Origin of the sequence: Photobacterium ganghwense, assembly GCF_017329545.1 — a bacterium.
Lineage (GTDB): Bacteria > Pseudomonadota > Gammaproteobacteria > Enterobacterales > Vibrionaceae > Photobacterium > Photobacterium ganghwense.
In genome coordinates, this window is the sequence record NZ_CP071325.1 from 2,821,573 (window position 1) to 2,936,915 (window position 115,343).

96 protein-coding genes, 2 tRNA genes and 1 other annotated feature (2 of these 99 only partly in view) are annotated in these 115,343 nt (G+C 52.7%); of the genes, 21 read left to right on the top strand and 77 right to left on the bottom strand.

The genetic code is table 11. The annotated features are described in order from the left end of the window. Positions 1-1,411, top strand: partial view of an energy-dependent translational throttle protein EttA gene (gene ettA / locus FH974_RS12810; protein WP_047886526.1) — the 3' portion only. It extends 257 nt beyond the left edge of the window; 1,411 of the gene's 1,668 nt are visible here — the last part of the coding sequence; the start codon falls outside the window, past its left edge; it ends in the stop codon at positions 1,409-1,411. A 127-nt stretch (positions 1,412-1,538) separates the two neighbouring features. On the opposite strand, the gene radA is transcribed toward ettA, so the two are convergent. After that, positions 1,539-2,927 (bottom strand): DNA repair protein RadA, encoded by a 1,389-nt coding sequence (radA, locus tag FH974_RS12815; protein WP_047886525.1) that lies wholly within the window; start codon positions 2,925-2,927, stop codon positions 1,539-1,541. A gap of 145 nt (positions 2,928-3,072) precedes the next feature. Here radA and FH974_RS12820 point away from each other — a divergent pair, with 145 nt between their 5' ends. Next, entirely contained in the window at positions 3,073-5,433 is a 2,361-nt protein-coding gene (locus tag FH974_RS12820) for a PilZ domain-containing protein (protein ID WP_047886524.1), read from the top strand. A 194-nt stretch (positions 5,434-5,627) separates the two neighbouring features. Here the strand turns inward: FH974_RS12820 and serB are convergent, their stop codons facing one another. Next, positions 5,628-6,578, bottom strand: coding sequence for a phosphoserine phosphatase (gene serB / locus FH974_RS12825; RefSeq protein WP_242551832.1), 951 nt, complete (start codon positions 6,576-6,578; stop codon positions 5,628-5,630). 169 nt (positions 6,579-6,747) lie between these two features. Here serB and FH974_RS12830 point away from each other — a divergent pair, with 169 nt between their 5' ends. Beyond that, a complete protein-coding gene (locus FH974_RS12830) occupies positions 6,748-7,359 on the top strand; it encodes a YtjB family periplasmic protein (RefSeq protein ID WP_207103328.1) in 612 nt (203 codons plus the stop codon). Between the two features lie 167 nt (positions 7,360-7,526). On the opposite strand, the gene deoD is transcribed toward FH974_RS12830, so the two are convergent. The 14 genes from deoD to ubiT all read right to left on the bottom strand — a co-directional run bounded on the left by deoD (position 7,527) and on the right by ubiT (position 22,022). Next, complete coding sequence (deoD, locus tag FH974_RS12835; RefSeq protein ID WP_047886521.1) at positions 7,527-8,252, bottom strand: purine-nucleoside phosphorylase; 726 nt, start codon at positions 8,250-8,252, stop codon at positions 7,527-7,529. A 150-nt stretch (positions 8,253-8,402) separates the two neighbouring features. Then, positions 8,403-9,623 carry a phosphopentomutase gene (locus FH974_RS12840; protein ID WP_047886623.1) on the bottom strand — a complete coding sequence of 407 codons (1,221 nt, stop codon included), beginning with the start codon at positions 9,621-9,623 and terminating at the stop codon, positions 8,403-8,405. A gap of 11 nt (positions 9,624-9,634) precedes the next feature. Continuing rightward, positions 9,635-10,966: a thymidine phosphorylase gene (gene deoA, locus FH974_RS12845; protein WP_047886520.1), complete on the bottom strand. Its 1,332-nt coding sequence runs from the start codon at positions 10,964-10,966 to the stop codon at positions 9,635-9,637. 232 nt (positions 10,967-11,198) lie between these two features. Continuing rightward, positions 11,199-11,972, bottom strand: coding sequence for a deoxyribose-phosphate aldolase (gene deoC / locus FH974_RS12850; RefSeq protein WP_047886519.1), 774 nt, complete (start codon positions 11,970-11,972; stop codon positions 11,199-11,201). Between the two features lie 447 nt (positions 11,973-12,419). Further along, complete coding sequence (locus FH974_RS12855; RefSeq protein ID WP_047886518.1) at positions 12,420-12,590, bottom strand: XapX domain-containing protein; 171 nt, start codon at positions 12,588-12,590, stop codon at positions 12,420-12,422. 485 nt (positions 12,591-13,075) lie between these two features. After that, entirely contained in the window at positions 13,076-14,341 is a 1,266-nt protein-coding gene (locus tag FH974_RS12860) for a NupC/NupG family nucleoside CNT transporter (protein ID WP_047886517.1), read from the bottom strand. A gap of 221 nt (positions 14,342-14,562) precedes the next feature. Beyond that, positions 14,563-15,354, bottom strand: a complete 792-nt coding sequence (locus FH974_RS12865; RefSeq protein ID WP_207103329.1) for a TatD family hydrolase — start codon at positions 15,352-15,354, stop codon at positions 14,563-14,565. An 81-nt stretch (positions 15,355-15,435) separates the two neighbouring features. After that, positions 15,436-15,726 (bottom strand): hypothetical protein, encoded by a 291-nt coding sequence (locus FH974_RS12870; protein WP_207103724.1) that lies wholly within the window; start codon positions 15,724-15,726, stop codon positions 15,436-15,438. Continuing rightward, the gene (glgX, locus tag FH974_RS12875; RefSeq protein ID WP_207103330.1) at positions 15,719-17,845 is read right to left on the bottom strand and encodes a glycogen debranching protein GlgX; all 2,127 of its coding nucleotides are present in this window, start codon (positions 17,843-17,845) and stop codon (positions 15,719-15,721) included. Before glgX ends, FH974_RS12870 begins: the two co-directional genes overlap by 8 nt. Before the next feature lie 287 nt (positions 17,846-18,132). Then, positions 18,133-19,713, bottom strand: coding sequence for a peptide chain release factor 3 (gene prfC / locus FH974_RS12880; protein WP_207103331.1), 1,581 nt, complete (start codon positions 19,711-19,713; stop codon positions 18,133-18,135). 271 nt (positions 19,714-19,984) lie between these two features. Beyond that, entirely contained in the window at positions 19,985-20,443 is a 459-nt protein-coding gene (rimI, locus tag FH974_RS12885) for a ribosomal protein S18-alanine N-acetyltransferase (protein WP_047886513.1), read from the bottom strand. Next, on the bottom strand, positions 20,433-20,834 hold the full coding sequence (locus FH974_RS12890; RefSeq protein WP_047886512.1) for a DNA polymerase III subunit psi: 402 nt from the start codon (positions 20,832-20,834) through the stop codon (positions 20,433-20,435). Before FH974_RS12890 ends, rimI begins: the two co-directional genes overlap by 11 nt. 173 nt (positions 20,835-21,007) lie before the next feature. Further along, complete coding sequence (locus FH974_RS12895) at positions 21,008-21,511, bottom strand: GNAT family N-acetyltransferase (protein ID WP_047886511.1); 504 nt, start codon at positions 21,509-21,511, stop codon at positions 21,008-21,010. Beyond that, positions 21,501-22,022 carry a ubiquinone anaerobic biosynthesis accessory factor UbiT gene (gene ubiT / locus FH974_RS12900; RefSeq protein WP_047886510.1) on the bottom strand — a complete coding sequence of 174 codons (522 nt, stop codon included), beginning with the start codon at positions 22,020-22,022 and terminating at the stop codon, positions 21,501-21,503. The genes FH974_RS12895 and ubiT overlap by 11 nt, the downstream gene beginning before the upstream one ends. A 203-nt stretch (positions 22,023-22,225) precedes the next feature. On the opposite strand from ubiT, the gene FH974_RS12905 reads away from it, so the two are divergent. The 3 genes from FH974_RS12905 (at position 22,226) to FH974_RS12915 (ending at position 26,476) form a co-directional block, all read left to right on the top strand. Further along, on the top strand, positions 22,226-24,265 hold the full coding sequence (locus FH974_RS12905) for a sensor domain-containing protein (RefSeq protein ID WP_207103719.1): 2,040 nt from the start codon (positions 22,226-22,228) through the stop codon (positions 24,263-24,265). Positions 24,266-24,577: 312 nt separating this feature from the next. Next, on the top strand, positions 24,578-25,585 hold the full coding sequence (ubiU, locus tag FH974_RS12910) for a ubiquinone anaerobic biosynthesis protein UbiU (RefSeq protein ID WP_047886509.1): 1,008 nt from the start codon (positions 24,578-24,580) through the stop codon (positions 25,583-25,585). A 12-nt stretch (positions 25,586-25,597) separates the two neighbouring features. Further along, entirely contained in the window at positions 25,598-26,476 is an 879-nt protein-coding gene (locus tag FH974_RS12915) for a U32 family peptidase (RefSeq protein ID WP_047886508.1), read from the top strand. A gap of 117 nt (positions 26,477-26,593) precedes the next feature. On the opposite strand, the gene nlpI is transcribed toward FH974_RS12915, so the two are convergent. From nlpI to rlmE, 15 genes are all read right to left on the bottom strand, one after another. Further along, a complete protein-coding gene (gene nlpI, locus FH974_RS12920; RefSeq protein ID WP_084712647.1) occupies positions 26,594-27,499 on the bottom strand; it encodes a lipoprotein NlpI in 906 nt (301 codons plus the stop codon). A gap of 193 nt (positions 27,500-27,692) precedes the next feature. Continuing rightward, complete coding sequence (gene pnp, locus FH974_RS12925; RefSeq protein ID WP_047886507.1) at positions 27,693-29,816, bottom strand: polyribonucleotide nucleotidyltransferase; 2,124 nt, start codon at positions 29,814-29,816, stop codon at positions 27,693-27,695. Between the two features lie 256 nt (positions 29,817-30,072). Continuing rightward, positions 30,073-30,342 (bottom strand): 30S ribosomal protein S15, encoded by a 270-nt coding sequence (rpsO, locus tag FH974_RS12930; protein WP_047886506.1) that lies wholly within the window; start codon positions 30,340-30,342, stop codon positions 30,073-30,075. Positions 30,343-30,607: 265 nt separating this feature from the next. Further along, on the bottom strand, positions 30,608-31,558 hold the full coding sequence (truB, locus tag FH974_RS12935) for a tRNA pseudouridine(55) synthase TruB (protein WP_047886505.1): 951 nt from the start codon (positions 31,556-31,558) through the stop codon (positions 30,608-30,610). A gap of 3 nt (positions 31,559-31,561) precedes the next feature. Next, the gene (gene rbfA / locus FH974_RS12940; protein ID WP_047886504.1) at positions 31,562-31,960 is read right to left on the bottom strand and encodes a 30S ribosome-binding factor RbfA; all 399 of its coding nucleotides are present in this window, start codon (positions 31,958-31,960) and stop codon (positions 31,562-31,564) included. A 98-nt stretch (positions 31,961-32,058) separates the two neighbouring features. Continuing rightward, a complete protein-coding gene (gene infB / locus FH974_RS12945) occupies positions 32,059-34,815 on the bottom strand; it encodes a translation initiation factor IF-2 (protein WP_047886503.1) in 2,757 nt (918 codons plus the stop codon). A 26-nt stretch (positions 34,816-34,841) separates the two neighbouring features. Then, positions 34,842-36,329 carry a transcription termination factor NusA gene (nusA, locus tag FH974_RS12950; protein ID WP_047886502.1) on the bottom strand — a complete coding sequence of 496 codons (1,488 nt, stop codon included), beginning with the start codon at positions 36,327-36,329 and terminating at the stop codon, positions 34,842-34,844. Positions 36,330-36,351: 22 nt separating this feature from the next. Next, positions 36,352-36,807, bottom strand: a complete 456-nt coding sequence (gene rimP / locus FH974_RS12955) for a ribosome maturation factor RimP (RefSeq protein ID WP_047886501.1) — start codon at positions 36,805-36,807, stop codon at positions 36,352-36,354. Between the two features lie 180 nt (positions 36,808-36,987). Further along, a tRNA-Met gene (locus tag FH974_RS12960) sits at positions 36,988-37,064 on the bottom strand. A gap of 58 nt (positions 37,065-37,122) precedes the next feature. Beyond that, positions 37,123-37,207 (bottom strand) — tRNA-Leu (locus tag FH974_RS12965). A gap of 11 nt (positions 37,208-37,218) precedes the next feature. Then, positions 37,219-37,551 carry a preprotein translocase subunit SecG gene (gene secG, locus FH974_RS12970; protein WP_047886500.1) on the bottom strand — a complete coding sequence of 111 codons (333 nt, stop codon included), beginning with the start codon at positions 37,549-37,551 and terminating at the stop codon, positions 37,219-37,221. Positions 37,552-37,749: 198 nt separating this feature from the next. Then, complete coding sequence (glmM, locus tag FH974_RS12975) at positions 37,750-39,087, bottom strand: phosphoglucosamine mutase (protein WP_047886499.1); 1,338 nt, start codon at positions 39,085-39,087, stop codon at positions 37,750-37,752. A gap of 65 nt (positions 39,088-39,152) precedes the next feature. Continuing rightward, a complete protein-coding gene (gene folP / locus FH974_RS12980; protein WP_047886498.1) occupies positions 39,153-39,983 on the bottom strand; it encodes a dihydropteroate synthase in 831 nt (276 codons plus the stop codon). Between the two features lie 87 nt (positions 39,984-40,070). Continuing rightward, entirely contained in the window at positions 40,071-42,044 is a 1,974-nt protein-coding gene (gene ftsH / locus FH974_RS12985; RefSeq protein WP_207103332.1) for an ATP-dependent zinc metalloprotease FtsH, read from the bottom strand. Positions 42,045-42,094: 50 nt separating this feature from the next. Then, a complete protein-coding gene (gene rlmE, locus FH974_RS12990; RefSeq protein ID WP_047886496.1) occupies positions 42,095-42,724 on the bottom strand; it encodes a 23S rRNA (uridine(2552)-2'-O)-methyltransferase RlmE in 630 nt (209 codons plus the stop codon). 137 nt (positions 42,725-42,861) lie between these two features. On the opposite strand from rlmE, the gene yhbY reads away from it, so the two are divergent. Further along, positions 42,862-43,158 carry a ribosome assembly RNA-binding protein YhbY gene (gene yhbY, locus FH974_RS12995; protein WP_047886495.1) on the top strand — a complete coding sequence of 99 codons (297 nt, stop codon included), beginning with the start codon at positions 42,862-42,864 and terminating at the stop codon, positions 43,156-43,158. 96 nt (positions 43,159-43,254) lie between these two features. Here yhbY and greA read toward each other — a convergent pair whose 3' ends face one another. Continuing rightward, complete coding sequence (gene greA, locus FH974_RS13000; RefSeq protein ID WP_047886494.1) at positions 43,255-43,728, bottom strand: transcription elongation factor GreA; 474 nt, start codon at positions 43,726-43,728, stop codon at positions 43,255-43,257. Between the two features lie 498 nt (positions 43,729-44,226). On the opposite strand from greA, the gene FH974_RS13005 reads away from it, so the two are divergent. Together FH974_RS13005 and dacB are read left to right on the top strand one after the other, a co-directional pair. Next, positions 44,227-45,231: a porin gene (locus tag FH974_RS13005; RefSeq protein WP_047886493.1), complete on the top strand. Its 1,005-nt coding sequence runs from the start codon at positions 44,227-44,229 to the stop codon at positions 45,229-45,231. Positions 45,232-45,349: 118 nt separating this feature from the next. Then, the gene (gene dacB, locus FH974_RS13010) at positions 45,350-46,765 is read left to right on the top strand and encodes a serine-type D-Ala-D-Ala carboxypeptidase (RefSeq protein WP_207103333.1); all 1,416 of its coding nucleotides are present in this window, start codon (positions 45,350-45,352) and stop codon (positions 46,763-46,765) included. Positions 46,766-46,883: 118 nt separating this feature from the next. On the opposite strand, the gene FH974_RS13015 is transcribed toward dacB, so the two are convergent. From FH974_RS13015 to murJ, 10 genes are all read right to left on the bottom strand, one after another. Further along, positions 46,884-47,738: a magnesium transporter gene (locus FH974_RS13015; protein ID WP_047886491.1), complete on the bottom strand. Its 855-nt coding sequence runs from the start codon at positions 47,736-47,738 to the stop codon at positions 46,884-46,886. Between the two features lie 516 nt (positions 47,739-48,254). Beyond that, entirely contained in the window at positions 48,255-51,485 is a 3,231-nt protein-coding gene (gene carB, locus FH974_RS13020; RefSeq protein WP_047886490.1) for a carbamoyl-phosphate synthase large subunit, read from the bottom strand. Between the two features lie 16 nt (positions 51,486-51,501). Further along, positions 51,502-52,641, bottom strand: a complete 1,140-nt coding sequence (gene carA, locus FH974_RS13025) for a glutamine-hydrolyzing carbamoyl-phosphate synthase small subunit (protein ID WP_207103334.1) — start codon at positions 52,639-52,641, stop codon at positions 51,502-51,504. Positions 52,642-53,281: 640 nt separating this feature from the next. Next, complete coding sequence (gene dapB, locus FH974_RS13030; RefSeq protein WP_047886488.1) at positions 53,282-54,091, bottom strand: 4-hydroxy-tetrahydrodipicolinate reductase; 810 nt, start codon at positions 54,089-54,091, stop codon at positions 53,282-53,284. A gap of 117 nt (positions 54,092-54,208) precedes the next feature. Then, complete coding sequence (ispH, locus tag FH974_RS13035) at positions 54,209-55,153, bottom strand: 4-hydroxy-3-methylbut-2-enyl diphosphate reductase (RefSeq protein WP_047886487.1); 945 nt, start codon at positions 55,151-55,153, stop codon at positions 54,209-54,211. A gap of 12 nt (positions 55,154-55,165) precedes the next feature. Further along, positions 55,166-55,600 (bottom strand): FKBP-type peptidyl-prolyl cis-trans isomerase, encoded by a 435-nt coding sequence (gene fkpB, locus FH974_RS13040; protein ID WP_047886486.1) that lies wholly within the window; start codon positions 55,598-55,600, stop codon positions 55,166-55,168. Positions 55,601-55,816: 216 nt separating this feature from the next. Next, entirely contained in the window at positions 55,817-56,347 is a 531-nt protein-coding gene (gene lspA / locus FH974_RS13045) for a signal peptidase II (protein WP_207103335.1), read from the bottom strand. Continuing rightward, complete coding sequence (gene ileS / locus FH974_RS13050; protein WP_207103336.1) at positions 56,347-59,196, bottom strand: isoleucine--tRNA ligase; 2,850 nt, start codon at positions 59,194-59,196, stop codon at positions 56,347-56,349. The genes lspA and ileS overlap by 1 nt, the downstream gene beginning before the upstream one ends. Then, positions 59,193-60,164, bottom strand: coding sequence for a bifunctional riboflavin kinase/FAD synthetase (gene ribF, locus FH974_RS13055; RefSeq protein ID WP_047886483.1), 972 nt, complete (start codon positions 60,162-60,164; stop codon positions 59,193-59,195). The genes ileS and ribF overlap by 4 nt, the downstream gene beginning before the upstream one ends. A 233-nt stretch (positions 60,165-60,397) precedes the next feature. Then, positions 60,398-61,957 carry a murein biosynthesis integral membrane protein MurJ gene (gene murJ, locus FH974_RS13060; RefSeq protein ID WP_277991773.1) on the bottom strand — a complete coding sequence of 520 codons (1,560 nt, stop codon included), beginning with the start codon at positions 61,955-61,957 and terminating at the stop codon, positions 60,398-60,400. A gap of 208 nt (positions 61,958-62,165) precedes the next feature. On the opposite strand from murJ, the gene rpsT reads away from it, so the two are divergent. Beyond that, positions 62,166-62,426 carry a 30S ribosomal protein S20 gene (gene rpsT, locus FH974_RS13065; protein ID WP_047886482.1) on the top strand — a complete coding sequence of 87 codons (261 nt, stop codon included), beginning with the start codon at positions 62,166-62,168 and terminating at the stop codon, positions 62,424-62,426. A 69-nt stretch (positions 62,427-62,495) separates the two neighbouring features. On the opposite strand, the gene FH974_RS13070 is transcribed toward rpsT, so the two are convergent. The 4 genes from FH974_RS13070 to nhaA all read right to left on the bottom strand — a co-directional run bounded on the left by FH974_RS13070 (position 62,496) and on the right by nhaA (position 65,392). Then, a complete protein-coding gene (locus FH974_RS13070) occupies positions 62,496-62,795 on the bottom strand; it encodes an ArsR/SmtB family transcription factor (RefSeq protein ID WP_047886481.1) in 300 nt (99 codons plus the stop codon). Positions 62,796-62,893: 98 nt separating this feature from the next. Next, positions 62,894-63,784, bottom strand: a complete 891-nt coding sequence (nhaR, locus tag FH974_RS13075; RefSeq protein WP_047886480.1) for a transcriptional activator NhaR — start codon at positions 63,782-63,784, stop codon at positions 62,894-62,896. 179 nt (positions 63,785-63,963) lie between these two features. Beyond that, positions 63,964-64,233: a hypothetical protein gene (locus FH974_RS13080; protein WP_047886479.1), complete on the bottom strand. Its 270-nt coding sequence runs from the start codon at positions 64,231-64,233 to the stop codon at positions 63,964-63,966. A 1-nt stretch (position 64,234) separates the two neighbouring features. Next, positions 64,235-65,392 (bottom strand): Na+/H+ antiporter NhaA, encoded by a 1,158-nt coding sequence (gene nhaA / locus FH974_RS13085; protein WP_047886478.1) that lies wholly within the window; start codon positions 65,390-65,392, stop codon positions 64,235-64,237. A gap of 480 nt (positions 65,393-65,872) precedes the next feature. Here nhaA and FH974_RS13090 point away from each other — a divergent pair, with 480 nt between their 5' ends. Continuing rightward, positions 65,873-67,018 carry a Na/Pi symporter gene (locus FH974_RS13090; protein WP_047886477.1) on the top strand — a complete coding sequence of 382 codons (1,146 nt, stop codon included), beginning with the start codon at positions 65,873-65,875 and terminating at the stop codon, positions 67,016-67,018. A 122-nt stretch (positions 67,019-67,140) separates the two neighbouring features. On the opposite strand, the gene FH974_RS13095 is transcribed toward FH974_RS13090, so the two are convergent. From FH974_RS13095 to rppH, 5 genes are all read right to left on the bottom strand, one after another. Next, complete coding sequence (locus FH974_RS13095; protein ID WP_047886476.1) at positions 67,141-67,992, bottom strand: thymidylate synthase; 852 nt, start codon at positions 67,990-67,992, stop codon at positions 67,141-67,143. A 135-nt stretch (positions 67,993-68,127) separates the two neighbouring features. After that, a complete protein-coding gene (lgt, locus tag FH974_RS13100; protein WP_047886475.1) occupies positions 68,128-68,934 on the bottom strand; it encodes a prolipoprotein diacylglyceryl transferase in 807 nt (268 codons plus the stop codon). A gap of 39 nt (positions 68,935-68,973) precedes the next feature. Further along, a complete protein-coding gene (locus tag FH974_RS13105; protein ID WP_047886474.1) occupies positions 68,974-69,816 on the bottom strand; it encodes a sulfite exporter TauE/SafE family protein in 843 nt (280 codons plus the stop codon). Between the two features lie 5 nt (positions 69,817-69,821). After that, complete coding sequence (gene ptsP, locus FH974_RS13110; RefSeq protein WP_047886473.1) at positions 69,822-72,077, bottom strand: phosphoenolpyruvate--protein phosphotransferase; 2,256 nt, start codon at positions 72,075-72,077, stop codon at positions 69,822-69,824. A gap of 26 nt (positions 72,078-72,103) precedes the next feature. After that, on the bottom strand, positions 72,104-72,622 hold the full coding sequence (gene rppH / locus FH974_RS13115) for an RNA pyrophosphohydrolase (RefSeq protein WP_047886472.1): 519 nt from the start codon (positions 72,620-72,622) through the stop codon (positions 72,104-72,106). Between the two features lie 757 nt (positions 72,623-73,379). Here rppH and mutH point away from each other — a divergent pair. Then, a complete protein-coding gene (mutH, locus tag FH974_RS13120; RefSeq protein ID WP_047886471.1) occupies positions 73,380-74,048 on the top strand; it encodes a DNA mismatch repair endonuclease MutH in 669 nt (222 codons plus the stop codon). Positions 74,049-74,183: 135 nt separating this feature from the next. Here mutH and FH974_RS13125 read toward each other — a convergent pair whose 3' ends face one another. Then, the gene (locus FH974_RS13125) at positions 74,184-74,489 is read right to left on the bottom strand and encodes a DUF6482 family protein (RefSeq protein WP_047886619.1); all 306 of its coding nucleotides are present in this window, start codon (positions 74,487-74,489) and stop codon (positions 74,184-74,186) included. A 171-nt stretch (positions 74,490-74,660) separates the two neighbouring features. Between FH974_RS13125 and FH974_RS13130 the strand changes: the two genes are divergently transcribed. Beyond that, positions 74,661-75,695 carry an NADP(H)-dependent aldo-keto reductase gene (locus FH974_RS13130; RefSeq protein ID WP_047886470.1) on the top strand — a complete coding sequence of 345 codons (1,035 nt, stop codon included), beginning with the start codon at positions 74,661-74,663 and terminating at the stop codon, positions 75,693-75,695. A 222-nt stretch (positions 75,696-75,917) separates the two neighbouring features. Here the strand turns inward: FH974_RS13130 and FH974_RS13135 are convergent, their stop codons facing one another. From FH974_RS13135 to xerD, 9 genes are all read right to left on the bottom strand, one after another. After that, positions 75,918-76,163, bottom strand: a complete 246-nt coding sequence (locus tag FH974_RS13135; RefSeq protein WP_047886469.1) for a hypothetical protein — start codon at positions 76,161-76,163, stop codon at positions 75,918-75,920. A gap of 390 nt (positions 76,164-76,553) precedes the next feature. After that, entirely contained in the window at positions 76,554-77,888 is a 1,335-nt protein-coding gene (locus tag FH974_RS13140; protein ID WP_047886468.1) for a sigma-54-dependent transcriptional regulator, read from the bottom strand. A 224-nt stretch (positions 77,889-78,112) separates the two neighbouring features. After that, the gene (locus tag FH974_RS13145; protein WP_207103337.1) at positions 78,113-79,381 is read right to left on the bottom strand and encodes a dicarboxylate/amino acid:cation symporter; all 1,269 of its coding nucleotides are present in this window, start codon (positions 79,379-79,381) and stop codon (positions 78,113-78,115) included. A 496-nt stretch (positions 79,382-79,877) separates the two neighbouring features. Then, the gene (locus tag FH974_RS13150) at positions 79,878-80,297 is read right to left on the bottom strand and encodes a hypothetical protein (RefSeq protein WP_047886466.1); all 420 of its coding nucleotides are present in this window, start codon (positions 80,295-80,297) and stop codon (positions 79,878-79,880) included. A gap of 138 nt (positions 80,298-80,435) precedes the next feature. Further along, positions 80,436-81,941 (bottom strand): lysine--tRNA ligase, encoded by a 1,506-nt coding sequence (gene lysS, locus FH974_RS13155; protein WP_207103338.1) that lies wholly within the window; start codon positions 81,939-81,941, stop codon positions 80,436-80,438. A gap of 33 nt (positions 81,942-81,974) precedes the next feature. After that, positions 81,975-83,073 (bottom strand): peptide chain release factor 2 gene (prfB, locus tag FH974_RS13160; protein ID WP_107193815.1). Its coding sequence is split into 2 segments (ribosomal slippage): positions 81,975-82,997 and positions 82,999-83,073, totalling 1,098 coding nucleotides; the frame shifts between segments, so codons are not numbered across the junction. 497 nt (positions 83,074-83,570) lie between these two features. Further along, positions 83,571-85,295 (bottom strand): single-stranded-DNA-specific exonuclease RecJ, encoded by a 1,725-nt coding sequence (recJ, locus tag FH974_RS13165; RefSeq protein WP_047886464.1) that lies wholly within the window; start codon positions 85,293-85,295, stop codon positions 83,571-83,573. A 339-nt stretch (positions 85,296-85,634) separates the two neighbouring features. Then, positions 85,635-86,357: a bifunctional protein-disulfide isomerase/oxidoreductase DsbC gene (gene dsbC / locus FH974_RS13170; protein WP_047886463.1), complete on the bottom strand. Its 723-nt coding sequence runs from the start codon at positions 86,355-86,357 to the stop codon at positions 85,635-85,637. A 258-nt stretch (positions 86,358-86,615) separates the two neighbouring features. Next, positions 86,616-87,512 (bottom strand): site-specific tyrosine recombinase XerD, encoded by an 897-nt coding sequence (gene xerD, locus FH974_RS13175; protein ID WP_047886617.1) that lies wholly within the window; start codon positions 87,510-87,512, stop codon positions 86,616-86,618. A 433-nt stretch (positions 87,513-87,945) separates the two neighbouring features. Between xerD and fldB the strand changes: the two genes are divergently transcribed. Next, on the top strand, positions 87,946-88,464 hold the full coding sequence (fldB, locus tag FH974_RS13180) for a flavodoxin FldB (protein ID WP_047886462.1): 519 nt from the start codon (positions 87,946-87,948) through the stop codon (positions 88,462-88,464). Positions 88,465-88,563: 99 nt separating this feature from the next. Here the strand turns inward: fldB and brnQ are convergent, their stop codons facing one another. Next, complete coding sequence (gene brnQ / locus FH974_RS13185; RefSeq protein ID WP_207103339.1) at positions 88,564-89,874, bottom strand: branched-chain amino acid transport system II carrier protein; 1,311 nt, start codon at positions 89,872-89,874, stop codon at positions 88,564-88,566. 367 nt (positions 89,875-90,241) lie between these two features. Between brnQ and FH974_RS13190 the strand changes: the two genes are divergently transcribed. Next, positions 90,242-91,006, top strand: a complete 765-nt coding sequence (locus FH974_RS13190) for a tRNA1(Val) (adenine(37)-N6)-methyltransferase (protein ID WP_207103720.1) — start codon at positions 90,242-90,244, stop codon at positions 91,004-91,006. 183 nt (positions 91,007-91,189) lie between these two features. Beyond that, positions 91,190-92,422 (top strand): ATP-dependent RNA helicase SrmB, encoded by a 1,233-nt coding sequence (srmB, locus tag FH974_RS13195; RefSeq protein ID WP_047886459.1) that lies wholly within the window; start codon positions 91,190-91,192, stop codon positions 92,420-92,422. 181 nt (positions 92,423-92,603) lie between these two features. Here the strand turns inward: srmB and yaaA are convergent, their stop codons facing one another. After that, positions 92,604-93,377 (bottom strand): peroxide stress protein YaaA, encoded by a 774-nt coding sequence (yaaA, locus tag FH974_RS13200; protein WP_047886458.1) that lies wholly within the window; start codon positions 93,375-93,377, stop codon positions 92,604-92,606. A 147-nt stretch (positions 93,378-93,524) separates the two neighbouring features. Then, a complete protein-coding gene (locus FH974_RS13205) occupies positions 93,525-94,958 on the bottom strand; it encodes an alanine/glycine:cation symporter family protein (protein WP_047886616.1) in 1,434 nt (477 codons plus the stop codon). 567 nt (positions 94,959-95,525) lie between these two features. On the opposite strand from FH974_RS13205, the gene FH974_RS13210 reads away from it, so the two are divergent. Further along, complete coding sequence (locus tag FH974_RS13210) at positions 95,526-95,708, top strand: DUF3545 family protein (RefSeq protein ID WP_047886457.1); 183 nt, start codon at positions 95,526-95,528, stop codon at positions 95,706-95,708. A 239-nt stretch (positions 95,709-95,947) separates the two neighbouring features. On the opposite strand, the gene FH974_RS13215 is transcribed toward FH974_RS13210, so the two are convergent. The 4 genes from FH974_RS13215 to nfo form a co-directional block, all read right to left on the bottom strand. Then, positions 95,948-96,490 carry a hemerythrin domain-containing protein gene (locus FH974_RS13215; protein WP_047886456.1) on the bottom strand — a complete coding sequence of 181 codons (543 nt, stop codon included), beginning with the start codon at positions 96,488-96,490 and terminating at the stop codon, positions 95,948-95,950. 119 nt (positions 96,491-96,609) lie between these two features. Beyond that, positions 96,610-97,290 carry a uracil-DNA glycosylase gene (gene ung / locus FH974_RS13220; RefSeq protein ID WP_047886455.1) on the bottom strand — a complete coding sequence of 227 codons (681 nt, stop codon included), beginning with the start codon at positions 97,288-97,290 and terminating at the stop codon, positions 96,610-96,612. Between the two features lie 78 nt (positions 97,291-97,368). Then, on the bottom strand, positions 97,369-97,494 hold the full coding sequence (locus FH974_RS26330; RefSeq protein ID WP_273858543.1) for a hypothetical protein: 126 nt from the start codon (positions 97,492-97,494) through the stop codon (positions 97,369-97,371). A gap of 205 nt (positions 97,495-97,699) precedes the next feature. After that, a complete protein-coding gene (nfo, locus tag FH974_RS13225) occupies positions 97,700-98,548 on the bottom strand; it encodes a deoxyribonuclease IV (protein ID WP_047886454.1) in 849 nt (282 codons plus the stop codon). A gap of 343 nt (positions 98,549-98,891) precedes the next feature. Here nfo and grcA point away from each other — a divergent pair, with 343 nt between their 5' ends. Further along, positions 98,892-99,269 (top strand): autonomous glycyl radical cofactor GrcA, encoded by a 378-nt coding sequence (gene grcA / locus FH974_RS13230; RefSeq protein ID WP_047886453.1) that lies wholly within the window; start codon positions 98,892-98,894, stop codon positions 99,267-99,269. A gap of 105 nt (positions 99,270-99,374) precedes the next feature. On the opposite strand, the gene thrC is transcribed toward grcA, so the two are convergent. From thrC to thrA, 3 genes are read right to left on the bottom strand one after another with little or no spacing between them, the layout of a single operon-like run. Continuing rightward, on the bottom strand, positions 99,375-100,658 hold the full coding sequence (gene thrC, locus FH974_RS13235) for a threonine synthase (protein ID WP_047886452.1): 1,284 nt from the start codon (positions 100,656-100,658) through the stop codon (positions 99,375-99,377). A gap of 2 nt (positions 100,659-100,660) precedes the next feature. After that, positions 100,661-101,617 carry a homoserine kinase gene (thrB, locus tag FH974_RS13240; RefSeq protein WP_047886451.1) on the bottom strand — a complete coding sequence of 319 codons (957 nt, stop codon included), beginning with the start codon at positions 101,615-101,617 and terminating at the stop codon, positions 100,661-100,663. Position 101,618: 1 nt separating this feature from the next. Beyond that, positions 101,619-104,078, bottom strand: coding sequence for a bifunctional aspartate kinase/homoserine dehydrogenase I (gene thrA, locus FH974_RS13245; protein ID WP_047886450.1), 2,460 nt, complete (start codon positions 104,076-104,078; stop codon positions 101,619-101,621). A gap of 63 nt (positions 104,079-104,141) precedes the next feature. Then, positions 104,142-104,267: a sequence feature (Thr leader region), on the bottom strand. 290 nt (positions 104,268-104,557) lie between these two features. Here thrA and aceK point away from each other — a divergent pair. Continuing rightward, entirely contained in the window at positions 104,558-106,330 is a 1,773-nt protein-coding gene (gene aceK / locus FH974_RS13250) for a bifunctional isocitrate dehydrogenase kinase/phosphatase (RefSeq protein WP_047886449.1), read from the top strand. A gap of 103 nt (positions 106,331-106,433) precedes the next feature. Then, the gene (locus FH974_RS13255) at positions 106,434-106,892 is read left to right on the top strand and encodes a hypothetical protein (RefSeq protein WP_047886448.1); all 459 of its coding nucleotides are present in this window, start codon (positions 106,434-106,436) and stop codon (positions 106,890-106,892) included. Between the two features lie 342 nt (positions 106,893-107,234). Here FH974_RS13255 and FH974_RS13260 read toward each other — a convergent pair whose 3' ends face one another. Next, complete coding sequence (locus FH974_RS13260) at positions 107,235-107,726, bottom strand: putative 4-hydroxy-4-methyl-2-oxoglutarate aldolase (protein ID WP_047886615.1); 492 nt, start codon at positions 107,724-107,726, stop codon at positions 107,235-107,237. 87 nt (positions 107,727-107,813) lie between these two features. After that, a complete protein-coding gene (locus FH974_RS13265) occupies positions 107,814-108,215 on the bottom strand; it encodes a DUF3293 domain-containing protein (RefSeq protein WP_047886447.1) in 402 nt (133 codons plus the stop codon). A 391-nt stretch (positions 108,216-108,606) separates the two neighbouring features. On the opposite strand from FH974_RS13265, the gene arcA reads away from it, so the two are divergent. Next, a complete protein-coding gene (gene arcA, locus FH974_RS13270; RefSeq protein WP_047886446.1) occupies positions 108,607-109,326 on the top strand; it encodes a two-component system response regulator ArcA in 720 nt (239 codons plus the stop codon). Positions 109,327-109,590: 264 nt separating this feature from the next. Here the strand turns inward: arcA and FH974_RS13275 are convergent, their stop codons facing one another. The 4 genes from FH974_RS13275 to mnmL all read right to left on the bottom strand — a co-directional run. Beyond that, positions 109,591-110,133: a hypothetical protein gene (locus FH974_RS13275; protein WP_047886445.1), complete on the bottom strand. Its 543-nt coding sequence runs from the start codon at positions 110,131-110,133 to the stop codon at positions 109,591-109,593. A 4-nt stretch (positions 110,134-110,137) separates the two neighbouring features. Next, on the bottom strand, positions 110,138-112,495 hold the full coding sequence (gene arcB, locus FH974_RS13280; protein WP_047886444.1) for an aerobic respiration two-component sensor histidine kinase ArcB: 2,358 nt from the start codon (positions 112,493-112,495) through the stop codon (positions 110,138-110,140). A 241-nt stretch (positions 112,496-112,736) separates the two neighbouring features. Further along, positions 112,737-114,662, bottom strand: coding sequence for a diguanylate cyclase domain-containing protein (locus FH974_RS13285; protein ID WP_242551833.1), 1,926 nt, complete (start codon positions 114,660-114,662; stop codon positions 112,737-112,739). 63 nt (positions 114,663-114,725) lie between these two features. Further along, positions 114,726-115,343, bottom strand: partial view of a tRNA modification radical SAM protein MnmL/YtqA gene (mnmL, locus tag FH974_RS13290; protein ID WP_047886442.1) — the 3' portion only. Its footprint extends 324 nt past the window's final position; the window shows 618 of its 942 coding nt (coding positions 325-942); its start codon lies off the right edge, out of view; it ends in the stop codon at positions 114,726-114,728.

Below are 115,343 nucleotides of genomic sequence, written 5' to 3' on the forward strand. Positions count from 1 at the left end.
CCGCGAAGTGGTTGAAGAAGCCGTGGGCGATGTGAAGCACGCCCTGACCCGTCTGGACGCTGTGTACGCCGCGTACGCCGAGCCGGATGCGGACTTCGACGCTCTGGCCAAAGAGCAAGGCGAGCTGGAAGCACTGATCGCCGCGAAAGACGGTCACAACCTGGACAACCAACTGGAGCGTGCGGCCGATGCCCTGCGCCTGCCGGAATGGGATGCCAAAGTCAAACACCTGTCGGGTGGTGAGCGCCGCCGTGTGGCAATCTGTCGCCTGCTGCTGGAAAAACCAGACATGCTGCTGCTAGACGAACCAACCAACCACTTGGATGCCGAATCCGTGGCTTGGCTAGAGCACTTCCTGGTCGATTACAGTGGTACTGTTGTGGCTATCACGCACGACCGTTACTTCCTGGATAACGCTGCCGGCTGGATTCTGGAACTTGACCGTGGTGAAGGTATTCCATGGGAAGGTAACTACACCTCATGGCTGGAGCAGAAAGATGCCCGTCTGAAGCAGGAAGCCTCTCAGGAGAAAGCCCGCCAGAAGACCATCGAGAAAGAGCTGGAATGGGTTCGCCAGAATCCAAAAGGCCGTCAGGCGAAATCAAAAGCGCGTATGGCTCGCTTCGAAGAGCTGAACAACACCGAACACCAGCGTCGTAACGAAACCAACGAACTGTTCATCCCGCCGGGTGAGCGTCTGGGTGAGAAGGTTATCGAGGTACAGAACCTGACCAAGTCATTCGGTGACCGCGTTCTGATCGACGATCTGTCTTTCAGCGTGCCTAAGGGTGCTATCGTGGGCATCATCGGTGCCAACGGTGCCGGTAAATCGACCCTGTTCAAGATGCTGAGCGGCACTGAGCAGCCGGATTCAGGCTCTATCGAGCTGGGCGAAACCGTGAAACTGGCATCGGTTGAACAGTTCCGTGACAGCATGAACGACAACAACACGGTTTACCAGGAGATCTCGGAAGGTTCGGATATTATCCGTATCAACAACTTCGAGCTGCAATCCCGTGCTTACGTGTCACGCTTTAACTTCAAAGGCAGCGACCAGCAGAAGCGCATCGGGGAACTGTCCGGGGGTGAGCGTAACCGTGTTCACCTGGCAAAACTGCTGAAAGCCGGCGGCAACGTACTGCTGCTCGATGAACCAACCAACGACCTGGACGTAGAAACACTGCGCGCCCTGGAAGAGGCCCTGCTGGAATTCCCTGGCTGTGCCATGGTGATCTCGCACGACCGTTGGTTCCTGGACCGTATCGCGACCCACATTCTGGACTACCGTGATGAAGGTCAGGTGAACTTCTTCGAAGGTAACTACACCGAATACACCGACTGGCTGAAGAAAACGCTGGGTGCGCAGGCTGCAGAGCCACACCGCATCAAGTACAAGCGTATTGCGAAGTAACCCTGAGCAATATGGCGTAGCCAAACTAAAAAAACCGGGCACTGAGCCCGGTTTTTTATTGCTGTTATTACTGCTTATGTGATGTATGCGCCACTTAGTGCTCGCCAGCAAGCTTTAGCCACACTCTTTAGCCACACACGCGATCAAACGCAGTCAGGGCTTCCTGCAAATCTTCGACCGGGATAATTTCAATCCCCGGCACCTGACGGCTGGCATTAGCTCTCGGCACAATCGCCCGGGTAAAACCCTGTTTGGCCGCTTCGCGGATACGCTCGACTCCATTGGCCGCCGGACGAATATCGGCATTCAGGCCAATCTCCCCGAAGACCAGCACATCCTGCGGGATCGGGGCATTTTTAAAGCTTGAGAAAATCGCCAGCAGCACCGCCAAATCCGCAGACGTCTCATCCACCTTGATCCCGCCGACACAGTTCACAAAAATGTCCATGTCCGACAGCATCACCCCGCCATGGCGGGCCAGAACGGCAATCGACATCGCCAGGCGGTTCGAGTCATAGCCGACCGTCAGCCGACGCGGGTTTTCCGTCACGGACTGGTTGCACAGCGCCTGAATTTCCACCAGCAACGGACGCGTCCCTTCCCACAATGTGGTACACGCCGAACCAGCGTGATTCTTGTTCGAGCGGCTGAGGAAAATCGCCGACGGGTTCTTGACCTGCTTCATCCCGGTTTCCGTCATGGCAAAGAAGCAGGACTCGGAATCGGCCCCGAAACGGTTCTTTGAGGTCCGCAACACCCGGAATTTTTCATCGGCCGTAGAAGACAGCGCGAACAACCCGTCGACAATGTGGATCAGCTGCATCGGGCCGGCCACATTCGAGTCTTTATTGATGTGACCCACGATCATAAAAGTGACCCCTTCGGTTTTGGCAAACCGGGTCAACGCCGCCGCCGATTCCTTCACCTGGCTCGGGCTGCCGGCCGCCGAATCGTTATGGGCAACAGTCATAGTCTGGATCGAGTCAATGATCACAAACTCCGCTTTTTGTGCGGTGATATGGTTGAGCACCTGCTCAACAGAGGTTTCAGCCACTACGCTGATCTTATCAAGGTGATCGATACCCAGACGTTTGGCGCGCTGGGAGATCTGGTGAATCGACTCTTCCCCGGACACGTACAACGCTGACTTGGTTGCCGCCACCGCGCCGATGCTTTGCAGAAGCAGCGTTGACTTACCGGCTCCCGGGTCGCCGCACAGCAACAGCACGGAACCCGGCACGATACCACCGCCAAACACCCGATCCAGCTCAGACACGCCCGAGCTGTAGCGCGGCAGATCCTTGCTTTCGACTTCCGACAGCTTCTGGACTTTGGTCGAGCTGCCAGCATAGCTACTGGTGCCTGCTGCGGCAGCCCCGCCAACGGCAGCACGGGTTTTCGGTATGGTAAACTCCGTTATCGTATTCCATGCGGCACACGCGCTACACTGCCCCTGCCAGCGGGGGAAATCGGCTCCACAGTCGCTACAGACATAAGCACGCTTGGTTTTAGCCATGTATCACCTTGAAAATTGTATAAACTCACAGTATCCCCGAAGAGATCTGCTTTATGTAAAAAATCGGGCCGAGCGTTGATCACTGACTCAGTTTTTAGGGCAAAATACCGATAATAAACGAAGAGGTTAATAATAAAAAAGAACTATGTTGCTTGATGCTTACAAAGGACTGATCGAACAGCTGATTCCCGCTTATGACAGCGAAGACTTTGACAATGTCTTCCAAATGATGACTGATGGCGAGGACGGACCGACCAAGCTGCAGATAAAAATGGAGCTGCACCGGCTGATGACACCATGTCGTCAGGCCGTTGATCTGCGAGGCAGGGTGAAGGGGGAATGTCGCCCGTACGAACTGCACGGTATTCAGCACTGGCTGGATGACGTTGCCATTAACACCTACCATAAACGCATTAACGCTTACGGTGGTAAGTTCCGGGTTGGCCTGTATGAAGCGCTGATGAACACCCGCAACAATTTCCGGGTGATGCACCAACAAGGCAAACTGCAACCCAGCCCGGTTCCCGACGTGGCGGTATCGCAGCGCGATACCCAGTTTGATGCGCCGCTGATCCGGTTTGGCCATTACCTGACCCGCAATGAAAACCGCCTGAAAATAGCGACTCCGGTAACTCTTGAGCTGCCGCTCGGTCAAATGATTCATGGCTTTACCGCCGACCTGTCCTATTCCGGTGCCCGCTTTAAAGTACCGGCGGCGTTCAACTATCACCTGGGGATGGACATTACCGCCCGTTTTCCCAAACTGGCTGACGTGCTCAATGACGATAAGCTGAATCAGGGTGTAGCCTACCGGATCCTCGGGGTTGATGAAAACCCCGACAACGACAGTTACAAGTGGCTGCGCCTCAAAGTGGTTGGCGACAACCAGATTCTGCGAACAGCCATAGACCACAGCCTGCATCGCTCCCAGAGCCGCCTGCGCCAGAATCATGACGACAAGGTGATTCAGGTACGCACCCGAGGCTATGAACATTGCTTTCTCAAGCACAGCGGAGCGATGCCGTTGTTTTTTGCCGGCTCGGAACTGAAATACAGCCTGCTGACTCAGCATAACCGCCACCTGTGGGAACGCTGGCACGATGAACGCAATCAGCCGATGCTGAACCATCTGCTGTCTGAGCCCCGCATCGCCAGTTTAGGCAAATCCGGCCTGAAACAGTCCAGCACCCTGATTTACGGCTTCAGCCACCAGCATGACAACAAAACCTATTTTTACTCGGCCGCCATTCCGGAGATGGACAGTGAGCAGCGACGGCTGTTCTGGCACATCGGTGCCCAACGCGACAGCTGGCAGGTGATGCGCCTGACCCTGCAATCGATCGAAAAAGACGATCTTGACTGGCTGAAAGACATCGCACCGGACATGGCCGAGCAGCTCAGTACCCTGACGCACATCGGGCTGCTGCAGGATCTGACCAACCCGCTTTCCCGTCAGGATTACCGGTTGTCGGTCAAACCCAGTCTGCCGGGCAAAGCGCTGCAGGCATTTCGCCACCCACGTAATCCCGTCGCCTCAGCCAGGGCTATCTATTTTGACCCTAAGCCCCAGCGCAGTGAAGACCGCTATTTGTTTGAAACGCCGGTTGAGTTCCAGCTCGACGATCAGCCGATACAACCGGCTGTCAGCATCGATTTTTCCACCCGCGGCCTGAACCTGCGCCTGCCTGCCCCGGTTGTTGCCAAGCGGGGCGATGATGTCGCGATCTCATTCCCGCAGCTGCAAAAACTTGATCGCAATGCGCCGCTGTACAACATTCCGTACAAGATCGTCCGAATCAGCCCTGATCACTGCAATATCCAGCTGACCACCGGCAGCGGTGCCCAGGCAGCCAAAAGCGAGCACTTCCTGCGCAAGCTGATCCAGCACAACGAGAACCGACTGGTGATCGAGGAAGAACAGCTCCCACAAGGGGAGCTGCTGATGGCGATGCACAAACTGCTGCTGACCCGGCTGTGCAGTATTCCGTATTTCGCGGAGAAGGTGGATCACAAAGTCCGGCTGAAAGCGATCGGCTGCAATTTCCCGCCACCGCCGTTGATCCGGCTGTTTCACCAGACCACCGGCGGCAACGGTTATTCACTGGAGCCGCTCTTTCGCAACCGAATCAAACGTATGCTGGCAGAAACCATGCGTCCGGTTGAGATTCGCCAGCCGCACATCCATGAGTTGTATCTGCACATTGAGCGCGACGGCGACAAACTGCTGCGCCTCAAGAGCAAGCTGCTGGACGAGTTCGACAGTGTTGATGATCGGATCCAGTTCATCAAACAGGCGCGCCATTACGGGGAATTTATGGCTGTCAGGGTGACTGCGGTACCGGTTCTGAGTCCGATGACTGCCCTGATCGGCAAAGAGCTCGGCGAGCTGGCCCGCTTAACGCTGCACCGGGCAAGGGCACTGGAAGAAGAGCTTAGCGCCCTGATTGGCTGCGGGGAGTTGCTGGATATCACCGATGAGGTGCTGATTCGGCTGGAAATTCAGTAAGCCAGTCGGGCTGGCTGCTCATACGACGGCTCAAAAAACAGGCCACAAAACAGATCACCGCGCCATTCATACAGCAACACAAAGCAGGGACTCACGAATCATAAACTCAAGAACCTGGAACTCACGAACCAGGAACTCCCAAAAAAGCGGGGCGCATCCGACGGAGGCGCCCCGCTTTTTTCGTTCAGCCGTGATTACCAGTTAAGCTGCTGCGGCAACAATGACGCTGACAACAGGCAGATCACCGCCCCGAGATCGGCAAATCGCACAGCGACCGGCGCTTCAGCTTCCACCTTTGGCTTGGCATGGTAAGCCACGCCCAGCCCGGCAGCATTGATCATCGCCAGATCATTGGCACCATCACCGATAGCGACCGTGTTGTGCAATGGAATGTCATGCTGTGCGGCCAGAGTACGCAAAATTTCCGCTTTCTTCTGGGCATCCACCACGTCACCCAATACCTGCCCGGTCAGCTTGCCCTCAATGATTTCCAGAGTATTAGACTGTGCATGTTCCAGCTCCAGCGTGTCTTTCAGATAATCCGAGAAATAGGTAAATCCGCCGGAGGCAATCGCCACTTTCCAGCCAAAGTGGTGCAAGCTGGCTACCAGCTCCGGCAATTCCGGCATCAGGGGCAAGCGCTCGCGTACAGCCGCCAGAATGGAGGCATCAGCCCCAGTCAGGGTTGCCACCCGCTCACGCAGGCTCTGTTCAAAGTCCAGCTCGCCCTGCATGGCCCGCTCGGTTACCTCGGCGACTTGCTCACCAACACCGGCCAGCACCGCAATTTCATCGATACACTCAATCTGAATCGCGGTCGAGTCCATGTCCATCACCAGCAGCCCCGGTTCACGCAGCACCGGCAGATCCCGCAGGTCAGCAATGTCGACTTTCTGGGCGACCACCGCTTGCTCCAGCAGCAATGAATACGGGTTATCAAGCAGCAGGCAGTCGTACTCCCCAACCTTCCAGGCGGCGGTCACATTCAGCGGCTCTTCGTAGGCAGCTTCAATGTTGTCGATCACCTCGCCGTACAGGCCCTGACCATAAATCAGGGTGGAAGAGCGCTGGCGATCCAAATTGGTGGCCGTCGCCACTGACGGGAAACGCTTGAGTAAAGTGGTGTGTTTTCGAATATTAAGCACTGGCAATACATCCGTGTTAAAGTAAACGTCTGGGTACACGTTACCCCATAGCAAATTACCTGGGCAACCCCCCATATGAAGATTGCATCACGGGAACCATCGTGTCAGAGGTGCTGTGACGCTAAAAGCACCGCTATAACCACTATGGTATCTAAGGTACTGTGAAACCATGAAATTGAAAAAATCACGCTTTCAACGCGCCTGGCAGCTCTTTGTGGTGTTCAGTTGTCTGGCCGCTCTGTTCACCATGCTGGAATACGGTTCGGATCTGACCAAACGTAACTACCGCGCCCTGAGCGAGCAGACCCAGCAACTTTCGCGTCTGGCGATTCGTCAGGCCGCCGAAACGGCTTCGCTCAATCTGGTTGAGAAAAACCATGATCCGCTTCAGGCACTGGCCGAGCAGCTGTCGCGCGAGCCGCTGATCCTTGATGCCACCATCTACGATCTGGAAGGCGTCACACTGGCCCAGACCGAAGATGCCATGCCGCTGGAGCAGGTCACCGGATTGTCCACCCCGTTATCGGTCGCCAGTATCGGCCGTCAACAACTGGTTGAGCCGGTAATGAACCAGGATCAGGTGGTCGGTTATATCCGCATCACGCTGGAGCACGATCAGCTGTTGGCTGATACCCTGAAGAATATTGATTATGTCACCAATGTGATTCGCGGGTTGATCATTGCCGCGCTGGCGATTGGTTTTCTGCTCGCCTTCACCTTTGGCCGTCGCAAAGACATCTGGCACTTTCCGTTTTTGCTGAACGCCAACAAGCCGGAATAAGTCAGCTGTTGATTGCTTGTCGATGGCCGTTTCTGCTCGCTAACACAGTAACGGTTTCCTCCCTGACATAGCCGCCCTGGTTCAACCATACTGACCCCACAACCTGCCCCACAACAAAAAAGGGCTTGCCAATCGGCAAGCCCTTTTTGCTGTCATCCCGTGAGCGATTATGCGTCTTCCGCATCGCCCAGCAGTACCGACTCCAGCGCGATTTCAATCATCTCGTTGAAAGTCAGCTGACGCTCTTCCGACGTCGTCGCCTCACCACGCAGGATGTGGTCAGACACTGTACAGATAGTTACGGCTTTCGCGCCGTATTCTGCCGCCAGACCGTAAATACCGGCCGCTTCCATTTCCACACCCACAATGCCGTATTTCTTCATGGTTTCGAAGAAGTCAAAGTCCGGGTTGTAGAACAGGTCTGCCGAGAAGATGTTCCCCACCTTCACGTCGATACCTTTGGCTTTAGCTGCCTGAACCGCGTTTTGTACCATGCCGTAATCCGCCAGTGCGGCAAAATCGTGGCCACCAAAGCGAATACGGTTCACTTTTGAGTCCGTTGATGCGCCCATACCGATCACAACATCACGCAGGTTTACGTCATCACGCACTGCACCGCAGCTGCCCACGCGAATGATCTTCTTCACACCGAAGTCTTTAACCAGCTCAGTCGCGTAGATAGAACAAGACGGGATACCCATACCGTGGCCCATCACTGAAATCTTGCGGCCTTTGTACGTACCGGTGAAACCGTACATATTGCGTACGTTACACACTTCTTTGGCATCGTCCAGGAAGGTCTCTGCGATGTATTTCGCACGCAGTGGGTCACCCGGCATCAGTACTACGTCAGCAAAATCGCCCATTTCAGCATTAATGTGAGGAGTCGCCATTATTGATTCCTTAATATTTTCTGTGGGTTGGACAGGATAACTTCCGGTTTTCCAACCCCAATGTATACGAGTCTTTCAACGGCTGTTTCGATCTAGGACAAATATAGACCGAAACCGCCGGAGTGTGAGTCAATTCGTGATCTGCAAGGCTTACAGGAACGACTTACCGTATTCCATGTCAGAGATACCAAAATGTTCCGCCAGTGACTGACCGATGTCAGCGAACGTTTCGCGGCGGCCCAGAGATCCCGGTTTAACTTTAGGACCGGCAACCAGTACAGGGATATGCTCACGCGTGTGGTCTGTACCCGGCCAAGTTGGGTCACAGCCGTGGTCAGCCGTGATGATCAGCACGTCATCTTCCTGTAGCATCGCCAGAATTTCAGGCAGACGCTCATCGAAGTATTCCAGTGCCGCAGCATAACCTGCCACATCACGACGGTGGCCGTAGGCTGAGTCAAAATCAACAAAGTTGGTGAAGACGATGCTGTTGTCACCAGCGGTTTTGATTTCTTCAACAGTGGCTTCAAACAGCGCCGGAATACCGGTCGCTTTCACTTTCTTGGTAATCCCGCAGCCGGCATAGATATCGGAAATCTTACCGATAGAGATCACTTCGCCGCCCTTTTCATCCACCAGCTTCTGCAGCACAGTGGCCGATGGTGGTTCAACAGACAGGTCACGACGGTTACCGGTACGCTCAAACTGGCCTTTACCCGGACCAATGAACGGACGGGCAATAACACGGCCGATGTTGTAGTCTTCCAGCTCTTCACGCACGATCTGACACAGTGCCAGCAGGTTATCCAGGCCATATGTTTCTTCGTGGCAGGCAATCTGGAACACAGAGTCCGCCGAGGTATAAAAAATTGGCTTACCGGTCTTCATGTGTTCTTCGCCAAGATCGTCCAGTACCTGTGTACCCGATGCGTGGCAGTTACCCAGGTAACCTGGCAGGTTCGCACGCTCTACGATGCGGTCCAGCAGTTCCGGCGGGAAGCTGTTGCTGTGGTCGGTAAAGTAGCCCCAGTCAAACAGTACCGGCACACCGGCAATTTCCCAGTGACCAGACGGGGTGTCTTTACCGGACGACAGTTCTTTGGCGTGGCCATAGGCACCGGTAATTTCCGCGTTCGGATCCAGACCTTCCGGGAAATAACCTGAAGACTCCTCACAGGCTTTACCCAGTCCCAGCTTGTTCAGGTTAGGCAGTTTCAGCGCGCCGCTGCGTACGCCGTTGTCGGCTTCGCCACGGGCGCAGGCCTGTGCAATGTGGCCCAGGGTATTGGCACCCACATCCCCAAATTGCACAGCATCTTCAGTGGCACCTACACCAAATGAATCAAGTACCAGGATAATAGAACGTTTCATTTTGAACTCCATTAAACATCTTCCGGGCGAACACGGCGGTAGACAACAGGCGTTGGCTCCGGCTTGTCGTCGCTAATCGTTATGCTGGCGCGAACGGCTTTCGCGGCTTCTTCCCACTGGGCTTCGTTTCGGGCGTGAATCACTGCCAGTGGAGTATCGGCATCAGCCACATCACCAAGGCGAATCATGTCACTCAGACCCACGGCATAGTCGATGGTATCTGCCGCAACCCGGCGACCGCCGCCCATGCCGACCACGGCCATACCCAAACCACGGGTATCCATAGCAAATACGTAACCGCTCTTCTCGGCAAAGACTGGCTTGGCAATCTCTGCCTTTTCCAGGTACGCGTCGTAGTTATCCATGAAGTCAGCCGGACCACCCAGCCCTGCCACCATTTTACCGAAACGCTTGGCGGCTTCGCCGTTGTCCAGCACGGCCTGCAGTTTCTCGGTCGCCTGATCAAGATCAGCCGCTAAGCCACTGTTTACCAACATTTCAGCACACAATGCCATGGTCACTTCAAATAAGCGAGGATTGCGGTATTCACCGTTCAGGAATTGCACGGCTTCGCGGACTTCGAGTGCATTACCGGCAGTCGATGCCAGCACTTGGTTCATGTCGGTCAGCAGCGCGGTGGTTTTCGTACCGGCGCCGTTGGCCACTGCCACAATAGACTTCGCCAGCTCTTCAGAGGCGTCATAGGTTGGCATGAAAGCGCCGGAGCCGACTTTGACATCCATGACCAGCGAACCCAGGCCCGCGGCCAGTTTTTTCGACAGAATCGATGCTGTGATCAGGGAAATATTATCCACGGTCGCCGTCACGTCACGGGTCGCGTACACCCGCTTATCCGCCGGAGCCAGATCACCGGTCTGGCCGATAATCGCGACACCTGCGTCTTTGGTAACCTGACCGAACACATCGTTGTTTGGTGAGATATCGTAGCCAGGGATCGATTCCAGCTTATCCAGCGTACCACCGGTGTGACCCAGGCCACGGCCGGAAATCATCGGGACGTAACCGCCACAGGCTGCCACCATAGGGCCCAGCATCAGGGAAGTAACATCGCCCACCCCGCCGGTCGAGTGCTTGTCGACAATCGGGCCGTCAAAGTTCATGTGGCTCCAGTCAATCACCATGCCGGAATCACGCATTGCACAGGTCAGGGCAACACGCTCAGCCATGGTCATGTCATTGAAGTACACCGCCATTGCAAAGGCTGCAATCTGGCCTTCAGATACGGTGTCTTTGGCAATGCCCTGGACAAAAAAGTTAATTTCGTCAGCGGTCAGCTCGATGTTGTCACGTTTCTTGCGGATAATTTCTTGTGGTAAATACATGGTATTTCCCCAGTCAGAGTCTTATGTAGGGTCAGATCCTTTACCGCATCGCCAACCACACAAGCTATTCAGGCTGGCACACATTCAACTGTCAGGATCGATTTTCAGGCGAAGAGAAGCCGCCTCTTCCTGACACACAGGTTCAGCGAGGAACCAGGCAGTAAAGAGTCACAATTCAGATGGTTTGTTGACCAAAAAGTAAGGTGGCACTGCGCCACCTTACCTGGAAAGATTAGTAGCCGCCTTCAGCCGCTTTTTCGCCTTCACCCAAGGTGTGCAGCAAGTTAGCCAGCAGGCTTGATGCGCCAAAGCGGTAGTGCATGTTGTCTGCCCACTCAGCGCCAAGAATACGGTCAGCCATCGCCAGGAATTGCTGGGCATCTTCTGCGGTCCGAACGCCACCTGCAGGCTTAAAGCCAACAGTTTTCTCAACGCCCATGTCTTTAATCACGGTCAGCATGATTTCTGCCGCTTCCGGCGTCGCGTTTACTGCCACTTTACCGGTGGAGGTTTTGATGAAATCCGCACCAGCGTTGATGGAGATTTCAGAGGCTTTCTTGATCAGCTCAGGCGTTTTCAGTTCACCGGTTTCGATGATCACTTTCAGCAGCACGTCACCACAAGCCGCTTTACACTGTTTCACCAGTTCAAAACCGACTTCTTCGTTACCGGCGATCAGGGCACGGTACGGGAATACCACATCCACTTCATCGGCGCCGTAGGCCACAGCAGCTTTGGTTTCTGCAACGGCGATGTCGATGTCGTCGTTGCCGTGCGGGAAGTTAGTCACTGTCGCTACACGAACATCTGGCGTGCCTTGTTCACGGAGCTGCTTCTTCGCAACTGGGATAAAACGTGGGTAGATACAGACTGCCGCCGTGTTGCCAACAGGGGTCTTGGCGTTCTTACACAATTCGATCACTTTCGCATCAGTGTCGTCATCGTTCAGAGTGGTAAGATCCATTAGTTGTAGTGCACGCAGTGCAGCAGCTTTTAAATCGCTCATGACTATCTCCAGTCCAGTTATGTTCTATCAAGCTTCAGAAACTGTTCCATACGCCTGACGGTTAACGTATGCGCCACCGCCAAACGGCCCGCCTATGCGAACAGTGCTACCCGACTGTTGGTCTGCGACCGCGGGTAATACGGACTTGACTCCTTGAAGACTCAGACCAACGACGCGAGATCGTCAGCCTGATTGCTATCCGTGTCACCGTTACACCGAATCTGGTGCCAGATTCGGCTCACGTTGATGTTGATCAGTCTTATTGATTCATATCTCAATATTTAAGAGACAAACTGAAACAACCGTAATGTGTTTGTGATGGTGCCCTGACATCATACCAAGAGCGCCTGACTGCCACCATGAAAGTTACGTTTCCCAGCGTGGACAATGTGTTTACCCCAAGAATAAACACGCACAACTTTAAGGGTTAAAATTCAGCCCTGGTAGTCAGGAAAAAAACCGCTCCACCAGCCACTGATAGGCAATGCCGCCGATATACACCCCGACGATTCCCATCACGCCGGACAAGACAGGAGGGGCGGGAATGGGCAGCTTAATGGCTGAAAACACAATCCCAACAATAAACCCCGCCAGTAACGCTAAAAGTACTTCACTCATCTTCTTGCTCTCTGTCTAAAACAGCACAAGAAGAAGTGTAGTCTGCCCGGCAACGAATGTAATGCTAGCAAAGGAAATGAGCAGAAACCGGAGCGCAATCGATTTTATGGCACGTCATGGAAACAGCCATTTCGATGTTTACCCTATCTGTTGAACGCCAATACCTTCACACAAGCCCCCACTTGGCCTTGAAACGACAAGCCCTGACAGCACTCGCTGATGATTGCCGGCACCTCAGATTAGGGACGAGTAGAGACAGGTGCATTTCAGAAAATGGCACGCTTTAACGAATCAGGTTCAGAAACAGACGGAGACAATTACAGCCCGAAGGCGGATAACGCTCTGACTGGCGTAATGCCGAAAGCGCTAATGAAGCACAAGCCGTGGGAGGAAACAATGATGGTGAGGTATCACCGGGATGAGAAGGACGGAAAACAAAAACGCCGCAGACAGTGCTGCGGCGTTGTCGGTAATCTGACGGGGAATTACAGTGACATACCCACGAACAGACCAGCGATAGTTGCAGACATCAGGTTAGACAATGTACCTGCAGCAACCGCTTTCATACCGAAGCGTGCGATGTCGTGGCGACGGCTTGGAGCCAGACCACCCAGACCACCCAGCAGGATCGCTACTGAAGACAGGTTAGCGAAGCCACACAGTGCGAAGGAGATAATCGCTTCAGTCTTAGGAGACAGTACCACTTCCGCCCCTTCCGCCAGGTATGGCGCAAAGTTCAGGTAAGCAACGAATTCGTTCACAACCAGTTTCTGGCCGATGAAAGAACCGGCAATAGTGGCTTCTTCCCATGGCACACCAATCAGGAACGCCAGTGGTGAGAACACGTAACCCAGAATCAGTTCCAGCGTCAGCTCAGGCATACCGAACCAACCGCCGATACCACCCAGCATACCGTTGATCAGCGCGATCAGACCGATGAATGCCAGCAGCATCGCACCTACGTTCAGTGCCAGTTGCATACCAGAAGATGCACCCGCTGCCGCAGCATCGATAACGTTAGCAGGCTTATCATCACCCGTTGCCGTTGCATCACTTGCCAGCTGCTCAATTGGCTCTTCAGTTTCAGGCTTGATGATTTTCGCGAACAGCAGACCACCCGGTGCTGCCATGAAAGATGCCGCGATCAGGTATTCCAGAGGAACACCCATTGATGCGTAACCCGCCAGTACACCACCCGCTACAGATGCCAAACCACCACACATAACAGCAAACAGCTCAGACTGAGTCATTTTTGGTACGAACGGACGGATAACCAGAGGCGCTTCCGTTTGACCAACAAAGATGTTAGCTGTTGCAGACATGGATTCCGCACGAGATGTGCCCAGTGCTTTTTGCAGTGCACCACCCAGAATGTTAATTACAACCTGCATGATACCCATGTAGTAAAGCACGCTGATCAGTGCAGAGAAGAACACGATAACAGGCAGAACACGCAGGGCGAAGACAAAGCCACCGCCACCAAATACTTCAAACATTTTGTCTGAAGTCAGGCCACCGAATAGGAAGTTGATACCGTCATTACCGTAGGAAATAACGTTAGCAACCGCGGTTGACATGCCATACAGCACATCACGGCCAACAGGTACATACAGAACAAATGCACCCAGAATAAATTGGATGGCAAATGCACCACCAACAGTACGTAGATTGATAGCTTTGCGGTTATCAGATAACAGCACTGCCAGACCCAGCAGTACCACCATCCCAACCAGGCTCATAAACACGCTCATAGTTTATGGCATCCCTTTAAGTTAAGTTTGGCGTCTCGACAATTCGGCTCAGTTAAGAGTCCGGCGCATTATACTCATGCGGCGCCGGATAAAATAATGCCCGCTTCACAGTTTGCAAGGAAAGAGATAGCAAGCTCAGCAGCAAACGTGAGTGCTATCACAAAACATTAGAGCTTTTACGCAACCGTTAGCGCAATCGTTTTTAAATCTGTGACGCCCGTTCAATGGGGAATATGAAAAAGTTCAGCTGTGGTTAAGGTGATGACTTTTTCGATCTCCTCCCGGGGCTCCGATCGCAGCGTAACCAGCGCATCCATCACCGCAACCAACCGGTCGGGACGATTCGGCTGGCCCTGAAAGCCGGCCACCGGCATATCGGGGGCATCGGTTTCCAGCAACAGTGCCGACAAAGGCAGCTGCGCTATGGCGGCACGCGTTTTCTTTGCTCGCTCATAAGTGATGGTTCCCCCGACTCCGATTTTCAGGCCCAGATCAATCATCTGTCTGGCCTGCTCCAGACTGCCGCTGAAAGCGTGATATACCCCACCGGCGACCGGCGGGATCTGCTTGAGCAGCCTCAACAATTCCGGGTAGGCTTTACGGCAATGCAAAATTACCGGTAAGCCGTAATGGTTCGCCAGCCTGAGCTGGGATGACAGTAACGTAAGCTGTTGATCACGATCGACCTCTGCAATGGCAAAGTCTAGTCCACATTCACCCACCGCTACGCAGTGTGACCGATTTTTTGCTCTCAAAAGTGATTCAGCTTCCAACTCTGCCGCCAGTTGCTGCTCGGCGGCAACGGTATGATCTGCACTGAAAAACGGGTGCAGACCGAGGGCAAAGTACACCCCGTCTTGCTCCGTAGCGAGCTGACGTACCGCCTTCCAGTTGCGCACCCCCACCGCCGGTATCACCAGTTTGTTCACCCCGGCCTGACGCGCCAGCGCCAGATAATGAGCCGGGTCTTCACTAAATGGGGCAAAATCAAAATGGCAATGGCTGTCTATCATCCTGGTGTGCTCCCGCCTGCGGCTGCGAATATCGGCATCGCAGGCCAAAGTACCGGCCAGAGCGTCTCTGGCCAGCGGCTGTTATCCGTTGGCATCTGATTTTGCGCTGTTGATATGTGTCACAGGCTGGTCACAGGCCTTGGAACCGATACCTGCATTAACATTAGCATTGGCATCAGCACCAATATCGGTATCGCCAGCATGGGATGGCATGGTGCCTCCCCGACACGCCGTGCGGCGTTGGTCAGGATGACGCGGATCATCTTCATCGTAACGCACTGGCGCACAGCAGCGGCGGTTCTCCGGAACCAGCCCCATTCTCTCGCACCAGCGATCGTACGCGGCCACCCAACGTTTTATTACCCTAATCATACTTCTCATCCTGCTGTACTGACTTGGCTATCATGACGATCATACTACGTCCCGAGGCCAGAATGGTACGGTGCGGATAACGGGGAGCCTGATTGATCGGGTAAATGTCATCCGGGCTCTGTTTCGCCGTGTTAATCACCACATGCCATTCGCTGCTGTCGCGATCCGGCAGAGTAAAAGCCAGCGGATCCCAATAAGCATTGCAGACCACATACAGCTCATCCTGGGTGATGGGGTGATAGACCGTCAGCGCCAGAGAATGCGAATGTTCCGACCAGTCCGGTTTATTCGGCTCCACCCCGTGCCAGCGGATGTTGACGTTTTCCACCACAGAGCTGAGAGAGCGGTGCATGTTCCAGTCGAGGGTCGGCTCTGCCCGCCGAATTTGCCCCAGCAGCGTCACAAAGCGCAGTAAATCCTGATTTTTGTCGACCAGGCTCCAGTCAAACCAGCTGATTTCATTATCCTGGCAGTAAGCATTGTTATTGCCCTGTTGGGTGCGGCGCACTTCATCCCCCATATTGAGCATCGGCATCCCGAGCGACAGGTAGAGCGTGGCCAGCATGTTCTTGCACTGGCGATGGCGCATCGCCTCCACTTCCGGCAGTTCGGTCGGCCCTTCGACTCCGTAATTGCTCGACAGGTTATGGTTGTCGCCATCCTGGTTATTCTCGCCGTTGGCCCAGTTGTGCTTTTCGCTGTAGCTAACCAGATCATTGAGGGTAAAACCGTCGTGGGCACAGATAAAATTTACCGAGCGGTGCGGAGAATGCTGCCGTCCGCAGTAAATATCCGGGGAGCCCAGCACTCTTGAGGCAAAACGGCTGACATAACCGTTGTCTCCCCGCCAGAAGGCACGCACATCATCGCGGAATTTTCCGTTCCATTCATTCCAGCGATCGCCGATGAACGAGCCCACCTGATACAATCCGGCCGCATCCCAGGCTTCGGCGATGATTTTGGTGCCGCACAATATCGGGTCAGAATCGATAGACCAGAGCAGCGGCGGCTCTTTCATTGGCTGGCCGCGACTGTCACGCGCCAGCACTGAGGCCAGATCAAACCGGAAGCCGTCCACCCGCATTTCCGTCACCCAGAAATGCAGGGCATCAATGATCATTCGCCGAAACACGCTGTGATTGGCATTGCAGGTGTTGCCACAGCCGCTGTAGTTGCGGTACTGGCCGTTCTTTTTATCAACCAGGTAATAGGCGCCATTCTGCAGCCCTTTGAAGCAGAACGTCGGCCCGTTTTCATCGCCTTCCGCGGTGTGGTTAAACACCACATCAAGAATCACTTCAATATCGGCTTTGTGCAGCTCCCTTACCATGGTTTTGAATTCATTGATGGCACTGAGCGGTTCATTGTCCACGCTGTAGCCAGCATGTACCGAGAAGAAATTGATGGGGCTGTACCCCCAGTAATTCGGGTGGCCATCCGGAGCATCGCTGACATCAAACTGCTGCACCGGCAGTAACTCTACCGCGGTGACGCCCAGCGCTTTGAGATAGGGGATCTTTTCAATCACGCCGGCAAAGGTGCCGCGTTTGTCTGCCGCAACGCCGGAGTTCGGGTGTTTGGTGAATCCACCAACGTGCATTTCGTAGATAATGGTCTCGGTCAGCGAATGGCTGGGCACGGGCACGCCCTGCCAGTCAAAACCGAGCTGATCGACCACCATGCTCTTCATGCAGGCGTCCATATTGCCGCCCGGACCAATTGCCCGCTCGCGGCGGTAGTTGTTACCAAAGCAAATGGCCTGACTGTAGGGATCAATCAATATCTTGTCTTTATCAAAACGCAGCCCTTTTTCCGGCAACCAGGGGCCATCTACCTGGAACCCGTAAATCTGGCCGTGACCAATGTTACAGACAAAAATAAACCAGTAATGGCCACGTTTATGCCGCAAGGGATTGAGTTCAAACGTATGGCTCGGGCACGTCGCATCGGCATCCTCAAACAGATGCAGCAAAACCCGGGTAGCGTCTTTGGAATAAAGGCTGAAATTAACCCCGCTTTCCTGCACGCTGGCCCCCAGCGGGTGCGCTTCCCCTTGCCTGGTATACACCTCACTCGCCGGTGCGAGTGCCCTTAACTGCGTGTCTGCTGCAATGGCCATGTGCCGTCTCCGTGGTTGTACCGTTCGAATGGTGTCAGCCATCCATCAAATCATATGCACACAAAAGAATACTAGACACAAATTGATGAAAAAGGGGGACTTTTCACAAAACGGTGGCGTACCCGTGATTGTGGTACGGAACGGGGATACTGACGCCGCTAACAATGCAGACAATGCAAATAAAATTGAGAAGAAAAGGGGTAAAATAAGCGGGCATAAAAAAGGCCGCCACAGATGTGACGGCCTGAAAGTCAGCGTCATCGCCCAAGGGCGCATGACGGCCCCGATCAGTGCTCGCGGGTCGCGCGGAAGTCGACGTCCGGGAAGCGCTCTTTGGCCAGATTCAGGTTTACCATCGTCGGCGCGATGTAGGTCAGGTTATCGCCGCCGTCCAGTGCCAGGTTAGACTGGTTCTTACGCTTGAATTCTTCAAACGTCTTGCTGTCACCACACTCTACCCAGCGTGCTGTTGCAACGTTAACGCCTTCGTAGATAGCTTCAACGTTGTATTCCGCTTTCAGGCGAGCAACGACCACGTCAAACTGCAGCACACCCACCGCACCCACGATCAGATCGTTGTTTTGCAGCGGACGGAACACCTGTACCGCGCCTTCTTCAGACAGCTGAACCAGACCTTTCAGCAGTTGCTTCTGCTTCAGAGGATCTTTCAGACGAATACGGCGGAACAGTTCTGGTGCAAAGTTCGGGATACCGGAGAACTTCAGCGACTCACCTTGGGTGAAGGTATCACCGATCTGAATCGTACCGTGGTTGTGCAGACCAATGATGTCACCGGCAAAGGCGTTTTCCGCCCGGGCACGGTCACCGGCCATGAAGGTTACTGCATCTGAAATGCTCACCTGCTTGCCAATACGCACGTGGTTCATCTTCATGCCCTGAGTGTAAGTCCCAGATACCACACGCATGAAAGCAATACGGTCACGGTGTTTCGGATCCATGTTTGCCTGGATCTTAAACACAAAGCCGGAGAATTTTTCTTCGGTGGCAGACACTTCACGCTCGTTCGCCTGACGTGGCAGCGGCGCAGGTGCCCACTTCGTCAGTCCGTCCAGCATGTGGTCAACACCAAAGTTACCCAGAGCCGTACCGAAGAACACTGGCGTCAGTTCGCCTTTCAGGAACATTTCCTGATCGAACTCGTGGGACGCACCCAGTACCAGTTCCAGCTCCTCACGCAGCTGTTCAGCCAGTTCAGTACCAACAGCGTCATCCAGTTCAGGATTGTCCAGACCTTTGACGATGCGTACTTCCTGAATGGTGTGGCCCTGACCGGTCGCGTACAGGATCGTCTCATCACGGTGGATGTGGTACACCCCTTTGAACTCTTTACCACAGCCAATCGGCCATGATACCGGCGCACACGCAATGTTCAGCTCGCTTTCCACTTCATCCAGCAGCTCCATCGGGTCGCGGATGTCACGGTCCAGTTTGTTCATGAAAGTGATGATCGGCGTATCACGCAGACGGGTTACTTCCATCAGCTTGCGGGTACGATCCTCAACACCTTTCGCTGCGTCGATTACCATCAGACAGGAGTCAACAGCAGTCAGGGTACGGTAGGTATCTTCCGAGAAGTCTTCGTGTCCCGGGGTATCCAGCAGGTTCACCAGACAGTCGTTGTACGGGAACTGCATGACCGAGGTGGTTACCGAGATCCCACGCTCTTTTTCCATTTCCATCCAGTCGGATTTAGCGTGCTGGTTTGAGCCTCGGCCCTTAACCGTACCGGCTTTCTGAATCGCGTTTCCGAACAACAGTACTTTTTCAGTGATGGTGGTTTTACCCGCATCCGGGTGAGAAATGATCGCAAACGTACGGCGTTTGCCCACTTCAGTAAGAAAAGACATAGCGTTGATAATCCTGTGAGAGATTTCAAAATCGAATGGCAGCATGCCGTCACCGGGCGCTTGCTACCGAGCTCCATATAGCGTGCCTGATCAAGCCTGTGACCAGACGCCGTCCTCTGCCTGCGCAGATATGAGGATGGGTTGTACAACAATCAGTTACATTGTTTTTCCTCTGCGGTGCCGCGTGACGGATAATGTATGGGAGCGATAAGAATGGCGGAATTATACGCAAACTCCGCCCAAAGCAACAGCGTTAACGCGCAACTATTGATTAACCGGCTGACAGCATAAGTGGGTACGTCATGATCAACGCATCCTCTCGCCCGTTCTCGGCCGGGTAATAGCCTTCACGGCGGTTAATCTCGTTAAACCCGAGGGCTTCGTAGAGCTGAAATGCACGGGTATTGCTGGCGCGCACTTCCAGCCAGATTTCCTCCGCATCGCGGGAGGCCATCTCGTCGATAAACCCCTCCAGCAGCTGTTTACCGTAGCCCTTGCCCTGACACGCCGGATCCACGGCAATGTTCAGCAGGGTCGCTTCTCCGGCCACCAGCTGACCGAAACAATAACCGGCCACTTTGCCGTTCAGCTCCAGTGCCAGGTTCACCGCAATTCTATTGGGTTCTTTGCGGATCAGGGATTCCGCCCAGGGAAAGGCGTGAGCCGCCTGTTCGATACGCCATACGTCATCAAGATGATGTGGCGCCAGAGGTACAATCTTAAGTGTCATATGAACAAATTTGTTGCCAGAGGGCCTTTTTCGCGGCCGGGTTGGTATGCATCTGTTTCAGTGATATCGAGGTGAGTAACTGACACCCGGCCGGATGGGCTGTTTCACAGCCTGCCACCCAGCACCAGGTGAGGTGGTGTTCGCGCACCAGTTCAACCGCCGCCGACGGCAAGGCCATTGCCTGCTCCGGGGACAGTTTCATGCTGCTGAGGATACGGCCGAACAACCAGCGATCGTGTTCATCCAGCTCGTCATCGCACACAAACAACAGCTGGCAGGAAGCCGGAAGATCAATCGCCGAACGCTCCCAGCCCGGAAAAAAGTCCGGTTTTCTGACCTGCCAGTAGGTCAGCCCCATTTCTTTCATCAGCTGTAAATCACGTTGTTTCATCCACTCACCTCGATGATGCTCACTTCCGGCGGGGATACTACCAGATCCTGCAGCCCAGACGGCAGGAAAATGGCAAAAAAAATACCACCCGCAGGTGGTATCTTCCGCTTCCCAGCCATGCCCGGCCTACTGGCCATGGCTGCCGGTATACGGCCGCGACAGCAGCGCATCCGTTACAGGGCCGAAAATTCTTCGCAGTAGGCAATGGTGCCCTGCCGCCCGGCTAAGGTGCCCGGGATCAGTTCCAACACCATAAAGGCTTCTTCCGGAACCGGCCACTGGCATTGCAGGCCATGGTTGACGGCCGGTTCAAAACCGGCCTTCGGGTAATACTCGCTGTGACCAAGCACCACGACCACCGGGTAACCCAGCTCGGCCAGTGTCTGCTTGGCTTCTTCCATCATCGCCTGTCCGATACCCTGGCCCTGGTAAGCCGGACTGACCGCCATCGGTGCCAGCCCCTGCCAGTTGTCATCCTGCCCGTCGAGGGTCACCGGACTGAAAAAGGCATAACCGATCACTTCACCGTCATCATTGCAAGCCACCAGTGCCAGTGTTCGGTTACCGTTTTCCCGTAACCGCTGCACCAGATTGGCTTCTGCTTCAGTGTCAAACACTGACTTGAGTAACGCTTCAATCGGCAGGATATCTGCCGGCGACTCGGATCTAATGAGCATTCATAACCTCTTTATGCGCAATCGGCTCCGCCATCCCTTTGTGGATGAAATCGGCTGACTGCTGCAAAACAAATTGCACCGGTGCAGGGAGTGAATCCAGGTCGATACTGTCCATCAGGTTTTTCACTTCCAGCCCCAGCTCGGTGTCCCCTTCAATACGAAGACGGCGCTGGAAGAACAGTGTATCAGGATCTTCTTTGCGCGCAGCAATTAAAACCAGATCATTGCATTCGCCACTAAAGCTGACGTCTTCCTGCTCGACCTTATCGGCCACCACCAGCTGCTCATCACGGTAGCTGATATACCAGCATAACCCCAGATCGCGGACTTCCACTTTCAGCCAGCGATCTTCGAGAAAGTCAAAATCACCGTCTTCCAGGGCTTCCCGGAACACCATACCCAGCCCTTCCAGCATCACCTTTTTCTGCAGGGCAAACGGTGTCAGTTTCGCGGGAATACGCAATAACGCCGGTCCGCGTCGGACCAGCTGTTTTCTCAGCTCGGTAATCACTGTTTATTTTTCCTGTCTGGGTCTTGTTATAGAAGGATTGTATGGCAAGTCCCGAGACCGATTTCATGCCTTGAGTCAAAAAAAGCGCCTTTGACCGCGTAAAGTTTGGTATTGAGCCCTACTGGCCTATATAGTAACGAGAAAACTACCTGTCGCCCCGCCGAACTGGATGGCAGCCATACACGGATAACATGTTAACTATCATGCCGACAGAGCAACTTAAGTACTGGTTTCCCCTGTTGACCGATAACAGCCCGTTTCTGGTGGCTGTGCTGGACCCCCATCATCACTATCTGATCGTCAATAACCGCTACAGCGAAATCAGTGGCATGACGCCGGATGCATTGATTGGCCGCAATGATATCGACACGCTGGGGCCGGCTTTCTATCAGGCCATCCGCCCCTATTACGAGCGGGCTTTTCAGGGCGAGAGCCTGGAAAGTGAGGTCGTTCTGAACGACAACCAGCATGACACCAGCATGCAGTTCAGCCTGCGGCCGCTGTCTCATCAGCCGGATGGCCGTGTTGCGGCGGTGGTCATGCACTGTCTGGACACCTCTGAGCGCCAGATCCTGGCTCAGTCCATTCAGGAGCTGGAACAGCATGTACAGGCACTGAATGCCCTGATCGATGACGGCAGCCTGATCGTGGTCAATAACATGGTGGTCTCCGCCAACCCGCAGGCAGCCATGCTGCTCGGTTTTGAGTTTCCGCAGGATATTCAGAACACCGAACTCGGCAAATTGCTGGTGGACGGCAACAACCAGCCGCTGCAATTCCCACAGCTGGCATCACTGGGCAAAGGCGAAACCCTGAACTGCCAGACCAGCCGCCGCTGTCCGGTACAACGGGCCGTGCGACTGGCCGCCAGACCGATCAGCCAACTTGGTTCTCCGGCCCAGCTGGTATTGCTGCAGGACAACAGCCGACCGGCTTCCCGCCAGGACAAGTTGGATCACCTTTTGTTCACCAACCCGCTGACCGGGCTGTTCAGCCGCCACGGCTTCAGTCGCCGTCTCGATCAGCTGTTGCATCAGGAAACCCCGCTCTGCCTGCTGTATCTGGATGTCGATAACTTCAAGAACATCAATGATTCACTCGGTCACCATATCGGGGATCAGGTGCTGCAGGAAATTGCCGGACGGCTGCGCCGCCAACTGCCGGAGGAAGCCATTATCGGCCACCTCAGCGGCGATGAATTTGCCATCCTGCTGCCCAATCCGGAGCACAGCCGAACCGGCGATCTGCTTGCTAACCGGGTGATCAGCATGATCAACCAACCGTTCAACCTGCACCACTTTCGCAAGCACCTCGCCTGCTCAATCGGACTGATCAGTGCCCCCGATGACGGAACGGATGCCCGCCTGCTGCTGCAAAATGCCGAAACCGCGATGTATGAAGCGAAAAACCGCGGGCGGAACCGGATGGTGAAGTTCAGCCATGAGATGAACAAAGAAGCGCGCATGCTGTTGTGGCTGGAGATTGAACTGCAAAAGGCACTGCAAAACAATGGCCTGGAAGTATGGTATCAACCCAAGGTCAATGCCCGCGATTTTGCGATCTGCGGCGCGGAAGCTCTGGTACGCTGGAAACATCCGGTCGAAGGTTACATCAGCCCCGGCCAGTTTATTCCGGTCGCTGAGCGCTCCGGGCTGATTGAACAACTGGGACAAACCGTGATTCGGGAAGTGTTTACCACGGTAAAACGCTGGAAAGATCAGGGGTTGCTCGCAGGAAAGGTGGCCATCAATCTGTCGCCACAGCAGTTCGGTAACCCGAACCTGATCCAAATTGTGGATCAGCTGCGCCGGGATACTCGGGTCAATCCGGCTGACATCACTTTCGAGTTGACGGAAAGCGCGGTTATGAGTGATGGCGAGCACGCCATTCAGATGCTTAATGCAATTAAGCAGCTGGGCTTTGCCCTGTCGATTGATGACTTCGGCACCGGTTATTCCTCGCTCTCGTATCTCGCCCGTTTCCCGCTTGATGAGCTGAAAATCGACCGGGCCTTTATTCAGGATATCGACACCATTCCCAAGCAGCTGACCCTGATCGAAAACATCATCAATCTGGGCAAAGCACTGAACATGAGTGTCGTCGCAGAGGGGATTGAAACCCGCCAGCAGGCAACTCTGCTGTCGAACCTCAACTGTGACTCAATTCAGGGCTTCCATTTCTACAAGCCCCTGCCCAAAAACGAGCTGGAGGCGATCCTGCACAAACATGCCCGGGTAAGCTGACCTTTTTTATCAGGTACCTTCACCCACAGCGCTTGCATGCGTTATCCAGCACGGCCACCGGGGGGGATGGCGCATGTGAGTTGTCCGTCCCCCGATTCTGAAACGGGAAACACCGAAGCCTCAGTTGCCAGTTGCCAGTTGCCAGTTGCCAGTTGCCAGTTGCCAGTTGCCAGTTGCCAGTTGCCAGCGCATAAAATTATCCCCCCGGCGGCCTAAACTCAACAAAACCTGCCTGATATCAATACACCCCGTCCCTTCGCCCCCTACTATTTGCCCACTATTTTTCATCCAACACTGGTCGATAAAAAGATTATGGAGCTACTTTGCCCCGCCGGTAACCTGCCGGCGCTGAAAACAGCCATAGATAACGGTGCCGACGCGGTGTATATCGGTTTTAAAGACGATACCAATGCCCGCCATTTTGCCGGCCTGAACTTTACCGGACGCAAACTGGACAAAGCCGTCGAGTACGTACGTGATCACCAGCGAAAACTGCATGTTGCCCTCAATACTTTCGCCCATCCAGACGGTTTCGAGCGCTGGCGGCGCGCAGTCGATACGGCTGCCAGTTTGGGCGTCGATGCGCTGATCGTGGCCGATATCGCGGTACTGGAATATGCCGCCCGCACCTACCCGGATCTGGAGCTGCACCTTTCGGTACAGGCTTCCGCCACCAACAGTGCAGCCATTGAGTTTTACCAGCAGAATTTTAACGTTAAACGCGTGGTACTGCCGCGCGTGCTGTCCATCCATCAGGTCAAACAACTGGCCCGTACCACCTCGGTGGAACTGGAAGTGTTCGCGTTCGGCAGCCTGTGCATCATGTCTGAGGGGCGCTGCTACCTGTCTTCCTACATGACCGGTGAATCCCCCAACACGGTTGGTGCCTGCTCTCCGGCAAAATACGTCCGCTGGCAGGAAACCGAGCAGGGGCTCGATTCCCGTTTGAATGAAGTGCTGATTGATCGTTACCGTGCCGGTGAAAATGCCGGTTACCCGACCCTGTGCAAAGGCCGCTTTGATGTCAGCCTAGAGGGTGAGTCTCGCCGTTACCATGCGCTGGAAGAGCCCACCAGCCTGAATACACTGGCGATCCTGCCCGAGCTGTTCAAAGCCAATATTGCGTCGGTCAAAATCGAGGGCCGCCAGCGCAGCCCGGCTTATGTGGAGCAGGTCACCCGAACCTGGCGCGCAGCCATTGACCGCTACCAGGCGTCACCAGACACCTATCAGGTTGACCCGGCCTGGGATGCCTGCCTTGGCAATGTGTCCGAGGGCCGACAAACCACCCTCGGTGCCTACCACCGGAAATGGCAATAACAGGAGTCCACGATGAAATATGCTTTAGGCCCCCTTCTGTATTTCTGGCCGCAAACCGATGTTGAGGCGTTCTACCAACAGGCGAAAGACAGCACAGCGGAGATTATCTATCTGGGAGAAACCGTCTGCTCCAAGCGACGGGAGATGAAACCGGCGCACTGGCTGGCGATAGCCAAAGAACTGGCTGCTGGTGGCAAACAGGTGGTGTTGTCAACCATGGCGCTGCTGGAAGCCCCCAGCGAAGTGAATATCATGAAGAAGTATGTCGACAACGGCGATTTCATGATTGAAGCCAATGACGTTTCTGCCATTCAGCTCGCTCATCAAAGCAAGGTGCCCTTTGTGGTCGGCCCTGCGGTGAACTGCTACAACGCCCAGACGCTAAAACTGTTTCTGGATAAAGGCATGGTACGCTGGTGTATGCCGGTCGAGCTGTCCCGCGAGTGGCTGCAGAATGTGCTCACCGACTGTGACACGCTGGGGATCCGCCATCAGTTTGAAACGGAAGTGTTCAGCTACGGCTACCTGCCGCTGGCCTACTCTGCCCGCTGCTTCACCGCCCGTGCCGAAGACCGCGCCAAAGATGACTGTGAAACCTGCTGTATCAAGTACCCGAATGGAATTACGGTACACAGCCAGGAGTCCCAGAAAGTCTTCACCCTGAACGGTATCCAGACCCAGTCCGGCTATTGTTATAACCTGATCAACGATCAGGCGGGCATGGACGGCTTGGTTGATGTGATTCGCCTCAGCCCGCTCGGAGTCGATACCCTGGCAACGGTTGACCAATTCAGGGCCAACCGTCAGGGCGAGAGCCGCTATCCGCTGGAAGACGGCCATCACTGTAACGGTTACTGGCATAATCTGGCTGGCCTGACGATTCAGGACTGAGCCAAGCAGAAACAAAAAGCCGCGAGAGATCGCGGCTTTTTGTTTGCTTAAGATTTTTACTGTCTTAGCAGGTTCCAATCCGGGCTGTGGCGTGACCTGACGGCGACTCAGCGTTCGTCAGGAGTCTTCGTCTTCAGCCGGAATCATCGGTGTCTCACGCCGCGCTTCTGCCGTCAGGCGGCTCAGCTCCAGCGTGGCAAAACGGTGCTCGACAAACTCATACACATTGCCGGACAACGCCAGTTTATAAAGCATCAGGGCTGAGGCGTAATCCTTGTTATGATGGTACACCTTACCCATGTAGAAATAGGCTTCGGTCAGACGCTCTGCCAACACCTCATTGTCTTCGCTTTCGGTGGTGATCTGTCCCAGGAACTCCCGTTCACTGATCTCCCCCAGATACAGGCGGACAATATGCCAGCCCCAGTCCTGCTTGTCCGCCGCGGCGTAACGCTGACGCAGCTTGTCCAACGCCTGCTGCTCATCCACTTCCAGCTCGACCAGATAGAGCCAGATCACCCGGTAAGGATCATTGATATCCTGCTGGTAATGGGCATTCAGATCTTCGCTGGCCAAATCATACCGGCCGCCATAATACAGGGCGATACCGCGGTTGCGCTGGGCAAACGGGTGGCGAATATTCAGCTCTAGCGTGGAGTCGAAGGCTTCATAGGCCGCATCAAAGTGGGCACTTTGGGTAAAATACACCCCGAGGATATTGAAGACATCCGGCTGATCCGGTTTAAGCGACAAGGATTGGTTAAAATCCAGGCGGGCCAGGTCGCGTAACCCCAGGCTGTCATGCAACAGGCCACGCTCATAATAAATCTGAGCCAGTGTATTACCGTCCAGATCATCGCGTCTGAGTAGCTGATCGATACGCGCCAGCTGAATTTGCTGTTGAATCGTCGGCTGAAAAGGAACTGCCATCGGCGGTTGAGTCCACTGCGACGGCGGTGACGAGCAGCCTGCCAGCATCATAGTGAATGCCAGGCACGCCAGTTTAATCCTATTTGCAATCAATGCAGTTCTCCCTGGGTGAGACTTTACTTATCTCTAGCATAATACCAAACGGTCCATGACGAAGGGCTTTACAGCAAAAGCCAGTGGGCCTCAGAGGCAAATCCCCGATAACCCAGCCCATGCCATCGCCCATTTGGCCAGAATAAAAAAGGGGCTGAATAGCCCCTTTATATCATGCTTTTAACCAAAAACCTTAGGCTTCTGGCTGCTGTTCACCAGCAGGTGCAGCATTCTGGTCTTCCTGAGCTTCTTTCATGCTCAGACGGATACGACCCTGACGGTCGATTTCCAGAACTTTCACCTTCACTTCCTGACCCAGTTCCAGGTGATCTGCCACTTTCTCAATGCGCTCCTGAGAGATTTGAGAAATGTGAACCAGACCTTCTTTAGAACCAATCACAGAAACGAATGCACCGAAGTCAACAATACGCATTACCTTACCGGTATAGATGCGGCCAACTTCAACATCAGCAGTGATTTCTTCGATACGACGGATAGCTTCTTTCGCAGCAGTACCTTCGGTCGCTGCGATCTTCACAGTACCGTCGTCTTCGATTTCAATCGTAGTACCAGTTTCTTCAGTCAGCGCACGAATCACAGCACCACCCTTACCGATCACATCTTTGATCTTCTCAGGGTTGATCTTCATGGTGTGGATACGTGGTGCGAACTCAGAGATATCATCACGTGGCGCGTTGATCGCCTGGTCCATCACGCTCAGGATGTGCGTACGCGCACCTCTCGCCTGATTCAGGGCGATTTGCATGATTTCTTTAGTGATACCTTCGATCTTGATATCCATCTGCAGGGCTGTTACGCCGTCAGCGGTACCCGCCACTTTAAAGTCCATGTCACCCAGGTGATCTTCGTCACCCAGAATGTCAGACAGAACCACAAAGTCTTCGCCTTCTTTAACCAGACCCATTGCGATACCGGCTACAGAGGCTTTAATTGGCACACCCGCGTCCATCAGCGCCAGAGACGTACCACATACTGATGCCATTGAAGACGAACCGTTTGATTCAGTGATCTCAGACACAACACGTACTGTGTACGGGAACTCGTCAACAGAAGGCATTACTGCGGCAATACCACGCTTAGCCAGTTTACCGTGGCCGATTTCACGACGCTTCGGAGAACCTACAAAGCCAGTCTCACCCACACAGTATGGAGGGAAGTTGTAGTGCAGCAGGAAGTGATCTTTACGCTCACCAGTCAGCTCGTCGATGATTTGCGCATCACGCTGTGTACCCAGAGTTGCCGTTACCAGCGCCTGTGTTTCACCACGGGTAAACAGAGATGAACCGTGAGTACGTGGCAGAACGCCAGTACGTACGTCCAGTGCACGAACCATGTCTTTTTCACGACCGTCGATACGTGGGTGGCCAGCGATAATGCGGCTACGTACCACTTTCTTCTCCAGAGAACCCAGCATGTCGCGGATTTCACGCTCGTCCAGAGTTTCGTCCTGCGCCAGCAGCGCTTCAACCACGTCGCCCTTGATCTGGCCAACTTGCTCGTAACGCGCCATTTTCTCAGTGATCTGGTAAGCGTCAGTCAGACGGGCTTCAGCCAGTTCAGCAACACGGGTTTTCAGCTCAGTGTTTTCAACCGGTGCAACCCAGTTCCACGCAGGCGTGTTCACTTCAGCTGCGAACTCTTTGATCGCGTTGATCACAACTTGTTGTTGGTCGTGACCGAACACAACCGCTTGCAGCATTTGCTCTTCACTCAGGCGGTCAGCTTCTGATTCAACCATCAGAACTGCGCTGTCAGTACCAGCAACAACCAGGTCCAGACGGCTTTGTGCTAGTTCAGTGTTGCTTGGGTTCAGAACCAGTTGGTCGTTGATGTAACCCACACGAGCAGCACCGATTGGACCGTTAAACGGAATACCAGAGATTGCCAGCGCCGCAGACGTTGCGATCATAGTAATGATGTCTGGTTGTACATCTGGGTTTACAGAAACCACAGTTGCAATAACCTGAACTTCGTTTTTGAATGCATCTGGGAATAGCGGACGGATTGGACGGTCAATCAGACGAGCAGTCAGTGTTTCGCCTTCTGATGGACGGCCTTCGCGTTTGAAGAAACCACCAGGGATTTTACCCGCAGCGTAAGTACGCTCTTGGTAGTTTACTGTCAGAGGGAAGAAGTCCTGGCCTTCAACAGCTTCTTTCTTGCCCACAACGCTGACGAATACAGAAGTATCGTCCATGCTCGCCATCACAGCGGCAGTCGCCTGACGTGCCATAACGCCAGTTTCTAGAGTAACTGTGTGGTTACCGTACTGGAAAGTCTTTACGATAGGATTCACGTGAATTTCCTTAATATTATTCCGCTTTCTATTTGCGTCGATAAGTATATCTGACACAAGGAAAAGCGTCATGTGATGAAAGACACTTTACAGTAAATTCACGTATCGCGACTAATGCGAAGCCACCCGCTCAAAACGTATCCAACGTGGGCAGACTCGCATTAGCCGCGACCTTAGGGTCGACGAAAACGACTCGTGATTTCTATAAAGCGTAGAAAAAAGAAAGGAGCCTTAACGGCTCCTTTCCTAAGCAATCTTAGCGACGCAGGCCCAGACGCTTAACTAGGTCTTGGTAGCGATCCAGATTCTTACCTTTTAGGTAATCCAGAAGCTTACGACGACGAGAAACCATGCGCAGCAGGCCACGACGGCTGTGGTGGTCGTGTTTGTGGTTAGCAAAGTGACCTTGAAGGTGGTTGATTTGTGCTGTTAGCAGTGCAACCTGAACTTCAGGAGAACCAGTGTCGTTTGCGCCTTGTGCGTATTCAGCAACGATTGCTGCTTTAGTTTCTGCATTCAGAGACATAACTCATTCCTAATAAAAAGGGTTTTAATTTGTGCCAGCCAATCTCTGATTCAGCCGACACCCGAAGCGCGGATTATACTGGCAGCCACCGTGAACTACAAGCAAATATTCCGGCCCTGCTGACAATATTCACAGGCCGTTCGCCCTGCTAAAAGCCCGACGTTCAGGGTGCCCGCGGATAAAGAAAAAGCGGAATCCCGAAGGTTTCCGCTTTGGTTCAGTCCGGTTACCAGCATCTCTGCCAGCCGCGCTTCAACATGGTAGCTTATTGGATGGTTTGCTTGTTTGCCATCACACGTTTCGGTGCCAGCATGCCTTCCCGGTCAATCACGCCAACGCCGATAAAATCGCGCTGTTGACCTACCGTGATGCGTACCTGCGTCCCTTCCGCCGGCACACGCCCCGCATTAACCGGGTTACCGTTCAGAATATAGACGGCCAGCGCCGGCAGGATGTTCACTTCAGGCAAGTCCTGAACCGCGGTATCCGTGGGCAGCAGAAGTTGATCCAGCACTTCACTTGGCACCACATCATCCGCTTTGGCCTGCTCCAGCATCGCTTCCAGCTGTTCCAGGGTAACCATGCGCTCAACCGGGAAGTTCGACACTCCGGTCCGGCGCAGGAAAGTTACGTGCGCGCCGCAACCAAGCATTTCGCCCAGATCATCAACGATGGTACGGATGTACGTCCCTTTCGAGACATGCAGCTCCATTTCCACCTCGTTGTTGCTAAAGCGCAGCAGTTCAACCGAATACACGGTGATCTTGCGGGCTTCACGCGGTACTTCAATGCCTTCACGGGCATATTCATACAGCTTACGGCCCTGGTACTTCAGTGCCGAGTACATCGACGGTACCTGATCCGTGGTGCCACGGAATTTGGCAATGCAGCGTTCCAGCTGACCGCGGTCGACTTTCACTTCACGCGTCTGCACCACTTCACCGTCCGAGTCAGACGTGTCGGTCCGCTCACCCAGTTTGGCAATAACACGGTAGCGTTTGTCAGAGTCCAGCAGGAACTGAGAAAACTTGGTTGCTTCACCAAAACAAATTGGCAGCATCCCGGTTGCCAGCGGATCCAGCGCCCCGGTATGGCCGGCTTTTTCCGCGAAGAAGATACGCTTCACTTTCTGCAGCGCATCGTTTGAACTGATCCCGGTTGGTTTGTCCAGCAGGATCACCCCGTCAACCGGACGCCCCTTACGACGACGTGCCATCAGTTACTCCTCGTCTTCCTCGCGTGGGCTATTGCCACGGCGGTCTTCATCATCACGGACCGCTTTTGTTACCAGGTTCGAGATACGCATACCTTCAGTCAGTGACTTATCGAAAATGAAGTTCAGTTCCGGCGTGACGCGCAGGCGGATTTGCTTACCCAGCAGCGAACGGATGTACGGCGCCATTTCGCGCAGTGCTTCCAGGCTGTCTTCTGCTGTTTGCTCACCCACCGTCAGGAAGGTTACGTACACTTTTGCGTAACCCATATCACGGGAAACGTCGACGCTGGAGATGGTGGCCATGCCAATACGTGGGTCTTTGATCTCGCGTTGCAGGATCACCGCCAGCTCTTTTTGCAGCTGCTGAGCAACACGCTGAGTACGGCTAAATTCTTTAGACATTCTTTTCCTCTCTTAGAGAACAGGCTCTTGAAAGAATGGGGAGCCGAAGCTCCCCATGGATATTATGTAAACCTTTTAGCAGGTTACAGCCTTGAGGATTAGTCAAGGGTACGCTGAATCTCAATGATTTCGTAAACTTCGATCTGGTCACCAACGCGAACATCATTGTAGTTCTTAACGCCGATACCACATTCGTAGCCGTTCTTCACTTCGCTCACGTCATCTTTGAAGCGACGCAGAGATTCCAGTTCACCTTCGTAGATAACCACGTTATCACGCAGAACGCGGATTGGGTTATTACGCTTGATGGTACCTTCAGTAACCATACAGCCTGCAATAGCGCCCAGTTTCGGTGACTTGAACACGTCACGAACTTCAGCCAGACCAATGATTTCCTGCTTGAACTCAGGTGACAGCATACCGCTCATCGCCGCTTTCACTTCGTCGATCAGCTGGTAGATGATTGAGTAGTAACGCAGATCCAGGTTCTCAGTTTCAATCGTCTTACGTGCAGAAGCATCAGCACGCACGTTGAAGCCCAGGACGATTGCGTTAGACGCAGCAGCCAGTACGGCGTCAGTTTCAGTGATACCACCTACACCTGAACCTACGATGTTCACTTTCACTTCGTCGGTAGACAGTTTGCGTAGTGAGTCAGCGATTGCTTCCACAGAACCCTGTACGTCAGCTTTCAGTACCACATTCAGTTCAGCAACTTCACCGGCAGCCATGTTGGCAAACATGTTTTCCAGTTTCGCTTTCTGCTGGCGAGCCAGTTTAACGTCACGGAATTTGCCTTGGCGGTACATTGCAACTTCACGCGCTTTACGCTCGTCACGTACAACTGTCGCTTCGTCACCGGCAGACGGTACGCCTGACAGACCTAGGATCTCAACTGGGATAGATGGACCAGCAGATTCGATCTCCTGACCACGCTCATCACGCATCGCACGAACACGGCCATGCTCCAGACCACACAGAACGATATCGCCCTTGCACAGGGTACCTTCCTGTACCAGAACTGTCGCTACCGGACCGCGGCCTTTATCAAGACGTGATTCAACAACCACACCTTTCGCCATGCCTTCAGCAACTGCTGTTAGTTCAAGAACTTCAGCTTGAAGTAGGATTGCTTCTAGCAGACCGTCGATGTTCGTACCCTGCTTCGCAGAGATGTGAACGAAGATGTTCTCACCGCCCCATTCTTCTGGGATAACGTCGTACTGAGCAAGCTCGTTCTTCACGTTATCTGGGTTCGCATCTTCTTTGTCGATCTTGTTCACGGCAACAATCAGAGGTACGCCAGCCGCTTTCGCGTGCTGAATCGCTTCGATTGTCTGTGGCATTACGCCATCGTCTGCTGCTACAACAAGAACAACGATATCCGTTGCCTGAGCACCACGAGCACGCATTGCGGTAAACGCGGCGTGTCCCGGAGTATCCAGGAAGGTGATCATGCCGTTGTCGGTTTCAACATGGTATGCACCGATGTGCTGGGTAATACCACCGGCTTCGCCCGCAGCAACGTGTGCTTTACGGATGTAGTCAAGCGTAGACGTTTTACCGTGGTCAACGTGACCCATGATGGTAACAACTGGCGCACGAGGAACAGTAGCCAGGTTCTCATCACGATCAGACAGTACCGCTTCTTCCAGCTCGTTTTCTTTACGCAGGATAACCTTGTGACCCATTTCTTCAGCAACCAGTGCAGCGGTTTCCTGATCGATCACTTGGTTGATGGTTGCCATCGCACCCATCTTCATCATCACTTTGATAACTTCAGCAGCTTTTACCGCCATCTTGTTAGCAAGTTCTGACACAACGATTGTTTCGCCGATAACAACGTCTGACTTAGCGACAGTCGCTGTCTTGTCGAAGCCGTGCTGCATTGAGGTTGGCTTAGCCAGCTGCTGCTTGCCACGGCCACGAGGGGCACGGCCACCACGAGGGGCGCGTTCTTCTTGCTGCTTAGCACCGCTCGGCTTTTTCTTCTTGCGGCGGCGTGCTTGTTCTTCTTTACGATCTTGCTCGTCTTCAGCCGCACGTGCGTAACTGGACGTCGTAGTATGGTAGTCGTCTTTATCCATATTACCTGCATTCTGGTCAGGTTTTGACCAGTTCTTTTCATTCATTTCTGCCATCTTGCGTGCCTCTTCTAGCTGACGCTGACTCTCTTCTTCGGCTTTACGCTTGGCTTCCTCTTCCCGGCGACGTTGGAGCGCCTCGGCTTCTTTCTTAGCCTGTTCATCAGCGGCGGCGCGTTTGGCTTTTTCTTCAACCAGACGCTTATCATCAGCTTCACGCTTCAGCTTTTCCTCAGCTTTGCGTTCAGCATTGAGTTCTGACTCTTGCTTAGCTTTTTCTTCAGCTAGGCGTTTCTCTTCCTCAGCGCGCTGTGCAGCCAGCTCAGCATCACGCTTAGCTTGCTCCTCAGCTTCACGTTTCGCGGCTTCTTCCGTTGCACGTTTAGCTGCTTCTTCTGCCTCACGCTGGGCGGCTTCATCCGCCTGGCGCTTCGCTTCTTCCGCGGCACGCTGTTCTTCTTCAAGAGCAGAACGTTTAACATAGGTACGCTTTTTACGCACTTCTACCTGAACACTTTTATTCTTGCCACCAGAGCCCGAAACACTCAGAGTGCTTCGGGTCTTACGTTGCAAGGTAAGGCGTGTAGGAGCCTCGCCAGTACTGCTGCCACCATGTTCTTTTTTCAGGTGGGCCAGCAGCGACTGCTTTTCCTGTTGGCTTACGGTATCGTCAGCTTTTTTGCTGATACCTGCATCGGCAAACTGTTGAAGCAAACGGTCAATTTGCGTACCGATTTCCTCGGATAGTGCTTTAACTGTAACCTCTGACATGCTGCTCCTCCCTTGCGATTTATGAATTATGCTTCGTCACTGAACCAGCAGATATTACGCGCTGCCATGATCAGCTCGCCGGCTCTCGCTTCATCGACACCATCGATATCAATCAGATCGTCGGTACCCTGATCAGCCAGATCTTCCAGCGTGCGAACGCCTTTCGCGGCCAGTTTGAACGCCAATTCACGCTCCAGGCCTTCCAGACCCAGCAGGTCTTCGGCTGGTTCAGCACCTTCCAGTGCTTCTTCCTGAGCCAGAGCAAGCGTGGTCAGTGCTTCTTTTGCACGGTTACGCAGCTCTTCAACTGTTGCTTCATCCAGGCCTTCAACAGCCAGCAGTTCAGCAACTGGAACGTAAGCGATTTCTTCCAGCGTCGTGAAGCCTTCTTCAACCAGACCTGCGGCGAATTCTTCATCGATATCCAGGTACTTAGTGAATACCTCGATAGATTCCTGAGCTTCTTCCTGGTGTTTCTTCTGAAGATCTTCCACTGTCATCACGTTCAGTTCCCAGCCAGTCAGCTGAGAAGCCAGACGTACGTTCTGACCGCTACGGCCGATAGCCTGCGCCAGGTTATCTTTCTCTACGGCGATATCCATGGTGTGGTTGTCTTCATCAACGATGATAGAACTCACTTCAGCAGGAGCCATAGCATTGATCACGAACTGTGCAGGGTTCTCATCCCACAGCACGATATCAATACGCTCGCCGCCCAGCTCACCAGACACAGCCTGAACACGTGCACCACGCATACCAACACACGCACCCACAGGGTCAATACGCTTGTCGTTGGTCTTCACGGCAATTTTCGCACGAGAACCCGGATCGCGTGCCGCGCCCATCAGCTCAATCATCTCTTCGCCGATTTCTGGCACTTCGATGCGGAACAGTTCTGACAGCATTTCAGATTTAGAACGCGTCATGAACAACTGGAAGCCGCGCGCTTCTGGACGCACTGCGTACAGCAGACCACGAACACGGTCACCCGGACGGAAGTTTTCACGAGGCAGCTGATCTTCACGCAGAATCACAGCTTCAGCGTTGTTGCCAAGGTCAATGATAACAGCATCGCGGTTAACTTTCTTGACCACACCGGTAATTAGTTCACCTTCGTTATCGATGAACTGTTCAACGACCTGTGCACGTTCTGCTTCGCGAACTTTCTGAACGATAACCTGCTTGGCTGTCTGAGTAGTGATACGGTCAAACGTTACAGATTCGATCTGCTCTTCAACGTAGTCACCCAGCTCGACGGTTTCGTCATCGTACTGAGCTGCTTCCAAAGTGATTTCCAGCGTAGGCTGAGTCACTTCGTCAACCGCTTTCCAGCGACGGAAAGTTTCGAACTCACCCGTTTTACGATCGATCGCAATACGAACGTCGATTTCAGCTTCGTATTTTTTCTTTGTTGCTGTTGCCAGCGCGATCTCTAGTGCTTCGAAGATACGCTCACGAGGAACAGCTTTTTCGTTGGATACCGCTTCAACGACAGCCAAGATTTCTTTGTTCATTTCTAATGCCCCAATTTAGCGGTTAGAATTTTGGAACCAGGTTGGCTTTGGAAATATTGCTAAGTGCAAATGTTTCTTCATTGCCATCAACGTTTAACGTAACTAGCTCGCCATCAACGGCAACGATGTCACCTTTCCACTTACGACGGTTGCCCATCGCCATTTTCAATACCAGGCTGACCTCGTGGCCAATAAATTGTTGGTAATGTGCGGCTTTAAATAGCGGCCTTTCCAGACCCGGGGAAGAAACCTCCAGGTTGTAAGCAACAGTAATTGGATCTTCAACATCCATTACCGCACTGATCTGGCGGCTCACTTCGGCACAATCTTCTACTGTGATCCCGTTTTCGTGATCAATGTAGACACGCAGTGTCGAGTGTTCGCCTGCGCGGATAAATTCCAGACCCACCAGCTCGTAGCCTGTAGCCGTTACCGGCGCTTCAAGCAGTTCGGTCAATTGCATCTCTAAAGCTGTCAAAACAACCCCCCGGAAACAAAAAAAGGGCTATAAAGCCCAGTAGATACCTGAATGGTCATATTTCAGATAATAAAAAACCCCGAATTACGGGGTTTATTATCACTGGACCCTGATAATCACAGTTCTTACTGTGACTGAAAAAACACACTTCCTTACAAGGATAGTTGTTTTTTCGGAAAGTGGTTGCGGGGGCCGGATTTGAACCAACGACCTTCGGGTTATGAGCCCGACGAGCTACCAAGCTGCTCCACCCCGCGTCCGTAATCTGATGCGAATTATATCGTTCAGAGGTTACTCTTTCAAGTAACGAAACAATGGTGCCGAGAAGGGGACTTGAACCCCTACACCTTACGGCACTAGCACCTCATGCTAGCGTGTCTACCAATTTCACCATCTCGGCTAAATTCTTAGTTACTGAGGAATGTCACTGTTAACTGGTGCATTCTCAGTTTTTTCAACCACTTGCTCAGTTGCTGGGGCACTTAGGTCTTCCCAACCGCTGTTTTCGTGTGCTTGTTTAGTGCTCATGTTACCCAGCACCAGGCTAATCACGAAGAAGATGGTTGCAAAAATTGCGGTCATTCGGGTCAGAAAGTTACCAGAGCCGCTTGCGCCAAACAGTGTACCTGAAGCGCCAGCCCCGAATGAAGCTCCCATATCTGCGCCTTTACCTTGTTGAACCAAAACCAGGCCAATCACACCAAGCGCAGCCAACAGATAAATCACAAGTAGAATTTCGTACATGGGTTCCACCTATGGTTAAGTTGTTGTGCCGGCTTTGCTTTAGCAGTGCCAGCGCACCCCTTCCTAAGGAGCGGGATGAATACTAGCGAAAGCGCTCTTTAGTGACAAGTAAAATTTCATCGAAAAATCAGTTTCGTGAATCACCTGTCGAAGAAATAAGCAAAACCGGCGCTCTTCCTGACGCGAACACGCGCGCCATTAACAGTTGTCTTTGACGGCCTGCGCTATTTGCTGTGCGGATGCTTCAACCAGCTCGGCATCCTCACCTTCAACCATCACCCGGATCAGCGGTTCTGTGCCGGATTTTCGCAGCAGAACGCGACCTTTATTACCCAGTTTAGCTTCTACAGCTGCCTGGGCAGACAATACCGCATCTGATTCCAGCGGATTGGAATCCCCCGAGAATCGCACATTGACCAGCACCTGCGGGTACATGGTCATGCCATCGGCCAGCTCTTTCAGTGACATTTTACTGCCAACCATCGCAGCCATGATCTGCAGCCCCGCTACAATACCGTCACCGGTTGTGACTTTATCCAGCAGGATCACGTGACCAGAGTTTTCTGCACCAATCAGCCAATTATGTTTTTGCAGCTCTTCCATGACATAGCGGTCACCCACTTTGGCACGAACGAACGGAATCCCCAGTTGTTTGAGGGCATTTTCCATCCCCAGGTTGGTCATCAGCGTACCAACAACACCACCTTTCAGCTCGCCACGGCGCAGGGCATCACGGGCAATGATGTAGGCAATCTGATCGCCGTCGATTTTGTTGCCCTCTTCATCCACCATGATCACCCGGTCACCATCGCCGTCCAGTGCAATGCCAAAGTTCGCCTTCTCTTCTAGCACTTTCGCCTGCAGGGCTGCAACATCAGTCGCGCCGACCTGATCATTGATGTTGGTACCGTTCGGGGAACACCCGATAGTGATCACTTCAGCACCCAGCTCTTTAAAGACATTCGGGGCGATGTGATAAGTGGCACCGTGAGCACAGTCGACAACAATTTTGTAGCCGGCCAGATCGTATTTGCTCGGGAAAGTGCCTTTGCAAAACTCAATGTAACGTCCGGCGGCATCGTTGATACGGTATGCTTTCCCCAGCAGCGCAGACTCCACACAGGTCAGCGGCTTGTCCATTTCTTCTTCGATAGCCAGCTCAACCTCATCCGGCAGTTTGGTGCCTTCCGAAGAAAAGAACTTGATCCCGTTGTCGTAATACGGATTGTGGGATGCAGAAATCACAATGCCCGCTTCTGCCCGGAAAGTGCGGGTCAGATAAGCAACAGCTGGTGTAGGCATCGGACCGGTAAATGCTGCCTGCAGCCCCGCCGCCGCCAGACCTGCTTCCAGTGCTGATTCCAGCATGTAACCGGAAATACGGGTATCCTTACCAATAATTACTTTTCGGGTTCCTTCTTTGGCCAGAACCCGTCCGGCCGCCCAACCCAGTTTAAGAACAAAATCAGGCGTGATTGGCGCTTTGCCCACAAACCCGCGCACCCCGTCGGTGCCAAAATATTTACGCTCTGCCATGAATCACTCCTAGCAACTAATGATTTCAACCAGGGTTGTTATAATTTCAGACCCGTCTGATGTGATTAACGCTGCGCCAGCGTCATTTCACACACCTTCAGTACATCGACGGTTTCTTTAGCATCGTGTACCCGGATGATCTGCGCACCTTTCATGGCGGCAATCGCGGCGCACGCCAGACTTCCGGCCAGACAGTCCGCTGGCTGTTTCTCTAATAATTTATGAATCATTGATTTACGCGACATCCCCACCAACAGGGGCAAACCGAACTGATGGAACGACTCGAGATGCGCCAGCAGCCGGTAGTTATGCTCAAGGGTTTTACCAAATCCAAACCCCGGATCCAACAATAGCTTATCGCGGGCAATGCCTGCCGCTTCGCAAGCGGCGACCCGCTCAGCCAAAAAGTCGCCGACATCCGCAATTACATCCTGATAGGAAGGTTCTGCCTGCATGGTCCGAGGCTGTCCCTGCATATGCATCAGACAAACCGGCACCCCGGCAGCAGCCGCAGCAGCCAGTGCACCAGGCTCCCGTAGCGCACGAATATCATTGATCAGATCCGCACCGGCTTTGACTGACTCCGTCATGACTTCGGCTTTGCTGGTATCAATGGAGATCCAGCAGTCGAATCGCTGGCTGATGGCTTCAATTACCGGGATGACCCGGTCCAACTCGTCCTGCTGACTGACATCCGCCGCACCCGGGCGGGTTGATTCACCACCGATATCCAAAATAGTCGTACCGGCAGCCAGCATCTCTTCGGCATGACGTAATGCCGCATCCATCCGGTTGAAACGGCCGCCATCAGAAAAGGAGTCTGGTGTGACATTGAGGATCCCCATGGTATGGGGACGTGACAGATCCAGGGTTTTCTCTTTATTCGTCAGAATCAAGTTTTGGCTCCTCAACTGGTTCAATTCCATGAGCATAAAACAATAAAAAACCCCGACCAGAGCCGGGGTTTAAATCATATCGGGCGGTTATGCGTTTGGCTTATCATCTTCACTGCGATGAATCGCCGGTGCATCGGCAGTTTCCTGCTCGTCATCCACCTCTTGGGCTGGCGCTTGCTCAGCAGTTTGTTCTGCTTTGGCTTCGTGCGGCTCACCCACTTTCATGGTGTCGTTTTCGTCACCCCAACCTTTTGGTGCGCGAATCACTTCTTTGCGCTTCATCAGGTCGTCAATCTGGCCGGCATCGATGGTTTCATACTTCATCAGTGCATCTTTCATCGAGTGCATGATGTCCATGTTAGCCATCAGAATCTCACGGGCACGCTCGTAATTACGATCGATAATTGCACGTACTTCCGCATCGATAGCGCGCGCTGTTTCATCAGACATGTGCTTGGTTTTCGTGACCGAACGACCCAGGAACACTTCGCCTTCATCTTCAGCATACAACAGTGGACCCATCTTCTCGGAGAAGCCCCACTGTGTCACCATCTTACGGGCGATTTCGGTCGCACGTTCGATATCGTTTGATGCACCAGTAGATACTTTTTCTATACCGTAGATCAGTTCTTCTGCCAGACGACCGCCGTACAGGCTGGAAATCATCGATTCCAGGTACTCACGTGAGTGGCTGACACGATCCTGCTCAGGCAGGTACATGGTCACACCCAGCGCTCGGCCGCGTGGAATGATAGACACTTTATAAACAGGGTCATGATCCGGTACCAGGCGACCAATAATAGCGTGGCCCGCTTCATGGTATGCCGTGGACTCTTTCTGCTCCTGCGTCATCACCATAGACTTACGCTCAGCACCCATCATGATCTTGTCTTTGGCCAGTTCAAACTCAACCATAGACACGGTGCGCTTGTTACCACGCGCCGCAAACAACGCCGCTTCGTTCACCAAGTTAGCCAGGTCAGCACCAGAGAAGCCTGGAGTACCACGTGCAATCAGCTCAGGTTTCACATCACCATCCAGTGGCACTTTACGCATGTGCACTTTCAGGATCTGCTCACGACCACGAACATCCGGCAGACCAACGACCACCTGACGGTCGAAACGACCAGGACGCAGCAGAGCCGGGTCCAGAACGTCCGGACGGTTGGTTGCCGCAATCACGATAATGCCTTCATTACCTTCAAAGCCGTCCATTTCAACCAGCATCTGGTTCAGGGTTTGCTCACGCTCATCGTGACCACCACCGACACCAGCGCCACGCTGACGACCCACCGCATCAATCTCATCAATAAAGATGATACAAGGTGCAGCTTTCTTGGCTTGCTCGAACATGTCACGGACACGGGATGCACCCACACCGACGAACATTTCAACGAAGTCAGAACCAGAGATAGTAAAGAACGGTACTTTGGCTTCACCGGCGATGGCTTTTGCCAGCAGGGTTTTACCGGTACCTGGAGGACCAACCATCAGAACACCAGTCGGAATCTTACCGCCCAGTTTCTGGAAGCGGCTTGGATCACGCAGGTAATCCACCAGCTCTTTCACATCTTCCTTGGCTTCATCACAGCCAGCGACGTCTGCAAAGGTGGTTTTGATCTGGTCTTCACTCATCATACGGGCTTTCGATTTACCGAACGACATGGCACCTTTGCCACCCCCGCCCTGCATCTGACGCATGAAGAAGATCCAGACCCCGATCAGCAACAGCATCGGGAACCAGGAAATGAAAATAGATGCTAACAAGCTAGGTTCTTCTGGTGGAGTACCCAGCACTTTAACATTTGCGTTAATCAGATCGTCTAACAGCTTTTGATCGTTGTAGACAGGCAGATAGGTGACGTATCGCGTGTTATCACGTTTGAATACGGTAATTTCACGATCATTGAATCGCACTTCCCTAATCTGATCCTGACCGATTTCACGGACAAAGGTTGTATAGTCGACTTGACGGCCAGCATTATCACCGGGTCCGAAGCTCTGAAAAACAGACATCAGAACCACAGCGATGACTAACCACAGAATCAAGTTTTTTGCCATGTCACTCAAGGTGTTAACCTCGCGATAACTAAATAAATGAATTTAGGGTACTACAGTTTGTAACCTGTAGCTACAATATATACCTCACGAGAGCGATCCCGCGATGAATCCGGTTTGCGGATTTTGACCACTTTGAACATAGAGCGCACTTCCGCCAGATATGGGTCAAAGCCTTCACCTTGAAAAACTTTTACCGCAAAGCTGCCGTTAGGCGCAAGTACTTGTCTACACATATCTAATGCTAGTTCAACAAGATACATTGCTCTAGGCTGATCTGATGCCAGGTTACCACTCATGTTAGGCGCCATGTCCGACAGAACCACATCGACCATGTCCGGCTGAATACGCTCCAACAGAGCATCCAACACGGCTTCCTCACGGAAATCACCTTGCAGGAAGCTTACGCCCGGCAGTGAGTCCATTGGCAGAATGTCACAGGCAATCACCTGACCTTCGTCACCAACAATCTCAGCCGCATACTGTGACCAGCCGCCAGGTGCCGCCCCCAGATCCACGACTGTCATACCAGGTTTCAGAAGCTTATCTTTTTTCTGGATTTCTTCAATTTTGAAGATGGCACGGGAGCGGTAGCCCTTTTTTTGTGCTTCCTGAACATATTTGTCATCAAAATGTTCTTTCAGCCAACGGCCGGAGCTGGCCGAATGCTTTTTTTTACTCATGATTTACCTAATGAGTTTGGGGACTTATCAAGTATACTCAGCAACACCATTGATGGCGTATACTAAACAAATTAGTCATCCAGACTATATGGCGTTAGAATACGCGGTTTTCAACCCTAGAATGAAATAGAGTCGACATGAATCTAAGCACCAAGCAGAAGCAATACCTTAAAGGTCTTGCGCACAACCTAAAACCTGTAGTCTTAATGGGTGCAAATGGCTTAACTGAAGCCGTGCTGGCCGAAATCGAACTGGCACTTGACCACCATGAGCTTATCAAGGTTAAGGTTGCTGCTGAAGAGCGCGAAACCAAGTTTTTGATCGTTGATGCCATTGTTCGCGAAACCAAAGCTGAAAAGGTTCAGGTTATCGGGAACACGCTGGTTCTTTACCGTCAAAGTGAAAATCGAAAAATCGAATTGCCACGCAAATAAAAAAGGCCGCCGCTGCGGCCTTTTTTATACCTCAATCACGGCAGGGTGTGCCGTGATTTTTATCTGATAGTCACAATTTCTAACAAATTCTGCTGGTTACAGGTAGGCAACGTCAGAAATTTCGAATTCGCGCTTACCGCCCGGCGTCGTGATTGACACTTCGTCGTCTTGCATTTTACCAATCAGACCACGAGCGATCGGCGAGTTCACAGAGATACGACCCGCTTTGATGTCAGCTTCGTCATCACCTACGATCTGGTAGGTCACTTCTTCATCGGTATCAATGTCGATCAGCGTAACTGTCGAGCCGAAAATCACTTTGCCAGCGTTCTGCATCTTAGTCACATCGATCACCTGCGCCATCGACAGCTTGTACTCGATGTCGCGAATTTGTGCTTCACAAATGCCCTGCTCTTCACGCGCAGCGTGGTATTCTGCGTTTTCCTTCAGGTCACCCAGTTCGCGTGCTTCTGCAATCGCTTGAGAGATCAGCGGGCGACGTTTCATCAGAATATCCAGTTCTTCACGCAGCATCTTTTCGCCGCGCACTGTCATTGGAATCTTATCCATATTTTTATTTACCTCAACGCCCGTATAGCCAAGGCTATAGAAGGCAAAACAAAGCCAGCCCGGCGACCAGGCCGAACCATATCAATTAAAGGGAACGCTTCATTCTAAACAAAGATTCCTCAGAGATCACCTTTGTTCCTCAGCAACCCTCCTCAAACCGGCGAAATTCGCAGTCTTCTGACAAGGCCTAACGAATGCCACAAAATAAGTATATGTAGCAGATCACAAATATACGCAAAGTAACAAATTAACCCTACGTTTTAGATGTCAATAAAAGACTAAAAACAACTAAAAAGCCACAACCTAAAGGAACTTCCAAGTTTTAAAGTAAACACCTGAAAAACAAGGATTAAAAATATCTAAAATGCACAATTTTCCTTTTGGATAAGTATTTTTCAGTTTTTTTTACTAACAGTTCGCCAGGCACAACCAGTAAAAAGAACACTATGCATTTAGCACAAGAATGCATCAGACAAAAAATTCCAAAAGGATTCGATAATGAACAAGACACTGATTGCACTGACAGTAGCAGCGGCTTCAATCTCTTCTGTAGCTACAGCCGCAGAAGTTTACTCGGACGAAACTTCTAGCCTGGCAATTGGCGGCCGTTTCGAAGCTCGTGGCGTTATGAAAGAAAACGACCAGGGCAGCAACAAAGTCACCGATAAATCACGTGTACGTATCAACGTAGCAGGTAAAACTGACATCACTGATTCTCTGTACGGTATCGGTTTCTGGGAAGGCGAGTACACCAGCTCTGGCTCTTCTGACGACAAAGGTGATGTCAACAACCGTCACCTGAACGCAGGTATCGGCGGCGACTTTGGTAAAGTGGTATACGGTAAAACTGACGGCTCTCTGGGCATGATCACTGACTTTACCGATATCATGGCTTACCACGGTAACGAAGCGGGTAACAAAGTAGCTGCAGCTGACCGTGCCGGTGACAACCTGGCTTACACCGGTTCTTTCGATCTGGGCGGCAACAACCTGACTCTGAAAGCGAACTACGTGTTTGACGACGGCAAAGGCTCTGAAGGTCTGGACGACGGTTACTCTGTAGGTGCAATCTACGCTCTGGACATGGGTCTGGCGTTCGGTGCAGGTTACGGTGAGCAAGACACAGCGACTAACAGTGCATTTAACGGCGAAACTCAGAAGCAAACATTCGGTGCAATCTCTTACACCGTGGGTGACTTCTACTTTGCGGGTCTGTACCAAGACGCTCGCCACACTGAAGAAAACTCTGACAAACAACGTGGTTACGAATTCGCAGCGTCTTACACTATGGATAAGACTGTATTCATCGCGACTTACAACTTCCGTGAAGACCGTTCAAACGACGTTGACCTGAACGACTCGATTGCTATTGATGCGACTCACTACTTCAACAGCAACTTCCGTACTTACGCGTCTTACAAGTTCAACCTGCTGGATTCTGACAAAGTAGGTAAAGCGAACGCATCTGACGAGTTCGTACTGGGTGCTCGTTACGACTTCTAATGCAATGGTTGCCTGACAAAGGCAAAGTCATTACATAGACTTTACAGCGTCAGCCTTCGGGTTGGCGCTGTTTTGTTTTATGATGACTGACCCTGACACGCAATGCAAAAGGCCACTTATGCTGCGAATACTGTTTTCGACTCTCGCCCTGTTCCTGACTACTCAGGTGCACGCTTCTTCTATATCACTCCAGCAAGCGCTGAGTCAGTTGCCTGACGGCAATGATACAGCGTTACTGGTTGCCGACAGCCAGACCGGCGAAGTCCTTTACCAGCAGCGGGCCGATCAACTGCAGCCACCTGCCAGCACGCAGAAAATGCTGACTGCGCTGGCTGCCCAGCTGTACCTCGGGCCTCAATACCGCTTTACCACTCGGGTGGAAACCCGCGGCAATGATCTGATTTTCCGTTTCAGTGGTGACCCGACTCTGACCCGCACGCAGCTGACCCAACTATTACAGCAACTCAAAAAGAAAGGCATCACCTCGATCAGCGGTGACATTTTGCTTAACGGCGGGCAGTTCACCAGCTACGAGCGTGCGCCTGGCTGGCCCTGGGACATTCTGGGCGTCTGTTATAGCGCGCCAGCCAGCAGCCTGACCCTGGAGCACAACTGTGTGCAGGGCGCACTGTATAGTAACCGCTCACTTGGCGAACCGACCCGGGTTAACATTCCTTCTCACCAGCCGATCACCGTGACCACAAATGCCGTCATCGTGAACAAAGCCCAGCATGAAGCCAGCCATTGCGAGCTGGAACTGGATATTGCCGGGACAGGCAACACCTACCACCTGGACGGTTGCCTAGTAAAACGCGACCAGCCCCTGCCACTCAAATTCGCGGTTCAGGATACAACGGACTACATCAGTAAAATTCTGCGCAGCGAGCTGACCCGCCAACGAATCAGCTTCAAGGGTAAAATTAAGCGGGATGATAAGGTGCAGGGCCAGCTTGTTGTCCAGCACCAGTCACAGCCGCTCAATGTCCTGCTGGATATCATGGTCAAAGCGTCAGATAACCTGATTGCCGATAACCTAACCAAAACCCTGGGTGCCCGCTACTACAAACAACCGGGCAGCTTCAAAAACGGTGTGGCCGCCATTGAAGCGATCCTGAAAGAAAAAGCCGGGATCACACTGGACAATGCGGTACTGGTCGACGGTTCCGGTCTCTCGCGCAATAACCGTTTAACTGCCGAACAAATGCTGCAAGTGATCGCTTACATTCGAAAGCATGACAACCAACTGGGGCTGCTGAAAACCTTCCCGGTCAGCGGCGAGAGCGGTACGCTGCAGTATCGGCGCAGCATCCGCCAGAAACCGCTTCAGGGCCAGATTCATGCTAAAAGCGGCTCACTGTATGGAACGTATAACCTAGCAGGGATCCTGACAGCAAAATCCGGCAGAGAGCTGTTGTTTGTCCAGCTGGTGACTAACTATCACCCACCAAAGCAGGATAAAAACGCACCGGCTGTCACACCTCCGATTCAGGCCTTTGAGAACACCTTGTACCATACGCTCTACGAGCAGTTTTGACGATCGCTCCCCTGCCTAGTCAGGACGGGGACATACAGATGAAAAAAAAGCGAGAGGCAGAACCTCTCGCTTTTTTATTGCTCAAACCGGATGGTCGTGAACTGGATAAAACGTTTAGCTAGGCCAGCCCCAGCACTGAGTTCACCGTGGTGAAGTAAATCACCATCCCGGTAATATCGACCACGGATGCCAGCACCGGGCTGACCAGTACTGCCGGATCCAGTTTGCACGCCCGGGCAATCATCGGTAGTACCCCGCCGACGGTGGTAGACAACACCACCTGTAAGGCAATGGCAATCCCGATCGCCAAAGCAATATCCGCCAGTTGCATTCCCACCGGCAGTACAGTGCTGTCACTGAACAGCAACACCCGGCCAACGATTACTGTCGCCAGTACCGCAGCAACAACCATCGCCACCCGGAATTCTTTCCACAGCACTTTCAGCCAGTCCCGACAATGTATCTCTTCCATTGCCAGAGCCCGCACCACCAACGTGGCAGCCTGAGAGCCGGTATTCCCGCCCGCCGCGGCAATCACCGGCATGTAAATCGCCAGCAGCACCAGCTGGCTCAATGTGTCCTCGTAATGCGAAATGATCAGCCCGGACACAATGCCGAGCAGTGCCAGCCCGACGATCCAGCCGATCCGCTCGCGCACATGGCTGAATACGCTGTTTTTCAAATAGTGCCCGGCCGGCTCGGCTTCCGAGCAGATCAAGCCCAGACCGTTAGCCAGGTGGCGCATACACACTTCTTCATCCATTTCATCCAGCAGATCCAACAACGTCTGAACATGACGCAGCGGAACTTCATGCAAGATTGCAATCGCCTCAGAAAGAGGCATTTTGACCAGCAGTGCAGCCTGCTCCGATAGATCGTATTTCAGCAGTGCATTGCGAGCAGCCAGAATATCAGTATGTACAAAAGGTTTATTTGTATCAGCAGCATGCGCTGCATAGTTCATTACCGCCATGGCGAATCTCCCGATTGGCAATGCCGTCTGTCACACAGACAGCTTGGGTAACGACCACCTGAATCGCACAGTGCCACCCTTAAAGCAGTGGACACCAAGGCACAACAGTGCCACGGCCTGATACCTGAAACAGAGGCAGGCAGATGCAATTCAATACAGAGAAAGAATGGGGAAAACCGGGGAAGAGTGTGTCAAAAAACTTATCAGCAGGATAAAAATGAGAACAGACTTTTCCGAACCTGAGAAACCGGGTTCGGACAATGAGAGACCGACACCGTCAGCAGGTTTGATTTTCCACCTTCATACTCGGGGGATGGTCGGTATCGTTCATTGAAGTCTCCAATAAATCATCAAGTCGCTTATGCGACGCTCTAATTGTACGCGATTCAGTTAGCAGTTCAATAGAGCCGCAGGACAAAAGTGTCAAATTTTCATCAGGATTTTATTGCCCTGTGAGAACCATAAAAAAGCCCGCTCTATAGAGCGGGCTGTGTGTACATCAAAATCAGTCAGCTATTACGCGATGTGCGCTTTCACGCGCGCGTGCAGCTCTTGAACAGACGTCACTTTGTTACGGTCATCTGCCGTCCAGGACATGCAGGTTGCGAAGGCAGCGTTCAGCGTCGTGGTGTAGTTCACCTTCTCCGCCAGTGCGCCGCGACGCAGTACTTTCGAGTCTTCAATCGCCTGACGGCCTTCCGCAGTGTTCACGATGTAGGTGTACTCATTGTTCTTGATACGGTCAAGAATATGAGGACGACCTTCGTGTACTTTGTTAACCAGACGCGGGTTGATGCCAGCTTCACCCAGTACGACCGCGGTGCCGTGTGTAGCATCCAGCTCGTAGCCCAGTTTGATCAGCTTGGAAGCCAGGTCGACAACACGCTGCTTGTCGTTACCACGAACTGACAGCAGTGCGCGTCCTTTTTCCTGCTTCACTTTGCCACAGCCCAATTCCGCTTTGGCAAAGGCTTCGGCAAACGTGTCGCCCACACCCATGACTTCACCAGTTGAGCGCATCTCAGGGCCCAGTAGCGGGTCAACGCCAGGGAACTTGTTAAATGGCAGCACCACTTCTTTCACCGAGTAGTACGGTGGAATGATCTCTTTGGTAAAGCCCTGCTGTTCCAGAGACTGGCCAGCCATAACGCGCGCGGCAATCTTCGCCAGCGGGGCACCTGTGGCTTTCGAAACGAATGGCACGGTACGGGCCGCTCGTGGGTTCACCTCAATCAGGTACACTTCGTTGTCTTTCACCGCAAACTGGGTGTTCATCAGACCACGCACGCCCAGCTCAAACGCCAGTTTCTCAACCTGACGACGCATTTCGTCCTGGATTTCCTGGCTCAGGGTGTAAGCCGGCAGAGAACAGGCTGAGTCACCGGAGTGAACGCCTGCCTGCTCGATGTGCTCCATGATACCGCCGATAACCACGCGCTCACCGTCGCAAATCGCATCCACGTCAACTTCAGTTGCGTCATCAAGGAAACGGTCCAGCAGTACCGGAGATTCGTTAGAAACGCTGACCGCTTCATTGAAGTAACGACGCAGGTCTGCTTCATCGTACACGATTTCCATCGCACGGCCGCCCAGTACATAAGAAGGACGAACCACCAGCGGGAAGCCAATTTCTTTCGACTTCTCAACCGCTTGCTCAATCGCAGTAACAGTTGCGTTATCTGGTTGCTTCAGGCCCAGACGCTCAACAGCCGCCTGGAAACGCTCACGGTCTTCAGCACGGTCAATCGCATCCGGGCTGGTACCGATAATCGGCACACCCGCCGCTTCCAGAGCGCGAGCCAGTTTCAGTGGAGTCTGACCACCGTACTGCACGATAACGCCTTTAGGCTTCTCGACACGAACGATAGACAGAACGTCTTCCAGAGTCACAGGCTCAAAGTACAGACGGTCAGACGTATCGTAGTCAGTCGATACCGTCTCTGGGTTACAGTTCACCATGATGGTTTCGTAACCGTCTTCACGCAGTGCCAGCGATGCATGGACACAGCAGTAGTCAAATTCGATACCCTGGCCGATACGGTTCGGGCCGCCACCCAGCACCATGATTTTATCTTTGTCGGTCGGCTGCGCTTCACATTCGTCATCGTAAGATGAGTACATGTAAGCCGTGTCTGAGGAAAACTCAGCCGCACAGGTATCCACGCGCTTGTACACCGGGTGGATGTCGTACTGGTCACGCAGTTTGCGAATTTCAGACTCCGCTACACCCAGCAGTTTCGCCAGACGCGCGTCCGCAAAGCCTTTACGTTTCAGCTTACGCAGTACATCCGCGTTCAGACCGGCAAAGCCACCTTCTTTGACTTCGTTTTCCATTTTCACCAGTTCTTCAATCTGAACCAGGAACCAGTGGTCAACGTTTGTCAGCTTGTAAACACCATCAACCGACATTCCGGCACGGAAAGCGTCAGCGATGTACCAGATACGCTCTGCACCCGGCTCTTTCAGCTCGTGGCGGATTTGAGTCAGTGCATCAGGCGCATCCAGGTCAACCATTTCATCGAAACCTGTGGCACCAACTTCCAAACCGCGCAGCGCTTTGTGCAGAGATTCCTGCTGGTTACGGCCAATCGCCATCACCTCGCCCACGGACTTCATCTGCGTGGTCAGACGGTCGTTAGCACCGGCAAATTTTTCGAAGTTAAAGCGTGGGATCTTCGTTACGACGTAATCGATGGTTGGCTCGAACGAGGCCGGTGTTGCGCCACCTGTGATGTCGTTCATCAGCTCGTCCAGCGTAAAACCAACGGCCAGTTTCGCCGCCACTTTCGCAATCGGGAAGCCTGTTGCTTTTGATGCCAGAGCAGAAGAGCGCGACACACGCGGGTTCATCTCGATGATAACCATGCGGCCATCTTTCGGGTTGATACCAAACTGTACGTTTGAACCGCCGGTTTCAACACCGATTTCGCGCAGAACCGCCAGCGAAGCATTACGCATCAGCTGGTATTCTTTATCCGTCAGGGTTTGCGCCGGAGCAACCGTGATAGAGTCACCGGTATGGATGCCCATCGCATCGAAGTTTTCGATAGCACAGACGATGATGCAGTTGTCGTTTTTATCACGAACCACTTCCATCTCGTACTCTTTCCAGCCAATCAGCGACTCGTCAATCAGCAGCTCGTTAGTCGGTGACAGGTCCAGACCACGGCGACAGATTTCTTCGAACTCTTCTTTGTTATACGCAATACCACCACCAGTACCACCCATGGTGAAAGACGGGCGGATAATACATGGGAAGCCCACCATATCCAGCACTTTATAGGCTTCTTCCATGGTTTTCGCGGTATCAGCGCGCGGACATTCCAGACCAATGGATTTCATCGCCGCATCAAAGCGAGAACGGTCTTCCGCCTTGTCGATAGCATCTGCTGTCGCACCAATCATCTCAACGCCGAACTCAGCCAATACGCCGTGACGTTCCAGATCCAGCGCACAGTTCAGTGCAGTCTGGCCGCCCATGGTCGGCAGCACAGCGTCAGGACGCTCTTTCTCGATGATCTTGCGGACCACTTCCCAGTGAATTGGCTCAATGTAGGTCGCATCAGCCATTTCCGGGTCAGTCATAATAGTGGCCGGGTTCGAGTTCACCAGAATGACACGGTAGCCTTCTTCACGAAGGGCTTTACAAGCCTGTGCACCTGAGTAGTCGAACTCACATGCCTGACCGATAACGATTGGGCCAGCACCCAGAATTAGAACACTTTTAATGTCAGTACGTTTTGGCATTGCTTACTACTCCGGCTTAGGCGCTGTGCTGTTTGATTAGTTCGATAAAGTGATCAAAAAGTGGTGCCGCGTCGTGCGGACCCGGGCTCGCCTCAGGGTGGCCCTGGAAGCTGAACGCAGGTTTGTCAGTGCGGTGAATCCCTTGCAGGGAGCCGTCAAACAGTGACTTATGGGTGGCACGCAGATTGTCCGGCAATGTTTCTTCGTCAGCTGCAAAGCCGTGGTTCTGGCTGGTAATCATCACGACGTTGCGATCTAGGTCTTTAACCGGGTGGTTGGCACCGTGGTGACCAAACTTCATCTTAACGGTCTTCGCCCCGCTAGCCAGAGCCAGAATCTGGTGGCCCAGACAGATGCCGAAAATCGGCAGACCTTTTTCCAGGAACACTTTGGTCGCTTCGATGGCATAGGTACATGGCTCCGGGTCACCCGGTCCGTTTGACAGGAAAACACCGTCCGGCTTAAGAGCCAGCACGTCTTCTGCCGACGTTTGCGCCGGAACGACAGTCAGACGACAGCCACGGTCAACCAGCATGCGCAGAATGTTGCGCTTGGCACCGAAGTCATACGCAACGACGTGGTATGGCAGCTCGCTGTCATCCTGCGCTTCAGGCAGCCCGCCTTCCAGCGTCCACGAACCTTGCTTCCACTCGTACATTTCCGTTGTTGAGACCACTTTCGCCAGGTCCATGCCTTTCAGACCCGGGAAATCTTTCGCTTTTGCCAGTGCCAGCGCTTCATCCAGGTTGTCGCCCGCCATGATACAGCCGTTCTGCGCGCCTTTTTCACGCAGCAGACGAGTCAGTTTGCGGGTGTCGATGTCAGCGATGCCAACGATGTTCTGGGATTTCAGGTAATCAGAAAGGGTTTGCTGACTACGGAAGTTGGAAGCGATAAGAGGGAGGTCGCGGATTACCAGGCCTTGAGCGTGGATGGAGGAGGATTCTTCGTCTTCGGAATTCGTTCCGGTATTGCCAATGTGGGGATAGGTAAGAGTAACGATCTGTTGAGAGTAAGAAGGGTCGGTGAGGATCTCTTGGTACCCCGTCATCGAGGTATTAAAAACAACTTCACCAACGGCCGAACCATCTGCCCCAATGGACACGCCGTGGAACACTGTCCCATCTTCCAGGACTAACAGCGCTGATTTACTCAAGACAACCTCCAAGAATAATAATAATGCAATAGAAACAAATAAATTTTCAGTTACTCATTCCATACAAAGTCAAAAGCCGAGTCAAGCGCATTTTTGACAAATTGCGCGCATTCTAGAGATGACCGTTTGCGCTGTCAACCTTTCACAATAAATTAATACAAGATTACAGCCAACTGACCCAAATTACGCATCAAGACTGACAAAAGAGCAAGAAAAGTCCTGTATTTCCATTCAACCCCGTACACCAAGAAAAATTTTATCGTTTGCTTTTTCCTGGAATGTTAAAAGAAAATAACTCACCTTAAAAACCGTCAAAAACCCCAAAGATAACCCAACATTTTGATGGCCAGACCACAAAAATCAACCACAAACCCACAAAAAACCAACCTTGAACCACGAAAACACCATACTCGGCAGACTTTGACGCAAACACCATAACCACAGATGAAATTTAACTATTTATGCAAAACATACTGAGTAAATCATCGCCACGCATACCCTAAAGGTATTTTTACGTTGCTATTGAGAAGCCGTAAAACAAAAAGGCCGCGACAAACGAGTCTCCCTGAAAAGAGAAACTACGTCTGTCACGGCCTTTAATCGGGTGTGTTTGGGGATATCTGTGTCGGAAGGTACCTGGTTACAGCTGATCCAGTCCCAATACATCCTGCATGGTGTAGAAGCCAGGCTGACGCTCATTGAGCCAGGCGGCGGCTCGCACAGCACCATTGGCGAAGGTCATGCGATCGGTCGCCTTATGCGTGATCTCTACCCGCTCACCAATGTCGGCAAACATCGCTGTGTGCTCACCCACAATGTCACCGGCACGGATAGTGGCAAAGCCGATTTCATCACGACGGCGCTCACCAGTGATCCCCTCTCGGGCGTAGACAGCCACGTCACTGAGTTTATTGCCCATGGCCCCGGCAATCGCTTCACCCATGCCAATCGCCGTGCCTGACGGCGCATCAACCTTGTGACGGTGATGAGCTTCAATAATCTCAATGTCACAGTAGTCACCCATCACTTTGGCGGCTTTCTCAAGCAACTTAAACACCAGGTTCACCCCGACGCTATAGTTCGGTGCCATCACAATCGGCGTCGTCTTGGCGGCTTCATCGATCAGCTCGCGCTCCTGCTCGGTAAAACCGGTTGTACCGATCACAATCTTTTTGCCATGCTGCTTACAGAAGGCCAGATTCGCCAGCGTCGCCACCGGCGCCGTAAAGTCGATCAATACATCAAAGTCATCCACGGCTTTCGCCAGATCATCAACAATAGTCACGGATACCGGTCCCAGACCAGCCAGTTCGCCAGCATCCACACCAACCAGTGTAGACTCCGGACGCTCTGTGGCAGCGCCTAGTTGTGCCTGCTCAGACAGGTGTGTCGCTTTCAGCAGCTGGCGGCCCATGCGTCCTGCCGCACCAGCAATCGCAATTCTTACCATTGCGTAATTTCTCCCTGGGTGAATTCGTTTCGGTGTCTCCCAATGTAGCCTGTTGAGACAGATAAAAAAAGCCCCGGCGACTGGCCGGGGCTCGGATTAATGCCAGGCTGAGCTCAATCAGCCGACGTTTTTGACCTGCAGCTCGCGCGGCACTTCAAAAAACATATTTTCTTCACGGCCAGTCAGCTCTTCCACTTCCGCGCCGGTCAGCGCCTGAATACGGGCGATGATCTGATTAACCAGCTCTTCTGGTGCCGAGGCCCCTGCGGTAACGCCAATTTTGCCTTTGTCGATAAACCAGCTGCTGTCGATATCCTCGGCGCAGTCAGTCAGGTAACCCGGAGTACCAAGCTTTTCAGCCAGTTCACGCAGGCGGTTTGAGTTAGAAGAGTTTTTAGACCCCACCACAATCATCACATCAACATCGGCGGCCATTTCACGCACGGCATCCTGGCGGTTCTGAGTCGCGTAACAGATATCGTCTTTGCGCGGGCCCTGAATCTCCGGGAACACTTCCCGCAGTTTGTTGATCACATCTGCCGTTTCATCAACAGACAGAGTGGTCTGGCTGACGTAATGCAGGTTGCTTGGGTCTTTAACCGGCAGCCCTTCCACATCCTCTGGTTTCTCGACCAGATACATGCCGCCGGTTTCACTCGCATACTGCCCCATAGTGCCTTCCACTTCCGGATGGCCGGCGTGGCCAATCAGCACCACTTCCATATTCCGGCGACTGGCGCGGGCAACTTCCATATGGACCTTGGTAACCAGTGGACAGGTTGCGTCAAACACTGTCAAGTTACGGGCCTTGGCTTCGTTGCGAACCGCCTGCGACACGCCGTGAGCAGAGAAGATCACGATGTTGTCATCCGGCACTTCGTGCAGCTCTTCGACAAAAATCGCGCCGCGCTGCTTCAGCCCTTCCACCACAAAGCGGTTATGGACAACTTCATGGCGAACGTAGATTGGCGGCTGGTAAAGTTCCAGCGCACGCTCGACGATACTGATCGCGCGGTCAACACCGGCACAGAAACCACGGGGGTTTGCGAGTAAGATTTTCATTGCTAGCTGCTCTTAATTTTCAATGGCAACGACTTCCACATCGAAAGTCACGCGCTGCCCGGCAAGCGGATGGTTAAAGTCGACAGTCACAGAATCACCGGTTACATCCGTAATGATGCCCGGAATATCCTGCCCGTCCGGACCGGCAAATGCGATAATGTTGCCGACTTCCGCCGGGGCTTCAGCACCAAAGCGGGTCCGATCAATATGGTGAATGTTATCCGGATTCGGCATCCCGAAGGCATCTTCCGGTTCCAGCTCAAAGCTGCTTTTTTCGCCCTGGGTCAGACCTAAAAGGCATCTTTCAAAATTTTCGGTCAGGCTGCCGTCGCCCATCCGGAACTTGGCCGGTTTACCCATTGCCTGGGTGGAATCCGCCACTGAGCCGTCTTCCAGTTTGATGGCAAAATGCATCAGTACTTCGCTGTTTTCCGTAATCACCGACATGTAGGGTCCTTTTACGTTCATTCGTTATCCACCCGGCAGCACAGGCTGCGTCATTGCAGCGGCAGCGCACCGGTTTTCGTTTCTCTCACAGGCGGTTTTCGCGCAGGGAAACGACGGCTTCTTTGTCGCCGGGCATGTTTTATCCCGCCCATTTAACAACAAAGCGCCGCCCGTATCAACGGACGGCGCTCAGGGTTATCTTAGCCAAGGAGGCGATCAGTGTTTAACCGGCTGCTTTTTCTTATCGTCAATCAGGCCTTCGAGGATAATCAGGCCAGCACCGATGCAGATTGCCGTATCGGCAATATTGAATGCCGGCCAGTGATAATTCCCGACATAAAAGTCCAGGAAATCCACCACAAAGCCATGATACATCCGATCAAACAGGTTACCCAGCGCACCACCGATAATCATCGCGTAGCTGCTGTTCGCCAGCTTGTTGGATGCCGGCGAGCGGCGCATCCAGAAAACCAGTAACGCACAAACCCCCAGAGCGATCGCTGTGAACAGCCAACGCTGCCAGCCACCGGCGTCGCTCAGAAAGCTGAATGCGGCCCCGTAATTATGAACGTACAGCAGGTTGAAAAACGGCAGAAGTTCGATGCGGTTAGGCCATCCGTACTCCATGGTATTCATGACCACCAGCTTGCTGGCAATGTCCACGATGAACACCAGAGCCGCCAGCCATAGCCAGCGGACTCCCGATTGTTTCAACGACAGCTTGTTCTCAGACGATAAATCACTCATCAGGCAAACTTACGCTCTTCGCCATCACCTTCAACGTTGCTGACACAACGGCCACAGATAGACTCGTGACCTGCGATTGTGCCAACATCAGCAACGTGGTGCCAACAACGGTCACACTTCGCAGCTTCAGACGCTTTCACAATCACATACAGACCATCTACGTCAGTTTCCTGCGCGTCTTCCGGCTTGCTGTCAACGGTGACCACTTGCGCTTTAGACGTCAGCAGCACAAAACGCAGCTCGTCTTCCAGCAGATTCAGCTTCGCCGCCAGTTCAGCGGTAGCAGCCAGTGTCACTTCTGCCTGCAGAGCGCCACCGATCACTTTATCGTTACGGGCAGACTCCAGCAGCTTGTTCACCGCACCACGTACTTTCTGGATTTCAGTCCAGAATTCGTTGTTCAGCGCTTCGCCGTCCGCCAGACCAAACAGGCCTTCGAACCACTCACCAGTGAAGACAAACTTCTCGCGCGACTCACCGTTACCCTGCGCAGCCGGCATCTCGTTCCAGATTTCATCGGCCGTGAACGACATGATTGGTGCCATCCAGCGAACCATCGCTTCGATGATGTAGAACAGTGCAGTCTGACAGCTACGTTGTGCGTGACCGCCAAGTTTTGCTGTGTACTGACGGTCTTTGATCACATCGAGATAGAAAGAGCCCATCTCGATGGAACAGAAGTGCATCAGACGCTGAGTTACAGCGTGCAGGTTGTATTCGTCATAGGCTTTGATGATGTCAGCCTGTGCCGCTTTCGCACGACCTACCGCCCAACGATCCAGTGCCACCATGTCTTCCGCCGCTACGCAATCGGTCGCCGGGTTAAAGCCACTCAGGTTCGCCAGGAAGAAACGTGCGGTGTTACGGATACGACGGTACGCATCAGCAGAACGTTTCAGGATTTCATCAGAAACGGCAACTTCACCAGTATAGTCGGTTGAAGCAACCCACAGACGCAGGATGTCAGCACCCAGCTTGTTGGTCACATCTTTTGGCGCAACTACGTTACCGATAGATTTAGACATCTTACGGCCCTGGCCATCCACCACGAAACCGTGAGTCAGAACCTGACGGTACGGTGCCTTGCCTTTCATCGCTACCGATGAGATCAGCGAAGACTGGAACCAACCGCGGTGCTGGTCAGAACCTTCCAGGTACAGATCGGCGCTGTTGCCATGGTACTCTTCACGGCTGTCAACCACGGAGAAGTGAGTCACACCGGAATCGAACCATACGTCCAGCGTATCCAGCACTTTCTCGTAATTTGCCGCGTCGGCGTCACCCATCAGCTCTGCCGGATCCAGATCCCACCAAGCCTGAATGCCTTTCTGCTCAACCAACTGAGCCACTTTCTCAATCAGTTCAGCTGTGTTCGGATGCAGTTCCTGCGTCTCTTTGTGAACGAACAGAGCAATTGGCACACCCCAAGTACGCTGACGTGAGATACACCACTCCGGACGACCTTCCACCATTGACTCGATACGGCTTTGACCCCACTCAGGCATCCACTGAACGCCTTTGATTTCTTCCAGCGCTTTCGCGCGCAGGCCAGCCTGATCCATTGATACGAACCATTGTGGCGTTGCACGGAAGATAATTGGCGTTTTGTGGCGCCAGCAGTGCGGGTAGCTGTGCTCGTACGCATGGTGGTGCAGCAGCGCACCGTGCTCTTTCAGCGTTTCGACCACGGCATCGTTGGCTTTAAATACGTGCTGACCAGCAAACAGTTCAGTGTCAGGGAGATATACACCGTTGCTGCCCACAGGGTTCGCCACTTCCAGATCGTATTTCTGACCCACCGCGAAGTCTTCCTGACCGTGGCCAGGAGCAGTGTGTACTACACCTGTACCCGATTCAGTCGTAACGTGATCGCCAAGAATCGCCGGTACATCAAAGCTGTAGAACGGGTGTTGGAAACGAACCAGTTCCAGATCAGCCCCTTTACAGAAGCCCAGGTTGTGGTAGTGCTCAATACCGGCACGATCCATCACGTCTTTCGCCAGCTCGGCAGCCATGATCAGACGCTCTTTCTTCTCACCTTCAACCTGAATCAGTACGTATTCCAGATCATCACGCACCGCCACTGCACGGTTTGCAGGCAGAGTCCATGGCGTGGTGGTCCAGATAACAATAGACACATCACCTTCACCAGTGTGGCCATCAGCACAATGGAATTTCGCTACGGTAGCCGCTTCATCCACAGCCTTGAAACGCACGTCGATAGAAGGTGAAACTTTGTCTTTATATTCCACTTCAGCTTCAGCCAGCGCTGAACCACAGTCAGTACACCAGTGTACTGGCTTGAAGCCTTTCAGCAGGTGGCCTTGGTCGGCAATTTTGCCCAGCGAGCGAATAATATTGGCTTCAGTACCGAAGTCCATCGTGCGGTACGGCTTGTCCCACTCACCCAGTACACCCAGGCGAATAAAACTTTCTTTCTGGCCTTCTACCTGACCCGCAGCGTATTCACGACATTTTTCACGAAACTCTGCCGCCGTGATTTTCTGGCCCGGTTTGCCGACTTTTTTCTCTACCATCAGTTCGATAGGCAGACCGTGACAGTCCCAGCCAGGAATATATGGTGCGTCAAAGCCAGACAGCGTCTTTGACTTAATAATAATGTCTTTAAGAATCTTGTTTAGCGCGTGACCAATGTGAATATCACCGTTGGCGTATGGAGGGCCATCGTGTAATACGAAGGATTTCTTACCCTTCTTGGCTTTACGGATTTCACCGTAAAGATCTTCATCGTACCAACGCTTAAGCATTGCTGGCTCACGCTGAGCTAGATTGCCTCGCATCGGAAACCCTGTTTCAGGCAGGTTCAGGGTATCTTTATAGTCGCTCATTGATTCTCGATTCCGTTACTTGGACGAAGTTGGACATTATTTCGCTCAGCCAGCCACACCCGTGCGGACTGGGCATCACGCTCAATTTGTGCTTTCAACGCATCAAATGATTCAAACTTTTTTTCGTCGCGGAGCTTATGCCGCAACACGACTTCAATCTGGGCTCCGTAAAGATCAGACTGAAAATCAAACAGGTGTACCTCCAGTTGGCGACGAACCCCGTTAACGGTAGGTCGTCGGCCGACATTGGCCACACCCGGAAGTGGCGTCGCTGCGACACCATACACCTCGACAGCATAAACGCCGGACACCGGTGATACCCGGCGCTTGAGCGGGACATTCGCAGTCGGAAATCCGATTGTCCGTCCCAGTTTCCGCCCATGGGAGACGCGCCCGGAGATACTAAACGGACGCCCTAGCATGGACTCAGCCAGTTCCAGCTTGTCTTCCGCCAGAGCCTGGCGAATAGCGGTACTGCTGACACGCTGCTGTGAGACACAAAAACTCTGCGTACTGACTACCGTAAAGCCGTATTGCCTGCCGGCAGCCTGCAGATACGCGTAATCTCCGCTTCGGCCTTTACCAAAGCGAAAATCATCGCCAACTACCAGAAACTTAACACCCAATTGCTCAACCAACAAGCGCCGGACAAAATCTTCTGCTGTCAGGCTGGCAAAGTGATGATTGAAGTGAACGCACAGAAAACGGTCAAGCCCAACTTGCTTCAGTTGTAAGTACTTGTCGCGAAAACGGGTTAACCGCGCCGGCGCATTATCCCCGGCAAACAGCTCCTGAGGCTGGGGTTCGAAACTCATGACGGCCGCAGGTAGGCCCAACGAGCTCGCCTCAGCCATGACATTACGCAGCACAGCCTGATGCCCCAGATGTACCCCATCAAAATTACCAATTGTCAGCACACAACCGTGGTGACTGGGTTTGATGTTATGTATTCCTCGGATTAATTCCATGCGTCTTTTTTCAGTTTCGCAGAGTGAAAAACTGACGGATTATATACTACTCTGAACCCATCATACCAATTCGAATCATAAACTGACTGTTTTATAGCCAGTTTACGTGTATTTCTCTCCCCCGCCTCCTATCTGTGTCTTTCGATTGGCCCGTTTCAGTTGAGGGCATACACCAACATCAGAGCCAGCGCCAGAACCGAAATCTGCACCTATAAAATAGAGAGGGAGTTTCCTCAGCCAGCAGTACGCAGGTGACGCGGACGAACACCCAGCGCGATGACCGATATCACATATGCCATGGCACCGGCACCAATTAAACCTGCCAGCCACAGCGCACGATGTGCCAGTGACCAGTCGAGCCACTGCTGCATCCCCGGCAGCATCCACAGCAGTACCGCCACCATCACAGCGCCAGACAGTGCCAGTCGCGCAACGAACCACAGCGTTTCACTGGTCAGTTGGTACACGCCTTCCCGGTGCAGCCCACGATAGAGCAGCGCGGCATTAACCAGCGCCGACAGCGCGGTTGCCATCGCCAACCCGACATAGCCAAAGAACGGGGCCAGCATGCCGTTGAACACCATGTTACTGACCATGGCGATAATACCGATTTTCACTGGCGTTTTGGTATCCTGACGGGCGTAGTAGCCCGGGGCCAGGATCTTGATCAGCATGAAGTTCAAAAGACCGGCCGACATCGCCCACAACGACAGCGCCGACTGGTTCACGTCATAGACACCAAACTCGCCCCGCATAAACAGTACCATCAGCATCGGCTTGGCCAGTATCATCATGCCGAGCATGGCCGGAATCCCAAGCAGCAGCACCATACGCACGCCCCAATCCATGGTGTGTGCAAACTGCTCACGGCTTTCGTCGACATGTTTGCGCGACAGCGCCGGCAGGATCACCGTCGCAATGGCGATCCCAAACAGCCCAAGCGGAAATTCCAACAGGCGATCGGAATAATAGAGCCAGCTGATTGAGCCGGTCATCAGGAAACTGGCAATAAAGGTATCCAGCAGCAGGTTAATTTGGCTGACTGACACCCCGAACAGCGCAGGCAGCATCAGCTTGCGGATTTTCACCACGCCTGGATCGTGCCATCCCCACTGCGGGCGCACCAACAATCCCTCTTTCTTAAGGAAAGGCAACTGGAACAGAAACTGGATCAGCCCGCCCAGAAAGACCCCGATCGCCAGTCCCAGCTCTGGCTGCTCCAGTTGCGGAGACAGGAACCAGGCACAACCAATAATAGCGACATTCAGAAACACCGGGGTAAAGGAAGAGATCGCAAACTTACCCAGCGTATTTAAAATGGCTCCAGACAGCGCGACGAACGTGATAAACCACAGATACGGGAAGGTCACTTTCAGCAGCAAACTGGCCAGCTCAAATTTCGCCGCCGCCGGACCGTCATTTACCCAGTCAAGAAACCAGCCGAAGCCAAACAGCGCAGTGACGGCCCCGGAGCCCAGGATACCCACCAAGGTAACCAGGGTCACAATCCCACCCAGAGTTCCGGAAGCCCGCGCAATCAACTGCCGCGTCTTATCCATATCCCCAGAGGCATGATATTCGGTCAAAACCGGAACAAAGGCTTGCGAGAAAGCACCTTCGGCAAATAATCGACGCAGAAAGTTAGGAATTTTATTAGCAAAAAAGAACACATCCGCGGCGGCACCGGCCCCCATCAGATTTGCGACGACCACATCGCGGACCAAACCAAGCACTCTGGAGACCAGTGTCATGGTGCTGACAATCAGCCCTGAGCGCAAAAGACGCTTGCTCACAAAAAAAAACCTCTTAAAGATGGACGCAAAAGGTGACTTCCGAGTCCAAATGCTGGTAAAATCTGCCGCCATATTAACCGTGTTATTCCGCAAGTGCCAATTCAATTGGTTCGGCGGTTATTTGCACAAATCATTTGACAATCTTCGGTTTAACAGGCATAGTCCTCGGCCTTAAATTGTCACCGTACCAAGTTTTGGAGTTATACCCTTGGCAAACATCAAATCTGCTAAGAAACGTGCGATCACTTCAGAGAAACGTCGTAAGCACAACGCTAGCCGTCGCTCTATGATGCGTACTTTCTTCAAGAAAGTTGTTGCTGCTATCGAAGCTGGCAACAAAGAAGCTGCAACTCAAGCTTTCGTTGAAATGCAACCTGTTATGGATCGTATGGCTACTAAAGGCCTGATCCACAAAAACAAAGCTGCACGTCACAAAGCTCGTCTTGCTGCTAAAATCAAAGCTCTGTAATTTGAGCCCTTTGATTCAATAAAAAAACCGGCATTAGCCGGTTTTTTTATATCCGCTCTCCGCGGAAAGTCATTCAACATGACAATACATCTTGTGCAAAAGCTGAATCATTGATCTGACTTCATCGCTTTTCAGACGATAGTACACCGTCTGTGCTTCCTTGCGTGTCTCAACCAATCCATCGCGCCGTAGCCAGGCCAGATGCTGCGACAAGGCCGACTGACTTAGCCCCAGCTTGTCACTCATCATGCCGACCGACATTTCTTCTTCCAGCAAATAACACAGAATGAACAAACGCCGTTCGTTGGCCATGGCTTTAAGCAGGGCTACCGCCTTCGGAGCGTTCTGCTCCATTTGCTGTAGTTCCATACTACTACCACCCACTAAGTTTAGTTAATGCTAATATACTTAAAAACTACGGGGTTTTCTAGCAGAAGGTGGTGATAATTACAGCAATCAGCTCAACCTTATTTAAACAATTTCCTAAAATCTGCCTCACAAATACGTTTTACCGCCGGGTGCATGATCATCCGCTCAGCAAAAATTACGTAATACTCTTCTTTTATTTCCCTCACCCGCTTCACTTCGTGAATGTTCTGATTACCCTCTTCCAGCTCTGCGGCATAAATGGACGGGGCAACAAACATCGATTTCTGGTACAAGCCAAACGCTTTCATCAGCGCCGCATCATCAAACTCGCCAAGGATATTGGGGGTGATTCCCATGCGATCAAACCAGTGGTGCAGCTTCCGCCCCATCGCGGTACGCCGCCCCGGAATCAGCAATTTGTAATTTTCGATACAGGCAGGGAAATTCTGGACTTTATCAGTATCAGAGCAGAAGAAACTCATGCTCGATTCGCCCAGCTTTTTACTGTACAGGCCAGGGCTCTGGCTGGAGTCGACCGGACAATCAGACAAAATCATATCCAGCTTGTGCTGGGACAGCTGCTCAAGCAGCATTTCGTGGGTAGATTCGTAACAGCGCAGGTGGATACGCTCGTCTTCCGGCAGGCCCTCCATCAGCACCTTACTGACCAGCCTTTTTGACAAGGCATCTGCCACCCCAACCTCCAGCAGCAGGTTTTCCCGCTGGGTATAGTTGACGATATCCAGCATTTCATAGCTGAGGTCGAACATTTTATCCGCGTACTTAAAAACCAGCTGGCCGAGTTCAGTCGGTTCGATATTACGTCCAACCCGTTTTGTCAGCTTGCCCTTGAGTCGCTCTTCCAGCGCCCGAATCTGGCCAGTTACTGTTTGAGGGGCGAGAAACAGTGCATCGGCAGCTTTCGTGACTGAGCCCTGTTTGCAGACCATCCAGAAGTAATAGAGGTGGTTGTAATTAAGGTGAGACATCGTTTGAAACCATGTTGTCCGGCTCACGCACGCTATGTCGTCAGCCAGAAAGAAAAAATCCCAGAAGCCAGCTTACGCTGAGCTTCCGGGACCTTCAACTCAAAATGTCTCTCGATTCAGGTTAACGTCACTGCTGACAGGCCATCTTGGGTCGCACAGCCAGTAGCGGTGAGTTAACGTCAGAATACTTGTGGTACTGAGGCTGTTTTTTGCTCAGTCTGGGCCATTTTCCGATAACGCTCTCCAACCCGTTGTTCCAGTGCCCGGGAGCGGAAGCCGTCTTGCGCTTCAGCCATCGAGGCCGTTCGCGCCGTCTTTCCGTCGTTCAAGCCAGCCAGGTAAGCCTGACACACTTCTGAATTGCTTGCTGCGGTACAGCCCTGATAATCAGGCGCCGAAATCACCGCCGCAGAGAACAGCATAGAAACCAGATACAGAGAACGTTTCATCTTATACCTCCTTGTTAGGCAAGGCACGGCTTAGCAGGAAGTAACCAATCACTGCAGAGGCCGTAGACCCTATCAGGATCCCCAGTCGAGAATAGGTACTGAAGTCTTCCGGTGCACCGACAAAGGCCAGTGACGAGATGAAGATCGACATCGTAAAACCGATACCACACAGTACAGAGACCGCAAAAATATGTTTAAAGCCAATGCCTTCCGGCATTTTCGCCCAACCAGCCTTCACTGCCAGGTAGCTTGCGGTGAAAATACCCAGCGGCTTACCAATCAACAGGCCAAGCGCAATACCCAGCGGCAGCATCGATGTCAGGCCTGCCAGTGAGACACCTTCCAGCGAGATACCTGCGTTTGCGAAGGCAAACAGCGGTAGAATCAGGTACGCCACATACGGGTGCAGGGCATGCTCCAGATGCTTCAGCGGTGAATGCTGATCACTGTGGCCTTCTTTCCCAGAGAGCGGGATAGCAAAGCCCAACACAACTCCAGCCAGCGTCGCGTGGACACCCGACTTCAGCACACTGACCCAAAGCACCGCACCCACAATCAGATACCAGGACAACTTGGTGACATTTTTCGCGTTCATGATGAACAGGGCGGCGGTTGATGCAAACGCAACAGCCAAAGCAATGGTCGACAGATCGCTGCTGTAGAACAGTGCGATAATCACGATTACGCCCAAGTCATCAATGATGGCCAGTGCCAGCAAGAACACTTTCAGTGAAACCGGTACACGGTTACCCAGCAGCGCCATGATGCCCAAGGCAAACGCAATGTCTGTCGCAGCCGGGATTGCCCAGCCCTGGATCGCCAGAGGGTCGTTCATGTTAAACAGGCTATACACCAGTGCCGGGGCAATCATGCCGCCGACCGCGGCAATCGCCGGGAATATCGCTTTTTCTTTAGTATTCAGGGCACCTTCAATCAGCTCGCGCTTAACTTCCAGGCCGATCAGCAGGAAAAAGATTGCCATCAGGCCATCATTAATCCAGTGAGCGACAGAAAGTCCGGCTACATAGCTATGCAGGGTGTGGTTATACACATCCTGCAGTGGTGAGTTGGCAATGATCATCGCAATCACTGCCGCAATAATCAGAATGATTCCGCCAGCGGACTCTAATTTTAAAAATTTACGAATTGCATCGGTCATCGACCGGAACTCCTTTCCATGAAACGAATGTCACAATAAAAAAGTAAAATTAGTTTAGTCGTCACACCGCCAAACTGTTAAGTCGTTTGTTTAGAAGTAAACACTCGGGAAAACCGATGATTTAAACCTTATAGAAAGTAATATCCGCACTATTGCAATTTTGACTCAAAAGCCGATACACAACGCGCCAGATTTGTTAAAACTCACTCGAAAAAACCAAATTATTCTCAAAAAACAGTAAAATCATGGTCTAATTCACAAATTCATCAGAGCCCAACAAACCAGTTAAAAATCAGTAAGTAACAGACAAAGTAAAGAATTAATGACAACCAGAACCAGAGTTTATTGCTCATAAAATAACCACAAAATGACTTTATGACAGGCAGTGTCATATTTCTGAAATATAACCCCTCTACCATCGCCGACAGATTTCAACGAAATGACACTCAAACGACATATTCCTGTCACGGAGAAATGATTATGACTACCCAAGCCACTACTGCTGAACAACCAATAAGCAGCTCTATGCGCTTGGTCCGCTGGGCAAACCTGGCGTTCATGCTGTATGTCCTGCTTGTCGCCGTTTCAACGGTAAGCAGCGGCTTCAAACTGTCTGTCGGTGAACAAGCTAAAACGCTTTTTGAATTTGCCTCTCATCCGATTGCCGGTTTGATGATTGGTCTGGTCGCGACATCGCTGATCCAGTCCTCCAGTACGGTAACGTCGATCATCGTCGGTCTGGTAGCCGGCGGCCTGCCGGTGGAAACAGCGATTCCAATGGTGATGGGTGCCAACATCGGTACCACTCTGACCAATACGCTGGTCAGCCTGGGTCACGCACGCTGTAAAGAAGAATTCCGCCGCGCCTTTGCCAGTGCCACTGTTCACGACTTCTTTAATCTGCTGGCGGTCTTTATCTTCCTGCCGCTCGAAATGATGTTTGGCCTGTTAGACAAAGTCTCTTCTTGGCTGGTATCCCCGATGCTGGATGCGGGCAACATGAGCATGAATGGCATGAACTTCATGAAAGTGGTGACCAAGCCGGGCGTCGAGCTGATCAAAGCCCCACTGGAAGGCATGGGCTCGATGGGTGGTGTGTTCATGATCTTAGTCGGTATCGGTCTGATCTTCGTGTCAATCACCGCGATGGGTAAACTGATGCGCAGCCTGATGGTTGGCCGTGCTCGCGACATCCTGAAAAGCGCAATTGGTCGCGGCCCTATGCATGGTATTGCATCAGGAACCCTGGTTACCGTTCTGGTTCAGTCGTCTTCAACCACGACCAGTCTGATGGTACCGCTGGTTGGTACCGGCGTGCTGAAAGTGCGTGACGTCTACCCGTTTACACTGGGTGCGAACATTGGTACCTGTATTACCGCCCTGCTGGCCGCTACAGCCGTCACCGGTGAGTTCGCAGTATTCGCGTTGCAAATCGCGCTGGTTCACCTGTCATTCAACGTGCTGGCCACTCTGCTGATTTACGGTGTACCGTTCCTGCGTGAATTGCCACTGAAAGGCGCTTTCTTCCTGGGTGACCTGGGTACGAAAAGCAAAGCAGCGGTTGCAGCCTACATCGGCCTGGTATTTATTGCCCTGCCAAGCTCAATCCTGGCACTGACAGCCTAAGTAAGCGACAACAGGCTGAAAAACCAAATACAAAAAGCCCCGCAGCACTGCTGCGGGGCTTTTTCTTTTCTGTCGGAAACGGTGCCGGTACATTTCCCTGGCACTCGCCCAATAGCGAAAGCTTAAACCGAAAACGGATACTTAATCGGATCGTGGTGCTGATAGCCAACCACCTCAAAGTCATCCATGGTGACCCAGGTCTCCAAGTCTTCCAGCGATTTAATGTCCGGGTTGATAATCAGCTGTGGTGATGGGAACGGCTCACGTTTAAGCTGTACATCGCGCATCAGTTCCAGCTGGTCTTCGTAAATGTGTGCATTCACAATCTTGTGGTAAGCCTGACCAGCTTTGTGCCCGGTAATCTGCGCCACCAGTGCCAGCAGTGTGTAAACCTGAATCTGGTTGAAGTTCAGGCCCAGAGGGACATCACATGAACGCTGGTAACTGGTCAGGTACAACGTATCACCCAGCAGTGAGAAAGTATGAGTGTGCATACAAGGACGCAGACAGCCCATGTCGAATTCTCCCGGGTTGTAAAACGTCAGAATTTCGCCCCGGTCATCAATCCCCTGGCTGAGGTCGTCAACAATTTTGCGCAGCTGATCGATGGTGGTGCCGTCTGGTTTACGCCAGCTTCGCCCCTGAACCCCGTAGACGCGGCCCATGTCATCTTCGCCTTTACGGTGCGGATTGTTCAACCAGGCTGCGTTGTCATTGGCGTTCATGTCCCAGGTTTTCGTGCCCAACGCACGAAAATCGGCGGCGTTGTCATAGCCGCGAATATAACCCAGCAGCTCGGCAATCGCGGCTTTCCAGAAGCTTTTACGGGTGGTGATCAGCGGAAACTGGTTGTTGGCTACATCGTAGGTTAAATCGGCGTTGATCACCGTACGGCAACGCTTGCCCGTGCGCTGGTTTTCGACCCACACCCCTTCGTCAACTATGCGCTGACACAATTCTAAATACTGCTTCATTCCGCTGATCCAAACTTACAAAAAATTAGGGGCAATTCTACCGAAAAATGGCCAATTCAGCGACCGGGAATCGCACCGCCCGGAGACAAAAAAGGCAGCCTTCTCAAGCTGCCTTTGGGGTACATAGCTGACAGTTTATGCGGTCTTGCTTTTCGGCTGGCATTTGTATGCCCACAGCATCATCAGTGCACCGGCAATCACCATCGGCAAAGACAGGATCTGCCCCATACTGATCCAGCCGCCAAACAAGCCAAGATGGGCATCCGGTTCACGGAAGTACTCAACGATAAACCGGAAGCTACCGTAACCAAACAGGAACAGGCCAGATACCGCACCTGCCGGACGCGGTTTACGGATAAACACGTTCAGGATGAGCAGCAGTACAACCCCTTCCAGGAAAAATTCATACAACTGAGACGGATGACGCGGTAGCGGCCCGCCAGTCGGGAACACCATGCCCCATGGCATATCTGTCGGGCGTCCCCACAATTCGCCATTGATGAAATTCCCTAGTCGGCCAACCCCCAGCCCAAACGGCACCAGTGGCGCAATAAAGTCAGCCACATTAAAGAAGGTACGGTTGTGTCGGTAGGCGTACCAGCACATCGCCGTAATCACACCCAACAGACCACCGTGGAACGACATCCCGCCGGTCCATACCTTAAACAGGTACAGCGGGTTATCGAGGAACATGTCAAAGTTGTAAAACAGCACGTAGCCTATACGGCCACCCAGCACAACACCAAGGAAGCCGGCGAACAGCAGATCGCTGACCTGCTCACGTGTCCAGCCACTGCCCGGCTTGTCTGCCCGACGGTTTGCCAGCCACATTGCAAAGACAAACCCCAGTAAGTACATCAGCCCATACCAGCGTATGGCCAACGGCCCGATTTCAATCAATACCGGGTCTATATTCGGAAACGTCAAATAACCTTGGCTCATCAAATCATTCTCAACATATACATAAGTTTGCCAGCTATCTTAGCCCGTAAACATTTTCACACTGACAAATAACAGAAAAATTGCAAAGATTTTTTTTAGTACCGGGGTCGGTAAACGGCTGACCCAGGCGGCACCAAAACGGGTGGTATACATGGAAGTTAGCACAATCCCCAGCAAGGCGGGCAGATACACATAGCCGATACTGAACAGCGGCAGATTCTGATCCCCCACCCCGGCAGCAATGAAACCGGCCATCCCGGCAATCGCGATCAGGGCACCGGAAAAAGAGGCGCAGCCAATGGCGCGGCGCATTTCAACACCGTGCCAGCTCAGATACGGCACCGTCAATGACCCGCCTCCGATCCCAGCCAGGCTGGATACCACACCGATCAGCCCACCCGAGCCAAACAGACGCACTCCGCCCGGCAGCGGGCGCTGTGACGAGAACCGCATCGACGCCAGCATTTGCAGCCCAAGCAACAATACAATCACAGCAAAAATTTTCGGTAGCATATGGGACGGAACCATTTCAGCCACCACGCTGCCCCCCAGTCCCCCGAGAATCACGCCGGGCGCCAGACTGCGCACAATGGAAACATCGATGTTGCCGAGGCGAAAGTGGTTTCGCGCCGAAGCGCCGGATGTCAGCACAATACTTGCCAACGAGGTCGCCAGCGCAATATGCATCACCAGGGTTGGTTCAATGCCAGCCAGCGGCAACAACCACACCAGTGCCGGAACCACAACCAGCCCTCCGCCAATCCCCAGTAACCCGGCCAGTACCCCGACAACGGCACCCAGGCCCAGACACACAGCAAACAGCCAGATTTCATTGCTGTAAGCAGCAAACAGGCTCAACGGCCCCGCAAAATTTTCAGTCATTTTCTCTATTTACCAGCCCGGATAAACCCACCCAGGCCATGTCCATCAACAAATTCAGTGGTTTTGGCACGAACATCCGCCGCGACAGTTGCCTTCAGCGCATAATCGGCCAACTGCTCCATCTCCGTGACCGGTATATGGCGCAGAATATATTTTATTTTGGCGACGTTTCGGGTATTCATACTCAAAGAGCGATACCCCATCCCTACCAGCAGCAGCGCACCAATCGGATCCCCCGCCAGTTCACCGCACACACTCACCGGCAGCTGATACTGACGGCTGGTTTCAACAATGTGCTTGAGCGCGTGCAGTACTGCAGGGTGCAACGCATCATAGACACCGGCAACCCTGGCGTTGTTCCGGTCCACGGCCAGCAAATACTGGGTCAGGTCATTGCTGCCGACGGATATGAAGTCCACCCGATCTTTGAGTACCGGCAGCTGATAGAGGATGGAAGGCACTTCAATCATGATCCCGATGCGCGGGCGGCGCAGGCGGTAGCCCTGCTCCAGCGCAATGCTGGCCACCTCGGTATACGCACGTTCAATCAGTCGCAGCGATTCATCCAGCTCCGCAATGCCAGAAATCATCGGCAGCAGGATATCCATGTTGTCGAACCCAATACTGGCCCGCAGCATCGCCCTGACCTGCATCAGGAAAATTTCCGGATGATCGAGCGTAAAACGGATCCCGCGCCAGCCAAGGAAAGGATTATCTTCTTCAATCGTGAGGTAGGGCAACGGTTTATCCCCACCAATATCCAGCGTACGCATAACAACCGGTTTGTCACGGTAGGTGGAAAGTATCGAACGGTATTGCTGGGTTTGCTCTTCCTCAGAAGGGAAGCTGCGCTGCATCAGGAACGGCACTTCGGTCCGGTACAGCCCAACGCCGTCCACGCCACGATTTACTGCAATGCTGGTATCGGCACTGAGCCCGGCGTTCAGGTAGACGTGAATACGCTCTCCGTCCTGCGTTTTCGCCGGCTTCCCTAAATCGCCTTCGACGACTTTGGCCAGCTCATTCTCTTCCCGCAGCAGACGGGTGTATTCTGCCAATACATGCCGATTGGGGTTGACCAGCAGATCACCACGGTACCCATCGACAATAACCCGGCAGTTGTGAATTTTTTCCGGTACAAAGTCCACCCCCATAATCGCGGGGATACCCAGTGCCCGCGACAGAATAGCCGCGTGCGAGTTGGCAGCCCCTTCCTGTGACACCACCGCCGCCAGTTTATCGCGCGGCACACTGGCCAGCATGCCGGCAGTCAGCTCCCGGGTCAGCAGGACGATCGGCTCATCCCATTCAATGTCTGCCACTTCGTCGTTGTGAAGGAAGAACAGCAACCGCTGGCCCAGCTCGCGAATATCCCGCGCCCGCTCTTTAAGATAGCTGTCTTTCATATTGGCAAAGCGCGCGGAATAAATTTCAACGACCTGACGAATGGCCCACTCAGCCAGATCGCCTCCCGCCACCTTACTGAACAGATCTTTGCGCAGCATCGGGTCGTTGAGCAAGTGACTGAACAGATCAAATATTGCCAGCGTTTCTTTGTGCAGCTCGCTGTCAAAGCGCTTACGAAGCCGACGGAACTCCGCACTGGCCATTTCAATGGCAATGCTTAACCGCTCTTGCTCGGCTTCTGAATCCAGGCAGGATGCCGGAGCGATCGCTTCCAGACGGGGTTGATTATCATCCCACCAGGCGCGGGCAATCGCCACACCGGTTGATGCCGCAGAGCCCATCAGGTGTAAGCCGTCATGCTGATCCGGCCACATGCCCTGAGCTTTGGCATGGGCAAGGATCATCGCCAGCTGGGCAGCCAGCGTAACCATGAAAGATTCTTCGCTTTCGTCAAATTCGCGCTGATCGCGCTGCTGAATAACCAGCACGCCCAGTACCTGGCGCTGGTGAATGATCGGGGTACCGAAAAAAGAGCCGAAGACTTCTTCCCCGGTGCCCGGGATGTGCTTGAAATGAGGATGATGCTGAGCATCAGCAACGTTGATGGGTTCGGCGCGTTCCGCCACCAGCCCCACCAACCCTTCACCAAAGGCTAAGCCGACATGGCGGTGCGGTTTAGTCAGCCCCTGCGTTGCCATCAGGGTGTAGCGTCTGCGTCGGTTGTCGACAATGTACACAGAGCAGCACTCCGTTTTCATTGCCTTGCACGTGCTGACCACCAACTGATCCAGCGCATCAAGCAGACTTGGTGCACTTGCTACTTTTTCAACAATTTCTCTCAGTTGTGTCAGCATCTCCCGCCTGCTCCACTTCGTTTGGATCAGCTCCGTTTAACCCGGCGCTTCCTGCGTTCCTTGCGCTCCTTAAACGGCATGGCCATTGCCGCAAATTCTTTCAGCGCCCGCCGGTAGACATCCCGCTTAAAGGACACAACCTGACGCACCGGGTACCAGTAGCTGACCCAACGCCAACCATCAAACTCCGGTGTGCTGCCACGCTGCATGTTCACCTTTGACTCATCACATTCTAGGCTAAGCAAAAACCATTTCTGCTTCTGCCCGATACAAACAGGCTTAGAATCCCAGCGTACCAAACGCTTCGGCAGTTTGTAGCGCAGCCAGTGACGGCTGGTTGCAATAATCCGAACATCTTTCTTGGTAAGCCCCACTTCCTCATACAGTTCCCGGTACATGGCTTGTTCGGGGGTTTCTCCCTCATCAATGCCTCCCTGGGGAAACTGCCAGGAATGTTGTCCATATCGTCGAGCCCAGAATACTTGGCCATGGCTATTGCAGATCACGATTCCCACATTCGGGCGGTATCCATCGCCATCAATCACTGGACGACCTCAAGTATAAATCTCTATTAACAGTGATTTTTTCACAGACAATGCTGGGGGTAAACAAACATTCTTATTTATCATTCTATTTTCTTACTGAAGCCTCACTTTCTGGATAACTTTTCAGCTCCGCTGGTTTTATAAACAGAGCAATGAGACCTAGGCCACATTTATACACGTTTTCTGTGGATAGATTTGTGAAGAAGCCGTAAATCCCGCTGTTTTATCCTTAAAACCCCCACGAAAACCGCCATACCCCAAGATCGAAAAAATCAAAAAATAAACTACAAAACAATAACTAACAAAACAAAACCCCATAAACCCTGAATTCATAGCAAATGCCATAACTTAAAAAACCGGGATCGGTTAAAGATCCACCACCCTTGACGTTATCCACATCAAAAATCATCAACCGCTCAATAATGACGCAACCAAGCGCGCAAAATAACAACACACCCCTGTATAAATCCTCAGTTTCTAGGCTGAATGAAATGCATACCTCCCCACCTGTGGATAACTAATTCTGTAAGATCATTCTGCTTTTCTCCCGGAGAGGTCAGAAACGTAACCCAGCTAAATATCATTAGAAATTAAAAATAAAATCAATAACTTATTATTATCACCTGCGCATATTGCTGCGTCATTACGGTGATCAGCCCTCTGAGGGATGATCCGTATCTCTCCGCTGTTCTCCACTTTATGATTCATCCTACGGCCTGTGGTAGGATAGCGAGCCACAGTGTGAGGTACCGTAACGATGCAACCAACCCCAAAAACTGAACAGGAACTCCTGGAGCGAGCCCAGTCTCTGGCCGGCCTGACTCTGGGCGAACTGGCCGATGCCGCCGGCATGATCACACCTCCGGATCTGCGTCGTGATAAAGGCTGGGTGGGACAGTTGCTGGAATGGCATCTTGGCGCCACCGCCGGCAGTAAACCGGTACCGGATTTCGCTGAACTGGGGATCGAACTCAAGACAATCCCGATTGGCTACAACGGCAAACCGCTGGAAACGACCTTCGTCTGTGTTGCCCCGTTGATCGGCCTGCAGGGAGTCAGTTGGGAAAACAGCCACATCCGCCATAAACTGGCGCGCGTCCTGTGGATGCCGGTTGAAGGGGAGCGGGATATTCCGCTCGGGGATCGTCATGTCGGCTCCCCCCTGCTCTGGAGCCCGTCACCGGAGGAAGAACAGCAACTCCGGCGTGACTGGGAAGAGTTGATGGACATGATTGTCCTCGGTCAGGTTGAGCAGATCACGGCCCGCCATGGCGAGGTCTTACAATTGCGGCCGAAAGCCGCAAACGGGCGGGTACTGACTGAAGCCTACGGTGCCAACGGTCAGCCGATAAAAACGCAGCCGCGTGGCTTCTACCTGAAAACCCCGTTCACGGCGAGCCTGCTGGAACGATACTTTGTCATCTAATAACGCAGTGATCTCATACCGCAGAGCTCAAAAAACTCATCATATAAGCACCTCACTCATCGCCACGTTCTGACACCAGTAACCTCAAAATCCAGTAAGGGCAGGCAAACAGGCGGCGACGCAACAAATTCAGGCTTACAACGCAATCGTCATATCCTGCTGGCAACTGCCCGACTGGCCATCGGTCGACATACATTCATCGTGTGGATCGGTCACTCTCAGGGTCACGGAGGAGATACCGAGAGGTTTGAGCAGCTCTCTAACCTGTTCAATTGATTGAAAAGTCACCATTTGGTCATTGTCATCTTTCAGCGGCTCCAGCTGATTTTTATACTCCACTTCCATCAAATAATCCGCACATCCGGCATAACTGGTCAGAATACAGCGCGGCATATCTCCCTGCTCTGACCGGGTCCAGTGTTTAAACTGTGACAGTTTCATAATCTCTCCCATCGCTTTCCGTCCAGTAACTATTGGTCAGAACTGCAACATCATCAAGCTGCTAGGATGAATTTCCAGGGTTTACCTGCTCTTCTCAGAGCCGCTGACACAGGATATAGTCATATTAGGGTCCGCCCACAATTTGACAGGCTAGCAGTCCAAGGAGGGCTGATGAAATACCATAAAATTCCTCACTCCACCCTGGAGGTGAGCAAAATTTGTCTTGGCACCATGACCTTTGGTGAACAGAACAGTGAACAGGATGCTCACAGCCAACTGGATTTTGCTTTTGAGCGCGGTGTGAACTTTATCGACACCGCTGAAATGTACCCAGTCCCCCCAAAACCGGAAACACAGGGACTGACCGAAACCTATATCGGCAGCTGGCTGAAAAAGACCGGTCGCCGTGACAAAGTGGTGCTGGCGACCAAAGTTGCCGGGCCTCGTAACCTTCCCTATATCCGCCCGGATATGGCGCTGGATCGCCGCAATATCCACGATGCCGTCGAAGACAGCCTGAACCGTCTGCAAACGGACTATATCGATCTTTACCAGCTGCACTGGCCCCAGCGGGAAACCAACTGCTTCGGTCAGCTGAATTATGAATATAAAGAAGATCACTCCGGCGTCACAATCACTGATACTCTGGAAGCGCTGGCTGAACTGGTACGTGCGGGTAAAATTCGCTACATCGGCTTGTCGAACGAAACGCCATGGGGCGTGATGTCGTTCCTGCGTCTGGCAGAAAAACATGAGCTGCCGCGCGTCGTTTCCATTCAGAACCCTTACAACCTGCTCAACCGCAGCTTTGAAGTCGGATTGTCCGAGATCAGCCACCATGAGGGCGTTGAGCTACTGGCTTACTCACCACTGGCATTCGGCACACTGAGCGGCAAATACCTCAACGGTGCCCGCCCGGAAGGTGCCCGGTGTACATTGTTTGAACGCTTCCAGCGCTACTTTAACCCTCAGGGTATTGCGGCGGCCGCAGCCTATGTGGATGTGGCACGTAAGCACGGCCTGGATCCGGCGCAAATGGCATTGGCCTTTGTGAACCAGCGTCCGTTCGTTGCTTCTAACATCATCGGTGCTACTAACCTGGAACAACTGGAAGCGAATATCGCGAGTATCGATCTGACGCTAAGTGACGAAGTACTGGCCGATCTGCAAGCGGTCGGAATTCAATACTCTAACCCTTGTCCTTAATATCGCCCGGTTATCACTGGCAGCCATAAAAAAAGCCCCCGTAAAAACGGGGGCAGTATGACATCAGCTCAACCAACCCAATCAATATGAGTTGATAGTTTTCACTTTAATGATTCCCCTTCCCCGCCACCAGATGCCTTTCGTCGCAAATCGTTGTGAAGTGTTGCAAGGGATAAACCGTCAAAATCGTATCCCCGCCAAGTCTTCCCGACGGGGACACTATTACGTTACAAGTCTCGATCGATACTTGTTGCGCAGACGCTGAGTTTTGCGTCCAGCCGGGGTCAGCAGACGATCCGACGCAATAAATTGCTCCTTGTCGATGCCGATATCACGACGTATATGGACCGACAGGTGTGGAATATGTACCTGGATACGGCGGTGCTCATGACGCCATTGGGCGGCTTCGCGTTGCAGATCCAGTTGGATAAAGAAAACAGCAAGACGTAAATAGACTGATTGGCGCATTATCGTGCTCTCCATAAAGGTTAAGAGTATTGGAGGGACGCGAAAACACTGCCGTTTCAGGCTGACAACTTAAGCAAAAAAGACTTAACTAGCCGCGACAGGTATCCGCGGCCCATTTACACAGCGGATTGCCGTTAGTGAAATTGTTTGAACGGGGTATCACCGAAAGAACAATTTTTTGTATTCAGTAGATTTTGCATCACTTGTTCCTCCGGTAATAAGTTATAAAGATGTGAAATATGGAGTTATTGTAAACAAACACGCTTACAAAACAAGCAGATATTCGCTACAGCAAAAATTACACGATAATCTTCCGGTAATCGTGGTGCACCGGTGAGAAATCAGGCTGGATACTCCGGCTCACATATGAAACACAGAGCATCGAACGGTTCAGCTTTGCCGGAAATGTCGCGGCGGGGGCACCAGATCGTGCTTATTCAGCAACCGGTACATGGTCGCCCGCGAGACCCCAAGCTCACGGGCCGCGGCTGAAATCTGGCCTTTGTTGTTTTCCAGTACGGCTAGCAAGGCACCACGTTCGGAGTCTTCACGGATTTTCTTGAGACTTTGGCGATCATCCGCCAGCCTCGGTAAATCAAAATGCTCGTCGTCCAGTTCTTTGCCATCAGCCAGCAGGATTGCCCGCTTAATCTGGCTGATCAGTTCTCGCACATTACCGGGCCACGAATAACTGCTGATCAGGCGTTTAGCCTCTTCGGTGATATGCTTGACCGGGCTGTTGTACTGCCGGGCAAATTTGAGCAGCAGGTACTCCGCCAGCAGCACAATATCGTCCCCTCGCTCCCGCAACGCCGGAACAGTCAGGCTGAGGATATTCAGGCGGTAATAAAGCTCTTCCCGCAGGCAACCCGATTCCAGCAACTCCTCCGGGGTATAGCGGGTCGCTGCAATCAACCGAAAACGCAGATCAATCACTCGCCCGCACTCGGTCGTAAAGCGTTCATCTTTCAGCAAACGCAATAACTCCTGCTGTCGCGCAGGACTGAGCGCAGAAATTTCGTCCAGATACAGCACCCCATTGTCTGCCGCATCAAAACAACAACGCTCTGGCTGATTGCTGTTTGCTTCGAGCATCCAGCGGCTATCAAGGGATTCACAGTTCACAATGACAAACGCCCCTTTTGAGCGGGTCGATGCCTGATGAATCGCCTGCGCCACCAGCTCTTTTCCGGTGCCGATTTCTCCCTGAATCAGTACCGGCATATCTGACATCGCCAGCCGTTTGACCTGATGACGCAGTTTTTTCATGGCCGTCTGTTCACCCTGCAAGCCATGTTGACCAAACTGCCCTAACTGAGGCCAGACCCGCCGCTCAAGCCGCAGCATCCCGAGCTGATGCCCGATCGTTTTAAGCAATTGAGATTCAGGTACCGGCGCCGTGAAATAGTCGATACAGAAACTGACGATAAACTGGCAGATAGCATCGTGCTGCAGTTGATCATCCCGGACCAGAGCCAGCCAACGCGCCTGCTTGTTGCGGGTAATCACACCGGCAATTCCCTGCAAACTGAAATCATCACGGGTCAGGTCGACAACCCCGATACAGGGACCGGTTTCCAGCAACAGGTTTTCAGCCGCCCGGAGATCATCACATCGATGGCAAAGCCAGCCGGCACGTTCCAGGGCAGTCGACCAGGGAATATCCCCACTTCCCAGCACCAGGAGTGTTCCAAGCAACGAGTTATTTTTCTTCACTTTGTCCATTCAGCGTACCTTTCCCGTGTCAGAGCCAGCATTATCGTGGCGCCCTGTCATGCAGTCATACCATGACGGGGAGTTTCTGCCAGTAAGGATCTTATGTTGCCTACCCGATCAAATGCAACTTGTTTACTATCAAATTTGTAACTAACCGTATTGATACAAAAAATTGTGGTACCAAAACACAAAAAGCGCCCGCAGGCGCTTTTTTTTCCGGTAGGGTTTGTGACTTAACTCACTTTAATGACTTCAGGCTCATCAAGTTCAGCATCAATTTCATTCTCGGTTTTGGCCACAATGGTGTTAACCGCAGTATCACCCACAACGTTTGAGCTGGTACAGAACATGTCATTAATACGGTCTACAGCAGCCACAATCGCCAGGCCTTCTGGTGGCAGACCCAGTTGGTGCAGCAACACGCCCACCATTACCACGCCACCACCCGGTACACCACCGGCACCAATCGACAGCAGTAGGATGGTCAGACCCAGTGTCACCACATCGGCGCTGTTAATTGGCTGGCCGAACGCATTGGCTACGAACAGGGTTGCCAGCGTGATGTAAATCGATACTCCGGACATGTTCATGGTCGCGCCCAGTGGCACACCAAATCCGGCAACCGATTTTGAAACCCCCAGTTTGTCAGTCAGTGTACGCATCGTCACCGGGATGGTGGCATTCGAACTGGCTGTCGACAGCGAGAACAGGATCTGCTCACGGGTGTGGCGCAGGAAAGTCATCGGTTTGATACCAGTTGTCAGCCCTACAGCCATCGGGTAGAAAATGAAGATCCAGAATACCAGCATGGTAATAACCAGTGCCACGTAACCCGCGACTGACATCAGCGTTTCAGCATTCAGTGTCGCGCCCAACTGTACCATCAGGGCAAATACACCGTATGGAGCCAGACTCATGACCAGCACGATCAGCTTCATCATCAGCTCATTCGCCACTTTAAAAGTGCGGATCGCCGGGCCACCGCGCGAGTCCAGAGCCTGAATGGCAAGACCTGTCAGAATCGCCATGAAGATAATCTGCAACATATCTCCATTAGCAAAAGCCTGTACTGGATTACTTGGTACGATATTAACAATCAGTGAGAAAATATCAGGGGTTTCAGTGGTAGTCAGCGTAACCGTTTCGGATACCGTACCTGCCAGATTAGCACCAGCGCCCGGCTGGAAAATCATCCCTACGGTCAGTGCTGCTGTAATCGCAATGATGGTGTTTAAAATGTATAGGGTAAAAGTTTTTCCACCAAGGCGACCAAATGCAGTGATGTCCTTCAGCTCCACGATACCGCAGACAATAGATACGAAAACCAGAGGCACGACCAGCAGTTTAATCAATGAGACAAACATCCCACCAACCCCTTCCGCCGCCCCTAGGACATAGGTATCCATCAGCGTTACGCCACTAAACAGGTATTGAATGGCCGTGCCGAGAATCAGCCCGGCAAACAAGCCTGTAAAAATCTTTCCTGATAGCGATTTGTTCATCGTCCATCTCCAGTCTGTTGTGCTTGTATATGTGTATTTAACGTCCTGCTCCCGCTGTTAACCGCGGGATACGGCGACATTTTACACAGATGCTTTTCCGGAAAAAGCGAAATATTTACACTGGAGTTACATTTCAAAAACCCAAAACAAACACTTTTAAATCACACAAATAACAGATGAAGTCACTAAAGCATTTAAATATCCATAGCTTACTGATAAACAAGACAGCATGATTAACCAAGAACACCGTTTTATTCACTCATTCATAAATGTTAAAGAGTGTGAATGGTGTCACAGCGGAAATTTACTAACTTGCGCAAAAGTTGCCCAATTTTCACTATTGGAAACTCTTTTTCTTTTATGAAGAAACAGACAATAAATGCAAATAACGGAGGATTGGGGAAAGCAAAAAGGAAGCAAAAGTAAGTAAAACTCTGACGCTGAAAAACCTTGTGTTCACAACTGAAACGGCCCCGTTGAGCCGTTTCAACGGCGGTCAGTTTTTGGCAGAGGCAAGGTGGGTCTGGCAAATTTCCGGGGTCAGTACCTCCGTTTCAAAACTCCCATTCCCCGCAAACCAGGCTCGAACACCTAACCCATGGTCAATAGCGGCTCCAAAATTCTTGCAGAGCTTAGGAAATATTTCTGCTTCCGTTTCAGCTTGATGTATTCCCCAAGTCCACCGAGGGTTAGGTAAGCGATAGATGAGCGTTAACAATGCGGTGTCTTCATCATAGTGAAAAGTTTGCATTCCGCCGCGAAATGGCACAGCAGGTTCATCATTCAGCCGTTTAAGTTGCTCGTTCAACTTAGCAGGCACCTGGCTGGCAAAATCGGAAGCGGGTGGCATTAGCTGGGTGGTCATACAGCCGGAAAACAGCACGCAGGCGGCAACAAGGGAAGCTTTTCGGTACATTCTTTCACCTGATCACAATAAGATACTCGTTTTATATAAGCAATATTTTACAGACACAGAAGAAAAAAGATGAGACATATCAAACAGAAAGAAAAAAGCCACCCGGGTGGGTGGCTTTTATAATCATTCCGCGAGAAATCAGTTCACTTGTGGACGCATCGCCGGGAACAGAATCACGTCACGGATGGTGTGCGTGTTGGTCATCAGCATCACCAGACGATCGATACCAATACCCTGACCTGCTGTTGGTGGCAGGCCGTGCTCCAGCGCAGTGATGTAATCGGCGTCGTAGAACATCGCTTCGTCATCGCCTGCATCTTTCGCTTCAACCTGTGCTTTGAAACGAGAATCCTGATCCTGGGCATCGTTCAGCTCAGAGAAGCCGTTCGCCACTTCACGACCACCGATGAAGAATTCAAAACGGTCAGTAATGAACGGGAAATCATCGTTACGACGCGCCAGTGGTGAGATATCCGCCGGGTAACCCGTGATAAACGTTGGCTGAATCAGTTTAGGTTCCGCCGTTTCACCAAAGATCTCTTCCAGCAGCTGGCCACAAGTCCAGAAATCTTCCACTTCCACGTGAACAGACTTCGCAATCGCAATCATGTGGTCACGATCCTGAACTTTGTCGTAGTCCAGCGCCTGAATATCAGCGTGGTTCGGGTTGTAGTGCTTGATCGCTTCCAGCATGCTCATGCGAGCGTAAGGACCGGCAAACTCAACGGTTTCATCGCCGTAAGGCATGCTGGTTGAACCCAGTACGTCTTGTGCGATTTTGCTTAGCATCTCTTCCGTCAGATCCATCAGATCTTTGTAGTCTGCGTACGCCATGTAGAATTCCATCATCGTGAATTCTGGGTTGTGGCGCGGAGACAGACCTTCGTTACGGAAGTTACGGTTGATTTCGAACACACGCTCGAAGCCACCAACAACCAGACGCTTCAGGTACAGCTCAGGCGCAACACGCAGGTACATGTCGATATCCAGCGCATTGTGGTGAGTCACGAACGGACGAGCTGTTGCACCACCTGGGATCACGTGCATCATTGGGGTTTCGACTTCCATGAAGCCTTTTTCCACCATGAAGTTACGGATCGCCGATACTACTTTAGAACGTACCACGAAGGCGTTACGAGAATCTTCGTTAACAATCAGGTCAACGTAACGCTGACGGTAACGCATTTCCTGGTCAGTCAGGCCGTGGAATTTTTCTGGCAGAGGACGCAGTGCTTTTGTCAGCAGGACGTACTCGTTCATGTTGACGTACAGGTCACCTTTACCTGACTTGTGCAGCGTACCTTTCACACCGATGATGTCACCGATATCCAGACCAGAGTATTTCTCTTTCAGCTCTTTCTGCACTTCTTTGTCAGCATAAACCTGAATGCGGCCAGAGACATCCTGAATCGCCAGGAATGGGCCACGCTTAGCCATAATACGGCCAGCTACAGCAACAACGTTGCCCGCCTCTTCCAGCTCATCTTTGCTCAGCTCACCAAATTGAGCTTGCAGATCAGCAGCCAGGCTATCGCGACGGAAATCATTTGGGTGGCCGTTTGCTTTACAACCTTCGCGGATTCTGTCTAGTTTCGCGCGACGTTCAGCAATCAGCTTATTCTCATCTTGTAATTGATCAGTCATGGGTGAACCCTTAAATACATTAACCGAACTCGGTTACAGACCCGATTTCAGGCTGGCTTCAATAAAACGGTCTAGATCGCCGTCTAGAACTGCCTGGGTGTTTCGATTTTCCACCCCGGTACGCAAATCTTTAATGCGTGAGTCATCCAGTACGTATGAACGGATCTGGCTACCCCAACCAATGTCAGACTTGGCATCTTCATTGGCCTGCTTCTCAGCATTTTGCTTTTGCATTTCAAGCTCAAACAGTTTTGCTTTCAACTGCTTCATCGCCTGATCTTTGTTCTTGTGCTGAGAACGGTCGTTCTGACACTGCACCACAGTATTGGTTGGCACGTGCGTAATACGTACCGCAGATTCGGTGGTGTTTACGTGCTGACCACCGGCACCGGATGCACGGTATACGTCAATACGCAGATCCGACGGGTTGATATCGATATCGATATTGTCATCCACTTCCGGATAAACAAACGTCGAGGCAAAAGAGGTATGACGACGGCCGCCGGAGTCGAACGGTGACTTACGAACCAGACGGTGAACACCGGTTTCTGTGCGCAGCCAACCGTAAGCATATTCGCCGCTGATGCGGACTGTTGCCGACTTCAGACCAGCCACGTCGCCTTCAGACACTTCAATCACTTCGGTCTTGAAGCCTTTGGCTTCTGCCCAACGCAGGTACATGCGCAACATCATTGACGTCCAGTCCTGAGCTTCGGTACCACCCGAGCCCGCCTGCAGGTCAATATAACAGTCTGACGAGTCGTGATCGCCGGAGAACATGCGACGGAATTCCAGCTGTTCCAGCTTGTCTTCCAGTTCTTTCAGCTCAGGCTCGATTTCGTCAAACGTTTCCTGATCGTTCTCTTCTACCGCCAGCTCCAGCAGACCTTCGACGTCTTCAACGCCCTGATCCAACTGATCGATAGTATCTACCACCGCTTCCAGTGCCGCACGTTCCTTACCCAGCGCCTGGGCGCGTTCAGGTTCGTTCCATACATCTGGTTGCTCTAATTCTGCATTAACCTCTTCTAGACGCTCTTTCTTAGCATCGTAGTCAAAGGTACCCCCTAAGGACGTCAGTACGTGCTGACACATCCTCAAGTCGGTTTTTAATAGGATTAATCTCGAACATTGCCACTCTTCATAGCCGAAATGGACATAACCGAAGGATTCTATCGAATTGTAGATAGAATATACAGGGGGGAAGAAAAGGAATCAGCGATTTTCTTCTCCGCCTGAGGCGCTGAAACAGTGCCGTTACCACTCAGTCATACTTTGTTTACTTCCCCTTGCTCGGCTTTGGTTGCGATAGCGGATGCAAGGCAAAAAACATTACCGTGAAAAGGCAAGGGATTACAGACGCAAACGGCAGGGCTGAGCCCTGCCGTTTGCAGACGATAACATGGAGAAAAAGCGTCTTTCCGTGACAGCATGAGAACTACGCCGGACTCAACAGCAAGTGCTCATCACAACCACAGACTCGAGTGAGCGTTAACCATGCTAGTGGCTAACGCCCCTGAGTTTTTACAATCCTAAGCTTTTACAGTCCTAAGATTTTACAACCCTGAGATTTTATACCCCAGATATTGTATATCCCGGAGACTTTGCCACTCGGATTCGTACTGCACGCTACAGCGCTGACAGGTGCTCCACCAGCAGCTGAACGTTACTGTTACCGCGGAACTCATTCACGTCGAGACGGTAAACCAGCTCGACCTGCTGAACCGACGCATCCGGCCAGCGGCGCAGATCGACGTTAAATGCGATCCCGTCAATCACGCTGCCCCCCGCCAATGGCTCCAGCATCATTTTCAGGTGCTTGCCGCCCACCAGTTTCTGATGCAACAAACGGAAGTGGCCATCGAACAGCGGCTCCGGGAACTGCTGTCCCCACGGCCCACCGGCTCGCAGCAACTCGGCGGTTTGCAGGTTCAGCTCCTGCGGCGTCAGCTCACCGTCAGTCAGCAATACCCCTTTGAGGGCATCCTCATCCAGCTCATTCCGGACCACCAGATCAAACGCCTTGGTAAACGCGTCAAGCTTCTCTTCGGGAATCGTCAGACCGGCAGCCATGGCATGGCCGCCAAATTTACTGATCATTCCCGGATTCTGGGTATCAATCAGGTCCAGCACATCACGCATGTGCAAGCCGGGAATCGAGCGGCACGAGCCTTTGATTTCACCGTTACCGGCATCGGCAAAGGCGATCACCGGGCGGTGATAAATCTCTTTGATGCGGGAAGCCAGGATCCCAATCACGCCCTGATGCCAATCCCGCTGGAACAGCGCCAGGCCGAAAGGCATGTCCTGCTGATTAAACTTGAGGCGCTCACAGATTGCCATCGCCTCTTCTTTCATCCCCTGCTCAATTTCTTTACGGGTCTGATTCAGGGCATCCAGTTCTGCCGCCATTCGTCGGGCCGCCTGAATGTTGTCACACAGCAGCAACTCAACCCCAAAAGACATATCGTCCAGTCGACCGGCCGCATTAATACGTGGACCGAGCGCAAAGCCTAAATCGCTGGCCACCAGCTTGGCGGGATCGCGATTTGCCACTTCAATCAACGCACGGATGCCCGGACGGCATTTGCCGGCCCGGATACGTTGCAACCCCTGATGCACCAGAATGCGGTTGTTGCCGTCCAGTGCCACCACGTCTGCCACCGTGCCCAAGGCAACCAGATCCAGCAACTCAGCCAGATTCGGCTCTGCGATCCCCTGCTCGGCAAACCAGTTGGCCTCACGCAAAGCGACACGCAGCGCCAGCATCAGATAAAAAGCCACCCCGACGCCACACAGGGATTTCGACGGAAAATCACACTCATGCAGGTTCGGGTTCACAATAGCATCAGCATCCGGCAGGGTATCACCCGGCAGGTGGTGATCGGTCACCAGCACCTGAATCCCTTTGGCTTTGGCTGCCGCCACGCCACTGAGCGATGACACCCCGTTGTCTACCGTCATGATCATTTCCGCGCCGCGGGCAGCGGCCTGCTCCACCACTTCCGGACTCAGACCGTAACCGTCATCAAAGCGATTCGGCACCAGATAATCCACATTCCGGCTGCCCAGCATACGCAAAGCCAGTACCGACAAAGCAGAGCTGGTTGCGCCATCGGCATCAAAATCTCCCACCACAATGATACGACGCTGCTCGCTGAGTGCTTGTTTGAGCAACTCAACCGCTGGCTGAATACCGTGGAGCTGGTTGTAGCTGTGCAAGCCGCGCACGCCGCGCTCCAGATCATGTTCACTACGGATACCGCGGCTGGCATAAATTCGTTGTAACAGGGGATGAACAGCATCGCTGAACTGGCTGGTATCCGCCTCGGGGCGGCGCTTAATTTCAATCATCAGGCTTATCTACTGACCGGCAGAGGTTAAATAGGCAAGGTTTCGTCTTGCTCTTTTATCGTACGCTTTCGCTGTGCTTGTAGGCACCGCCGTTTGCGCTGTGTGTTCATGTGGCTTGTTCATTGGCTTTATCAGCTTTGGCTTTTAACTGCTTGAGCCTTTACAACTTTGGGGGGTTAAAACTTGGGCTTTTATCAGCGCAACGACAGACCGCGGAGATATTATAGACAGTCGGGAAAGACGGGCAACCGCCGCGCCGGAATTTCAACCGGAAAAAACACGCCCGGAATCATCTTCCGGGCGTGGCGTTTGTACTCTTGTGACGAACTGCTTTAGCTGTCAGGTGCGGCTGTCGAGCAATTTACGCAGCATTGGGGCCGGCTGGTAACCCGGCAGCATAGTGCCGTCTTCCAGAATCATCGCCGGGGTACCGGAGACTCCCATTGCCACGCCCAGTTCGTAATGCTTGCGCACCAGATCATCACGTTTCTTGCCGTCATTCGGATTAAACGTCCCGTTCTTGGCATCGTTCATGGCTTTGGCTGGGTCACTGGCCCCCCAGATCGCGCTCATTTCACCAAAGTTACGCGAACGCTCGCCACCTCGTGGAAACGCCAGATAACGGATAGTAATACCGGCATCGTTGTATGCTTGCATCTCACTGTGCAGCTTGCGGCAGTAACCGCAGGTGGTATCAGTAAACACTGTCACCACGTATTTTTCATTTTTGGCCGGATAAACGATCATCTCATCTTCCATGCCTTTGAGCTTGTCTTTGTTCAGTTTGGCCATCTTCTGCTCAGTCAGGTTGACTGGCTCTGCGCCGTCATTCTGATACAGGTGACCAGCCAGGAAGTATTTGCCGTCATCAGAGACATAGACTATTCCCCGCTCTGTCACTACCTCATTCAACCCAGGCAGCGGCGAAGCACTGATCGTTACTGGCACTAAACCCAGCCCACTCAGTTTGCTTGTAATGGCAGCTTCGTCAGGCTTGGCTGACGCGGCAAAAGCTGTCATGGCCACCGCAGTAGCGAGTAACGTACGACCCAAAAAGTGCATTCGACTCTTTCCTTTCCTATTAGATAAAAACAGACCAAACAGGGATACCGCGCGATTGTGACCAATCGATACCCACTTGTGAGGGATAAGACCACGGGTGTCTGAAAAAATTTCAACGGAACAAAAAATTCCTGACTTGATCAGTATAACCAATCCGGCAGACCTACAGCCAGTCTTCCGGCTGAGACACCCCGCCCGGTAACCGTTTATGCGACAAAAGAAGCCCTTCAACGGGATGATTCCCGCACCATCCCTCTGTTATGCACGCGGATGGTGAGTTTCGTGCAACTGCTTGAGGCGCTCAGTGGCCACATGGGTATAAATCTGGGTGGTCGATAAGTCACTGTGTCCCAGCAACATCTGTACAACCCGCAGATCCGCACCGTAATTCAGTAAATGTGTGGCAAAGGCATGACGCATCACGTGTGGCGACAGGGTTTCGGCATCAATACCGGCCAGCACCGCATAGTGTTTAATCCGGTGCCAGAATGTCTGCCGCGTCATCTGCTTGGCACGGCGGCTCGGAAACACCACATCGGAGCTTTTCTCGCCCAGCAGCTGAGGCCGGCCGTATTGCAGGAACTGAGTGATCCAATCAATCGCGTTCTCCCCCATCGGTACCAGGCGCTCTTTATCGCCTTTACCGATCACCCGGACCACCCCCTGACGCAAGCTGACATTTTCCATCGTCAGGCTGACCAGCTCAGTCACACGCAGGCCGGTAGCATACAGCAGCTCCAGCATGGCTTTGTCTCTCAGCTCCAGCGGATCGTCCGTGTTCGGCGCCTCCAGCAGGGCATCAACCTGGGCTTCGGTAATGTCTTTCGGCAGGCGCTTGGGCAGTTTCGGGCTCACCAGCATCGCACTCGGGTCATCATCACGCAGCTTTTCCCGGTGCAGGTACTGATACAGGCGACGAATCGCCGACGCCATCCGGGCCCGGGATGTCTGCTTGTACTCGGCATCAAACAGCCACTGTTGATAGCGCTGTAAATCGTCTGCCGATACGGTTATCAGGGTCAGCCCCTGGTCATCAATCCAGCCTTCGAGCTTTTTGAGATCGTTGCGATATGACGCTAGCGTGTTTTCCGACAAGCCGCGCTCCATCCACATTGCATCGAGAAACCGCTCGATAATCACTGCCTCGTTTTCCACTACTACCTCGAACACTTTATTGCCTGAACACCATGCGCCTGAACACAATTCCAATGAAACACTGCGCACCTAAAACACTGAGCAAGTGAAACATATGTACCTGAAAAACAGGCACCTGAACGATTGTGAGCAAGTACAAACACATGGATAAATAAACAGTATCTGTATAGTAGTCGATTTTGACCAAAAATGTAATGGCAGCCGTTATGGCCGCTATTTTATGTCGTTCCGCCAGCGCATGGCATAGAACCCGTAACCTTAACGTCGGGACCAGCCTGCGATAACCAAATACAGTAGTGACCACGCGGTAGAAGGTCGATAGATCACGCCGTCATGCCGCCACAACCACCGACAGTAACTTTAACTGGCAATCAGGGGATGGGGATAGGTAAAATCCCGTTATCACTTTTTTGTAAAATATTGGATACGCAGCATGAAGATTGGCCTATTCTACGGCTCAACCACCTGCTATACCGAAATGACCGCAGAGAAAATCCGCGAGTGTATCGGTGCGGAGCTGGTTGAGGTGTTTAACGTAAAAGAAGCAGACCTGACCGCCATGAACCAGTACGACATGCTGATCCTGGGAATTTCGACCTGGGACTTCGGCGAGTTGCAGGAAGACTGGGAAGCCATTTGGGAACAGCTTGACGGTCTGGATCTGACCGGCAAAACCATTGCCCTGTTTGGCCTGGGTGATCAGGAAGGGTATACCGAGTGGTTCCTCGACGCGATGGGTATGCTGCATGACAAACTGCTGCCATCTGGCGCAAACTTTGTTGGCTACTGGCCAAATGAAGGCTATACGTTTGAAGCGTCCAAAGCCCTGACCGAAGACGGCAAGTTCTTTGTCGGCCTGGCACTGGATGAAGACAGCCAGTACGAACTGAGTGACGAGCGTATCACAAGCTGGTGTGAGCAAATCCTGACGGAATACAGCGAGACACTGTAAGCGCTGCTGTGTGGAACCCAGGATAAAAAGACAGAAACAAAAACGGGATGCCTGAGCATCCCGTTTTTTATGTTCGGATCGTCTTGGATGGACGGGCCGTTATGCCGCAGAGGCTTCGCTTTGTGACTCTGGCGAACCAATGAAGCGAGTCACAACCAGTGCCAGTGCCGTTGGCAGTACCCACGCCATGCCATAGTCAAACAGCGGCAGGATATTCAGCGCGCTTAGATCCATGCCGATAAATTTGCCGGCATCAATCAGGCTGAACAACAGTGATACCGACAGCACCACACGGTATGCCAGACGCGGATTTGGCAACCAGCGACGCACAAAAGTCAGGGCCACCAGCGCGACTGCCACCGGATACAGCGCAAACAGAACCGGAATTGACAGGGAGATCAACTGGCTCAGACCTACGTTGGCGATTACCGCACAAACCACGCCCAACAGCACCACCCATTTTTCATAAGACAGCTTAGTCAGTGAGCTGAAGTAATCAGAACACGCACTGATCAGGCCAATGGCTGTTGTCAGACAGGCCAGCAGCACAATCGCAGACAGGATCAGTTGACCTACCGGGCCAAACAGTGCCTGTACATAGCTCGCCAGGATAGTCCCGCCATTGTCAGCACCTGCCGCCACTGCAGAGCTGGTCGCCCCCAGATAGAACAGTGACACATAGACAAATGCCAGACCCGCAGCAGCAATCAAGCCTGCGTAAACCAGATAGGTACAAGTGGTTTTTTCGTCAGTAATGCCTTTGCTGCGAATCACATCGACAATCAGCATCCCGAACATCAAGGCCGCAAAGGTATCCATAGTGTTGTAGCCTTCCAGGAAGCCTTTGGTGAACGCCATGTTCGCGTACTCACCCTGAGCCGCCTGAATCTCCCCCTGAGGGAACAGGAAGACAGCCACCGCCAGAACAGCCAGTACCGCAAACAGGGCAGGCGTCAGGAACTTACCGATAGTGTCAATCAGCTTACCGCGAGACCATGCAAAGAACATCGCCACGGCAAAAAACAGAATCGAAAACAGCGTCAGGCTGACTTGACCTGCTTCAGGGATAAACGGCTTCACCGCCATTTCGTAAGCCACAAGACCTGTACGCGGTGCTGCAAAAGCGGGACCAATAATAATGAAGATCAGCACAGCCATCAGAGTCGCCACTTGCGGTGGCAGATCACGTGTCAGCCCTTTCCAGCCCCCACCGGCAATCGCTACCGCGATAATGCCGACCAGTGGCAGACCCACCGCGGTAGACAGGAAACCAAACATGGCCGGTAGCAGATTCTCACCCGCCGCCAGACCGGCCTGCGGAGGGAATATGATATTCCCGGCGCCTAAGAAGAATGCGAAGGTCATAAAACCTATCGCCATGATATCAGTGACTTTGAGTGACTTTTTCAAACTGCACCTTCCACTCTTACGGATTAATGTTGTGTTAGCGTTTTGCTTATATTTTTAATATCGAGATCACAAAAAATGAAAAGCTGAATGTGACCTTGCTCGCAGCATAATGACGAAAAAGCATTCAATAAGCAAGGGAATAGACAAAAACACCACAATCTTTGGCTGGCCACCTTTGAAACCAGAATATCAAACCAAAATCAAAACCTAGTACGGAACTATAAACCACCACATACGCATTCGATAAAAGATCACCATCAGAATTAAAACCTATTCAACAACCTGTTAACAGCTCATCACTGAACTTGCTTCTCTTTTTTGACGCGTTACTATCATCTGCAAAATTGTGACAGAACCTCAAACAACCATGGCAAAAGGCTTCACCTTCAAACAATTTCACGTCAATGATCACGGCTGCGGAATGCCGGTCAGCACCGACGGTGTGCTGCTGGGGGCCTGGGCGGAATTACCTCCCAGTGCACCGCACGTACCCGACCTTGCTGGTCAGGACAGGAAGACCGCCACAAAAAATACGGTACTGGATATTGGGACCGGCAGCGGTCTGCTGGCTCTGATGGCAGCCCAGCGTACGACTGAGCACACGACGGTGACCGCCATTGAGCTTGATGCCGGTGCTGCCCTGGCTGCACAACACAATTTTGCCGATTCCCCCTGGTCGTCTCGCCTGACGCTAGTCAATGCTGATGTGCAAACCTGGGCGACAGCGCAGCCAGCCGGGGCGTACCCAGCCATTGTCTGTAATCCACCGTATTTCAACCACGGGGAGCAGGCTGACTGCCAGGCCAGGGCCACGGCACGCCACACCGACAGCCTGACCCATCAGGCCCTGCTGACCGCCTTGCGGCACTTGCTGGCCCCGGAAGGCACCGCCAGCCTGATTCTGCCGGATTATGAAGGCCGCCAGTTCATCGCTATGGCAGAGACCTTTAAGCTCCATTGCCGCAAGGTATGTGAAGTGCGCACGACCGGGAACAAACCGGTCAGCCGCTTACTGATCGCACTGTCCCCCACCGCCGGGACGTGCCTGAACGAACAGCTGGCGATCCACCATCAGGGAAGCTATTCAGCGGATTTTATTGCGCTGACACAGGCGTTTTACCTGAGGATGTAACCCTGCCGGACAGAAACGGACGCCATCGCCGGCAGTTTTTTGTATATTTATCGGTGATAGTTACGCCAATAATCACTATAATGCCGCCCCTTGCCGCCGAAGCGATAAGCGGCAAATAAACCGGAACCACAACGAGACGCCCCATCAGGGCCGTCGTCCTGCATTCCCGAGGAGAATTGACTGGTGAGAAACTTTTCCGAATTAGAATTAGATAGTGAGCTGTTGCAGGCCATTGAAGAGATCGGTTACGAGCGCCCAACCGCGGTCCAGACCGAAGCAATCCCACACGCACTGGACGGGCGGGACGTGCTGGCTTCCGCTCCTACCGGCACCGGAAAGACCGCCGCGTTTCTTCTGCCAATGCTGCAGCATTTGCAGGACTTCCCGCGTAAGAAGCCGGGGCCTGCACGCGTACTGGTACTGACGCCGACCCGTGAGCTGGCCATTCAGGTTGCCGATCAGGCTCGCGCCCTGGCTAAGTACACTTCGCTGAAAATCTTCACGATTACCGGCGGTATTTCTTACGACGAGCACGCCGAGCTGCTGGGTAAAACCCAGGATATCGTTGTGGCCACGCCGGGCCGTCTGATGGAGTACATCGAAGCTGAGCGCTTTGACTGTCGCGCCATTGAATGTCTGATTCTGGACGAAGCCGACCGCATGCTGGACATGGGCTTTGGTAAAATCGTGGAACGCATTCACAATGAATGTCGCTGGCGTCGCCAGAGCCTGCTGTTCTCTGCCACTCTGGAAGGGAAAGGGGTTCGTGACTTTTCACAGGGTATTTTGAATGAGCCGGTAGAAGTCAACGCTGAGCCGCCGCGCCGTGAGCGTAAGAAAATCCACCAGTTCTACTACCGTTGTGACGATATGGCGCACAAACTGGCGCTGTTGCAGGAAGTACTGAAAGAAGCGGATCGCACCATCATTTTCGTCAAAACCCGTGAACGCCTGGCCGAGCTGCGCGATCAACTGGCATCGATGAAAATTAATTGCTGCTGGCTACAGGGTGAAATGGCTCAGGCATCGCGTAACAACACGATCAACCGTTTCCGCTCTGGTGACATCAATATCATGCTGGCGACCGATGTCGCAGCCCGTGGTATCGATCTGCCGGATGTGAGCCATGTGATCAACTTCGACATGCCACGTACCGCAGATGTCTATCTGCACCGTATCGGCCGTACCGCCCGGGCTGGTAAGAAAGGCACCGCAGTCTCACTGGTTGAAGCGCACGATCAAAGCCAAATCGAACGTGTAAGCCGCTACATGAAAGAAGATGTGCCGGAGCGCTTCGTCGAAGGTATGCGTCCGAAACACAAGAAAGCCAGTACGGTGAAGAAGAAAAAGAAAAAAGACACAAAGAAAAAAGATGCCAAAGGCACTGCAGCGAAAAAGAAGAAAGTAAAAAAGTAACGACTCTTCCGTAATTTGCTGGACACGTGCTCCCTCTTACTGACGGGGCACCCGGATCAAAAAAGGCTGGTTTCGACCAGCCTTTTTGTTTGCCTGCGGATTGTTCATCCACGGCCTGTGTGCCGCACGCTCCACTTTCCTGACGTCCCGGATTTCCCGGATATATCAGAAACAGCCCGGTTTATTGCTCTTCGCGCTTAAACACCAGTTCCGTTGCCGTCGACTCCGCCGGTACAAAATAATAGCCAGCGGTATCAAAGGCTTTCAGGCCTTCAACCGAATCCACTTTGTGATCCAGAATGTAGCGCGCCATCATGCCACGCGCTTTTTTGGCGTAAAAGCTGATAACTTTGTAGGTGCCGTTTTTACAGTCTTTGAACACCGGGGTAATAATCTTGCCCGCGATTTTCTTCGGCTTCACCGCTTTGAAATACTCGTTGGAAGCCAGATTCACCAGCACATCGTCACCTTGTGCGGCTAACGCGGCATTCAGCTTATCTGTAATGATATCGCCCCAGAACTGGTACAGGTTCACCCCACGCGGGTTTTCCAGTTTCGTCCCCATTTCCAGGCGATACGGCTGCATCAAATCCAACGGGCGCAGCAGGCCATACAGACCAGACAGCATGCGCAGGTGTTGTTGCGCATAGGCAAAACCGTCTTCATCCAGCGTTTCCGCTTCCAGCCCGGTGTAGACATCACCTTTAAATGCCAGGATCGCCTGACGGGCATTATCAGTGGTAAATTCCGGTTGCCACTCAGCAAAACGGGCCGCATTCAGGCCGGCAATTTTATCGCTGACTTTCATCAGGCTCGCAATTTGCGCCGGGGTCAGTTCGCGACACACTTCAATCAGTTCAGCCGAATGTTCAGTCAGCTCCGGCTGGGTGTAAGTCTGGGTCGCCAACGGCGATTCATAATCCAGGGTTTTGGCCGGTGATACCACAATTAGCATAAGTTGTTCCTTTATCAGGCGCTCAGGTCCGACAAAATGGTAACAGCATTGCAAAAAAAAACCACGCGTAATCCGCGTGGTTTTTCCTATCAGAACCATCTGCTTGGCCGATGGCCAGTGTGGTAAGTGGTGGTGACCAGGAAGCGCTTACTGCTTACCGGACTGGTCCCAAATCCCTTCTTCTTCCAGCTGAGCATGCAGCTCCGGATAATCATTGCTGTCGAAGGTCGGCACTTTGCCTTGCTCCAGCTGCTTGTTATAGTCCCGCGCCAGCTTCACCACCGTACCGGACAGCAGCACAATGGCTATCAGGTTGATGATGGCCATCATACCCATCGACACATCGGCCATCGCCCAAACGGTCGGCAGATCCGCCATTGCACCAAACATCACCATACCCAACACAACTAACCGGAACAAAGTCAGACCCGCTTTGTGGTTGTGTTCCAGGAAGATCAGGTTCGTTTCAGCGTACGAGTAGTTAGCCACCAGCGAGGTAAACGCAAAGAAGAAAATCGCCACGGCAATGAAAATCGATCCCCAGCCGCCAACCTGTGAACTCAGGGCGCGCTGAGTCAGCTCAATACCGGTAATTTCGCTGTGCGGCACATATTCGCCAGACATCAGAATAATGGCAACGGTCGCCGAGCAGATCACGATGGTGTCCATAAACACCCCCAGCATCTGCACATATCCCTGCGAGGCCGGATGCGGCGGGTAAGGCGTGGCCGAGGCAGCCGCATTAGGTGCCGATCCCATCCCAGCTTCGTTTGAGAACAGGCCACGTTTCAGGCCATTGATCATCCCTTGGGCAATGGTGTAACCCAACGCCCCCGAGGCCGCTTCTTCCAGCCCGAAGGCGCTGCGGAAAATCATCCCCAGCACATCCGGCAGCTTCTCAATATTCATCATCAGAATGAACATCGCCAGCACCAGGTAACACAGGGCCATGGCCGGAACCAGAATTTCAGCTGTACGGGCAACGGCACGCAGACCACCGAAAATGATCACACCCGCCATAATGACCAGACCGATCCCGACATACATCGGGTTCCAGCCAAACGCGACATTCATCGCCTGAGAAATAGAGTTCGCCTGAACCGAGTTAAACACCAGACCGAAGGCAATGATCAGGCAGATTGAGAAGGCGACCCCCATCCAGCGCATGCCCAGGCCTTTTTCCATGTAATAGGCCGGGCCGCCACGGTAGTTTCCATCGTCATCGCGGGTTTTATACAACTGTGCCAGTGCACTTTCAGCAAACGCCGTGGCCATGCCCAGCATCGCAATCAGCCACATCCAGAAAATCGCCCCCGGACCACCCAGTGTCAGCGCGACGGCCACACCGGCCATGTTGCCGGTTCCCACCCGTGCTGCCAGGCTGGTACATAATGCCTGAAACGACGAAATACCTGCCTCGTCAGACTTTCGGCTGTTACGCATGACACTGAACATGTGACCGAAATGACGGAACTGGATGAAGCCCAGGCGGTAAGTGAAATACACGCCGACCCCAATCAACAGATATATCAGGACGGAGCCCCACAACAGATCATTCAAAAAGTTAATCTGACTTGACACGTCAACCCCTTTCAATTCATTCGAACACTGACGACTGCGACATAAAAATGGCAACCGTCAGGAAAAGACAAATGTAGCCTCAGCCAAACGGGCAAACCGCCGGAACAACGGAGAGTGCTACAACCTTAGTGTTATTATTTGATAAATGGCAGCGAAAGCCGGTTGCAGAGCAACATTCAGACCTTCACTTAGCGCAGTTAGCTTGTTATTGATTTGTAAATAACGGCCGGTTCTGTCGACAACCGGTCGTACCGATTGCACTTGGGCTAACTGCAGATGGGCGGTGATCATGCAAACTTACCCCTCAAAAATCAATATCTCATCCCTAAATTATTGGCGGATGACATGCTTTATGCCTGTCAGGTGCTTATAAATCGCCCCTGCATCCCGATTTTGAAACATCAGGAGGTCACCCCAGGTGGTGAAATATTCCGCAAGCCAAACGTTTTTGCGAGGTTTGACACATAAAACATTCATCAGCTGGCAACAATTGTGAAACACTTCAATTTTATTTTTAGGCCTGTTGTGATATTTAACTACTGACCGATTGTGAGGAAGAGGTGCTCTATGGACAGTTACGCATTCGATGACATTCTTGCAACAGACATGCCGACCCGAAGCTCACGCAGCAAGCCTGTGAAACGCAAGTGGCGGGAAATTGAAGCATTGAAGGACAAACAAAGACTACGCCGCGAACTTGCTGATATCGACATGTTCCGCGATTTATCAGATGACGAATTAGATCTCTAATCTAATCCACAGCTTACCGAAAAAGAGTCGGCCTGTGCCGACTCTTTGTGTTTACCTGGTTACGTACCAACACGCCACGCTTTTCCTTTTGTCGGTCACTCGCGCCCCGGCCCGTATTCCGGGGCGAATTCCCTCACCCCGGTCGATTCAGCGTTTGGCTCATGTCAGAGGCCGCCTCTATTAACGACTAACAACCAACGACTAACTACGGGGTGTGATCAATTACGGACTGCCACTGACTATGGCAGGCGCTGCAGACGCTCTGACAGCGCGCGATACCGTTCGGCGACCTGAGAGCCAAACAAAGGATCGCACTCGCACTGTGAGTATTGCCCGGACACGGCAAGCCAGTCATCTTTGGTGAAGTTAGCCCGGATCCGCGGAAAGACATTCTGCTCTTCAAATTCCAGGTGAGCCCGCTGCCGGGTGACAAACGCGTTCAGCTTGTCGGCAAATACATCAAGCGGCACAACCGCATCCATCAGGATCATTTCGACGGTATCTGAAAACTCGTGGGTCAGCTGAGCCAACTCCTGGTGCTCCCGCTCCAGACTGGCCATGTCACCCTGATCATCGGCATAGTGGCTCTGATAATAGTGGTAAAGAATATCTTCTTTCGGGTGGTGGCACTGTTCTGCATGGCTTTGCAGGTAATCCACGATCTCTTTGATCAGCGTGTAATTCACCGTCTGTCCCTGCCGAATAGCATCCAGCTTTTGTTGCAAAATATTGAGCAGACGGATGATATAACCATGCTCAGTGTGAATGTCATCCAACATCATTGTCGTTACCTCCCAGTCATCTTTCCATTACTGAAAGTGTAAGCACAGAATGGCATCCCCACCTTGATCCCGATTAGCAAACCCGCAAAAAGATCACACTTTCATCACAAATCACTCAATTAGGTACGATCGGCTAACATCCAGTTAATCGGCGATTTATTCATCTGCTCCAATAACTTATTGGTCTGAGAGAAGTGCTTGCAGCCGAAGAATCCGCGATACGCGGAAAGCGGTGACGGATGCGCTGAATGCAGCACATGGTGGCGGGCAGTGTCGATTTTCTTCCCTTTTTTCTGCGCATGGGCTCCCCAAAGCAGGAACACGACCCCCTCGCACTGCTGATTAATCACTTCAATCAAGCGGTCGGTGAACGTCTCCCAGCCGATCTTGGCATGCGAATGCGCTTTGCCCTGCTCCACCGTCAGAACCGTATTGAGCAACAACACGCCCTGCTCGGCCCAACCTTGCAGATAGCCGTGCTCGGGAGCCGTGAAGCCCGGAATATCGGTCGCCAGTTCTTTATACATGTTTGCCAGCGACGGCGGCACTTTGATTCCCGGCCGAACGGAAAAGCTCAAACCGTGCGCCTGCTCTGGCCCGTGATACGGATCCTGGCCCAAAATAACGACTTTCACCTGCTCCAGCGGGGTGCTGTTCAGCGCGCTGAACACCTCCGCCTCGGGAGGATAAATGGCTTTGCCGGACTCACGCTCAGCCGCCACAAAGTGCTCGATTTGCTGAAAGTAAGGCTTCTCGCGCTCAGCCGTGATGACTTGCTGCCAGGTCAGCGGTTGGCTCATATCATGCTCCTGTCATGTGATTGAGCCGCTATTGTATAGCCTTCCGCAGACAAAAAAAGCGCCCGCAGGCGCTCTCGATTATTCCGGTTGCTGACGTACTTTGGAACGGACTGGCGTTCGCCAGTGGCCACGTCCCTGGATATGACGGTATGCCTGAGGCAATCGGGATATGCCATAGCACAGGATCATCATCTCAGTATTCATAGTGCCTCCTCATTCTTGCGGCCAATGATCACTGAGACAACCTATGAAAAAAGGATGCCAAAATAATTAACCATTAATAATCAATATATTAAGTATCTGACACTTTTTTTCCCGCAACTCGTGCGCCGAGGTGGGGCGCTCATGCGCCAAACCTGCACATCTCAACCCGAGATTATGCAGGTCGCTGCTATAACCGTCAGACCCGTTACGATGCCGGGATGAAAGCACGCAGGGTCGCGATCTCCTGCGCCCAGATATCCGGATTGATGGTTTCCAGCACCAGCGGAATGTTATCGAACCGGCTGTCCTGCATCAGATAACGGAAACAATCCCAGCCGATTTCCCCTTCACCCAGGCTGTGATGGCGATCCAAACGACTGCCCAGCCCGCCTTTCGAATCATTGAGATGCATACCGCGCAAATAGTGCATGCCGACAATCTGATCAAATTCGGCAAAGGTCTGATCGGTCGCGGTTTCAGTGCGCAGATCATATCCGGCAGCGAAAGTGTGGCAAGTGTCGATACACACACCGACCCGACTTTTATCCTCAACCTGCGCAATAATTTCAGCCAGATGCTCAAAGCGCCAGCCCAGATTCGTCCCCTGACCCGCCGTGTTCTCAATTACCGCCACAACATCCGGCACCACCTGATGGGCCAGGTTGATCGATTCTGCAATCAGCGACAGGCAATCGGCTTCACTGATTTTCTTCAGATGACTGCCGGGATGGAAATTCAGCAGGGTCAGCCCCAGCTGCTGGCAACGTTCCATTTCATCGATGAACGCCGCGCGCGATTTCTCCAGCTTATCCGCTTCCGGAGCACCCAGGTTTATCAGGTATGAGTCATGAGGCAAGATGGATTCGGGCCCGAAACCATATTGCTTACATCGCGCCTTGAACGCAGCCACAACATCTGCGGTCAGTGGCTTGGCCACCCACTGCCGCTGATTTTTGGTAAACAGGGCAAAGGCGTTTGCGCCAATCTGGCGGGCATTTTCCGGGGAATGATGTACACCACCGGCGGCAGATACATGTGCGCCAATTAACTTCATGGCTCTCCTACTCAATCTCGTTACTGATTAACGTTTGCGACGACAATTCTGACACTGTCGACTCACATTTTTCTTAGGGTTAGTGATTTAACCCCGCTTATTTTGTAGTAATTTTACAACAAAATAAGCGTTCAACTATTTTTTAATGTTGACAAAAACAATTACAAAGCCAGTTTATTTAAGGGTTGATTGACCAAGCTCAAAAAATCAGCCTTATTTTATTTGTGGTTTTTTGTGGTTATTTGATCTAAATCAACACAGAAAAAAGGGGCTCGGGGTATATAATACGCAGCTCGACACGAAAATCGAAAAAATTAACGACATCCCCCTGAAGGAGAAAGCCATGATCAAGGGTATTCAAATCACTAAAGCGGCAAACGATGATCTACTGAACTCTATCTGGATCCTGGACAGCGACAAGAATGAAGCGCGCTGTGTAGCCGCTTCAGCAGGCTTTGAAGCCGACCAGGTTGTTGCCGCTACTGATCTGGGCGACATCGAGTACCGTGAACTGCCAATCGAAGCACCGGCAAAAATCGAAGGCGGCCAGCACCTGAACGTGAACGTTCTGAAGCGTGAAACGCTGGAAGATGCCGCGAAGCACCCTGAAAAGTACCCTCAGCTGACAATCCGTGTTTCGGGTTACGCTGTGCGTTTCAACTCGCTGACAACTGAGCAACAACGCGACGTGATCGCTCGTACTTTTACCAGCACGCTGTAATCGCCAATCTGGTTATGCCCAGCTTGGGCAACCCGCCTTAGGCACCCGAAATAAAAAAACGGCATCTTGGATGCCGTTTTTTGTTACCTGCCGTTCTGCGCAGGCTTATTGTACGTCGCGTAGCACCACTTTTAGCTGGGCAAAGTCATTATCACGCTCCAGCGACAGCAGCTCCATGGCGTTATGCTTAGCCAGTGGGGTGGGTAGTGGGATGTCTTTGCCCAGAATGTCATCCACCACTTCCTTAAATTTGGCCGGATGGGCGGTACACAGGAACAGCCCCGTTTCACTGTCTGCCAGTTGCTCATTCAGCACGCGGTAAGCAATAGCACCGTGAGGTTCACACAGGTAACCTTCCTGCTCCATCTGACGCAGCGTGTCGGCGGTCTGCTCATCATTCACCGCGCCGTAACCCAGGGTATCCAGCCCCCACCCCTGCTTGTGGCACAGCTCCTCGATACGCGGCCAGTTGTTCGGCTGGCTGACGTCCATCGCATTAGACAGCGTCGGTACGGTCGGCGTCGGTTCCCAGTTACCGGTTTGCAGGTAACGTGGCACTGTATCATTAACGTTGGTGGCCGCGATAAAACGCTTCACAGGCAAGCCAATCGCCTTGGCCAGCAAGCCCGCCGTCAGGTTACCGAAGTTACCGCTTGGCACGGCAATAACCAGCTCCTCGCGCTCAGCTTTTGACAGCTGTGCCACCGCTTCAAAGTAGTAGCAAATCTGCGCCAGCAGGCGGCTGATATTAATAGAGTTCGCCGAATTCAGACCCACTTCCTGACGCAGTTCAGCGTCGTCAAAGGCCTGTTTCACCAATGCCTGGCAATCATCAAACGTACCGTTAACGGCGACCGTGGTGATGTTGTCACCCAGCGTACAGAACAGTTTTTCCTGCAGCGGGCTGATTTTTCCTTTCGGATAGAGAATGACCACTTTGATGTTGTCCATGCCAAAGAAAGCATGGGCAACTGCCGCGCCAGTGTCGCCGGATGTCGCGGTCAGAATCGTGATCTTGCCGTCACGTTCAGACACCGCAGCCAGTGACTGAGCCATAAAGCGGCCACCGAAATCTTTAAACGCCAGAGTCGGGCCGTGGAACAATTCCAGCGCGTATACCCCCTCTTTTACTTTGGCAATCGGGGCCGGGAACTGGAACGCATTACCAACCATTTGCGCCACGGTTTCCGCCGCCAGTTCGTCACCGATAAAGGCCGATAAAATGCGCGTGCTGCGGCTGATAAAGTCTTGCTCCAGCAGAGCATCCACATCATCAAAAAACGGCAGCTCAGACGGGAAAAACAGCCCTTGATTCGACCCCAGTCCCTGACGGACCGCCTGGCCAAAAGAAACCTGTTCCTGGTGATTTTTTAAGTTATATAGCTTCATGGTTACAGCTCACTTCCTGTTACTTTCGAGCCCTGACTGTCAAGACGACAGACATGGACAAATCCTTCATCGTTCTGAACATAATGATCTTGCAACCATCGTGCAATACGCTGGGCAACGTCAATGTCATTACAGATGCTAAACATGGTCGGTCCGGAGCCGGAGATCCCGCTGGCCAGCGCCCCTGCTTCCAGCGCATATTGCCTCGCCTGGGCAAATCCCGGCAATAAGCGTTCACGGTATGGCTCCGCCACCACATCTTTGATCATTTTTGCGGCCAGCTCAGGCTGCTGCGAATGACAGGCGTGGATAAAGCCTCCCAAATAACGGCCGTGGGCAATAACGTCCTGACGGCGGTACTGCGACGGCAAAATTGCGCGCGCTTCTGCGGTGGGTACTTTGATCCCCGGATACGCCATCACCCAGTACCAGTCGTCAAAACACGGGACTTCCTGGCTGATGATGCCCAGCTCTTCCACCATAAACTGCAACCCGCCGAGGTAGCACGGCGCGACATTGTCGTAGTGCAGGCTGCCTGAAATTTCCGCTTCCATCTCGCCCATCAGGGCCAACAGTTCCGTTTCTGTCAGCGGCAAATCGTGGTAGTGGTTTAACGCATCCAGCGCAGCCACAATGGAACAGGCACTGGAACCCAGTCCTGAGCCAATCGGCATGTTCTTTTCCAGCGTCAGGGCAACCGGTTTTAGGGTCTGGCCTTTTTTGTCCAGTTCCCGGGCAAAGACCTGCCAGCAGCGGTACACAATATTTTCTTCCGCCTGCTGTGGCAGTTTGTCCACAAAGCGGCCGATACACTGCAGCGAGAAGGGCTGCTCTCCGGCAGCCACTTTCACCCGGTCCCCCAGTAATGTGCCGTCCAGCGGCGATACGGCCGCCCCCAGCACATCAAAACCTACGCTGACGTTCCCAATTGACGCTGGCGCGTAAACAACAACACTCATTTTATACTCCTAGTTTCCAGCCCAACGTCCGCATCAGATCCGCGAATACCCCGGCCGCCGTTACTTCAGTACCGGCTCCGTAGCCACGCAGCACCAGTGGGATTGGCTGGTAGTAGCGGCTGTAGAATGCCAGGGCATTTTCGCCATCCTTGATCTTGAACATAGGATCATCGGCATCCACGGCGGCAATGCGCACAGCACACTGCCCCTGATTAATTTCACCCACATAGCGTAGCACTTTCCCTTCTGCGGCTGCTTTTTCAGACAGCTCGGCAAAATAGGCATCGGCTTGCGGCAGGCGCGCCATAAACTCGTCATTACTACCACTGGCATCAAAGCCCGGCGGTAGTGCCTGTTCTACCACTACATCATCCAGTTCCAGTTCCAGACCGGACTCACGGGCAAGAATAAGCAGCTTACGCGCCACATCCATGCCGGACAGATCATCACGCGGGTCTGGCTCAGTAAAGCCATTATTGCGCGCCACTGTTGTCGCTTCACTGAAGCTCATGCCTTCATCCAGCTTGCCAAAGATGTAAGACAGTGAGCCGGACAAGATACCGCTGAAGCGCTCAAGCTCATCACCGGCTGCCATCAGGTTCTGCAGGTTTTCGATAACCGGCAGACCGGCACCCACAGTGGTGTCATACATGAACTTACGACGCTTGGAGCGGGCCGCCTGACGCAGCTGCTGGTAGTATGCCATGCTGGCCGTGTTGGCTTTCTTGTTCGGTGTGATGACGTGGAAACCGGAGGCCAGGAAGTCCGCATACTGCTCGGCAATGCCCTGATCCGACGTACAATCGATCACCACCGGGTTGATGATATGGTTGCGTTTCACCAACTGGATCATTCGCGCCAGACTCAGCGGCTCGCTGACCTGACCCATCAGATCACGCCAGTTTTCCAGAGGCAGCCCGTTGCTGTCCATCAGCATGCCACGGCTGTTGGCCAGACCACAAACCCGAATCACGATGCCGTTGTCGGCCAGTTTCACCTGCTGGCGACGGATCTGCTCGACCAGCTCACCGCCCACGCCGCCAACGCCGATAACAAACACATCCAGGAAGTGCTGGCTGTTAAACAGGTTTTCGTGACAGGCTTTCACCGATTCCGACACTTTTTCATCCGGGATCACCGCAGAAATCGCGCGCTCCGAAGACCCCTGAGCAATGGCCACAATGTTGACGTCCACTTCTGCCAGTGAGGTAAAGAACTGAGACGCCACGCCACGAGAGGTACGCATACCGTCACCCACCAGCGTTACGATCGCCACGTTATCCATGAACTCGACCGGCTCCAGCAAGCCTTCTTTCAGTTCCAGTTCAAAGTTGTTGTGCAGGGCTTTCTCGGCCGCAACTTTGTCATCGCTTTCAATACAGAAGCTGATGCTGTACTCCGACGATGACTGAGTGATCAGAACAATCGACACCCCGGCGGATGACATCGCGCCAAAGACTCGGGCCGCCATGCCGACCATTCCCTTCATACCCGGACCGGAAACGTTCACCATGGTCAGGTTTTTCAGCGTGGTGATGCCTTTGATATCCAGCTTGTCTTCGCCGGTATCCTGACCGATCAGCGTACCGGCCCCCTGCGGGTTAAAACTGTTTTTGATTAGGCAGGGAATGTGGAACTGGGCAATCGGAGCAATGGTTTTCGGGTGCAGTACAGAGGCGCCAAAATACGACAGCTCCATCGCTTCCTGATAACTCAGGGATTTCAACAGACGGGCATCCGGTACCAGACGCGGGTCACAGCTGTAAACACCGTCCACATCGGTCCAGATCTCACAGCAGTCAGCACGTAGGCAGGCTGCCAGCACAGCGGCTGAATAGTCAGAGCCGTTACGCCCCAATGTGACCAGTTCGCCTTTCTCATTGCCTGCGGTAAAACCCGGCATAATGTTGACATGGCCTGCCGGTAACGGCTGATTACGGAAGTTCTGAGTGGATACTTCGATATCCACATGGGCTTCCAGGTAATCGCCGTGCGCTTTCAGGTAAACCACAGGGTCAATCAGGAAGGCAGCCTGACCGCGGGCTTCCAGCAGAGATTTCATTGCCGCAATCGACAGCCGCTCTCCCTTGCTGATAATACGGGCATAAACATTGTCCGGACACAGCCCCAGCAGCTTAATCCCGTGTACATACTGCTTCAGCTGACCCAATGAGCTGGCCAGTTTCGCATCCAGTGCCGCCTGATCGAACTTAGGTTCCAGCGCTTTCAGGCCGGCAAACAGATCTTTAAAGACCGATTCCAGGTCAGCCAGTTGTAACTCGGCTTCACCGTAAGCAATGGTATTTTCGATAACGGACACCAGCTTATTGGTGACCTTGCCCGGAGCCGACAGCACAACAGACACGTCTTCCTGCTGGGCGTTGTTAAAAATGATGTCGCCTGCACGCGCAAAGCGTTCTGCATCGGCCAAAGATGAACCGCCAAATTTTAATACTCGCATTCCCTACTCCCAACTTCCTCAATCTTGCCCCATCTATGACCTGTCCGGGGATAAAAACATGGTTAAAAAAAAGCCCACACCTTGGAGGGGTGTGGGCTTTTTTTGTGCGATTCTTATTCGTCGTGCATCAGCCCACCCCAGCAACCATGGTGCCGGTAATAATAATGGTGGTGGTGTTCATGCTGATGACGTTGTGCATTGCAATCCTGCTACTATGCCTTTGAATTAGTATTTATCTACGTTTACCGGAAAGCTTTTGATGAGTCAACCATCAATTTCATCCCATTCTGGCTTTTAATTGCCACAAGCGCATAAAAAACAGCCGCAAAGGGATATAACGAAGACAGAAAATCAACGCAATTGATTGCAGTCACTCGGCTCAGGATGCATAGTAGGAAGCGATGGATATTTAAGCACTCGGCTATTTTTACACATGCTCAGCCCTAATTAGGCTAAGGTTAGATTCGGAGGGATCCCGAATGACTTCTGCAATGGAACAACTCGTCGCACACACCATCCTGCAAGGCTTTGACGCCATGTACGGACGGTTTCTTGATGTGACTGCTGGCGCTCAGGAGCGATTTGAATCGCAAGACTGGCCCGCCGTTCAGCAGGCACTGAAAACCCGGATTAATTTTTATGACCACCACGTTGGTCTGGTCACCAGTCAGATTCAGATCATGCTGGGAAAGCAGTATGCCAGCCACAGTTTTCTGATGGCGGTGAAAAATGCTTATGAAGATCTGCTGCTGGACTATCCGCGCTACGACATTGCAGAAAGTTTTTTTAATTCCGTATACTGCCGTATTTTCGAGCACCGTAATATCAATCGTGACAAGCTGTTTGTGCACAGTTCCCAGGAAGGGCGGATTCCCTCCTATCCCACCGCGCTGACCCGGCTGTACAATACCGGCGCAGGACTGGACACGCTGCTGGAACGGGTGATGGATGACTGCCCTTTTACGCTTTGCTGGGAAGATAAATACCGTGATATTCAGGAGCTGAGCCAACGGCTGCAGGCGGTGTTACCCGATACCCTGAGTACCCCGCCGGTGATCGAGATGATCCGCGAGCCCTTTTACCGGAACAAGGCAGCTTACCTGATTGGCCGGGTCCGGCTTGATGACTACCAGTTTTTCCCGCTGGTTCTGCCAGTGCTGACCACCGCCAACAATGAACTCTTTATCGATGCCTGCCTGACCAACGTCGATGACGTCAGCATCCTGTTTGGCTTCGCCCGTTCCTACTTCATGGTCTATGCCCCGGCGCCGGCGGCACTGGTGCGTTTTTTGGGAGAGCTGCTGCCCAAGAAAACCAAAGCTGAGCTTTACACTGCGATTGGCTGTCAGAAACATGCCAAAACCGAGCTTTATCGTGAATTTTTGCGTCATATGGCCAATTCGGATGATCAGTTCGTGCCCGCCCCAGGGATCAAAGGGATGGTCATGTCGGTGTTCACCCTACCCTCATACGGTTTTGTGTTTAAAATCATCAAAGACAAATTCGCACCGCAAAAAGATATCAGCCATGCGGTCGTCAAAGAAAAGTACCGTCTGGTTAAAGAACATGATCGGGTAGGCCGAATGGCTGACACCCAGGAATACCGCAATTTTACGTTTGACCGCCACCGTTTCAGTGACGAGTTACTGGACGAACTGCTGGCCGTAGCGCCGTCCATCATTACCGTGACCGATACCCAGGTCATCATCAAACATCTTTATACCGAGCGGCGCATGATTCCGTTTAACCTGTATATCGAACAGGCCAACGATGACGACTTGCGCCACGCGGTGGACGAATACGGCAAAGCCATCAAACAACTGGCCGCTGCGAATATTTTCCCCGGCGACATGCTGTTCAAGAACTTCGGGGTGACCCGTCACAAGCGGGTGGTGTTCTATGACTACGATGAAATCAGCTACATGACTGAGATGAATTTCCGGCGGATTCCGCCGCCACGCCACCCGGAAGATGAACTGGCGTCAGAGCCCTGGTACAGCGTCGGTATTAACGATGTATTCCCGGAAGAGTTTCGCACCTTCCTGCTGATCAACCCCAAAGTACGGGCGCTGTTTGAGGAACTGCACAGTGATCTGTTTGATCCGGCTTACTGGCAACACCTGCAGCATAACATTACCGACGGGCTGTTTGAGGATGTATTCCCTTACCCCAATTCGCTACGGCTATCACGTTTTCAGGTAACCGACGGCAACCCCGAGAAAGAGAATATGGCAGAGGGGCGCAGCCTGTGAAAACGCTCTGACGTGGAGTGTCTTTTTCCGGCAACCTAGCCTAGTATTATTTTGCTAAGAAATGGATAAATAATTCACAAAAGAAAAACAGGGAAGGTGATCAATGCGTAATTTGCTAATCACAATTACCCTGTTGGTAGTGGCCTTACCGACAGCAGCGGCAGAAAGCGACCCGCTCACTCTGCTGGATGACAAATCGAAATCCGGGTGGTTTCTGACCTCCCAGTCCCGAGGTGCGGAGCAGTTTGATCTGTGGCAGATCGACAGTGGTTATACGTACGCCCTGACAGACAAAACCGAGGTTTATTTAAGTACGCGTCTAAAAACGTCGACCAGTACGCAACCGGCCAGCCGAGGCTTACTGTCCGGGGTCAAGTATTCCTTGTCTCCGCGTCTGAGCCTGCAAAGCGCCGTGACGTCTGAAACGGAAGATCGCGAAACCGTCATGGGGGTGGAAGTGTCGAGCCAGTTTGAGGTCACCGACAGACTCAACCTGCACGCGACCCTGGACTACGAGTCCCTTGAGCAGATCTATCAGGTAGGCATAGGTTTTCGTTTTTAGCCTCTAGCCTTTTCGTTTCTGACTCATGCCTCTGGCTCATACCGTAGTCAGGTTAAGCAGAACAGTATCCTGCCCCTTGAAACCGTGACACCAATGCCACCTTGGTACGAATGACATCAACGCACAAAAAGCAGGCTCCGTTGATCACTGAGCCTGTTTTTATGCCTGACGCCTGTCTTGTGTTTCACGATTGTGATTCATGAAAATGGCTAGTCTTTACCGCCGCAACCGCCAGCCTTCGTTTCTCGTCAGGTAACTTCCAACCTCGTTCACCTATCCCAGAGCCGTTTCCATGAGCCAGCAGATTGCTTCATGCGGACAACCGTGTTGGCCCCCGCGGCGTTACAGTTTAGATAAGTCCAGCGGCTCTTTGCTGAACACGATGCCGTTGCGATCGGCATAAAGCATATCACCGGGGTAAACCAGCGTATGGGCAACCGTCAGGGTCACATTCTCTTCACCTGTCTGACGTTTGACGGTTTTGATCGGGCACGTTCCCAGGGCTTTTACCCCAAGAGCCATGGTTCGCAGCGCACCGGCGTCACGCACAGCGCCATTGACGACAATTCCCTCCCAACCGTGTTTCTGTGCCAACAAGGCAAGCTGGTCTCCCAGCAAGGCCCGGTTACATGAACCATGACCATCAATAAACAGCACTTTACCGACACCTGAACGAGATACAATGTCACGCACCAGGCTGTTGTCTTCAAAGCAGCGCAACGTCACCACTTCACCGTAAAAAATATCGCGTCCGCCAAAATCCTGCATCGTCAATGGCAGCCAGCGAACCTCTCCCTCAAAGTTGTCACATAAGTCCGGGGTCAAATCCTGCATTTTTGGCTCCTGGGCTGTTGTCATTTTCTTCCCTCCTTCTGACTGAAAGCACTGCCTGTGCTTCTTTTGATGAATGTGCTTCTTTGGTTAAGTGTAGAGAAAGCTCGGCCAATCTCCCAATCTTTGTATCTCCTGGCCCTCAATTAAAACCGGCACTAAAAACAATTCGTTATCCTCAACCCAATATATGGCATTCTGCTCCCATTGCCGAGCCAGCTGGCGCACTTTGGTCAAGCTCAGTGGCACCACAAATCCCGGCTCCTGCCATTGCCCGTCCAACCCACTGCAGGTGATCGGCAACAGCTCCTGCACCAGAGTGCTGAGTTCCGCCGCCATTTGGGCATTGCGGTCAAGGTTTTCTCTTTTACTAAGAACAATGCTTCTCGGATTAAATGCTGTTAGAATTGCAAAACAAGGGTAAACAGGGTGTTGCTTGAGATTAAAGATGATTGACTGGTAGCTACACCACAGTGAGAGTTTTTCACACATAATCTGACAGCCCCTGGGCACGATGCATTTTTTTGTAGCGAATGTTAAACAAAGTAGCGAGTCGTAAAACACTTCATACGGTTTGATATAAATCAAGAAAGTGCCCGAAAGCAGCGCTGAAACAAAAACCAATTATTGTTAGCGAGCTGTTAAGTGAATACAATCGTCGCCATCCCACGGAAATAGAAGCCAATGCCCTCTATTTTGGGCTTTTTTCAGCGCGAAATGAAATATCATACTGAACGCTGGATTAAAGGATGGCGTACCAACAGGCAAACCATGGGTCTTACACGTCTTTTCCCCTCGACTTTGCCTGTATGTGAATTTTTTTTATAGAATTTAACTATTCTGTTTTTGACCAGATTCCGTTTTTAGATATTAGGTACTGCCAATGCAAACCCCTCACATTCTAATTGTAGAAGACGAGCACGTTACACGTAACACCCTGAAAAGCATCTTTGAGGCAGAGGGTTATACGGTCTTTGAAGCCAACGATGGCGAAGAAATGCATCAGATGCTGTCTGAGCACCCAGTTCACCTGGTGATCATGGACATCAACTTGCCGGGTAAAAACGGCCTGTTGCTGGCCCGTGAACTGCGTGAGCAAGGCGACATGGCACTGATGTTCCTGACCGGACGTGATAACGAAGTCGACAAGATCCTGGGACTGGAAATTGGTGCGGATGATTACATCACGAAACCATTCAACCCACGCGAACTGACGATCCGTGCCCGTAACCTGCTGACCCGTGCGATGAACCAGGGTCTGCCGACTGAAGACAAGCGTCTGGTTGAGCGTTATGAGTTCAACGGCTGGTCTCTGGAAATCAACAGCCGCTCTCTGGTTAGCCCAAATGGCGATCAGTTCAAGCTGCCACGCTCTGAGTTCCGTGCTCTGCTGCATTTCTGTGAGAACCCGGGCAAAATCCAGACTCGTGCCGAACTGCTGAAGAAAATGACTGGCCGCGAGCTGAAGCCACACGACCGTACGGTTGACGTGACTATCCGTCGTATCCGTAAGCATTTTGAATCTGTGGCTGATACACCGGAAATCATCGCGACCATTCACGGTGAAGGCTACCGTTTCTGCGGCGATCTGGACGAAGAGTAATCTTCGCACTGATACCCGCCACAGGCTCAGCGCTGTGTGCACACTGCGTGTATCTGATGCTGTGGTTTAGGTAGTGCGATGGTTTGTGTGGTGCCAGTTTAACTGTTCGCTGCGGGCGGGCGAGAGAAGTTTTGTCTGAACGAAACGATATCAGAGTGCGACTTAAACGACACGCCACATAAACGGCAAACGACCTAAAAAAAGGCTCCTTACGGAGCCTTTTTTGTTTGTTGTATTGCTCGGTTCTGGCAGGTTGTCACACGCTTAGTGGGCCTGCTCCAGCAGCACGCCGGTTTCGACCAACACATGCTCCTGCCCTTTATACAGTAAAGTCACCGCAATATTGGCCTTACCGCCCGGCAGCCATTCAGGGCCGCCATTAATGGCAATTTCCAGTCCCTGCTTTTCCAGCACCCGAACATCGAGATTATTCTGGCTAAGCCACTGCTCATCATCCTGCGCCATCATAACCTGCATGATCTCCACGCCTTTCGGCAGCGGCTTATCATCGGCAGTGACAACTTTGATGGAAGCAAACAGCTTGTTGGCCGGGACGCTGCCGTCCTCACCTATCACCGGCATGGTATTCAGCCACAGTGCACTGTGGAGCGTGACCTTGGTCCCCTCCAGATCCAGCTCCGTTGGGGATTGCCAGATATCCACTTCAGCCGGCAATTTCACCGGCTCTTCTACCGCTACCGGCTGCTCGGCTTCCGGCGCCTTGGCTTTATCGGCCTGATCCGGTTCACCGCACCCGGCCAACGCAGCCAGCATTGCCAGAAGGATCCCATGCTGCCTTAATTTCATCACACTACTCCTGCTGGGCTAACCAGTCTTTCAACACCTGAAGATCATTCTGGTAGCCGTCTTTGATTTCATCGACCCAGTCATTGATGTTTTCCCACCAAGCCGGCAGTTCCGGCGACTGGGCTTTCTGTGCGACCTGCTGGATATGTTTGAGACCAATCGAGCCTGCCGCTCCTTTTATTTTATGCGCTTCAAACTTAATGCCATCTTGATCTTTGGCCATCATGTTGGAATCCAGTATGGCAATGTACTCCGGCATCTTCGCTTCAAACATCGCGATACTGTCATAAACCGGTTTCGTCCCGACAATCTCGACATACGAACTGAGCATTTCCAGATCCAGCAGCTTGCTGACCATGTCATCACTCAGTTGAGGGGTTGGTTCAGGCATTTCATCTATCTCCTCTTCCTCATCCAGCGGGCAGGTCAGCACCAGGCTCTGAATCACATCCGTGATGGCTTTGACGCTCAGCGGCTTGCTGATGGCATCATCCATGCCCTTATTCAGGTATTCGCTTTTATCTTTAATCACATTGGCCGTCAGGGCAACGATTGCAGGCAGGTGGTCATACTGCTCCCGCAGACGGGCCGCGATGTCAAAACCGGTCATGTCCGGTAACTGAATATCCAGCAGTACCAGGTCATACAACTCCGGATCGAACATTTCCAATGCTTCTTCGCCGCGCATCGCGATCGTGACTTCATGGCCGAGGCTCTCCAGCAGCGCTTTTGCCACCGTAATATTGAGCTCAATGTCCTCCACCATGAAGATGTTCAGGCTGGCCTGCGGCACACGCGGCATGGCTTCTTCCTCATCGTCCTCCAGCGCGGCGATCGGGGCGGTAATGGTCACGGTGAAGGTGCTGCCTTCGCCCACTTCCGACGACACGGTAATATCGCCTCCCATCATCTGCACCAGCTGACGGGATACCGCCAGTCCGATACCGGTGCCGACTGCATGCAGATTGTCGTTTTCGTCTTTCACCTGGTAATACATGGCGAAGATCTTCTCAAGTTCGCGACTCGGGATCCCAATCCCGCTGTCTTCAACCTCGAAGGTGATTTGCGCCTGATCGTCTTCCACCTCGCAGCTGACCGACATCACTACCCCGCCGTCTTTGGTGAACTTGGTGGCATTACTGATCAGGTTCCACAACACCTGACGCAGCCGGGTACCGTCAACTTCAATCCCGTGTGGCAAATCAGTCAGGCGCTCAAGGTCAAACCGCAGCCCTTTCTGCTCGGCCATCAGCGCCGAGATGGTGCCCATTTCCGACACAAACGCTTCAAAGTCGAGTGGTTTAGGCAGCAGTTCCAGACGACGGCGGTCCGATTTATCCATATCGATTATGTCGTTAAAAATATTGCCGAGGGTAATGGCACTGACGTAAATCGTTCGCATGTAACCACGCTGCTCTTCGTTCAGCGACGAGTTCATCAGCATCCGGCTCAGACCGACAATGCCGTTCAGCGGGGTACGCAGTTCATGGCTGATGGTCGAAATAAAGGCGGTTTTGTCACGGCTGGCTTTCTCCTGAGCATCCTGATACTGCTTGCGCTCGGTGATATCCCGGCCAAAGCCCATCAGCCCCAGGCGCCGTCCCTCACGGCTGTAGAACGGTACTTTTCGCAGCTCGAACACCGCTTTGCGGCCATCCGGGTATTCAAGCCATTGCTCGTAAGTCAGGGAAACATTCTGCTGGAAGACCTGCTGGTCGGTTTCCACAATCTTGCGCGCGATGTCTTCGCTGTAGACATCCCACGGCGTCAGACCGACCAGCTGTTTCTCGGTGCGGTTGGTCAGTTCTTCCATCGCCCGGTTGCAGCCGGAGAACTCCCCTTTTTCGTTACGGTAGTAAATCAGATCCGGCGAAGCATCGAGAAACGACTTCAGCAACGCGCTTTGCTCCGCCAGTTCCAGCTGAGCATTTTCCCGCTGGTACACTTCGTTCTCCAGATCCCGCATGGCTTCTTCACGGGCTTCTTCTGCTTTTTTCCGCTCTTCGATTTCCTGATTGAGCTGGGAAATATTTGCCTGCAGCTGCTTGTTGAGCTGCATATCGCGCGAGCGCATCTCTTCCAGCTTGGTCACCAGTTTTGACAGCCGCTGGCGCGACTCTTCCAGCTGATCCACCACAACAGAAAGGAAATACACCGCCCACGGTGTGATCAACAGACCAAACGTCACCGAACGCACGATATCAATATTGAGTACTTCGCCCTGCATCACCAGTGTGACACCAATCTGGACGACCACCGCCAGTGCCACCAGCGCCAAGGCCAGCAACATGCTAAAGCGGATAATCCCGAGCTTCACCAGCAGATCTACATAGAACTGCGCCAGAACCCTGATTTGTTTCATTCTTTAATCCCAGTCATTACTGCTGAGTTTATGATACTGGGCGAGTTGCCAGATCCCAAACGGTCATGACGGAATACCCGGTTTAGGCTCACAGTTTGGCACGAGAGATCCCTTCCCCGAGTGGCTCGGGGTGGGTAAAGATGGAGAGAATTTCGCCGGTAGGTCTTTCAGAATGGAGTGACTAGCGAGAATGCCCCTCGTCCGCCGGTTGTTACCAAGGCCTACCAGACGCGGGAGCTAATCAACGGTGGTTCGTGTCCGCCCCGGCGAGGTCAGCCACCGCGGTCAGCGACATGGTGCAGTTACGTCCGGCAGCTTTGGCTTTGTACAACGCAATATCCGCCATTTCAACCAGTTCGCCATAATCCTGATTCGGCTGTGGCGTCAGGGTGGCAACCCCGAGGCTGACCGTCAGCTTGGTATCCACTTCAGAATACAGGTGGGTCAGGCCGACATCTGCCAGCGCCTGATGAATTTCAGCCGCCACCACTTCGCCGCCGGGCAGATCCGTATTGGGTAACAAGAAAGCAAATTCTTCACCGCCGTAGCGGGCAACTTCATCGGTTTCCCGTTTGATGACGCTGCTGAAAATTTTCGCCACCTCACGCAGGGCGAAATCCCCCTGCTGGTGACCGTAATTATCATTAAACGCCTTGAAGTAGTCGATGTCACACAAGATCAGGGTCAGCGGCTGCTGCTCCCGCATGTGGCTGAACCAGAGTTTACGCATCTGCTCGTCAAAGCTGCGGCGATTGGCCACTTTGGTCAGGCTGTCGACAAAGCTCAGCTCCTGCAGCTCCATGATGGCATCGGCCAGTTGCTGCTCTGCCATCTTGCGTTCCGTCACATCCCGGGCCATCACCAGCACACCGTTGGTGCCATCGGTCGGATCCAAATATGGCGATTTAAGCACTTCGTACCAGATCGGCGTACCGTCTTCGAGCACCACATAATCGTCCGTTTTGATGCTGCGCCCTTCGTTGATCACCTTCTGATCCGTCTGACAGAACGACTCATATTGCTCACCCGTCAGCACATCCCGGGCACTTTTCCCCAGAAGCCCTGTCTGTGTATGGCCAAGCGCACGGGCAAAAGGCTCGTTGCAGATAACATACACCCCTTGCTCGTTATACATGCCGATCGGATCACGGCTGGCGCTGAGGATGGTATCGAGCAGGCTGTTGCGCTGTGCCAGCTCCTGCTCCGTGATTTCCCGCTTTTCGATTTCGCTTTTCAGCACTTCCTGCATTTCATGCCAGTCCGTCACATCGTGACTGATACTCAGGGTACCGAACACGCCGCCATTGTCATCCACCAGTTGCGTGCGGTTAGACTCCAGCAGGCGGCTGGTACCGTCCGGTGCCGTGGTCCAGGTGTGGCTGGCACTGTTGCCGATTCGCCCGACCTCTTTAATGCTTTCCATACCTTCGTCATACCGGCCGCGCCAGAAGCGATCGAACGCCTTATTGGTGCCAATCACTTCGCCCGCATTGTTCTGGAAATACACCAGTTCTGACAGGGAGTTCAGCACCTGCTGGAACAGTTTGGGCTCCTCCTCCAGCTTGATCTGGTTCCTCTGTGCGGCCTTGTCCGGCACGATAGACAGCAGCCAGCAGTCCTGCCACCGGCAGCGAATAGCCTGTCCGGAAATAGAGAGAGCAATCGGCTTACCATCGACACCCGGCAGCTCATCACGGACATGAACGAACTCCGACAGACTGGCCAGCGGGCGCAAAAAGTCACACAGCATGGTCGCACTCAGCGCATCAGGATAGAGATATCGGTCATTGATTTTGCGCACCCCCAGCAGCTCACGGCAGGCGCGGTTGGCATAAACCAGCTGACCGTCTTTACTGCGCACAATCGCGACAGCCATTGGCATGGCCGTCAGCAGACGGTGCAGCCGGCGAAAAGAGACAGAGCTCAGGTAACTGATCAGCAGGGTCAGAAAGCCGCAGCTGACCACCAGTACCAGAAGCAGCAAGGTATATTGCAGGGCAGAGCTTTCAAACGACTCAGGCTGCGCCGCCATGGCCGGTCCGGTTAGTCCCCAGCCGACAATACTGATAAGACGGGATCGGACCGCAGCAGACAGCCCGTGATGAAAAAGGAATGAGAGTAACGCGGCGCATCGAAAATTCGTCATGACAACGGAGTAAAAGCTCATAGTGACTCGTAATCTAACACAGAACCCGCACAGATCTTAACCTTCCGTTTGCTACTGATTGCACTATTTGAGAGGCTGAGCCCGTACAACGTCGAAGGGGGCTCCCAATGCCGCACCTTGTCCGCCGTTCACATTCAGATCACGGCCGATTTCGGTCATCGCCAGCCAGCGGTTTTCACACCATTCCGGCGCCAGCAGGGTCGGTTTGCGGGCACTGGCCGACACCCGGTGATACACCACCTCCGGCGGGGTACGCCGGATCATCTCCGCCGCAATCGCGCTGTAACTTTCCAGTGACAGGGCTGCCAAACGGCCGGCTTTCCAGGCCTGCCCCATTTTGCTGCCTTCAACAATATGGAGCGGGTGCAGCTTAATACCGTCCACGCCTGTCGCCACCACCTGATCGATCGTTGCCAGATTATCCTCACGGGAGTCCCCCGGCAGGCCGACAATCAGGTGAGCACACACTTTCAGTCCCAGCTCACGGGCACGGCGGGCTATCGTCTGATAACAGGCAAAGTCGTGACCGCGGTTAATGCGCTTCAGGGTTTTATCATTGGCGGTCTGTAGCCCCAGCTCCAGCCAGATTTCATAGCCCTGCCGCTGATACCCGGCCAGCAGGGCCAGCACGTCATCCGGCACGCAGTCCGGGCGGGTTCCTACACACAGTCCGACAATATC

What these genes read in the sequence shown, in the direction of transcription:
- rlmE (WP_047886496.1), bottom strand. Translation starts at nt 42,724, where the DNA reads ATGAGTAAAAAAAAGCATTCGGCCAGCTCCGGCCGTTGGCTGAAAGAA.
- carB (WP_047886490.1), bottom strand. Translation starts at nt 51,485, where the DNA reads ATGCCAAAACGTACTGACATTAAAAGTGTTCTAATTCTGGGTGCTGGC.
- FH974_RS13070 (WP_047886481.1), bottom strand. Translation starts at nt 62,795, where the DNA reads ATGGAACTACAGCAAATGGAGCAGAACGCTCCGAAGGCGGTAGCCCTG.
- dacB (WP_207103333.1), top strand. Translation starts at nt 45,350, where the DNA reads ATGCTGCGAATACTGTTTTCGACTCTCGCCCTGTTCCTGACTACTCAG.
- lspA (WP_207103335.1), bottom strand. Translation starts at nt 56,347, where the DNA reads ATGAGTGATTTATCGTCTGAGAACAAGCTGTCGTTGAAACAATCGGGA.
- infB (WP_047886503.1), bottom strand. Translation starts at nt 34,815, where the DNA reads ATGTCAGAGGTTACAGTTAAAGCACTATCCGAGGAAATCGGTACGCAA.
- FH974_RS13140 (WP_047886468.1), bottom strand. Translation starts at nt 77,888, where the DNA reads ATGGACAAAGTGAAGAAAAATAACTCGTTGCTTGGAACACTCCTGGTG.
- FH974_RS12905 (WP_207103719.1), top strand. Translation starts at nt 22,226, where the DNA reads ATGCCGACAGAGCAACTTAAGTACTGGTTTCCCCTGTTGACCGATAAC.
- fldB (WP_047886462.1), top strand. Translation starts at nt 87,946, where the DNA reads ATGAAGATTGGCCTATTCTACGGCTCAACCACCTGCTATACCGAAATG.
- arcB (WP_047886444.1), bottom strand. Translation starts at nt 112,495, where the DNA reads ATGAAACAAATCAGGGTTCTGGCGCAGTTCTATGTAGATCTGCTGGTG.
- FH974_RS12820 (WP_047886524.1), top strand. Translation starts at nt 3,073, where the DNA reads ATGTTGCTTGATGCTTACAAAGGACTGATCGAACAGCTGATTCCCGCT.
- aceK (WP_047886449.1), top strand. Translation starts at nt 104,558, where the DNA reads ATGACTTCTGCAATGGAACAACTCGTCGCACACACCATCCTGCAAGGC.
- dsbC (WP_047886463.1), bottom strand. Translation starts at nt 86,357, where the DNA reads ATGCACTTTTTGGGTCGTACGTTACTCGCTACTGCGGTGGCCATGACA.
- fkpB (WP_047886486.1), bottom strand. Translation starts at nt 55,600, where the DNA reads ATGTCGGTGATTACGGAAAACAGCGAAGTACTGATGCATTTTGCCATC.
- FH974_RS13090 (WP_047886477.1), top strand. Translation starts at nt 65,873, where the DNA reads ATGACTACCCAAGCCACTACTGCTGAACAACCAATAAGCAGCTCTATG.
- FH974_RS12915 (WP_047886508.1), top strand. Translation starts at nt 25,598, where the DNA reads ATGAAATATGCTTTAGGCCCCCTTCTGTATTTCTGGCCGCAAACCGAT.
- FH974_RS13105 (WP_047886474.1), bottom strand. Translation starts at nt 69,816, where the DNA reads ATGACTGAAAATTTTGCGGGGCCGTTGAGCCTGTTTGCTGCTTACAGC.
- FH974_RS12870 (WP_207103724.1), bottom strand. Translation starts at nt 15,726, where the DNA reads ATGATTAGGGTAATAAAACGTTGGGTGGCCGCGTACGATCGCTGGTGC.
- FH974_RS13150 (WP_047886466.1), bottom strand. Translation starts at nt 80,297, where the DNA reads ATGTACCGAAAAGCTTCCCTTGTTGCCGCCTGCGTGCTGTTTTCCGGC.
- ftsH (WP_207103332.1), bottom strand. Translation starts at nt 42,044, where the DNA reads ATGGCAAAAAACTTGATTCTGTGGTTAGTCATCGCTGTGGTTCTGATG.
- FH974_RS26330 (WP_273858543.1), bottom strand. Translation starts at nt 97,494, where the DNA reads ATGAATACTGAGATGATGATCCTGTGCTATGGCATATCCCGATTGCCT.
- yhbY (WP_047886495.1), top strand. Translation starts at nt 42,862, where the DNA reads ATGAATCTAAGCACCAAGCAGAAGCAATACCTTAAAGGTCTTGCGCAC.
- FH974_RS12855 (WP_047886518.1), bottom strand. Translation starts at nt 12,590, where the DNA reads ATGAGTGAAGTACTTTTAGCGTTACTGGCGGGGTTTATTGTTGGGATT.
- deoA (WP_047886520.1), bottom strand. Translation starts at nt 10,966, where the DNA reads ATGTATTTACCACAAGAAATTATCCGCAAGAAACGTGACAACATCGAG.
- ptsP (WP_047886473.1), bottom strand. Translation starts at nt 72,077, where the DNA reads ATGCTGACACAACTGAGAGAAATTGTTGAAAAAGTAGCAAGTGCACCA.
- secG (WP_047886500.1), bottom strand. Translation starts at nt 37,551, where the DNA reads ATGTACGAAATTCTACTTGTGATTTATCTGTTGGCTGCGCTTGGTGTG.
- yaaA (WP_047886458.1), bottom strand. Translation starts at nt 93,377, where the DNA reads ATGCTAATTGTGGTATCACCGGCCAAAACCCTGGATTATGAATCGCCG.
- ispH (WP_047886487.1), bottom strand. Translation starts at nt 55,153, where the DNA reads ATGAAAATCTTACTCGCAAACCCCCGTGGTTTCTGTGCCGGTGTTGAC.
- glmM (WP_047886499.1), bottom strand. Translation starts at nt 39,087, where the DNA reads ATGGCAGAGCGTAAATATTTTGGCACCGACGGGGTGCGCGGGTTTGTG.
- deoD (WP_047886521.1), bottom strand. Translation starts at nt 8,252, where the DNA reads ATGGCGACTCCTCACATTAATGCTGAAATGGGCGATTTTGCTGACGTA.
- thrA (WP_047886450.1), bottom strand. Translation starts at nt 104,078, where the DNA reads ATGCGAGTATTAAAATTTGGCGGTTCATCTTTGGCCGATGCAGAACGC.
- arcA (WP_047886446.1), top strand. Translation starts at nt 108,607, where the DNA reads ATGCAAACCCCTCACATTCTAATTGTAGAAGACGAGCACGTTACACGT.
- FH974_RS13275 (WP_047886445.1), bottom strand. Translation starts at nt 110,133, where the DNA reads ATGAAATTAAGGCAGCATGGGATCCTTCTGGCAATGCTGGCTGCGTTG.
- greA (WP_047886494.1), bottom strand. Translation starts at nt 43,728, where the DNA reads ATGGATAAGATTCCAATGACAGTGCGCGGCGAAAAGATGCTGCGTGAA.
- nfo (WP_047886454.1), bottom strand. Translation starts at nt 98,548, where the DNA reads ATGAAGTTAATTGGCGCACATGTATCTGCCGCCGGTGGTGTACATCAT.
- nhaA (WP_047886478.1), bottom strand. Translation starts at nt 65,392, where the DNA reads ATGACCGATGCAATTCGTAAATTTTTAAAATTAGAGTCCGCTGGCGGA.
- radA (WP_047886525.1), bottom strand. Translation starts at nt 2,927, where the DNA reads ATGGCTAAAACCAAGCGTGCTTATGTCTGTAGCGACTGTGGAGCCGAT.
- FH974_RS12860 (WP_047886517.1), bottom strand. Translation starts at nt 14,341, where the DNA reads ATGAGCGTGTTTATGAGCCTGGTTGGGATGGTGGTACTGCTGGGTCTG.
- FH974_RS13265 (WP_047886447.1), bottom strand. Translation starts at nt 108,215, where the DNA reads ATGTGTGAAAAACTCTCACTGTGGTGTAGCTACCAGTCAATCATCTTT.
- thrB (WP_047886451.1), bottom strand. Translation starts at nt 101,617, where the DNA reads ATGAGTGTTGTTGTTTACGCGCCAGCGTCAATTGGGAACGTCAGCGTA.
- lysS (WP_207103338.1), bottom strand. Translation starts at nt 81,941, where the DNA reads ATGACTGATCAATTACAAGATGAGAATAAGCTGATTGCTGAACGTCGC.
- FH974_RS13005 (WP_047886493.1), top strand. Translation starts at nt 44,227, where the DNA reads ATGAACAAGACACTGATTGCACTGACAGTAGCAGCGGCTTCAATCTCT.
- FH974_RS13210 (WP_047886457.1), top strand. Translation starts at nt 95,526, where the DNA reads ATGGACAGTTACGCATTCGATGACATTCTTGCAACAGACATGCCGACC.
- FH974_RS12865 (WP_207103329.1), bottom strand. Translation starts at nt 15,354, where the DNA reads ATGATAGACAGCCATTGCCATTTTGATTTTGCCCCATTTAGTGAAGAC.
- nhaR (WP_047886480.1), bottom strand. Translation starts at nt 63,784, where the DNA reads ATGTCTCACCTTAATTACAACCACCTCTATTACTTCTGGATGGTCTGC.
- FH974_RS13015 (WP_047886491.1), bottom strand. Translation starts at nt 47,738, where the DNA reads ATGGCGGTAATGAACTATGCAGCGCATGCTGCTGATACAAATAAACCT.
- FH974_RS13135 (WP_047886469.1), bottom strand. Translation starts at nt 76,163, where the DNA reads ATGCGCCAATCAGTCTATTTACGTCTTGCTGTTTTCTTTATCCAACTG.
- truB (WP_047886505.1), bottom strand. Translation starts at nt 31,558, where the DNA reads ATGGCACGTCGTCGTAAGGGGCGTCCGGTTGACGGGGTGATCCTGCTG.
- FH974_RS12830 (WP_207103328.1), top strand. Translation starts at nt 6,748, where the DNA reads ATGAAATTGAAAAAATCACGCTTTCAACGCGCCTGGCAGCTCTTTGTG.
- prfC (WP_207103331.1), bottom strand. Translation starts at nt 19,713, where the DNA reads ATGTCTTTTCTTACTGAAGTGGGCAAACGCCGTACGTTTGCGATCATT.
- thrC (WP_047886452.1), bottom strand. Translation starts at nt 100,658, where the DNA reads ATGAAGCTATATAACTTAAAAAATCACCAGGAACAGGTTTCTTTTGGC.
- recJ (WP_047886464.1), bottom strand. Translation starts at nt 85,295, where the DNA reads ATGATTGAAATTAAGCGCCGCCCCGAGGCGGATACCAGCCAGTTCAGC.
- FH974_RS12840 (WP_047886623.1), bottom strand. Translation starts at nt 9,623, where the DNA reads ATGAAACGTTCTATTATCCTGGTACTTGATTCATTTGGTGTAGGTGCC.
- FH974_RS13260 (WP_047886615.1), bottom strand. Translation starts at nt 107,726, where the DNA reads ATGCAGGATTTGACCCCGGACTTATGTGACAACTTTGAGGGAGAGGTT.
- lgt (WP_047886475.1), bottom strand. Translation starts at nt 68,934, where the DNA reads ATGAGCCAAGGTTATTTGACGTTTCCGAATATAGACCCGGTATTGATT.
- FH974_RS13095 (WP_047886476.1), bottom strand. Translation starts at nt 67,992, where the DNA reads ATGAAGCAGTATTTAGAATTGTGTCAGCGCATAGTTGACGAAGGGGTG.
- dapB (WP_047886488.1), bottom strand. Translation starts at nt 54,091, where the DNA reads ATGGTAAGAATTGCGATTGCTGGTGCGGCAGGACGCATGGGCCGCCAG.
- ung (WP_047886455.1), bottom strand. Translation starts at nt 97,290, where the DNA reads ATGAGCCAACCGCTGACCTGGCAGCAAGTCATCACGGCTGAGCGCGAG.
- ubiU (WP_047886509.1), top strand. Translation starts at nt 24,578, where the DNA reads ATGGAGCTACTTTGCCCCGCCGGTAACCTGCCGGCGCTGAAAACAGCC.
- FH974_RS13255 (WP_047886448.1), top strand. Translation starts at nt 106,434, where the DNA reads ATGCGTAATTTGCTAATCACAATTACCCTGTTGGTAGTGGCCTTACCG.
- rpsO (WP_047886506.1), bottom strand. Translation starts at nt 30,342, where the DNA reads ATGTCTCTGAATGCAGAAACTAAAGCAGCAATCGTTGCTGAATACGCA.
- glgX (WP_207103330.1), bottom strand. Translation starts at nt 17,845, where the DNA reads ATGGCCATTGCAGCAGACACGCAGTTAAGGGCACTCGCACCGGCGAGT.
- nusA (WP_047886502.1), bottom strand. Translation starts at nt 36,329, where the DNA reads ATGAACAAAGAAATCTTGGCTGTCGTTGAAGCGGTATCCAACGAAAAA.
- grcA (WP_047886453.1), top strand. Translation starts at nt 98,892, where the DNA reads ATGATCAAGGGTATTCAAATCACTAAAGCGGCAAACGATGATCTACTG.
- ileS (WP_207103336.1), bottom strand. Translation starts at nt 59,196, where the DNA reads ATGAGCGACTATAAAGATACCCTGAACCTGCCTGAAACAGGGTTTCCG.
- mutH (WP_047886471.1), top strand. Translation starts at nt 73,380, where the DNA reads ATGCAACCAACCCCAAAAACTGAACAGGAACTCCTGGAGCGAGCCCAG.
- deoC (WP_047886519.1), bottom strand. Translation starts at nt 11,972, where the DNA reads ATGAGCGATTTAAAAGCTGCTGCACTGCGTGCACTACAACTAATGGAT.
- FH974_RS13190 (WP_207103720.1), top strand. Translation starts at nt 90,242, where the DNA reads ATGGCAAAAGGCTTCACCTTCAAACAATTTCACGTCAATGATCACGGC.
- FH974_RS12895 (WP_047886511.1), bottom strand. Translation starts at nt 21,511, where the DNA reads ATGCTCATTAGATCCGAGTCGCCGGCAGATATCCTGCCGATTGAAGCG.
- FH974_RS12890 (WP_047886512.1), bottom strand. Translation starts at nt 20,834, where the DNA reads ATGAAACAACGTGATTTACAGCTGATGAAAGAAATGGGGCTGACCTAC.
- FH974_RS13285 (WP_242551833.1), bottom strand. Translation starts at nt 114,662, where the DNA reads ATGAGCTTTTACTCCGTTGTCATGACGAATTTTCGATGCGCCGCGTTA.
- FH974_RS13130 (WP_047886470.1), top strand. Translation starts at nt 74,661, where the DNA reads ATGAAATACCATAAAATTCCTCACTCCACCCTGGAGGTGAGCAAAATT.
- ribF (WP_047886483.1), bottom strand. Translation starts at nt 60,164, where the DNA reads ATGGAATTAATCCGAGGAATACATAACATCAAACCCAGTCACCACGGT.
- FH974_RS13125 (WP_047886619.1), bottom strand. Translation starts at nt 74,489, where the DNA reads ATGAAACTGTCACAGTTTAAACACTGGACCCGGTCAGAGCAGGGAGAT.
- FH974_RS13080 (WP_047886479.1), bottom strand. Translation starts at nt 64,233, where the DNA reads ATGAAACGTTCTCTGTATCTGGTTTCTATGCTGTTCTCTGCGGCGGTG.
- FH974_RS13145 (WP_207103337.1), bottom strand. Translation starts at nt 79,381, where the DNA reads ATGAACAAATCGCTATCAGGAAAGATTTTTACAGGCTTGTTTGCCGGG.
- rimI (WP_047886513.1), bottom strand. Translation starts at nt 20,443, where the DNA reads ATGACACTTAAGATTGTACCTCTGGCGCCACATCATCTTGATGACGTA.
- rbfA (WP_047886504.1), bottom strand. Translation starts at nt 31,960, where the DNA reads ATGTCTAAAGAATTTAGCCGTACTCAGCGTGTTGCTCAGCAGCTGCAA.
- FH974_RS13215 (WP_047886456.1), bottom strand. Translation starts at nt 96,490, where the DNA reads ATGATGTTGGATGACATTCACACTGAGCATGGTTATATCATCCGTCTG.